Source organism: Parasphingopyxis sp. CP4 (genome assembly GCF_013378055.1).
Taxonomy (GTDB): Bacteria; Pseudomonadota; Alphaproteobacteria; order Sphingomonadales; family Sphingomonadaceae; genus Parasphingopyxis.
In genome coordinates this window covers 2,725,761-2,839,582 of record NZ_CP051130.1, presented here as the reverse complement: position 1 = coordinate 2,839,582, position 113,822 = coordinate 2,725,761, and the positions used below count along the sequence as shown (strand labels likewise).

Below are 113,822 nucleotides of genomic sequence, written 5' to 3'. Positions count from 1 at the left end.
GGCGGCTTTCTCGGCCGGCGATAGCGCTCAGATAAGCCCGAGCCGCGCGAGATCGTTCAACATTTTGGGCGGCATTTCGGCAATCCCGTCTTCATCCCCGTCAAAATCGGCTGGTGCATCCGTGCCTTTGAGATAGCGCCAACCCTGATGCGCGCGTTTCGGACGCGCGCGCACCGGGATCAGTTTCGGATCGAGGCGAATGTTCCAGCGGCCATCATCGCTCTCGACAAATCCGAGGATACGCTGCCGCACGACCAGGCGGTGCTTGATAATCCAGAATATAGAACCGCCGATCAGTTCTTCGTGCCGCGTCGGACGATATCGGGTGGTGATCGTTACCTCGCCACCGGATACACGCGGTGCCTGGCGCTCGCGAATACGCTGGATGGAATCGCAGCCGACAGCCGGTTTTGTGATGTGCAGCGCAGCCATGGCGTTCATTTGGGCGAGGGATTGCCGGGTATCAAGCGTTCGGGACGCGAGGGATGCTATTGGCCGACCAGGCCCGAAGCGACTGCAAAGCCCAGAAAAGCGAGAAAACCGATTGAGTCGGTAATCATCGTCACAAAGACCGAAGACGCAACCGCAGGATCCTGTTTCAGCCGATCGAGCACAACCGGCACCATCACACCGGCAAGGCCCGCGATCACGATATTCACGAGCATTGCCGCGGCAATAACGCCGCCCAGCGGCCAATTCGAAAACACCAATGCCGCGCCGAGGCCAATCAACACGGCAATCGTCGCCCCGTTGAGAATCGCAACCGCCAGCTCCTGCCGAATAGTGCGCCAGGTATTGGCGCGCGTCAGCTCGTTGATCGCCAGCGCACGCACGGCAACCGCCATGGTCTGCGTCCCGGCATTGCCGCCAATCGAGGCGACAATCGGCATCAGGATGGCGAGCGCGACCATCTCCTCGATCGCCGCGCCAAAGAAGGAAATGACGATGCTCGCGACAAGCGCCGTACCCAGATTGGCGATCAGCCATCGGACGCGGCCACTATAGGCTTCGCCGACGGGCTGGTTGATATCGCCTTCGCCAGCGCCCGACAGCCGGAGGATATCCTCACCAGCCTCTTCGGAGATGATGTCGACAATATCATCAACCGTGATCATTCCGACCAAGCGGCCAGCATCGTCCACGACAGCCGCAGAGATCAGGCCATATTTTTGGAAGCGGAGCGCCACCTCTTCCTGGTCCATGTCCACCGGGATCAACGTCTGCTCGCGCTTCATCACATCGGAGATTGCGAAATGCCGCGGCGTGCGCAGGATCCAGCTCAACGCACAGGTGCCAACCGGGTGGTGCGCCGTATCGACAACGAAGATTTCCCAGAAATCCATCGTGTCTTCCTGGTTCGCACGGAGGAAATCGATCACATCACCGACCGTCATATTCTCGTACACGGCAACCAGCTCGCGCTGCATGACGCGACCGGCGGATTCTTCCGGATAGGTAAGCGCCTCTTCAATCGCCGCGCGATCATCGGGTTCGAGCGCATCGAGCACTTCGCGCTGATCGCCAGCCTCCATATCCTCGATAATCGCAACCGCATCATCGGTTTCGAGATTGCCGGCGAGATCGGCGACCTGTTCATTGTCGAGCTCATCGACCAGGGCTTCGCGAACGAAATCGTTCATCTCGGCGAGGACTTCGCCGTCGAGCATCTCGGACAAGGCGGCGGCCAGGATCGCGCGCTGATCGCGGCCGACCTGCTCGAAAAGATCAGCAATATCAGCAGGGTGTAGGCGAGCGGCCAGCTCGCGGGCAGCCTCGTCATCGCCCGCTTCGACGGAATCGATGACCGATTTGATGAATTCAGGCTTCAACCGATCGTCCGTATCGAACTCGGTCTCGGTGGTATCGGTATCGGGAGTGTCAGCGACAATATCACTCATGTGGCGCCCTCCCTAATGCAATGCCCGGCAGCGACTTAGACCGAAAGCGGGCGGCTTGTCAGCCTTTCTTCTCAGCCCTTCCCTCATCGGACCGATCAGCTACTATGCGCTGCATGCCAGATTACCGCCTTTCGATACTCGACCAATCGCCCATTGCCGAAGGTCGAAGCGCCGCTGATGCGCTCGCCGATACACTCGACCTCGCGCGTCATGGAGATGCGCTCGGCTATGATCGTTATTGGGTTGCCGAACATCATGCGAGCCCGGCATTGGCCGGTGCTGCGCCCGAAGCATTGATAGGCCCGATCGCCTTGGCGACGAAACGGATCCGCGTTGGATCGGGCGGGATCATGCTGCCGCACTATTCACCGTTCAAAGTGGCCGAGACTTTCGCCCTACTAAGCGCCCTTGCACCCGAGCGGATTGATCTGGGCCTGGGCCGAGCGCCCGGTGGAGATGGGCGGATCATGCTCGCCTTGCAGCGCGATCGCAGCCGCCGCATGCCGCATGACGACTTCCCCAATAATCTGGCCGAGCTCTTGGCCTATTTCGATGGCACCCTGCCCGAAGATCATCCCTTCTTCCCGCTGACCGACACATTGCCGGCCGGTGGCGGCACGCCCGAAACCTGGATGCTCGGATCATCCATGGACAGCGCATTATGGGCCGCCGAAGCGGGCCTGCCCTACTGTTTTGCCGATTTCATCAATCGCGACGGTGCTGCCATGACGGCCGAGTATCGCGCCCGGTTCAAGCCCTCTATCCGATTGGCGGAGCCGCATGTCATGGTCGCCAGCTGGGTGATTGCTGCCGATGCACGCGAACAAGCGGAACGGCTCGCCAAGCCCGCAGCGATGCTCGGTGCTCTGCTCCAGCGCAATGTGCTGATTCCCGTGCCCTCGATTGATACCGCCGAGGATTGGTTGGAGAAAAACCCCGATGCGCTGGCCAACCGCCGTCGTCGGATCGTCCTTGGCACGGCCGGCGAAGTCCATCAGCAACTCGATGATGTTGCAGCCGAATATGGCGCAGACGAGATGATGCTCGTCAATATCATGGGCGACCATGCCGCTCGCAAACACAGCTATGCCCTGGTAGCCGAAGAATATGGACTGGCGCAGCGCGCCGCGGCTGCCTAGGGACACTCGCAACACCGACCATTTCAGGAGATTCGATCCATGTCCGATACCCTTACCATTTCGCTCGATAGCGGCGATGTCGTCATCAAGCTGCGCCCCGATCTGGCGCCGAACCATGTTGCCCGGATTTCCGAGCTGGCACAGGACGGCTTCTATGACGGTGTCGTCTTCCACCGCGTCATTCCCGGCTTCATGGCGCAGGGCGGCGATCCAACGGGCACTGGCATGCATGGATCGGACAAGCCGAACCTTGAACAGGAATTCAACAGCGAACCGCATGTGCGCGGCACTTGCTCGATGGCGCGGGCCCAGGACCCGAACAGCGCGAACAGCCAATTCTTCATCTGCTTTGACGATGCAGAATTTCTTGACGGCCAATACACCGTATGGGGCCAGGTTACCGAAGGGATGGAGCATATCGATGCGCTGCCCAAAGGCGAACCACCGGCAACCCCGGGCGTCATCAAGTCGACGACTGTCGGCTAATCGGGGGCCTGTCGATATGGCCAATCCCTATACGTTGATCACTGGCGCTTCTGCTGGTCTTGGCAGATTGTTTGCCAGGGCCTGCGCGAAGCGTGGTGACAAGATCGCGCTCGTCGCGCGGCGCAAGGATCGTCTCGATAAACTGGCCGAAGAGCTCGGTCCCGACACGATCGTCATTACTGAAGATCTGAGCGATTATGACGCCGCCGATGAGATCGTGCAGACGATCGAGGATTCAGGCGCGCATATTGGTACGCTGATCAATAATGCAGGCTTTGGCGCGCGCGGCGATTTCCATATGCTGCCGATTGGCGATCAGGTCGACATGATCCAGGTGAACAGCATTGCGGTCGCACAGCTTTGCCACCGGGTCGTTCCAAGCATGATCGCCAATGGCGGCGGTGCAATCCTTAATGTCGCGTCTACCGCAGCGTTTCAGGCGGGGCCTGGTATGGCGGTCTATTATGCCAGCAAGGCGTTCGTCCTGTCGCTTACCGAGGCCCTGCATGAAGAGTTGATGCCGCATAATATCGCGGTGACGGCACTATGCCCCGGTGCGACAAAGACCGAGTTCGCCCATCGTGCAAACATGACCGATACCACCTTGTTTGAGAAATTCGCGGGCGAACCGGAACGCGTTGTCGAGGCAGGCCTTGCCGGTCTTGCCAAGAACAAGGCGATTGTGGTTCCCGGTTTCCTCAACAAAGCAATGGTTCAATCGAACCGCATGTCACCGCGCAGCGTAAGCCGCGAGATCGCTAAATTGCTGCAGCAATAGAATCGCCAGCGGCTGGCTGACCCGTCGCCTGGCGACATACCCGCGCGAACAGCCAATCATGGAACAGCTTCACCGGTTTGCGGCGCAACGCTGACCGTCGGCAGGTGAACCAATAGCTGTACGGGCTTTCAATCTTCGTATCGAACAAGCGCACCAGCCGATCATCCGCCGCATCGTGGAGATGGGAATCGAGCATGAAGGCCACGCCCAGGCCCTGGGCAGCGGCGTCCAGCATCAACTGACCGGAATCGAAATGGTCTTCTGCTGCCGGTTCCAGGTTGGGAAAGCCGATGGCGTTACGCCAATAGTGGAATGTCTCAGGCATATCACGGTGCAAAAGGATCGTTTGCCCGGCAAGCTGCTCCGGTTCGGTTACCGGAACACCCCGCACGGTCAGCCCGCGCGCGCCGATCGGCGTAATGACATTATGATCGATCTCGCGCGAGTAGAGCCCGGGGTCGATTGTCTGGGCCAGCGTGATTGCCGCATCCAGACCGTCGCCCAATCGGGCTGTGCCATGGGCTGCCGTATCGATATCAATATGGAGCTCGGGATGCAGCTCACGCAATTCGGGCAATTTGCCGATCAAGCGCTGCGATGCGAAAAGTGGCAATACTCCGAGCCGCAATCGCACCAGATCCGCCTGGCCGGTCGACATCTCAATCGCGTTCGCCAGTTCATCGAGGGGACCGGAAACCCGCGTCAAAAGGGCTTCGCCATCTTCGGTTAGAACCATCGCATGATGACGGCGTTCAAACAGGGCGCGACCTAGAAAATGCTCTAAATTCTGGACTCTACGGCTTAACGCGGGCGAGGACAGGGCCAGCTCTTCGGCGGCCGCTTTTACCGATCCTAGGCGTGCGACTTGGACAAAGGCCTCTATGGCGGTTAGCGGCGGCAATCTTCGCATCAGCGCGCTCCTACTGCAATAGCAACTTCTGTCCGGGCGGGCCGCAAAGAGAGTTGCAATTTCTGCAATTCATAGCAAGCTTTTCGCACTTGCACAATTGCAAAATGAAACCCAATTAGGGCGGGCCTTACAGGCATCCTCTCCTAAGACCCTTCGGGCCGACCTCCCCTCTTTGGTCGGCCCGTTTTTTTGCCCCGGGTCCGCCAAAATCATATTCCGTCGGTCAAATGGTTCGCATCGGGCCTGCAAGACCCTATGTTGATTTCGTCAACAGTACGGAGTCCTTATGGCTGACAGCGAAAACCCGCCCGCGACCGAAGGTCACAAACTGCAGGTCGCCAATGCCCGCCCTGAAGATTCAGGTCGCGGCCTTGCCCGCATGTCGCGCGAAACAATGACAGCGCTGGGCCTGGCCGAGGGTGATGTGGTTGCAATCACTGGCAAACGCACGACCCCTGCCCGGGCGGTGCTCCCCTATAAGGATGACGAGGGGCTGGCAATCTTGCGGATCGACGGGCTGCAGCGCGCCAATGCCGGCGCCGGCTCTGGCGATTTCGTGACGGTTGAGAAAACCGAATCGCAGGCGGCCAAGCGCGTCGTTTTCGCACCTGCCCAACGCAATTTGAAACTGCACGGCAATACCGAAGCGCTGAAACGCAGCTTTGGCATGAAGCCGCTGACGCAAGGCGATGTTGTCGCAACCGCAGGCCAACGCCCTGTCGAGCGCGGCGATATGCCGCCCCAGCTGCGCCAGATGATGAACGCGCCCGCCTATGCGCTGCAGGAAGTGCGGCTGGTTGTTGCCGGGACAACGCCCAAGGGCATTGTTCATATCGATGCAGACACCACTGTCGAATTAAAGGGCGAATATACCGAGCCTACCGAAGCCCGGCGTGCAGATGTCACCTATGACGATCTTGGTGGCCTTGGCGAGACGATCGACCAAGTGCGCGAGATGGTCGAGCTTCCTCTGCGCTATCCAGAACTGTTTCAACGGCTTGGCGTCGAACCGCCCAAGGGCGTTCTGCTCCATGGACCGCCCGGTACGGGCAAGACCCTGCTTGCCCGCGCGGTCGCCAATGAGAGCGATGCCGATTTCTTCCTGATCAACGGGCCGGAGATCATGGGTTCCGCCTATGGCGAGAGCGAGAAGAAGCTGCGCGAAGTCTTCGAAAAGGCGGCCGAGGCCCAACCCTCGATCGTCTTTATCGACGAGATCGATTCGATCACGCCCAAACGCGACAAAACGGCTGGCGAGGCCGAAAAACGCCTCGTTGCCCAGCTGCTCACCCTGATGGACGGGCTGCAAAAGCGCGCCAATCTGATTGTCGTCGCGGCGACCAACCGCCCGGATGCGATCGATGAAGCCTTGCGGCGACCAGGTCGTTTCGATCGCGAGATCATTATCGGCGTGCCGGACGAAGCGGGTCGACGCGAGATCCTCGCCATCCATACGCGCGGCATGCCGCTGGCCCCCGATGTCAGCCTGAACGCGCTCGCCCGGCAGACTTATGGCTTTGTCGGCGCCGATCTCGGTGCACTGACGCGTGAGGCCGCCATCGAAGCCGTGCGGCGCATCATGCCAAAGCTGAACCTTGAAGAACGCACCGTACCCACCGAAGTTCTCGACGAACTCAAGGTCGATCGCCGTGATTTCACCGAAGCGTTGAAACGCATCCAGCCATCCGCATTGCGCGAAGTGATGGTCCAGGCACCCGATGTGAGCTGGGACGATATTGGCGGGTTGGATGATGTACAAAAACGCCTCAAGGAAGGCGTCGAGCTTCCTCTGAAAGACCCGGATGCGTTTCGGCGTCTCGGCATTCGCCCGGCCAAGGGTTTCCTCCTCTATGGACCGCCGGGCACCGGCAAGACGCTGCTCGCCAAGGCGACCGCACATGAATCCAACGCCAATTTCATCGCCACGAAATCCTCGGACCTTTTGTCCAAATGGTATGGCGAGAGTGAACAGCAGATCGCCCGGCTCTTTGCCCGGGCACGCCAGGTTGCACCGACCGTGATCTTCTTCGACGAGCTGGACAGTCTTGTACCGGCTCGCGGAGGCGGCCTTGGCGAGCCACAGGTGACCGAACGGGTCGTCAATACGATCCTTGCTGAGATGGATGGGCTGGAAGAGCTGCAATCCGTGGTTGTCATCGGTGCCACCAACCGGCCCAACCTCATCGATCCGGCGCTGATCCGCCCCGGACGATTTGACGAAATGGTCTATGTTCCGGTGCCTGAAGAAGCCGGGCGTCGGCGCATTTTAGCGATCCACACATCGACCATGCCGCTCGGCAAGGATGTTGATCTCGACTCACTTGCTGAACGCACCGAACGCTTCACCGGGGCCGATCTGGAAGATCTGACCCGGCGGGCGGGCCTCTATGCCTTGCGCCGATCGATCGATGCCGAAAGCGTCGGGATGGAAGATTTCGAGCTGGCACTTGCGGATATGCGCGCCAGCGTGACCAGCGAGATGGAACGCGAATATGAGCTGATGGCGGCCAAGCTGAAGCAGGATTCGCTGGCACTCAACCCGATCGGCTTTATCTCACCTGGCATGTTGAGCCCGTCCAACGAGGACAAGCATTAGGCGATCGCGCGCTATTAGTTTTCGAGCTTCACTGCAGCCCAAATGGTAAGCAGTCCGAACAAGGCTGCGCTGACCAGGAACGGCAGCGGCATCCACGCGCCATAGATCAGCACGCCCAGCGCCGGGGCGGCAATGAATGCCATACCGTTTACCGAAGCCACCATGCCGGCAACCTGGCCCTGTTCTGCGCGACTCACAGCGAGCGATGCCCCGCTGGTGAAGCCCGGCCGGAACAAGCCCATGCCCAGCGAGGTGATGGCGAAACCAAGTGTCATCGCATGCAAGGTAGTAGCAAAACCAGTTAACACGCAGCCAACAGCTCCAAGGATAAAGCCCCAGATGATCAGGCGTTTGGGCGGGACTTTCATTTGCGGGATCAGCCCCCATTGCGCGAGCAGCGTCGCCCCCGCGCCTGCCATCAACACAATACCGATGGCCTGTTGCGCCTCGGCAAGCGGCACGGACAGCCGGTCGATGACGAGAAACCCGATCACGCCCAATATTGCAGCATGTCCATGCCCGCCGATCACCCCGACGATCAGCCAGGGCAGGACTCGCGGATCGCGCCAACGCAACCTCTCTCCTGGTAGTGGGAGCGCCTGATCTTCTGGATCTTGGGCGGGCGCGCCTGCACCCGATAAACCACCGATAGATGGCTCGCTCGAAATCGTGCCCCGTGCTTCATGCTGTGGCGTGTCGTTCGGCAGCAAAAGCGCGACGGCCAGCCACACCACACAACCCAATAGCGCAAACACCAATAACGGCCCGGCAAGGCCGCCCTCCATCGGAAAGACGAACGCAGGCGCAAGCGCCGGACCCAGAATCGTACCCAGGCCGAATGATGAGGCGATCACCGAGAGCGCCGCCGTGCGGTTTTCCCGGTCCGTACGCGCCGCCACATAGGCCTGTACCGCCGGCGGCGCCGCCGAGCCAAAGCCCCCATAGAGGCTCCGTGCCAGCGCAAAGATGATAAAGGTCGTAACCGGCAGCAACCAGCCGATCAGTCCAGCCCAAAGGATTGCGCCGCAGATCGCCATCGAGGCGATAAAACCCCAAGTGCCAAGCAACATCAGCGGCTTGCGTCCGCGGCGGTCCGACTGGCGCGCCCAATAGGGTGCGAGCAAAACCCAGAGCAGCGCTGACCATGTGTACGCAAGCGACACCCAGAAATCCGGGATATCGAGCGCGCGCCCGATTGTCGGCATGACTGACTGCATGGCGGTATTGCCTGCCGCTGCTGTCAGCATGACAAGGAACAACACCGCAAATCTGTCGCGGCGAATCTGGACGGTTGGCGATCCGGCCATCAGACCCGCAACCCACTAATTGTGAGCGGAAAAAGGAAGAAACCTGAGCGTGTCATCGCGTCTCCTTTAGCCACAACGATATCCAAGCGATAGTCAGCAATCGCTTGCCAACGGCCCGTGCATTTGCGAACGGGAGCGCAATATTATTGCGGGATTATCGAAACGAATGACCGACACAATGTCCAACATTAGCTCAGAAAAATCGGAATCCCGGGGCCCGGGACCGCTTGCGCTCTTCTTCAAGGGCTTTCTGAAACATCCGGTGATGGTCGGATCCGTGATCCCGTCCTCGAAAACACTGATCAACAAGATGCTGGCCCCCGTCGACTGGGAAAACACCAAGCTTTTTGTCGAATATGGACCTGGCGTCGGCACCTTCTGCCGCCCCATTCTCGACCGCCTTGCGCCTGACGCAACGTTGATTGCGATCGATACCAATCCTGACTTTGTCGACTATCTGACCCGCGAGATCCGCGATCCACGCTTTCATGTGGTCAATGGCTCGGCTGCGGATGTGGAATCGATCATAGCCGAAAAGGGTTTTGACAAGGCGGACTATGTCGTGTCGGGCCTGCCCTTCTCCACCCTTCCTGATGGCGTCGGCGATGAGATCGGCGCGGCCACTGGACGCGTGGTGAGGCCCGGCGGCGCATTTCTTGTCTACCAATTCTCACCGAAATGTCGCGACTTTATCGAGCCCAATTTCGATCGGATCGACAAGGATCGTGAGTGGTGGAATATCCCGCCAGCCGTATTGTTCTGGGGCTGGAAGAACGAAGCCTAGCTTATTGGCCGTCGAGCCCGAAATTCAGGCGGCGCGTGACGTTATAATCCAGTACGGACATCAGAAAATAGGATAACCGCCCCTTGATTCGGGTCCATAGCCCGCGGCTGCGCGCATATTGCTCGGGCGTAATCCGCTCGCAATCGGCAATCTCGCGGTCGACATAGGCACGGATGGCATCGGCAAAGACCGGATTGCGAATTCGCAGCATCACCTCAAGGTTGAGATATAGGCTGCGCACATCGAAATTCGCCGAACCGATATAGACGAGATCATCGACGACATAGAGCTTCGTGTGGAGCATCATTGGCTGATATTCGTAAACCTCGGTATGCGGCAGCAGATAGCGATAGCGATTGCGCGCCGCCGCGATCGTCACACTGTTGTCGGACTTTGCGGCCGTAATCACCCGCGCTCTCCCCTTCTCCGCGGTGCGACTGATGGGCTTGAGGAGCGGCGCATAGGGCGCGAAATAGGCAGCGACGATGTCAATCTTCTCCGCACCGCCCAGATCGTTGCGCAACGTCTGCGCCCAGGGGCTGAGTTCGCGCGTCGGACCGCCAAGCAATAGCCGCACATCGCCATCCTGCTCGTGATGCCGCAGCAATAATGCGCGTAGATCCTCCACCTTGGATCGAGGATCGCTCGACCAGGCAATGATATCATCGAAATAGGCGGCGAGACGGGCGGCAGCCGGTCCTTCGACCCTCAAGCCAAGGTCTCGCCATCCGTCGCTGGCCTCGCTGCCCTCGGCCGCGAAATAGCCGTTTTTGACATTGAAGCCGCCAATCATGGCCCTGGCTTCATCAGCGATCGCCATCTTCTGGTGATTGCGCATCAGATAGCGGCGCGTGCGCTTGGGCTCGTAACGGCAAAAACCACACCCCGTGTTGATCAACGGCTCGAAAAACGCATCGCTGGCCTTGGCGCTGCCAAATCCATCGACCAGCAGAGACACCGCCACGCCGCGCTCATGCGCAGCAATCAGCGCATCGCGAACCCGTGTGCCGGCCTCATCATCGACAAAGATGTAGAAAAGGAGGCGAATGCTCGACCGGGCATTATCTATGAGGGCGATCAAGCCATCCAAGCGCTCAGGCCCGTCGGGCATCAGCGCAAAACTGTGTCCGGCGACATCGGGAAGCCCATGACGAGACATATCCTGATCGGCCATAGCCTCTCCTCTAGGCCGGGAAGCCCGACCCCTGCAAGACGGGGATTTTCTTGACAAAGCGCCGCTTCGTGCCTATTTCGCCGGCCTTCCCGACTTACTGATAATTGGAACAAGCCATGGCGCGCGTTACCGTCGAAGATTGCGTTGACAAAGTCCCGAACCGTTTTGACCTGGTGCTGCTGTCTGCACAGCGTGCCCGTCAGATTTCCGGTGGAGCCGAACTGACTGTTGAGCGTGACCGTGATAAAAATCCGGTTGTCGCGCTGCGCGAGATCGCTGACCAGACGGTTAAGCCAAAGCATCTGGAAGAGTCGCTCGTACAGAGCCTGCAGCGTGTGCAGATTGACGACGAAGAAGCACCCGATGAAGTCGGTTCGCTGTCCCAGTCGGCTGAAGCGCTTCGCCTCACGGCCTCGGCCCCGCCGCGTAACACCAATGTGGCTGCCGATTACGAAGGCTAAATCTTCCCGAGCGGAAAATGAAAAGGCCCGGAAATCTCCGGGCCTTTTTCATATCTGCACGGTGTGAACTGAGCGTCTATTCGGCCGCTTCGGCAACAACTTCGCTCTGATCTACCCAGAGCAGGTCATGCCATTCCAACGGTCGCCCGTCATGCGCATGGACGTGAATCTTCTGAACCGGTTGCCGATCCCGCTCATCACATAATACCGGATTTGATGGAACACCCGTGCCCCAGTGCTCGCCCCATTGGCGCAGCGCAATCATTGCGGGGAGCAGCGCTTCGCCTTTCTTGGTGAGCTTGTACTCAATCTTGCGGCGATCATCCGGGCAAGGCTGTCGCTCGAGGATTTCACTCTCGACCAAACGACCGAGGCGGTTCGCCAAAATATTGCGCGCAATTCCCAGATTCGACTGCATTTCTTCAAAATGCTTGAGGCCGTTGAAAGCGGCGCGAAGGATCATAAATGACCAGCGTTCGCCCATCGCTTGCAGTGCGCAGGGGAGGCCGCATTCGTCGTCGTCGAACTCGGCAAGAGGTTCTCTGAGTTTGCCCATGATGAGGTCAGCCTACTGCATAAAAGCGGATTCGCAAAATATCTGTGCAGGAAAACGTTTTTAGTTGCAACCTAAAACTGAATCTACTAGGTAGTGATTCGCAACTTAAAATGAAGGCCTAACAAAAATGCGAGAAACGCTTTCTGCCCTTGTATCTTTTGCAGCCACGACAGTTGTGCTGGCGGTGCTTGCCGCCTGATCCAATCCATCTTTCTCCCCTCTCCTAAGAAAGACTTCTACCATGCAACGCACTCTCTCCATCCTCCTCTCCCTGGCCACCGTAACCTTCCTGTTCACCGCGACTGGCGCCCAAGCCGGTACCGTGTATCGGGCCACCCTCACCGAAGCGACTGACGAACGGGTCCATGTGATCCGCCGCGCACCTTGGGTCTGCAACGGCACCGACTGTGCCACCGACCAGGCTCGCAGCGGCGCGGCCAACACCTGCTACTCGCTGGTTCGCGAACTCGGCACGGTTTCGGCTTTCATCGTCGACAGCGAAGCGATGTCGGAAGAAGCCCTCGCCGCTTGCAACGAAGCAGCCAGCTAAGCCCCCCGTAACCATTCTAAGGTTGCAATATCTCAGCACCCGGCCAAATTGACCGGGTGCTGAGGCAATATGAACTGATTGAGCGGGTCAAAAGCTATGACCCGGGGGCTGACGAGGCTCTGATCAACCGCGCCTATGTGTTTTCGGTCAATGCGCATGGCACCCAAAAACGCGCCTCGGGCGACCCCTATTTCAGTCATCCCATTGAAGTCGCTGGTATCCTGACGGATTTGCGGCTCGATGATGAGACGATCGCGACCGCGATCCTCCACGACACAATCGAAGATACCGTCGCCACGCAGGACGAGATCGAAGACCTGTTTGGCGAGAATGTCGCCCGGCTTGTGGACGGCGTAACCAAGCTGTCGACGATCGAGGCGCAGTCCGATACCGAGCGCGCCGCCGAAAATCTGCGCAAATTCCTGCTCGCCATGTCCGGCGATATCCGCGTGCTGCTCGTCAAGCTGGCCGACCGGCTTCACAATATGCGCACGCTGCACTTCATCAAGAGTGAGGCGAAACGCCGCCGCATCGCCCGCGAAACGATGGACATCTACGCGCCGCTGGCTGAGCGAATCGGCATGTATGAGTTCATGAAGGAGATGCAGACACTCGCCTTCCAGCATCTCGAGCCTGATGCCTATGAATCAATCTCCACCCGCCTCGATCGCTTGCGCGAAGGCGAAGGTGGCGAGACGATTGACCGGATCGCCGAGGAGTTGAAACTGGTGCTCGGCAGCCATGGCGTCGATGCCGATGTCACGGGGCGCGAGAAACACCCTTATTCGATCTGGCGGAAAATGGCGGAGCGCCATGTCTCATTTGAAACGCTAACCGACGTTATGGCGTTCCGTGCGATCGTTCCTGATGTGGCTGCCTGTTATCAGGCGCTGGGCATCCTGCATGAAAAATGGCACATGGTTCCCGGCCGTTTCAAAGACTATATCTCGACGCCCAAGCGCAACGGCTATCGCTCGATCCATACCTCGATCCAATATGGCGAAGATCGGCGGATCGAAATCCAGATTCGCAGCCAATCCATGCATGAACAGGCCGAGAACGGGCTGGCTGCGCATTGGAGCTATAAGCAGGGCGACCGTCCGGATGGCCAGGCGAGCTGGCTTAGGGATTTGATCGAGATCCTCGAGACGACCGAAAGCCCGGAAGAGCTGCTCGAACATACGCGCATGGCGATGTACCAAGATCGCATCTTCGCTTTCTCGCCAGCAGGAGAGCTGATCCAGCTTCCAAAGGGCGCCACGGTTGTCGATTTCGCCTTTGAAGTGCATACCGATCTCGGCAAGCAGACGGTCGGCGCGAAGGTGAACGGCCGGGTCGTGCCGCTGCGCACGCAACTCGAAAATGGCGATCAGGTTCGCATCCTGCGCTCCGATAATCAACATCCCGATCCCGGCTGGCTCAGCTTTGTCGTGACCGGTAAGGCGCGGGCGGCCATTCGCCGTTTCGTCCGTCAGAAGGAAAAAGCCGAAACCATCTCACTGGGCCGCAAACTCTTCGACCAGGTGGTCGCGCGCCTCCCCGCCCCGCTCGGCCGTGGCGCGACCAAGGCAGCGCTCAAGCGGCTGAAGCTCGCCAAGGAAGATGCGCTGATGGAAAAGATCGCGCGCAAGGAGATCGATGATCGCGCGCTAATGGAAGCCTTGATGCCGGGCATGGGTACAGGTGACCTGCACAGCGCCGTGCCACCCAAGGGCCAGGCCATCTCGATCAAGGGACTGACACCCGGCGTGGCCTTCCAGCTTGCCGAATGCTGCCATCCTATTCCCGGCGATCGGATCGTCGGACTGCGGCGCACCGGCGAGGATATCGAGATCCACACCATCGATTGCGACACATTGGCAGACGGTAATGATGCCGATTGGCTCGCCGTCAATTGGGGCGATGGATCAGACGGCGGCACCGCACCAATGCGGGTAGTGCTCAAGAATGAACCGGGATCGCTTGCCGTGATGGCCGGCATCTACGGGACTCATGGCGCCAATATCCTCAATGTGAAGCTCGAGAATCGCGACGGCAGCTTCCACAGCTTCTGCGTCGATATCGAAGTGCATAACCGCGCCCATCTGATGCGCATTCTCGCCGCCCTCCGCGCCGCCGAAGTCGTCAGTCAGGCAGAGCGAATCTAAAGCCAGGAATTCCCGTGCCGCACCACTGGCGGCGAAGCTCCGCTCGGGCTAGATACCGGCCATGACCCAATCTGCTGATGACATGACCTATGGGCGCTATCTCGCGCTCGATCCGCTTCTCTCCGCGCAGCATCCGATCTCTGGCCGGCATGACGAGATGTTGTTCATCATCATCCATCAGACCAAAGAGCTCTGGCTCAAACAGATCCTCTTCGAAATGGAGCAGGCGCTGGAGCTGATCCAGAATGATGCGCTGGTGCCCGCCTATAAAGGGTTTGCGCGCGTCAGCCGGATCCAGGCGGTGATGACGCTGAGCTGGGACGTGCTCGCGACAATGACACCGGCTGATTATACGCGCTTTCGCAATGTTTTGGGATCGAGCTCCGGCTTCCAGTCCGCCCAATTCCGCCAGTTCGAATTCATGCTCGGGCTCAAGGATGGCAGCCATTTAAAGCATCAGGAGCAGGATAGCGCCGAATATCAGGCAATGCATGCCGCGCTCAATGCCCCAAGCCTGTGGGACGAAGCCAATCGCGCTGCAGCACGCGCCGGGCTCGATATCCCCGAATCTGCGCTCGAGCGAGATTGGACGAGTGCCTATGAGCCGAGCGCCAAAGTCGAGAATGCCTGGGCCGAAGTCTATCGCGATACCGAACGCTGGTGGGAGCTGTATCAGCTTGCCGAAAAGCTCGTCGATATGGATGATGCGATGGCGAGCTGGCGCCACAAACATGTGGTGACTGTGGAGCGGGTGATTGGCGGGAAACGCGGAACAGGCGGTACAGCCGGTGTGCCCTATCTGCAGTCGACACTGGGAAAACGCGCCTTTCCGGAGCTGTGGACGCTGCGCACGCAGCTGTGACGACCGGCGTCATTGCCATGCAATGATCGCGGGATAGAGCGGAAGAACAAGGGGACTGGGAATGACAATCGCGATGAACAGACGGCTTCTTCTGCAGACCGGCCTATTCGGCCTTGGCGCCGTTGCGACACCGGGCGCGGCACGATTGCTCGCTGCGCGGGGTTTTACCCATCAGGTCGCATCCGGTGAGCCGACCCAGACCTCAATCCTGCTCTGGACGCGCTATGTGTCCGAAGGCGAACCCATGTTGCGGGCAGAAATTGCCGAGGATGCGGAGTTTGGCCGGATTGTCGCGCGCGGGGAAACAGCAGCACGCAATGCCCATGACTTCACGGCCAAGGTTACCATCGCGGGTCTGACACCGGGTCGCTGGTATTTCTATCGTTTCATCGCGCCCGATGGCACGGCATCGCCAATCGGCCGGACGCGCACCCTGCCGGAAGGCCCGACCAGCGCCTTCACATTGGGTGTCTTCTCCTGCTCCAATTTCCGTTTCGGGCATTTCAATGCCTATCGACACGCGGCGGACCGCAATGATCTCGACCTGGTCATCCATACCGGCGACTATTTCTATGAATATGAAATGGGCCGTTATCCGACAGAGGAACAGGCGCTCGCCGGGCGCGATTTGATGCCCTCGACCGAGATTTTGGCATTGGCCGATTACTGGCTGCGCTACGCAACCTATCGCGCCGATCCGGATCTTGCCGCCCTGCACCGCAATTTCCCGATGATTGCGCGCTGGGACGATCATGAGATTACCAATGATCCCTGGATGGGTGGCGCAGAGAACCACCAGCCCGATGAGGGCGATTGGGAGGCGCGAAAGCGGGCCGCCATGCAAGCCTATCAGGATTGGATGCCGGTCTCTGACGCGCCCTGGGACAGCTATCAGATTGGCGATCTTGCAACGATCATCATGCCCGAGACGCGAATAACGGCGCGCAGCGAGCAGCTCGACTACGCCAATGCCGTCGGTGATGGCAGCGCAGTCGCTGAAAGCCTTGGCATATTCCGTGACGGACCCTGGTCTGACGAAGGCCGGACGATCATGGGCGCACAGCAGGAAGCTTGGGTCAGTGCTCAAATGGCTGCTTCGACGGCTGCGGGCACCCGCTGGCAGGTGCTGGCACAACAAGTCATCATGGCGCGGATAAACTTCCCGCTGCCGCTGGCCGAAGCCGTCGCCAACACCGAGAATGCGGCTGTCCGCCAGCGCGCGCAGTTCCTGGCAGCTGCGACACAAGCAGGCTTGCCGCTCAATCTCGATGCCTGGGACGGCTATCCAGCCGCCCGCAACCGCCTCTACCAAGCCGCCCAGGAGAGCGAGGCCAATCTTCTCGTCCTGAGCGGCGATAGCCATAATGGCTGGGCCAGTGACCTCCAGCATGACGGCGCCCATATCGGCGTCGAAATGGCTGGTCACAGCGTCACGTCACCAGGTTTTGAGAGCTTCTTGCCACAGATGCCGGCCGAGACCGTTGCGCGGTCGCTCGTGGAAGCCAGCCCGGATCTGCGCTGGGCCGATACGTCGGGCCGCGGCTATCTGACCGTGACATTGACGCCGGAGGCCGCGCGCGGCGAATGGCTGTTCCTCGATACTGTCCGGGAGCGGTCAACGGAAATAGCCTATCGCCGGACCCAGACCGCGCAGCATGGAGCGCGCCAGCTGGATACCGCCTAGCGCGAGGTCTGGATGCCGCCGGTGAAAAATTCATAGCGGCGGCGGAGGTGATGGCTGACAACCTGGCCCATTACGCGCTGCATCAGTTCCTGGCGCGTCGGAATGCCGACCCGCGTATTGCCGATCAGCACGGCTACCGCATAGTCGCGTCCATCGGGCGTGGTGAGAATGCCGACATCATTATAGCCGGCGACCATGCCGTTCAGATTTTGACCCGTGCCGGTCTTGTGCCCAAATCGCCAGCCACGCGGCACACCGCCGGACAAACGCTGTGGACCGGTACGTGAGTTACGCATCGTTTCGATCATGAGCGCGGTTGAGCGTTCCGAAAGCAGCTCGCCTCTGGACAGCCGCGCCAGTGCTTCCACCATGCCATTGGCAGTCGCACCATCGACCGGATCTGCGAGATAACGATCCATCGCCCGGCGCCGGACATCCTGCGCCAAGCTGGAACGTGCGGTGTAGAAACCCCGGCCACGCGCCATTGCCTGACGCCAGGTCATTCCCGCAATTCCAGCCTGGAGGTCCCGTTCACCGGGTCCGAAACGCAAGCCGTCCAGGTCATTGCGTTCAAAAAATTCGCGGACGGCATCGGGCCCGCCGGACAGCCATAACAGCCGATCATTGGCGAGATTGTCGCTGCGCGTCATGGCCTGCACGAACAGCTCCCGAATTGATGCCTGAAACCCGCCATTGCCCATGCGTGACAGCATCGGCTGGTGGAAAACCACCGCATCTTCCGGGCGCACCCGGACCATCCGATCGAGCGACATTTCGCCGCGATCGACCCGATCGAGCATCGTCAGGGCAACCCATGTCTTGCTCACGCTTTGCTGCGGCAGGAACCGATCGCCATTCCAGGATACGGTCCAACCTTCTTCGACATCGCGCACGGCAATGCCGACTTCGCCGTTGAAATCCTCACCGAGTGCGCGGATCGCATTTGTCAGCTGGCGCGAAGGCCCTTGCGGCACTTCAGCACGTTCGGTCTGCGCGCTGCGCTCAGGCGCCTGCGTTGCCGGTCTCTGTGTTTCTGGCCTCTGCGTCTCGGCGGGCGGTGGCGCGATATAGGGCGCGCTGCTCGAAGAGCTTTGCGCCGATGCCTCAGGGATAAAACCCGCACAGCCGGTCAGCGGCACTGCGACCAATGCCGTGAGAACGGCACGTCGCAACATGGTCGGTATTTCGATCCGAAAATTCAGACGCATGGCGAACATTTCCTCGCAAATATCCAGCAAGCCCCCGCTCGCCGTTCGAGGAATGACTATAGGCGGTGCAACATTGCGCGCGAATGAGCGACGTGCGGTCCGGCAACAGCGCGCCGCACGCCTGACTCGTTTCGTCGAAATCTGAGGATGTTAACCTTAAGCCTATTCCCAAAAATACGGGTCACGCGTCCGATTGCCGGTAATCGTCTCGTTCATCGTGAGCGGATCATAGAGTCGTCCACCGATCATCACATAGCGAATATCGTCGCTATTCTGGATGTCGACGGTTGGATCTGCGTCTAGAATGACGAGATCGGCGAGTTTGCCAGCCTCGAGGCTGCCGATATCGCGGGCAAAGCCCAAAGCCTGAGCCGGGACGATCGTCGCGGTTCGCAATGCTTCCAACGGGCTCATCCCGCCGCGGACAAAGCTCCACATTTCCCAATGTGCGGCAAGGCCCTCTTCCTGGCCATGCGCACCGATGCTGACCGGCACCCCGCGCTGCGCGAGCGCATGGGCAGCTGCAGCGGCTTCGTCATCGACATAATCTTCTTCCGGCGCGATCGGACGGCGTACCGAGTTGGCCTGCAGGATGCGCGGCGGCGCATGACGCGACAGGATTGGGTGCCGCCAGACATCAGTATGCGCCCGCCAATAGGGATCCGCTGCCAGCCCCGAATAGGTGACCACCAGGGTTGGCGTGTAGCCGACATTGGTCTGGCCGAAGAAGCTCAGCACATCTTCGTAGAGAACCGCCTGCGGGATATTATGCTCCAGCGTCGTATTCCCGTCGGCGATCAGTGCCATATCCATTCCGAACAGCGACCCGCCTTCCGCGACGACCGCGATATCCTGTTCGATAGCGGCGGCGACAACTTGCTGGCGTTGCTCGCGGCGCGGCTGGTTATAGTTTTTGATCGAATGGGCACCTTGCACCCGCAACCGGCGGACATGTTGCTGTGCATCCTCAAGACTGTTGATCAGCGCATAGCGGCTTGGTGCCCGCGCGCCATAAACGATCTCGGCGGTCGAGAAGATCCGCGGCGCGAGGATCAACCCCGCCTGCTGCATCTCGGCAGCCGGGAAGATGTGGCTCGCCGTATTGGATGGATCGTGGACCGTCGTCACACCGAAGGCGAGATGGGCGATTGTGTGCCAGTTCTGTTGCGGGATGATATCGCCAACCCCATGAGGTCCGTGGGCATGGGCATCAATGATACCGGGAATGATCGTCGCACCGGCAACGTCCACGGTCTGATAGCCAGCCGGAATGGCCGTTGAATCGGCCGCGCCAACCGCCGCGATCCGATCGCCGTCAATGACGATCGTTCCGTTTTCGATGATGCCACCATCTTCGCTCTGCATCGTCACGATACGGGCACCGGTAAGCGCCACGCGCGAAGACGGTCGGTCGGCCTGAGCGGAAACAGCTATCGAAACACCGCTGGCTGGCGGCACGAAATCGGGGCGCTCTTCGCCCTCGGCCGCTGGCGATGTCGGAAAGATGGTGTTTGCCGCTGCCGAATAGAGCGTCGGGCCGAGCGACCAGTGCAGCCGGTCGCCATTGTTGCTCCAGCTCATATAGGAGGCGCCGTCACCACTGACCCGTACGATCGGCAATGAAGTTGCATCCGCCTTGAGCTCGACATCCTGGGTCCCCGGCATCATCGGCACGACGAACGCGTTGTAATTCTCGGTAAATGCGAGCGTGTCGCCGTCTGGAGACACCTCATAACCGGTCACAAGCTCGCCGGATGCGTGCACACGGCGATCATTGCCGGATAGATCGACGCTGATTAGCCGCTGCTTATTTTCTTCGCTGACGGTCAGGAAGACCCGATCGCCGCTCGCGCCAAAGTGTGGATTGGAGCCAGACTCAGTGATCCGTTCTGCGGCACCGCCGTTCGCCGAGACCCGATATACGCCTGGCCTTTCGGACCAATCGCCCGAGGTCAGGAATCCACCCTCGCCCTGTTCAAACACGATCATGTTGCCATTGGGCGAGAAACGCGGGTTGCGATAATGGCCGGGCTGGCTCGTAACGGCGCGATCGCCGCCGCCATTGGCATTCATCACGCGTATCTGGCCAAGTCCGTCATCGCTCCAGCGCACATAGACAATACGCCGTCCATCGCGGGACCAGCTCGGAAAGAGTTCAAACGCGTCGGACTGGCTGGTCAGGCGTCGCGGCGATCCACTACCCATATTGCGGATGTGGAGCCGACCCAGGCTCTCAAACACAACCTGCCGACCATCGGGTGAAACGCTCGCAAAACGCGGCATTCGGGTCGTGAAATTGGTCGGCGCGACTTCGATTTCCGGCCGCGGGGGATCGATTACGTCGCGTGTGTCGGAGATTTGGAACGGGATGATATCGGCATTGCCACTGGCGACATCGACCCGGCGAATATGCCCGCCGGACCAAAAGACTAAGCTGCTGCTGTCCGGCGTCCAGTCCATCCGCGGATAGGTGCCGTACACCGTCCAGGTTTCCTGCATGTCGCGATCGAGCGCGTCATAGATCGCACGCTCCTCACCGCTGTTCAGATCCTTGACATAGAGAACAGACTGGGTGCGATCGCGGCGAATGAAAGCCATATAGCGCCCATCCGGTGAAGGGCGCGGATTCAGCGCGCCGCCCGGTCCATCGACAATCGTCTCGCGCTCGCCGGTCTCCATGTCATAGCGTTCAACGGCAAAGAGCTGGGTATTGGAATCCTGGGCATAGATGAACTGGTTACCCGGGGTTGTGTTGCGGCTGAAATAGACACCCTCGCCATCCGGCGCGAAGACCGGTTCGCCGAGATCCTTCTGGAAATTCTCGTTGGGTCGCTCGACAAGCCGAACGCCGGCACCGCCAGACACGTGGTAGAGCCAGACCTCACCTGTGCCGAGCGAGCGACCCGTGGTGAAATGCTTGCGCGCGACAATATATTGCCCGTCCGGCGACCAGTCGGGCTGGTTGAGCAGGCGGAAATTTTCATTCGTGACCTGGCGCATATTGCTGCCATTCGCGTCCATCATCCAGATATTGTCGCCACCACCCCGATCCGAGGTAAAGGCAATGCGCGAACCATCGGGCGAAAAGCGTGGCTGGACTTCCCAGGCCAGGCCGCTGGCGATGCGGGTTGGTGTCCCGCCGGTAATCGGCATGGTGTAAATATCGCCCAGAAGATCGAAGGCGATCGTCTGGCCATTGGGACTGACATCGACATTCATCCAGGTGCCTTCCGTCACATCGATCGTGACGGGCCGGGTCGGCAGCGGCGGGTTGGAAACATCCCATTCCGGAGCTTCATCTGAATCTTGCGCGATAGCCGGTGCGGCAATGGTGAGTGCGAGTGCACTGGCTGCGACATGAAATAGGCTGACCCGCGACATGATATTCCCCTCTGAAGACATATATGCGCGGATAGCTAGCATAACCGCGCGCATATGAAAGGTTGGGCATCGGCTCTGGAAAGCGGTTGGTCGAAGGTTTATCTGGGGGAGGATAGATTTCACGCAAAACAGAGAGTCGCTTATGTCCGCCGATCCAATCGTCATTTCCTCCTATGCCCGCACACCAATGGGCGGCATGCAAGGCAGCCTCGCCGCCGCCAAGGCCACCGAACTGGGCGCAACTGCTGTCAGCGCGGCGATCGACAAGGCTGGTGTTGAAGGCTCCGATGTCGAGCAGATATTCATGGGCTGTGTGCTGCCCGCCGGGCTGGGGCAGGCGCCTGCCCGCCAGGCCGGCATGAGTGGCGGACTGCCGATCTCCACTGAAGCGACAACGGTCAACAAGATGTGCGGCAGCGGCATGCAAGCCGCGATCATGGCGCATGACGCGCTAAAAGCCGGAACCGCCGATATCATCGTTGCGGGCGGCATGGAGAGCATGACCAATGCGCCTTACCTGTTGACCAAGCATCGCAGCGGTGCGCGTATCGGCCATGATGTGGCCAAGGATTCCATGTTCCTCGACGGCCTTGAAGATGCCTATGAGGAAGGCCGATTGATGGGGAGTTTCGCTGAAGAAGCCGCCCAGGAATACCAGCTGACTCGCGAAGCCCAGGACGCCTACGCCATCGAAAGCCTGGCCCGCGCCAATGCCGCAATCGAAAGCGGCGCCTTTGATGGCGAGGTCACCCCGGTTGAAATCAAGACCCGCAAGGGCAGCGTGACCGTCGATACCGACGAACAGCCTGGCAATGCACGTCCAGACAAGATCCCGACGCTTCGTCCTGCCTTTGCCAAGGACGGAACGGTTACGGCGGCCAATGCTTCCTCCATCTCGGATGGTGCGGCCGCGCTCGTTCTGACCCGCGAAAGCGTGGCGGAGGAAAAAGACATGCCGGTCAAGGCGCGTATCGTAGCGCACGCCGCCCATGCCCATGAACCCGGCAAATTCACCTCAGCTCCGGTTCCAGCCATCCGCAAGGTCCTCGACAAGGCTGGCTGGACAATCGAAGAAGTCGATCTCTTCGAGGTCAACGAAGCCTTTGCGGTCGTCGCGATGATTGCGATGCAGGAACTCGGCATCCCGCACGACAAGATCAATGTGAATGGCGGCGCTTGCGCGCTTGGCCATCCGATCGGAGCTTCGGGCGCCCGGATCATGGCAACCTTGCTCAATGCGCTCGAAAAACGGGGCCTCAAGCGCGGCGTCGCAAGCTTGTGCATCGGCGGAGGGGAAGCAACGGCAGTGGCGGTAGAGCTGGCCTAGCCTGAATTCTCTTCGCCCGTGACAATGCGATCGTCCGGGCATTCCAGCATCGATAACAACCCGTCGACACGCCGCAGAGAATTGGGATGCAATTGCGGGTCGGCACGACCAACGATTGAAAGCACGGTATTGGTATAGAGCGTGTCGCCATCGGCGCTAATTGCGACACCGTTCGGCCGGAAGAGACTGGCTGCAGCGCCATCGCCATCCTGGTTCGCCTCGGTTCCGCTTCCTGCGAGATGGCACATCTCACCACCCAGTATCAGGCTGTAGATGCGGCCGCCTTGGAAGCTGGCGACGTAGAAGCGGTCATTCGCCCAGGCGAGATGGCCGTTCCCATTGCCCGGAAAATCCGCGGCAATCTGCATTTCACCGCTATCGGGATCAATTCGTATCATCGAATTGTCGCGAAAATTTACGGTGTAGAGTGCACCATCACCACCATATGCCAGACCATTGGGACAGTTTAGTGGCGCGCCTTCGGCAAGGACGCTGGTCGTGCCGTCGGCATTTATTCCCAGTATCTGGTTGGTGACGCAATTTGTAACATAGGCGGTGCCATCAGCGTTGGGCGCGATCCCGACCGGCGATGCCATGTCCCGGGCAATTTGCGTTCGCGTACCGTCCATCGCGATCCGATAGGCTTCGCCCCGCGCGACATCGGATTGGTACAAATAACCATCCATGCCAAAAGCATTGCCTGACGCACCACCAAATTCGGAATTCAAAACCTCAACGCTGCTGCCATCCGCAGCGATCCGATAAATATTCTGTCCGCCGGCCTGTGAGAGAGTGATACCGAAATCGGCAAGGTAGAGATGTCCGTCGGGGCCGATTGCAACACCGCCGCTTGCTTCAATTTCGTCGACAATCGTGCTTACAGTTACGTCGGCCGCCGCTGGCATGCCCATTGTCGCGATCACCAGAATCGAAATCACATATCTCATAATCGTCTCCCCTGATCGTAGCGATAGCGCACAAAGTACGTAACGTACTAATTGGATTAGACGAACACGCTGCCCTGGTCGACCAGGCGAGGGAAAACTGGGAACTGATCAGTGAAGCTGATGCCGAGACGAGACTTTCCCCAGCTACAAATGGTTCAAGCCACCATGGGAGACCGGCCGGGTCGCATAAAACCGGGCATCCCATGATGGCTTGTTCCGAACAAATTCGCTAACTGCGCCCCTGCCCGGTGAAGCCCTTATTGCCCACGCCGCATGAACGGGATGTGACACAGATCACGCTTTTTTGGTTAATGCGGTTTTTTGCGCAATAGTCGCGCTAATCCGCCCGCTATGCTAATGCCGCCGCACACCAGACGAGGAATCAGCCTGTGAATGCCGAAGCCCCTGTAAAATCATCTGAAAATGCCAAATTCTCCTATCGATGGGACGATCCGTTCCTGCTCGAAGAGCAGCTCACCGACGAAGAGAAGATGGTTTACGAGACAGCCCGGACATATGCGCAGGAAAAACTGCTTCCGCGCGTTCTGACCGCGACTCGCGAAGAACGATTCGATCGGGAGATCATGACCGAGCTTGGCGAACTGGGCCTGTTGGGCGCAACCATCGACGGTTATGGCTGTGCCGGCGTCTCGCATGTGTCCTACGGATTGGTGGCCCGGGCGGTGGAAGCCGTTGATTCCGGCTATCGTTCGGCGATGAGCGTCCAATCGTCGCTCGTGATGCATCCGATCCATGCCTATGGCAGCGAAGAACAGCGCGAAAAATATCTGCCCAAGCTTGCAACCGGGGAAATGGTGGGCTGTTTCGGCCTGACCGAGCCCGATGCAGGATCCGATCCAGGCGGCATGAAGACCCGGGCCAAGTCCGTCGATGGCGGCTATTCGCTGAGCGGTGCGAAAATGTGGATCACCAATTCGCCGATCGCCGATATCGCGGTCGTCTGGGCAAAGGATGATGACGGCGTGATCCGTGGCTTCATTCTTGAGCGCTGCATGGATGGCCTGAGCTTCCCCAAGATCGAAGGCAAGATGAGCCTGCGCGCCTCGATCACCGGTGAAATCGTCATGGACGAAGTATTCGTTCCCGAAGAAAACAAGCTCCCCAATGCGCGCGGCCTGGGTGGACCATTTGGCTGTCTCAACAAGGCGCGGTTCGGTATCGCCTGGGGCTCGATGGGTGCCGCGGAAGATTGCTGGCACCGGGCTCGCAACTATACACTCGATCGCAAACAGTTTGGCCGGCCGCTCGCCGCAACCCAACTGGTCCAGCTCAAGCTTGCCAATATGCAGACCGAAATCACGCTCGGCCTCAACGCCGCGCTGACGGTTGGTCGTAATATCGACAACGGCACCTGGGCGCCGGAGATGATCAGCCTCATCAAGCGCAACAATTGCGGCAAGGCCCTCGATGTCGCCCGCAATGCGCGCGACATGCATGGCGGCAACGGAATCGCTGACGAATATCATGTGATCCGCCATCTGGTGAACCTGGAAACGGTGAACACCTATGAAGGCACCCATGATGTGCATGCGCTGATCCTGGGCCGGGCAATCACCGGCATCCAGGCCTTTACCGGCTAATGGAAAAAGCGCTCTCGGGCGTTCGCGTCCTCGATCTTAGCCGCGTCCTTGCCGGCCCTTGGGCCACGCAGATGCTGGGCGATCTGGGTGCCGAGATCATCAAGATCGAAAAACCGGGCGTCGGCGATGATACGCGCGGCTGGGGCCCGCCTTGGCTGGGTGAGGGTGACGATCGCACGGCCGGCTATTATCTGGCCGCCAATCGCAACAAGAAATCGGTCGCGATCGATATTGCCCAGCCCGAAGGGCAACGGCTGATCCGTGAGCTCGCAACCAAGAGCGATATTGTTGTCGAGAATTTCAAGCGCGGCGGGCTTACAAAATATGGCCTGGATCGCGATAGCCTGACAGCGCTCAACCCGCGCCTGATCTGCTGCTCGATCACCGGTTTTGGCCAGGATGGTCCGGACGCTGACAAACCCGGCTATGATCTGATGATCCAGGCGATGAGCGGCTTCATGTCGATCACCGGCAATGCAGACGGGCCCCCGAGGCGCATGGGCGTGGCGATGGTCGATCTGACAACCGGCATGAATGCAGCCGCCGCTATCCTGGCAGCGCTCTACCAACGCGAACGCACCGGCAAGGGCCAGCATATCGATATGGCGCTGTTCGACGTCGCGCTATCCAGTCTTGGCAATCAGGCGCTCAACTATCTGGTTTCCGGTGAAGCTCCGGGCCGCACTGGTAATGCGCATCCCAATGTTGTGCCCTATCAGCCGTTTGAGACCGCCGATGGCTGGCTCATTGTGGCGGTCGGCAATGACGGCCAATTTGCGCGCTTCGCAGAGCTGGTTGGTCATGGCGAAATGGCCCAGGATGAGCGCTATCGAACCAACGGCGCGCGGGTTGAAAATCGCGACACGCTGATCCCGCCACTGGCCGAAGCAATGCAGACACGCAGCAGTGCCGAATGGACGGCCGCGCTGATCGACGCGAATGTCCCCTATGGGCCGATAAACACGATCGAGCAGGCCTTTGCCGAACCCCAGGCGCAACATCGCGGATTGGGTCAGCAAATTGACGGCATACCGCAGGTCGCCAGCCCGCTCCGACTGTCCGCATCACCACAGGATAGCAACACCGCGCCTCCTGCGCTTGGTCAGGACACGGACACGGTACTCACCGATCAGCTTGGGCTAACCACCGAAGAGTGCGAAGCCCTGCGCCGCGAGGGTGTCCTTGGATAGACGCATCCGGTTGTAACGCGCGACCGGGTCTGCAATCCTGCGCGCCATGCCCATCGCCGATATCGAACAATTCACCCATTCTCATCACGTACTGGACGATGACGGCGTAATTTTCCGCTGTTCCGACGATCAACAGAAATGGCCATGGCTCGCGCTCGATCCGCATGACCCGATTGTCGTCCAGACGGTCAATTTCTGGGTGGCGAGTGGCGCCAGTGCCGCGCGCGGAACGCTGGATCCGACCAAATGGACCGCCCTCACCCAGACCGAATGGACGTGCGGCGAACCCGGTGTCGGTCATGCCACGCACGGCATAGCGGAACCGGACGGTAAAGACGGAACGATAGGCTATCGGCTGACGCTGTTCGATCGGGATGGAGCGCTTGTCTATCGGATGACCGGCACCGGTGTTGTTTTCCAGAACCGCAATTTCGAAGCCTGGCGCGAGGAAAAGAAACAAGCGGTGGCCGAAGATGCGGCCCCAATTGAGTTCACCTATGTCGACGGCGATGTCGTTGCGCTCGGCGATCAGGGTGTGAGCGTGCTCGGCGCAATCATCGATGGCGATGTACCCTCTGCGCCAGGCCTTATCACCAAGGAAAACGGGTTTCCGCCAGGCAATCCCTATCTCAGCGGTTCAGGCGATCATGTAAACGCAACGCATCTGGCAGAAATCGGCCGACAATTTGCGAGCCAGATGGCGGACGGCGCTGTCCAGGCCTGTCATGGCGGGGAGATGCAGTTCGATAAATTCGTCGAGCTGAGCACCCCGTTTCACGTTACCTTGGTCCCGGAAAAGTCCAAGGACGACCAAATTACGGTCACGGTCCATCAAGCCGACCGTCTCTGCGCGACTGTCACGCTGCGGCTCGGCTAGTCGCCCGCAGCGCGACGATTTCTCGCCGGTGCCATCCCAAGCCTGACAAAAGCGGATTCTTGCGCTATATTCCGCTGCATGAACCGACTCTGCTATTCCAACGCTTATTGGACGGTCCACCGGCTCAGCCGCTCGCTCGCGAGCTAGCCTGCCGCGCGCCATACGCGCGCGCCCCGGCCTGCCGACGCAAATCCGCGAGAAACGGCGGCCTCCCAAGCTTGCACCTCATTTTACAGGAATAGTCATATGACCCACACACCCGAAAACCCACCCGAAAACCCGCCCGAAAACCTGATGGGCCTTAACGGCTTTGAATTTGTCGAATTTACCGGCCCGGATCCTGATGCACTCGCCGATCTGTTCGAGAAAATGGGCTTCACCCATATCGGCAATCATCGCAGCAAGAATGTCCGCCGCTACACGCAGGGCGACATCAACTTCATCCTCAACATGGAGCCCGATGGCCAGGCCGCAAAATTTCGCGAGACCCATGGCCCGTCCGCCAACGCCATGGCGTTCCGCGTCGAAGATGCAGCCAAGGCGCTGGACCTCGCTATCGAACGCGGCGCGACGCAGGTCGAAGGCAAGGTCGGCCCGGCCGAACTCAACATCCCGGCGATCAAGGGCATTGGCGGCGCCAATCTCTATCTCGTCGACAAGCGCGGTGCGGCCACCATCTATGATATCGATTTCGAACCCGTCGAGGGCGCTACGGCAGATGACAGCAGCGTCGGCCTTCATACGCTCGATCACCTGACGCACAATCTCAAACGCGGGCAGATGGACGTCTGGTCCGAATATTATGAGAAGATCTTCAACTTCCGCGAAATCCGTTATTTCGACATTGAAGGCCAATCAACGGGCCTGTTCAGCCGGGCGATGACCGCCCCGGATGACAAGATCCGGATCCCGCTCAACGAGAGCCAGGACGAACATTCGCAGATCGAAGAATTTATCCGCGACTATAAGGGCGAAGGCATCCAGCATATCGCCCTGTCGACGGACGATATCTTTGGCACAGTAGACATGCTGCGTGACCGCGGTGTGCGGTTCCAGGACACGCCGGACACCTATTACGACCTGCTCGACAAGCGCCTCCCCGGACATGGCCATAATGTCGAAGAAATGCGCAAGCGGAAGATCCTGATCGACGGCGCGCCGGAAACCGGCGGCGGCCTGCTCCTCCAGATTTTCACCGAGAATATGGTCGGCCCGATCTTCTTCGAAATCATCCAGCGCAAAGGCAATGACGGCTTTGGCGAAGGCAATTTCAAGGCGCTGTTCGAAAGCATCGAGCTCGATCAGATCAATCGGGGTGTGATTCCGGCGAAAGAAGAAGCCTAGGTACATTCTTCCTTCTCCCTTGATGGGAGAAGGATAGGGAGCCTTGGCGAACATTGTGAGCCTAGGCGCAGTTGGATGAGGGTGAGCGGCACCAAGAAGCACGTGTTTGCAACGCAAACACTTCCCCCCTCACCCAGCTCCGACTAGGCAGCAAGCTGCCAAATCTGCACAACCCTCTCCCACCAGGGGAGAGGGAAGGAAGGGAAAAATGACCGACCTTGAATATCAATCCGGCTTCGGCAATGAATTCGCGACCGAGGCGGTCGCAGGGGCATTGCCAGACGGCCGCAACAGCCCGCAGCGCCCGGCCTTCGGCCTTTATGCCGAACAGCTTTCGGGCACCGCGTTCACCGTCACGCGCGATCACAATCGTCGCAGCTGGCTCTACCGAATGCGGCCGAGCGCCATGCATGGCCGGTTCGAACCCTATTCGGGCGGCGAACGGATCGAGACGGCTCCGATTTCGGGTGCGGCGTTCGAACCCAATCGGCTGCGCTGGAGTCCGCTGGAGATGCCGGAAGCCGAGCTCGACTGGGTCGATGGCCTTGTCACCTGGGCTGGCAATGGCGCCGCCGACAGCCAGACGGGCATCGCGATCCATCTCTATGCGGCCAATCGGTCGATGGAGGGTCGCGCGTTTTTCAATGCAGACGGCGAGGTGCTGATCGTACCGCAAATGGGCGCGCTGCGGATCGTCACCGAGATGGGCGTGCTCGATGTTGCGCCGAACGAGATTTGCGTCATTCCGCGCGGCATGAAATTCCGGGTCGAGCTCGTCGATGGTGAAGCGCGTGGTTATGTCTGCGAGAATTACGGTGCGGCCTTTCGCTTGCCCGACCTTGGACCCATCGGTTCGAATGGCCTTGCCAATGCGCGCGATTTTCTGACCCCGGTTGCGGCCTATGAAGATAGCGACGAGCCGGTTGAACTGGTCCAGAAATTCTCTGGATCATTGTGGTCAACGACGCTGGATCATTCGCCGTTCGATGTGGTGGCCTGGCACGGCAATCTCGTGCCGGTGAAATATGATCTTGCGCATTTCAACACGATCGGTTCGATCAGCTTCGACCATCCCGATCCCTCAATATTCACGGTACTGACATCGCCTTCGGGTAACCCGGGCACCGCGAATTGCGATTTCGTGATCTTCCCGCCGCGCTGGCTGGTGGGCGAAGACACATTCCGTCCGCCCTGGTTCCATCGCAATATCATGAGCGAGTTTATGGGGCTTATCCATGGCGAATATGATGCGAAAGCCGGTGGTTTTGCGCCGGGCGGTGCGTCCTTGCACAATTGCATGAGCGCCCATGGGCCAGACAAGGTGTCGACCGAAAATGCGATGGCCGCAGATCTTGCTCCACAGAAGATCGATGACACGATGGCCTTCATGTTCGAAAGTTGCCTGCCGATCCGTCCGACACGCTTTGCGATGGATACGCCGCTGTTGCAGCTCGATTATGACAGCTGCTGGGACGGGTTCGACAAGGCGCAACTGCCGAGCTAGCTGATCAGCTCCTCGTTCTCGGTTCGCGAACGAACAGCGCGAGGACGGCAAGCGAGATGATCAGCAGCCCGATCGAAAGCCAGAACAAAGGCACATAACCAAAGGCCGCCGCGATGATGCCGCCGGCCAGCGGGCCAATGGCGGCCATCGTTGTTTCCGCCGACGTCGACAGGGCAAGGCGCATCGGCAAGTCGTCCCGCGAGCCGAACTCCAATACAATCGTCGTCGCACTCATCATATAGCCGGACATGGACGCGCCGATCCCGAAAAAGGCGATGAAGATCGGTAGCGGACCATCCGCTCCGAGCAACAGGAATAGAGCAGCGAGCCACATCGCCAGCGACAGCATCATCGTCAACCGATAGCCATAGCGATCGCCCAGATGGCCCCACAGGATATTGGCGATGGTGTCGGCGCCGAGAAATGCGACGGTCAGCAATCCGATTGTCGCGCCGTTCATGCTCATCTGTTCTGCCGCGTAGAGAATATAGAATGGCATCGAGATCCGCGCGGCGACCGAGAATAGCTGCGCGATCAGGAACCAGCGATAGTCCCGATCTGCCAGGATTTCGGGAAACTCACGGATACGATCGCGCATCGCCATTTTGGGGCGCACCGTCGGTGGCTCGGGCTCACGGACGAAACGATAGAGCACGTAGAGGCCAAGGCTCGTAAGGATGAAGCACAGCAGGAAGGTCGTCGCATAGCCATTGCCCAGCGTTTCCTGCTCGATGAAATAGGCCCCGGCGAAGAACGACAGCAATGCCGCGATGCCCGCCCCTGCGACATTGCGATAGGCCTGTAATCGCCCACGCCGTGCAATCGGGATCACTTTGGAAAGCAGCATCTGGAAGGCGACGCGCTGCTGGCCCTGGAAAAAGCCGAGCAGGAACAGGAACATGAATGTCGCGAACAGCAGCATCGAACCGGTAAGGTAAAAACCGGCGAGCGCCAGGCCGAGGATCTGGACCCGCATTGCGATGCCGATCTGGATCGCGCGCGGCATGACCTTGGTGCGATGTTCAAGGTTCGATGCGCTGATCATCGGCGATACCGCCGCGCCGGCCTGAAGCAGGCCCTGGCCGAGTCCAACGAGGAAATTCGAACCGGTAAGTGCAAAGAGATAGGCCGGCAGAAAGGTCGGCGCCATGAGGATGCGGAAACCCGTCATCCCCAGCATGCCATGGGCGAAATGCGCTATATAATTGGCGCGAAGGTTGTCCTCGACGAACTGCTCATATTCGGCTTCGCGCCGCTCAAGATCGGCGGCGTCATCCGTCACAGGGTGTCAGTGCGCGGCTCAATAGCCATTAAACTCGGCAAAGCGTTCCCGATGATAGCCGGAATTGCCCCATTGGTTTTCTAGCACGCGTGCCCGCTTGAAATAAAAGCCGGCATCATGCTCGTCGGTCATGCCAATACCGCCATGCATCTGGATCATTTCATGGGTGATCCGGTGGACGACATCATTGGCCGTGGCCTTGGCCGCGGCGACCGTCTGCCCAGCACTGCCGATATCGGAATCAAGCGCGGCAAGCGCGCCTTCGACTGCCGAGCGCATCATCTCGATATCACCGAACATCTCGGCCATCCGATGCTGCAGCGCTTGGAAGCTCGACAGCACCTGGCCGAACTGAACGCGGGTTTTGAGATAGTCATTGGTGGTGGCGAATGCCTGGACGGCGAGGCCCAGCATTTCCGCGCAGGCAATGACGCGGGCGCAATCCAATACCTTATCGCGCAGATCATCGCCACCTTCGGCCAATCGGGAATCATTGCCGATCGCGACGTCGGTGAATGCAATCTCGGCATGGCTGCGGGAGTCGACCACCTCGCGGCTGGAGCGGGAGACGCCGTCTGCATCGCCATCGACCAGATAGAGACCGTCTTTGGCAGCCACCACAAAGAGTCCGGCGCTATCGCCTTCTGCCACAAAGGCCTTGGTCCCATTGAGCTTGCCGCCTTCGACAGCCGTATCAATCGCATCGGGATCATGATGCGCGCCTTCGTCGATAGCGAGGCTTGCAACCAATTCACCGCTCGCAATCTTGGGCAGATATTTGGCCTTCTGTTCGTCCGAACCGCCGAGCATGATTGCTGTTGCTGCTGCCGAGGACGCGGCGAGCGGCGCCGCGGCGATATTGCGACCCAGCTCTTCGAGCACCAGGCCCAACCCGGTGAAACCGAAGCCGCTACCACCATGTTCTTCAGGAATGACAATGCCGGTCCAGCCCATCTCGGCCATCTGGCCATAGACCGCTGGATCATAGCCTTCATCATGGCCGCTATCGCGCATCTTGCGAAACGCGCTGACCGGGTTTTCCTTGTCAGACCATTCGCGCGCCATATCGCGCAGCATCACTTGTTCGTCGCTAAGCCCAGCCATCTCGATCCTCTTTGTTAACCTGCTTTGCGCAGCTAGTTTCCGTTAACGTCAAGCATAGCTGAAGGGCAAAGACAAGGGCGGGTGCGTTCAATCTTGATCGGCTACGCCGCGCGCCTGGCGCCATGCGAGCCACAGCGACCAAAGCAGGCAGATCGCGACAACCGCGAGCGATGCGAGGATGATGGGCATCACAAAATCCGCCTCACCCTGCACATTGGCCGCACCGCTATTGCGGAGCTCCAGCCGCCCAAAGCCGCTGCGCCAGCCAAAACCGAGCGAGAAGGCCCAGCCTGCGGCCAACAGGCCGGCTGCACTGCGCGGGCGGAGACGCAAGGACGCGACGCCGCCCAACACCATCAGGGCAACGCAGATATAGTCGACAATCAGCGCCTGAAGTGGCTGGCCCCATTCGAGATGGTACCAGGTCTCCAATATGAAATGCACGCTGGTCGAGAAAAGGGTCAGCCAGGCCAGCGCCGTTTCAGAGGCGTGACGCTCAGCCATTGCCCAATGCGCCGATCAACCGGCCAAGCTCGACGGCGGTATGGTCGGCATGGAAGTCGGTGATAATCTGCAAGCCAATCGGCAGGCCTTCGCTATCCGCCCCAATCGGCGCGCTGACCGCCGGCAAGCCGGGATAGGTGGCAATGCTCACCCAGCCAAACTGTTTGCCGAACTCCTGCTCTTCACCATTCACGATCAGCTTGCGGTCGTTCATCGGCACAGGCGTATGTGGGAACGCCGTCGTGCCGGCATTGGGGCACAGGATCGCATCAAACTCCTCAAACAAAGCGCGATAGTGCCGCCGTGCCCGCGCCTGCTGGTCCAGCATATCGCACCAGCCGGGAAGGTCCGGTAGCGGATATTCGGAGGTCGGATCGCGCACCGCCAATACCGTCAACAACATGTGCAGATATTGCGAGTGGAGGCCCGCAAGGTCCGGCAGGAGATCGCTCGATCGCGATACCGTGGCTCCGGCATTTTCACACTGGGCCGCGATACTTTCCACGGCCTGGGCAATCTCGTCGTCGACAATCGCCAGCTCAGTATCTGTGATCACCAACAGCCGATAATCCTTGAGCGAGCGCGATGGTGCGCCTTGCAAGGCAATATCCGAAGTCAGGTTGATCGCGAGCGCAAGATCCTCGGCGGTACGCGCCAGCGGCCCTGTCACCGACAGGGGAATGTCCGCCCCGTCCGTCCCGGGGAAATAATGGCCCTCCAACGGAACAATGCCATAGCTCGGCTTGAGCCCATACACCCCGCAATAATTGGCCGGAATGCGTATCGATCCACCGATATCCGAACCATATTCGAGCGGCACCATACCCGCAGCGAGTACCGCACCCGATCCGCCCGAGGATCCACCGACAACACGCGACAGATCATGCGGATTGTTGGTTCGGCCATAGACCGGATTGTCCGATTGCCAGTCCGCCAGCATTGGCGGCACATTGGTCTTGCCGACAAAGACCGCGCCAGCCGCTTTGAGCCGTTGGACAACCAGCGAATCCTTCTGGGCGATGAAATCCTTCGCCATCTCCACGCCCCAGGTCGTGGGTAAGCCGGCGATGTCATGCGATTCCTTGATCGTCATCGGCACACCAAGCAGCGGCCGGGCTTCTCCGGCTGCGACAGCCGCATCGGCTTCCGCCGCCGCTTCACGCGCCCGATCGAAGTCACGCACAATAACGGCATTGATATCGCTATCCCGCTCTTCGATCCGGGCAATGGCCGCATCGCATTCGGCAACCGCGCTGGTCTCGCCCTTGGCAATGGCCCGGGCGGTTTCGATCGCGGATTTCTCGCTGACTTCGATCATCCGTTGAACCTTTCTCCTGCTGCAGCCTTGTCGGCCAGCAATTGCGAGAGCGTGAACTTGTCACCCAGTGCAGCTGCGTGTTTTTCGAGACCGGCAACCACAGCATCGAGGCCCACCGTATCGGCCCAGAACATCGGACCGCCCGTATAGAGCGGCCAGCCATAGCCGTTGATCCAGACAACATCGATGTCGCTGGCCCGTTGCGCCATGCCCTCTTCGAGGATCAGCGCGCCTTCATTGACCATCGGGTAGAGCAGCCGCTCCTGTATCTCTTCCTTGGAAATCTCACGCTGGGCCACGCCCTGTTTCTCGGCGAAGTCAGCGATGATCTTCTTCACATCGTCGGACGGAGTGCGTTGCCGTGCTTCGTCATAATCATAGAAACCGGCGCCGGTTTTCTGACCACGGCGATCAATGGCGCACAGCGCGTCACGCACTGTTTCAATGCGCGTCGGATCGCGATGCCAACCGATATCAAGGCCGGCAAGGTCCGACATCTGGAACGGCCCCATCGGGAAACCGAAATCGAGCAGCACTTCGTCCACTTCCCAATAATTTGCGCCTTCCATGATCAGCGCATTGGCTTGCTGCTGGCGCGGGCTGAGCATGCGGTTGCCGATGAAACCATCGCAGACGCCAGCTACCACTGCGATCTTGCCGATCTTTTTCGCCAGCTTCATGCAGGTGGCGAGCACCTGGTCCGACGTCTTGTCGCCGCGCACGACCTCAAGCAGCTTCATGACATTGGCCGGCGAGAAGAAGTGCAGGCCCAGCACATGATCAGGTCGATTGGTCGCCGTCGCGATTTCATCGACGTTGAGATAGCTGGTGTTCGAGGCAAGGATCGCACCCTGCTTCACCGTCTCATCGAGCTTGGCGAAGACTTGCTTCTTCACGTCCATATTCTCGAACACGGCTTCGATCACGAGATCGCAATCGGCAAGATCGCCATAGTCCAGCGTCGGTGACAGCAAGCCCATGGCCTGTTCCACCTGCTCGTCAGTCATCCGCCCGCGCTTCGCCGTGCGCTCATAATTGGCGCGCATCACACCGGTGCCGCGATCGAGCGCTTCCCGCTCCATCTCGAGGATCGTGACCGGGATGCCAGCGGACAGGAAGTTCATCGAGATTCCGCCCCCCATGGTGCCGGCACCGATGACGCCAACCTTTTTGATCGGCAGGAGTTCAATATCCCTGGCAATGCCTTCAATCTTGTTGGCGGCCCGCTCGGCAAAGAAATAGTGGCGCATCGCGGCCGATTGCGTGCCCGACATCAGCCCCATGAAGAGCTCGCGTTCTTTCTTCACGCCATCTTCGTAGGACATTTCACCTGCTGCCTTAACGGCCTGGATACCGGCCTCTGGCGCATCGAAGCCGCGCAGCTTGCGGCCATGTTTGGCGCGAAACTCGTCAAAGATCGCTGGATTTTCAACGCCATCGCGATTGGCCGTGCCTTCGCTGGACCGCGGCACGGGTTTGCCGATCTGTTCGCGCGCAAAGGCGATGGCATCGGCGGCGAGACTGTCCTCACCGACAATTGCATCGACCAACCCTATTGCCTGGGCTGATTTTGCGGGAATCGGATTGCCCACCACAACCAACGGCAGCGCGGCTTCGGCGCCAACGACCCGCGGCAGACGCTGCGTACCTGCTGCACCCGGGATCAGGCCAAGCTTGACCTCCGGCAGGCCAAGTTTCGCAGAGGCGACGGCGACCCGATAATGGCAGGCGAGCGCAACCTCACACCCACCGCCCAAAGCTGTGCCATGGATCGCCGCTACAACTGGCTTGTCGCTGGCCTCAAGCTTGTCGATTGCTTCGGTCAGGCCGGGGCCCTGGGGCGGCTTGCCGAACTCGGTGATGTCAGCACCGGCAAAAAAAGTGCGCCCATCGCAACGGATCACTACCGCCTTGATGCTATCATCGGACAGGGCCTCGTCGATGCCTTCAGCCAAGCCCTGGCGGACAGCTTGGCCGAGTGCATTAACCGGCGGATTGTTGGAAATGATGACGAAGACATCGTCATGGCGTTCGGTGCTGATTACGGACATTTGGTGATTCTCCTGCCGGGTTTTTCTTTGGCTTGTCGCCCATCGCGGATGGGGCTGGCAAGGCTGTCGTTACGGAAAGCACTCTATCCCCTTGAGATTAATCCCCGCGGGCCATAGCTAGAAGGGAAGGCAGAAGCCGGGGATTCGCGAATCTACCGGCCATTTCTTTTGGAGAGAGTATACGTGACGGACATCAACCTGAATCCCGACCATCCCGATTGGCCCGTTGTATCGTTGGATCAAGCGAATGCAGCGCTGACCGGCGAAGGCAGCCCGTTTGAGACGGAAGAGGTCGAAATCAATGGCCGCCCCACCACCGTTTGGAAGAATATTCCTCCAACATTTGCGGACTTTGCGCGGATGTCGCGCGCGGCGTATGCCGACCGTGAGTTCGTTGTCTTCGAAGATGAGCGCGTCACCTATGACGCCTGGTTCCGGGCGGCTGCGACCCTCTCGCACAAGCTCAAAGAGATGGGCGTTGAGAAAGGCGACCGTGTCGCGCTGGCCGCTCGTAACCTGCCTGAATGGCCGGTTGCCTATTTTGCGATTCTCTCGATTGGCGCGATAGCCGTACCGCTCAATGGCTGGTGGACTGGTGGCGAGCTTGAATATGGCTTGCAGGATTCCGGATCAAAAATGTTGATCGCCGATGGCGAACGCTATGAACGGATCAAGCCGGCGCTCGAAAATTTGCCGAACATCGAAAAGATCATCGTCACCCGTCCGGGTGGAGATCTGGACGAAGGTCTTGTCGCGTTGACCGATCTGATCGGCACCAGCGACACATGGGGCGATCTTGCTGACACCGATTTCCCTGCCGCCGATGTCGGTCCGGAAACCGATGCCTCGATCCTCTATACCAGCGGCACCACGGGTCGACCCAAAGGCGCAGTTGCAACGCATCGCAACTCGCTGACAAACCTGCTGTCGACCGGTTACGCAACCACGCGCGGCGCGGTTCGCCGCGGCGAAGAATTGCCACCTCCCGGTACATTGCCCGATCCGATGTGCGTTTTGCTGGTGATCCCCTTGTTCCACGTCACCGGCTGTACCGCGATGATGGGACCGATCATCGCCGGCGGTTCCAAGCTCGTGCTCATGCACAAATGGGATACTGTTCGCGCAATGGAAATCATCGAGCGTGAGAAAGTCACACTCACAGGCGGTGTTCCGACCATTGCCTGGCAGATCCTCGAACATCCGGATCGTGCGCAATATGATCTGTCGAGCCTCGACAGCATCACCTATGGCGGCGCACCGGCCTCGCCGGACCTCGTTCGCAAGATCAAGAGCGATTTCAATTCGTCACCCGCCATGGGCTGGGGCATGACGGAAACCTCTGGATCGGTGACCGGTCATAGCGCTGAAGACTATCTTAATCGCCCGGAAAGCTGCGGCCCATGTGTACCGGTCGCCAAGCTCAAAATCATGTCGGAAGACGGCACCGAGGAGCTGCCGACCGGCGAGATTGGCGAGCTTTGGGCCTATGGCGCGATGGTCGTCAAAGGCTATTGGAACAAGCCCGAAGCCAATGAAGAAACCTTTGTCGATGGCTGGATCCGCACCGGCGATCTCGCAAAGCTCGATGAGGAAGGCTTTTGCTATATCTGCGATCGAGCGAAAGACATGATCATTCGCGGCGGCGAGAATATCTACTCATCCGAAGTCGAAAATGTCCTCTACGATCATCCGGCCGTGACCGACGCAGCGCTGATCGGCTTGCCGCACAAGCAGCTGGGCGAAGAGCCGGCCGCGGTGGTGCATTGTTCGCCGGGCGTTGATGTCAGTGAAGCCGAGCTTCAGGGCTGGGTCGGCGAACGTCTCGCCAAGTTCAAGATCCCGGTGAAGATCGTCTTTGTCGAACAGACGCTGCCGCGCAACGCCAATGGCAAGATCCTGAAAAAGGACCTGCCGAAACTCTATTTCGGTGTGGGTGAGGAAGAGGGCGCCGCCGCTTAGCTAAACAGCGCGACGCTCTGCATTCCCGACAGCACGGCCGTTCCGTCGGACGACCATAGCCCGTTATATTGGCTGCTATTGCCGTGGCGGGCCATGTCGCTTTCCGTCTGGACCAGCCACCAGCCATTTTCGGTTAGCGGCTTGGGTTCGAGTACATTGGCGAACCAGTTGATCGAGCTGACCGGCGCGCCGCGAGACTGCAGCGCAACGGCGGCGGGTGGCAGGGCATCGCCCATCGCCATCAATTCGATCATCGGATCGAGTCCATCCCGCTCCTTCAAACGCAGCCAACGGGTGAAACGCGGCTTGCCTTCAGCGTCCGGATGGCGGCTTTCGAGATATTCGAAATTGCTGGTGAAATATTCCGGCGGACCGGATCGCAGCTCCTCGCCTTCCGGCGGTGCGCCAATATCGGGCGCGTCATGATGGGCATAATCAACCTCGGAATCGAGCGCCTGCATGAAGACGTAGATGGCCCGGACACCAAGGCCCTTCTCGCTGATGATATCGACTTGGATAAAGGCCGCTGTCCGCCCACGGCGCAGCAACTTTGTCGTGACCGAGACGCTGCCCGCCAGCGGACCGATAAAGGAAATCTGTGCCGACCTCAGTGGCGGCAGATCCTCTTCCGACTGCTGCGCTGCATGCAGGCCGATGGCCGCACTTAGACCGCCATAAGCGGTGCGCCCTTGCATCCAGGAGGGCGGGATGTCCACATTATGCCCATCGTCACTCGGCGCAAAACTCGCCAAAATCTGCTGTAAATTCATGTTGTTTCTCTATTCTAGGGTCGCGGAATGGCGCCCACTATCTCTTCGGCCTTGGCAAACAGGGCCGGGTCAATTTCGAGCCCGCTGGCCGCGGCATTGTCATCCAGTTGCTCGGGCCGACTTGCGCCGACGATCGCCGAGGCAACATTGGCTTCGCGCAGCACCCAGGCGAGTGCGAATTGTGCCATGCTGCATCCCGCTTCGGCGGCCAGCGGCTTGATCGTATCGACCGCGCGAATGACATCGGGCCGCATCAGCCGTTCCATAAAGCCGCCCATATCATCGCTCGCGGCGCGGCTATCGGAGGGTGGCGGGCTATCGGCGTCATATTTGCCGGTGAGCACACCCTGGCCGAGCGGCGACCAGACGATCTGCGACACGCCATTGTCCTTGCAGAGCGGTATCACGGCTTTTTCGGGTCGCCTCCAGAGCAGCGAATATTGGGGTTGGCTCGAGACGAACTTTTCCATCTCCGGCGCCATATCCAGTGCCGCCTGGATCTGGTCCGGCGCCCATTCGGAAAAGCCGATATAGCGCACCTTGCCGGCCTTCACGATATCGGTCAGCGCCTCCATCGTCTCGGCAAGCGGTGTATCTTCGTCATATCGATGGCATTGGTAGAGATCGACAAAATCGGTCTGCAGCCGCGCAAGCGATGCATCAATCTGCTTCAGGATCTGCGCGCGCGACAGGCCGCGATCCTCTTTCGTCATCGGGAAAAAGACCTTGGTTGCAAGAATATAGCTGTCCCGCGCACGGCCCGACAGTGCCTCGCCAATCACCGTTTCCGATGCACCGCGGCCATAGCCATTGGCCGTATCGATAAAGTTGATCCCGAGATCGAAGCAGCGATTGATACAGGCAACTGCCTGATCCTTCTCGATACCCACACCGGTGGTCAGCCAGGTGCCGAGCGAGATTTCCGATACTTCAAGATCGCTCGAGCCGAGCTGGCGGTATTTCATGGATCAAATCTCCTGGCCGGGACGGCGCGATAGTCTCAGGTCGAGATGCGACCCGGCGTCGAGCAACAATGTTTCACCGGTCACGAGACGGGATGCATCGTCGAGGAACATCAATATTCCATCGGCGATATCCTCAGCCTGTCCGGCGCGTGCGAGCGGCACCTTGCTGGCAATCATCTCGTTCATTGCCTTGAGCCCCTCTTCGCCCAGCCGGTCTGCAAACCAGCCGGTACCGACATAGCCGGGGCAGATGGCGTTGACCCGGATTTCGGGCGCCAGTGACCGCGCGAGCGATTTCGTCATCGTCACCATCGCGCCCTTGGACGCGGCATAGGCAACCGACGATCCAATACCATGGGTGCCGGCAATCGAGGCGACATTGACGACAGAGCCCCCGCCTGCATCGCGCATGGCTGGCGCGCAGGCCCGGATCATCTCATAAGCGGCGACGACGTTAAGGCGGTAGATGTCAAGAAAATCGTCCGCAGACAGTGCGTCCAGATCCTCATGATTGGCAAATTTGGTCGTCCCGGCATTGTTGACCAGCAAATCCACCTGGCCCCATTTCGCGAGCGCCGCTTCGGCGAGCTTTTCGGCTTCGCCAGCCGCCAGATTGGCCTGCACCGCGATTGCATTGTCGCCAATCTCGCGCGCCATCGCCTCGGCTTCGTCCTTGCTCGACGAATAGTTGATCGCGACCCGCGCGCCGCGCTCGGCAAGCTTTTCAACCGTTGATGCGCCGATCCCCCGGCTCCCGCCGGTTACGATCGCGACTTTTCCTGCGAAGAAATCCTGAGCCATTAATGTGCTGCCTGTTTTGGAAGTTGACGGGTTACGGGATGCGAAGAGGATAGTCCGCCATCAACGGCGATCGCCTGCCCATTCACATAGCTCGCATCATCGGACGCCAGGAAGGTAACCGCACCGGCCAGCTCTTCAGGTTGCCCGCCGCGCTTGAGCGGATTGAGCTGGCCGATCTTGCCTTCAACGCCCTTTTCGCGCGCAAAATCAAAGACCGGCTTGGTCATGCCGGTCTCGATGATCCCCGGGCACACCGCGTTGATCCGCACATTGCTGCTCGTCATTTGCTGCGCCGCAGTTTTCACCAGATTGATCACGCCGGCCTTGGACGCCGAATAGGAACACGGCCCCGCGCCTGAACGGATACCGGCAACAGAGGCGGTGCAGATGATCGCGCCGCCACCGCGTTTCTCGATCTCCGGTGCACCATATTTGATCGCCAGGAACGGGCCGATCAGATTGACGCGCAAGACTTCGGCCCAACTTTCTGCATCGGCATCGAACAGACCCCCGGGCAGTCCGCCGGTGATCCCGGCATTGGCGAACAGGACATCCAACCCGCCATGTTCGCTGACGGCCTTCTCCACCAGCGCCTGGACTTCGCTTTCACTACCCGCGTCCATCTCGACGCTGATCGCCGTGCCGCCATCGCTGGTAATCATCTCCGCTGTTTCATGGACCGTTGGCATCTTGTCCGCTGCGACCACCTTGCCTCCTTCGGCCGCAAAGCGGAGCGCGGTCGCCCGGCCGATGCCCGAGCCTGCACCGGTAACAATGATCGATTTTCCGTCGAAGCGGTTCATATTGGATCCTTCAGTTAGACTGTGCGGCCGCCATCCACGACGAGCACCTGGCCGGTCATATAGGTGGAGGCAGGGGATGCGAGATAGACGGCAGCGCCCGCAATCTCATGCGGTTCGCCGATACGATGGAGCGGTGTGGTCGCCGTCACGCGTTTTTCTGTGTCGGGATTTTCCCAGAGCGCGCGCGCCATATCCGTGCGGATCAGGCCGGGCGCGATGCAGTTAACCCGGACATTATCATCGCCAAATTCATGGGCCAGATTGCGCGCCATCTGCATGTCGGCTGCCTTGGAGATGCAATAGGTTCCGATATCGACCGAGCCGCGCAGCCCGCCGATCGACGAAATGATGATGATCGATCCCTCTTTGCGCTCCCTCATTTCAGGCGCGACCATCTGGATAAGCCAGTGGTTGGAGAGGATATTATTGTCCAGGATCTTGCGGAACTGCTCATCGGCAATCGAAGACATCGTCCCGAAATGTGGATTGCTGGCGGCATTGCAGATCAGGATATCGACCCGGCCAAAGGCTTTCCGGGTCTCCGCCACGAGATTCTCCAGATCCTCTTTCGACGAGATATTCGCCGGGACGGAAATCGCAGTCCCTTCGCCATGCTCGGCATTGATCGCCGCGGCGACTTCATCGCACGGCGCCTGTTTGCGGCTCGAGATGACCACCTTGCCGCCATTGGCAGCGATTTCTTCGGCCGTCGCCTTGCCGATCCCGCGAGAGGATCCGGTGATGATCGCGACTTTGCCGTCAAGATTGAACAGCGACATGGATTCAGTCTCCCGCTTGTGCGTTGGGCTAGGCCGGTGCTCCGGCGGCGCGGGCAAACTCCCAGGATGCTTCGGCGAGTTCAGGAACGCGCTTGGATCGTTCTTCCGCTTCCGCAGAGGAGGCCGTGCCATCCAGCCACCGCTTTTTGATGCCCTGGATAATGCCGGTCAGGCGGAACATATTATAGGAAAAATACCAGTTCATGTCGGGAATGGAATCCCGATCGGTAAGCTCACAATAGAGTTCCGTCGCTTCTTCAATCGTCGGGATTCCGGTGCCGGTCAAATCATGGTCGGCAAGCGCCGATCCACCCTCGCCATGCATCACCCAATTCTGGGCAAGATAGGTGAAATCAGCCAGCGGATCGCCAATCGTCGAAAGCTCCCAATCGAGTACGGCCGCAACCTCAGGCCGGTCAGGCTGGAAAATCATATTGTCGAGGCGGTAATCGCCATGGATCACGCTAGTGCGCGTCTGTTCGGGCACCGTTGTCGGCAGCCATTCGATCAGCTTTTCGACTTCGGGGATCGTCTCGGTTTCGGCCATCCGATATAATTTGGTCCAGGTATGGACCTGGCGCTCGAAATAATTGCCCGGCTTGCCGTGCCGTTCGAGGCCGATTTCCTTGTAATCAAGATTGTGGAGGCGCGCGAGCGTGCCGATCATCGCCTTATAGGTCGAGCTCCGTTCAGCTGGCTCCATGCCGGGGAGCATCCCGTCCCACAGCACGCGGCCATCGACCAGATCCATGATGTAAAAGGCCGAGCCGACAACGCTGTCATCCTCGCACAGCGCAAATGGCTTGGCGACCGGATAGCCGACTGGGTGGAGCGCCGCGATCGCCCGATATTCGCGCTCGACCTGATGCGCCGAGGGCAGCAAATCACCAAATGGCTTGCGGCGCAGTACGAATGTCTGCCCGGCCTGGTCTTCCACCCGATAGGTTGGGTTGGATTGCCCGTCCGAAAATTTGCTATAGGCCGCAAGCCCTGCAAATCCTTCGACATTCTCGCGCATCCATGCGTCGAGATTGTCTTCGTTCATCCGATCTTTCTCTGCCACGCCTTCAGCGCTGATCGCTTTTTCGCCCATCACTGCATCCTGTCTTCTGTGTCCGAGACTTTACGTAGGCGTAACGTGCACCCGGGGATGAGTCGAGTGCCGGATTCGCCCACGCCACCGCAAAAACTTGACGGATGGTCCGATCTCCTCATTCATGGCGCCAACAGTTCCAGATCAAGGATGTCAAACGCCATGCAAATCCGCTCGTCCCTCATCGCGCTGAGTTGCGCGCTCCTGATTGCTCCGGCCATCTCCACTCCCGCCATCGCGCAGGCCGAAGCTGAGGCAAGCGCTGATGAGCAACTTCAGGCACTCTATGAAGTCGACTGGGCCTGGCAGATGGAACAATATGCCTGGACCCGGGACGAGGATGGCGAGCTGACGAGCGGAGATCGCCTGCCCGCTGTCGATCCCGAAACCCAGGCACAACGCCTGGCCCACCGCCAGGAAACGCTGCGCCAGTTGGACGCAATTCCCGTCGAAGCGCTTTCCGATCGCCAACGGATCAACGCATCGGTGTTTCGCACGAACCTCGAGATTGCGATCGCCGACGGGCAATATCGCGAATGGGAAGCGCCGCTCAACAGTGACACGGCCTTCTGGACCGGACTCAATCCGCGCCCGGGTCGACTAGCGACCAGCGGCGACTATCGCCGCTTCCTGGGGCGTCTGCGTGATATCCCGCGCAATTTCTCCGAAAATATCGCCAATATGCGGGCGGGCCTGGAGCGCGGTTTCACCGTGCCGCAGGTAACGCTCGCCGGCCGCGATGCAGCGATCGAGCCTTATGCCAATCCCGATCCCGAAGCCAATCCCTTCTACGCCGCATTCCGCACTATCCCGGCGACGGTACCAGCCGCAGAGCATGACGCATTGCGCGCCGAAGCACAGGCCGTGATCCGCGATGCGGTCGCGCCCGCCTTTGCCGATCTCCTGCGCTTTTATCGCGAGGACTATTACCCCAATGCGCGGACCGAAACGGGCGCGAGCACCCTTCCCGACGGCCCGGCCTATTACGCCGCCCAGATCCGCGAATATACGACCCTCGATCTGTCGGCCGAAGAGATCCATCAAATCGGGCTCGACGAAGTCGCGCGCATCCGCGCCGACATGGAAGCGACAATCGCAGAGACTGGTTTCGAGGGCAGCTTTGACGAGTTTCTCGAATTCCTGCGCACCGACCCACAATTTTACGCCGAGACACCCGAAGAGCTGATGATGTTTACCGCCTGGGTGGCGGTGCGCGCCAATGCGACGCTTGGCGATGTGATCGGCCTGCTCCCGCGCCGGCGCTACACCATATTACCCGTACCGGATGAGATTGCGCCTTTCTATACGGCCGGTCGCGGCGGGCTCGAGAGCTGCCTGATGAACACCTATAATCTACCGAGCCGGCCGCTCTACAATCTCCCCGCCCTGACGCTGCACGAATGTGCGCCGGGCCATTCCATGCAGGCCGCACTCGCCGAAGAACGCGAGTCCGGGCCTGAATTCCGCCGCTACACCTATTTCTCCGGATATGGCGAAGGCTGGGGCCTCTACACCGAGTATCTCGGCATCGAGATGGGCATCTATCGCACGCCCTACGAAAATTTTGGCCGGATGACCTATGAGATGTGGCGCGCTGCGCGGCTCGTTATCGATACCGGCCTGCATCACTATGGCTGGTCGCGCCAACAGGCGATCGACTATCTCTCCAGCAACACCGCGCTGTCAGACCATGAGGTCGAGACCGAGATCGATCGCTATATCAGCTGGCCCGGCCAGGCACTGGCCTATAAGCTGGGCGAGCTGACGATCCGTCGGTTGCGCGGTGAAGCCGAAGCGGCGTTGGGCGAGGATTTTGACCGCCGCACCTTCCATGACGCGATATTGGCTCTCGGCTCGGTACCTCTGAGCACGCTGGAATCCGAAATGCGGCGCTGGATCGCCGACCAGCAAGGATAGCCTAGCGCGTCCGCACTCCCCGGATCCCGAGATAGAGCCCGGTCGCAAGGATTGCGATCAGGTTGGACATCATGAACGCCATGGTGATGGTTCCATCGCCCAGGGCCGGGATGAAATCGCGAGCGACGATCGTTGAACCGACAAATAGCGAAGCGAAGATCCCCCAGCCGGCAATCAGCTTCGGGATCAGCCCGGACTTGAGGAACAGGTAGAAAAAGCCGGCCTTTGCAAAGGAGGACATCACCAGGCCGAGATGGAATGACGTATAGTCGGATGTCGCCTGCAAGCTCGCCAGCAGGAGGCGGCTGTCTTCTGCCATGGCTTGATAGGCCGTATCGCCAGCAATCTCGGCCGCATTCAGCGCGAATACCGCGCCCAGCAGCATCAGCAGCGACGCCATCAGGCCAAAGATCAGGCTCCAGCCGGCCAATAACGGCCCGGTTTTCCGAAGCAGCAGGTACAGTCCCACCCCGATCAGCACATCCAGCGCAAATGCGAGGCCACCCAGATAGGCCTTGCCGCGCAATCTTTCCTCAGCACCCAGCATGGCTTCGGCCGTCGCCGACACATCGGCTGACAGATTGATATCGATACCGGACGCCACAAACATGGCGGTTGCTGCGCCGACAATGATCGTCGCGATCATTGACCAGCCGACCCATCGCGCAATCGCTACGGGGTTTAGATTTGCACTGCTGTCCATCGTTTCGGTCCCTGTTGGTCTGGTCTGTGTCGCTATAACTGCAGCGCACTCTATCGCACGTGTATTATATAGATAATACACTTAAATCAACTCCGACTGCCCGGCGCGTAAATTCTGCGCTGGCGGACACCGCGCAAAACTGTATGTCTAGGCGCGAGTGATGCCCGCATCGCACTTATCCCTTTCTAGGAGAATTCCATGTCTTTGCCCGCAACCTATCGCCAGATGCTGTCTACCGTTTCCGAAGATGGCGAGCTTCGCATGGAACTCTCCGAACAAGCGACGCCGACCCCCGGCGATGAAGAGGTAGTGGTCCAGATTGAGGCGACACCGATCAACCCATCGGATCATGGCGTGATGTTTGGTTGGGCCAGCATGGGCGAATGTGCATCAACCGGCGAAGGCGATGATATCGTCCTTACCGCGCCGGTATCGCCCCAGGGCATGGGCGTGATGAAAGCGCGAATCGGCCAGTCCTTGCCAGTCGGCAATGAAGGCGCGGGCACCGTAGTCGCCGCAGGCAGCGGCGAGATGGCCCAGGCGCTGATGGGGAAGCGCGTCGCAGTGATGGGGGGCGGCATGTATGCGCATTATCGCTGCCTGCCCGCCGCCATGTGCCTCCCGCTCAAGCCGGAACATACGGCCAAGGACGGCGCATCAAGCTTCGTCAATCCGCTGACCGCGCTCTCGATGCTCGAAACGATGCGGATGGAAGGCCATACCGCCCTCGTCCACACCGCCGCCGCCTCCAATCTCGGCCAGATGCTCAACCGTATCTGCAAGGATGATGGGGTTGAGCTCGTGAACATCGTGCGCCGCGAAGAGCAGGTCGAAATGCTCCGCGAGATGGGTGCCAAACATATCTGCAATTCCAGCAGCGAGACCTTCGCCGCGGACCTCACCGATGCCATTCACGAAACCGGCGCAACGCTTGCCTTTGATGCGACGGGCGGCGGCGATCTGGCTTCCAAGATTTTGAGCGCGATGGAAGCGGCGGCCGCACGGACGCCGGGTGCCTACAGCATCTATGGTTCGGTCGCCCATAAGCAGGTCTATCTCTATGGCGGCCTCGATGTATCGCCGACTGTCCTGTCGCGCGGCTATGGCATGGCCTGGGGCGTAGGCGGCTGGCTGCTCCCCAACTTCCTCGGCAAGGCGGGTCCGGAAGTTGCCGATCGCCTGCGCAAGCGGGTCGTCGATGAGCTGACAACAACCTTCGCCAGCCATTATACCGACGAAGTATCGCTGTCCGAAGCGCTCGATGCCGATATCGTCAAACGCTATTATGCCAAGACAACCGGCGAGAAATTCCTGATCTGCCCGCAAAAATAGGGGAAGCGGTCGGGCGAGGAAGGATTTTCCAGCGGCGGCTTTGCGCCCATTGCGGACGTTCAACGAGGGAACGACCAATACCCGCTTTCGACTCAATTGCGGGCTCTAAGGCCAACTTCATTCTCCCGTGGAGGCGAATTTCGCTGCTGCCGCCATGATAGCTGTCGTTATGCCAGCTTCGGAGGCGGAATGACCTGCGCCATCAATAATATGCAATTCTGCTTCTGGCCATTGTTTGTGAATTTCCCATGCTGTCTGCATCGGTGTGACGAGATCGTGTCGTCCTTGAATCATGATCGCCGGAATATGGCGGATTTTGTCGATGCCACCGATTATGTGATCATCAGATTCCATGAAGCTTCCGTGCTGAAAATAGTGACAAGATGTCCGGCCCATCGCGAGTGCAAATTCATCGGTCAGATTTTCAGCATATTCTGGATTTGGAATCAAAGTCATGATTGCAAATTCCCATAGGCACCATGCCCGGCACGCGGCTAGCTTCGCTGCTTCATCATCTCCGGTGACGCGGCGGTAGTAGGCACCAAGCATATTGCCTCTTTCCTCGGCCGGTATCATTGCTTCAAAGGCTTCCCAATAATCCGGATAAACCGCCTTAGGACCCTCCTGCATAGCCCATTGCATTTCCTTTTTCCGATCCAGGAAGAGTCCTCTAAGGATTAACTCGGTCACTCTTGCGGGGTGGGATTGCGCATAGGCCAATGCCAATGTGCTGCCCCATGATCCGCCGCAAACCTGCCACGCCTCTATATCCAGATGCTTGCGAATTTTCTCCATATCTTCGACAAGATGCCAGGTCGTATTGGCGTCCAACGAGGCATGGGGCGTGCTCTGGCCGCACCCTCTTTGATCGAAATGGACGACCCGGTAAATTTCAGGGTCAAAGAACTGTCGCGTCGCCGGTGAATTCCCGGCCCCAGGACCGCCGTGCAGATAGACTATTGGTTTGCCTTTAGGATTACCGGCTTGTTCAATAAATATTCTGTGGCCGTCACCAACATCCAGAAACTCTGTTGCATAAGGTTCGATGGGTGGGAACAACTCGGTCATATCAGTCCTTTCTGCGCACACTTATCGGTAGATCCGAGTTGCTTGCCTAAACGGTCGCCATCCGCGCGCCAGCCAGCAACAGAGCACCTCCGGCAACGCGATTGATCATGCGGACGATCCATTCTTTGACAGCGCCGCTGGTCAACCGGTCACCGGCATAAGCGTATAGGCTGTATGAGATCAGATCGAGCACGACTGTCGTTACGCCCATGATGAGAATTTGGGTTATGATTGATCGAGATACATCAAGAAACTGAGGAAGAATTGCCGCAAAATATAGCAGCGCCTTTGGGTTCGCAAACTCGACTAGAAAGCCTTTTCCAAAAAGCGACGTAGCGGATTGCAACCTGCCTGTAGGGAATTGAATACCGCCGGTTCTGCTGAAAATGGCTGTGAGCCCGAGATAGACCAGATAGGCAACGCCAACCCATTTTATCGCGTTGAAGATGAACGGCGAAGCGATCAGCAATGATGCAATGCCCATCGCGGACAAAATGAAATAGACCGCGTTTGCCGAAGCTACCCCAAGGACACCGTAGGTCGCGCGTTTGTGGCCATTGCCTGCCCCTTGGGCTGCTATTGCGATTGCAGCAGGACCCGGAACAAAAATCACGACGGCGGTGGTGAAAAAGAAGATGAAGTAGATTCCCAGTTCCATAGAAAACTCCAATTGCCGAATAATGTATAGTCATATAGATATATCGACGAATGAAATTCGGCATCAAGGAGTTCTGGACTTATGTACAAAGATACGAACGGTGTTCAGCAGAAGCGGGTATCGGAGCTGGTAATCGACGATACAGACCGAAAATTATTAAGCGCGCTTAGCGAAGATTCATCGCAATCCTATTCCGACTTGGGTGCAATGGTGCATCTTTCAGCACCAGCGGTGCACGAACGAGTGAAGAAAATGAAAGCCGCAGGCGTGATTACGAAGAACACCATTAGCCTGGACGGTGCAAAAATCGGGCGTCCGTTTCTCGCCTTCATTCATGTGAATTACACCGGTGCCAAGGCCAGGGAAAATTTTGCCAGTCTACATGAGGACGCTGATGTTGAAGAAGTTCATAGTGTGGCCGGAGACTCCTGCCTTTTGATAAAGGCGCGGTGCAGAGACCCACAGGCTCTGGATAATCTCCTGGTGCGAATGCGCGAATTTGGCGAAGTCACCAACACAAGGAGCCATATTGTTTTGACGACATTGCTTGAACGTGGGCCGCAAGCCATATTGGACTAGATCAGAATGAATGCGGAATTTACTCTCTTCCCGACGGCAATCGGTGATTGTTGCATCGCTTGGCGTGGCGATTTGGTCGTCGCAGCTTCTTTGCCTGAAAAGACCCCCGCCGCGACGGCGGCGCGCGTCGTCAAACGAACCGGGGCAAGAAGAGCTAAGCCGCCACCGGCCATTGACCGTGCTATTCAATCAATCATTGCGCTGCTTGAAGGTGAAAAAGCAGATTTGTCATTTGTCGCCTGCGATCTTGGTGAAGTCGATGAATTCGCAGAGAAGGTCTACGCTGTCACGTGCGCAATTCCGGCTGGCGAAACGCTCACCTACGGGGAAGTTGCCTTGCAACTCGGCGACAAGCTCTTTGCTCAAAGGGTTGGCCAGGCTCTTGGGCGTAACCCAATCCCGATCATCGTTCCTTGCCACCGTGTTGTTGGTGCAAATGGCAAACTTACCGGCTTTTCAGCGCCAGGCGGAGTAGAAACCAAACTCAAGATGCTCGAAATTGAAGGGGCCCATTTTGGTGGATCTCCAACTTTGTTTGGAGATCTGCCGTTAGCGGTTAAACCACAGAAGTGATCGCTTCCCATCCAAAGGCGGACAATGGGCGAGTAGGATCGAATGTCCGCTTGCGAACAGAAGCGGACATTCAAACACAATGGTCTTTGCATTTGTCTGGAAAAAATGGTCGGGGAGAGAGGATTCGAACCTCCGGCCCCTGCCTCCCGAAGACAGTGCTCTACCTGGCTGAGCTACTCCCCGACCGATGTGTCCGGCCTGCAAAGATGCGGGCCCACCGGGAGACAGACGCGGCTCTATACGGGCCGGACGACCTGCTTTCAACCGCTGATTTGAGGTCAGCTACTCCGCCGCTTCAGCCATCTCCACCGATTGCGGACCGCGGATCAGGCCGCCTGGGCGCGCTTCGGTAACCGTGCCGTTGAGGAAGGTGACCTGGCCCGATTTGATCGTCACCTCATAGCCCTGCGCCTTTTGCAGCAGGCGCTTGCCACCCGCCGGCAGATCAAAGGCCAGCCAAGGCTTTTCAAGCTTGAGATTGTCGAGATCGATCACATTGATGTCAGCCAGATAGCCGGGCGCAAGAACCCCGCGATCATTGAGGCCGTAGAGCCGCGCGGTATCATAGCATTGGCGCTTTACCGCATTGGCGAGGCTGATCGTGCCGCGCTCGCGATCGCGCACCCAATGTTCGAGCATGAAGGTCGGCGAAGCGGCATCGCAGATCGTACCGCAATGCGCGCCGCCATCGGACAGCGAGTTCACCGTGTCATCGCGATGCTGGAGCGGGTGGAGGAAATCGAGATTGCCGTCCGCATAGTTGAGGATCGGATAATAGATGAAGCCGGTGCCCTCTTCGCGCATCAGCAGCTCATAGGCATATTCACTACCCGTCATCCCGGCTTCTTCGGCGCGGGCGGCGACGCTCTCGGCGGCGGTCGGCTCATAGTTGAAGCCGTCCATCATCTCGAACTGAACCGGCCAGCCATTGGCGATCATCATGAACAGCGGCAGGAGATCAGGATTCTCCGGATACACGGACTCTTCGTCGATCATCCGCTTGCGGAAATCCGCATCCTTGAGCTTGGCGAGTTTCGCATCCCAATCCAGCTCGGATATTTCTTCCCAGGCTGGCTTGAAGACAAACGGGTGCACCGTGCCCTGCCAGGCCATGATGATCCCGTTTCCGCGCAAGGCGATCTGGGCGACGATATTGGCGCCCTTGGCGTTTTCCGCGGCGGTCGCTTCGATCTGTTCTTCGAGGGGCATTTCCTTGGCAATCGACTGGAGCGCGGCAAAGGTGACCGGCAGGCCGGTTTCGCGCGACAGATCGCCCATCCAGCCAAATTCGTCCCATTCGCGTTTCATGTCGGATGCCATCTCGAACACGCCATAGCCAACCCGGCCCATGGCCCGGCCGATACCGATCAATTCTTCCTTGGTCGCCGTCGTCCCGGGAACCAGCTCGCCCTCGACATCGCGATGGAGGATCGTCCGTGAGGTTGAGAAACCGAGCGCACCGGCTCGCAGCCCTTCCTCGACAATCGCCGACATCTTCTCGACATCCTCATCGGTCGGAACCGCACCGGGCGTTTCCCGGTCACCCAGAACATACGCGCGGATTGCGCCGTGCGGCACATGGCAGGCGACATCCACGGTGCGCGGCATTTTTTCGAGCTCGTCCATATATTCGGGGAAGCTTTCCCAGTTCCAGCTCATCCCCTCGGCTAGCGCAGTTCCGGGAATATCTTCCACGCCTTCCATCAGACCGATCAGCCAGTCATGCTTGTCCGGCTTGGCAGGGGCAAAACCGACCCCGCAATTGCCCATCACGACCGTCGTCACGCCATGCCAGCTGGACGGCGCCATCTCACTGTCCCAGGTGGCCTGGCCATCATAATGGGTATGAATATCGACCCAGCCCGGCGCGACGACCTTGCCGGTCGCGTCGATTTCTTCGCGCCCTGGCTCGCTCACTTCGCCGATCTGCGTCACAAGATCGCCATCGACAGCGATATCACCGGTAAAGGGTTCACCGCCCAGACCATCTACAATTGTGCCGTTTCGGATGACGAGGTCATGCATCAAACTCTCTCCTGATTTCTGGTTTACGTAGACGTTAGCAGAAAAGCGCCGAGGCTGCTACGGTCCGGATATGGATAGTGAATTCAGCTGGACGCCAGAGCCCGATAGCGGCGTCACGATGCGGTGGGTCGAAGCAAATGGGCAGCGTTTTGAGCTGGCCGAAGCAGGCTCGGGCGATCGGCTTGCATTGTGCCTCCATGGCTTTCCCGAGCTTCACTATAGCTGGCGCTTTCAAATTCCGTTGCTGGTTGAGCGGGGTTATCGCGTCTGGGCGCCGAATATGCGCGGCTATGGCGGCTCCAGCCGGCCGACAGGAATAGATGCCTATGCGCTCGACCAGCTGACCGATGATGTCGCCGCGCTCATCGATGCGAGCGGCGCCAAGGAGGTGACGCTTATCGCCCATGATTGGGGCGCGATTGTCGCCTGGGCATTTGCAATCCGGAAATTGCGGCCACTCGCCCGGCTTGTGATCATGAATGTCCCGCATCCGATGGTCGGCCAGCGCGAGATCAAACATTGGCGCCAGTTCAAAAAGAGCTGGTACATCTTCTTCTTCCAGATCCCCTGGCTCCCGGAGAAACTTCTGGGCCGGAACAATGCGCGAGCAATCGGCCAGATGGTCGCGCGTTCCAGCTGCGACCAGAGCAATTTTGGGCCAGAGGTACAGAAGATATACTCTGCCGCCGCCGCGCGCCCGGGCGCGCTCACCGCGATGCTCAACTATTATCGCGCGCTCGTGCGGCGCAATGATTCTGTCGATCTCGGCGATGGACGGATCGACACACCAACGCTGATGATCTGGGGTGAAGAGGATGTCGCGCTCAATATCCGCTGCACCGAAGGGACCGAAGAATGGGTTCCAAATCTGGAGCTTCACCGCTTGCCCGGCGTATCGCATTGGGTGCAGCAAGAAGCGCCCGAACAGGTGAATGCGATTCTCGGCGATTGGCTTGAGCAAAACGTGTCAAAGCCAAGCTGACGGCCGCTAACGGCCGTGCTTGAAGCGGTCTATCCACTCGACACTCAATTCATCGCGAAGGACTTCCAGCCGCACTTCAGCGTCAAAAGTGGCGGGCATCGGCAAATCCATATCGGCACATGTGTCCCTGACGAATGCTTCCGGATCCGCGCAGATATCTTCATAATAAACCGTGCGATAGGACTTTCCCGTCAGCGCGAGAAAGCGGTGTAACGAGTCATAGACCTGGTCGATGACGGCGTGAAAAACCGAGATCTTCTCGCGATCATAATCATCGAGCTGCACCTCGCGCGCTGCCTTTTGCGGTGAATGAAATCGGCCGCTCAGCTCCGCCCGAAACAGCGATACGGCCTGGGCCACACGATCTCGGCGCTCGAGCACCAGACAATTCATCCGATCAAATTTTGCCTCTAGGTAACCGAGATGCCAAGCACCGATCAGCCCTGGCTGGCCGCATTTGGCGGCAAATGCCTTCGACGTCCCATGTCTGGTAATCATCCAGCGCGCCGCTTCGCCATCGTCAGCAAGATTATGCTTCTCGCGCACTTGCGCGAGGTGCCCGACGTTAAATGCTTCTCTAACCTGATCGAAATGGGGGGTATTAGCGAGGAGGTGTCCAGCGTAACTACTCCCGCAGCGCGACGCGAAGAGGATCAGTAGAAGATGGTCTGGCGCATCACCAAAGTCAGTCGGGTCGCTTGGCAGCACCAACTCGTTCTTGACCGCCGCCGACATGCGGCTGTTGAAACACGCTTCCATATGCCGGTCTATTGGTGCGCTTGCCGTCGCGTCCGTCACCGGGATCGAGCCGCAATCATCTCTTCGATTTCGATGAACTTTTCGCGCGGACTGCCTTCGCGAGCGCGATCCGCTTCGGCTTCCTCGATCTTCTTCCAGTCCCGGAAGGTCACGACGTCGACATTGCGTTCCGCAAGCAACGCATCGAGCCCGGCCCGACCCGTTTTGCCCGCGCCCTCGCCGATATCTTCGGCGATCAGATCGACCACAGCATAGCCATCCGGCCGGTTGGTACCGATCGTACCGGTCGGTCCGCGCTTCGCCCAGCCAACGCAATATAGGCCCGGCATGATCCGGCCCTCATCATTGGCAAAACGGCCACGGCCATGTTCGAACGGCACCCCTTCAATCGGCGGCGTTTGATAGCCGATACAGGTCACGACCATCGAGGCCGGGATTGTATATGTCTCGCCGGTTCCCTGGCTGCGCAGATCAGCGTCCAATTCGGTGCGTTCGACAACGACCTGTTCGACCTTGCCATCCCCTTCGATGCGGACCGGTGCGGCGAAGAAATCGAATTCGATTTCGACACTTTTGTCGACACGAAAGGATTCCGGAATCGCGGCAAATTCCCTGAGGAAAGTGACCGATTTCCGCATACCAGGCTCAAGCAATGCATCAGCGCCTTCTTCCGGTAAATCATTTGGATCTACGCGAGGTGCCGCCCGTTCCAGCCGACCCAATTCGCCCAGCTCTTTCGGCGTCATTGCGATCTGATGCGGTCCACGACGACCCAGCAAGGCCACATGCTCAGTGTTCGCGGTTTCGAGCTGCTCATAGGCGTGCAACACGATGTCTGACCCGGAAAACTCATCAGAGGTTTTTGACAGGATACGCGCCACGTCGAGCGCGACATTGCCATTGCCGATAACCACGACATGTGTGCCGTCCAAGGGCGGATCCACTTCGCTGTGATCGGGGTGACCATTATACCAGCCGACAAATGCCGCGCTGCCCAAAACACCGGAAAGGTCGGCCCCGGGGATCGGCAATGCGCGATCTTCCGGCGCACCGGTAGCTAATATCACCGCATCATAGAGATCGGTAAGCTCGTCGATGCTGATATCTTCGCCAATGGTAAGATTACCGACAAAGCGAACATTGTCCGACAGGGCGACTTTCTCATAACGCCGCGCGACATTCTTGATCGATTGATGATCCGGCGCGACGCCGAACCGGATCAGGCCATAGGGCACTGGCAACCGGTCAATCATGTCGATGGAAACATCTTCGCCAAACAGTTTTTGGGCGGCCTCTGCTGAATAATAGCCTGCCGGCCCAGTACCGACCACCGCGATATGGCGCATGGGGGTCCCCTCTTAGAATTTGGTCCTGCAGAGATGCTAACGGGCTTTCCCGTCGAGGCAAGCTAAAGGGGCACGCAACCTGTTGGCTGCGTGCCCCTCCCCCCAAGATCTGACAGTGCCGTTATTGAGCAACCGGCGCCTGCGCGGTTACCCCGCCTAGCTGGACCACCAGATCAGAATAGGCATCGAGATAGGCTGCGGCGACAACCTGGCCGATCTCGGTGTTCTCGTAAGTGCCGATGCCCAGACCGCCACCAAGGTTTCCGAAAATCCCGCCACCGCCGAACAGGCCAGCCGAGAAACCGGTATCGGTTTCACGATGATAGCCTTCAGTCAGGCGTAAGGTTTCGGTCGTCCGGGCATTGACAAGGGTCAGCGATACATTGGCTTCACGGCGGCGCGTATTGATGCCGAGCGAGGTACCACCCAATGTGCTGCCAAAAATGCCGCCCAGGGAACCGCCGATGTTAAAGCCACCGGCATCGCGGTTGGTCGCGATGATATCCGGAATGATGAAGAAGTCAGCCGCACGAACCTGTCCGCCGCCGAAATTCGATCCGGCCTGCAGGTCGCCATTATCGGCCAAGGCTCGCTCAAGATTGCGGCTGCGCAATCCGCGACCGCGATCGACGATCGTGAAACAGCCCGAGCGCAAGACGAGAAGGTTGATAACCGATTCCGGGCTATCGAGATCATAACGCTGCCACCAGTTATCGTCCGGCTCAACGATCGAGATCGCGCCGATCGGCTGGGTGCAGGTAGGCAGTGAAGCCCGCTGGCTGTGTGAACCACGGTCAGCCGAAGCCGGTGTTGCAGTCATAGTCATGGCAGCGGCGATCGCGGCTACCGAAGCAATAGATTTCCACATGATTGGTCTCCCGATTCAAATTCAGTTTCGTTTTGATGATCCTGTTTCGGATCACGTTGACGAGAATGCTTATCGGGCATTGCGGAGATGGCCGTAGTGACGCTGATCACCAACTTTGATTTTAACGCTATCGACACCCATTCTACCCTAAGAATCTTGATGTTTTGCGGGCTACAGGCTAGTTGGCGCGTGATTGAGGAATGCAACCGGGTCGACCGGGAGAGTAATATGTATATGCACAGCCGTAACAATCGTTTCATTGCCTTTGCGATTATTGTCGGGCTTGCCGCCCAACCGGTCGCTGCGTTTCAATTTGGCGGTTTGCTGGGCGGTGGGTCGTCGCGATCCGACGATAGCGAGAACCATTGCAACACGATGGGGGAATCGGCGGGTCGATCAATTATTGGCGGCATATTGGGCGATGCAGCGCGATCGCTTGGCATACCGACCTATGTTCCTTCGACCGAGTTTAGCGATGTGCTGGCGACCGAAATTGCCTGCCGTCTCGATCCTGAAGAACAAGAAAAAGCTGCGGCGGCCACAGATGAGGCCACGCGCGGTGGCCAAGTCGGTGCGACCGCAGAATGGACCAGCGACACGCGCCCGGGTGTGCGCGGCCGATCCACAGTGACCGGACGATCGCAAGCATCAAGTGGCCGCGACTGCCTTGAAGTGACGGACGTCATTATCGTTGAAGGCGAAGAAACGACGGTACCCAAGACGATGTGTCGTGTGCCACCCTCGCGGCGGTACACGCGGACCGCATAAACATGACCCGCGTTCGCGATCTTTTCGCCATTGGAGCAGCATTGTTATGCGCCAGCGCTTCCCCCGGGGCGCAGTCGAACAATCCCAACCCGACATGCCCGGCCACGCCTAATTGGGCGGCCAATCAGGTGATGTCGCTGACCACGGAAGATCGCGGCGAATATCGCGTCCTCCTGGCCGAAGGCATGATCACATCGGGCCTGGCGAACCGGCTTCGTGATGCGCTGTCGGCCGATGATACAATTGCCGAGATTTGGTTCCGTTCGCCGGGGGGCGATGCCTATGCCGGCAATGAAGCCGGTCGCATGCTGCGGACAGAATTTCCCGGTATCATCACGCGCATCCCGGCTGGCTGGTCCTGCTTTTCCGCATGCAATTTCGTGTTCATGGGCGGGCAGCTCAGGATTGTTGAACGCGGTGGCAATTTCATGGTCCATATGTTCACGCACACGGGTAACCGCGACGTGATCCGCCAGGAAGTGGAAGCCGGAACGGAAAGCACGGTCGAACTGATTGGTGAGATCGAACAGGCCAGTGCACAGCTGGCCACCGAAGATAACGACTTCCTGATCCGGATGGGCGTGTCACGGCGGCTGCTGAGCGAAGTCATGTATGCGACCCAGGCTGTAGGCAGCGGCGAAACCCGTCGATGCCTGACCCAGGACGAGGCCTATAGTTATAATGTCGCGAATGTTCGCGAGTAGCAGAGGCCTGACCCCTGCCCAGCTGATCCAGTTTCCGATTTTCAGCGAGAAATCCTCTCCTTCAGCCTTTCCTTTCCGCATCTGTTGGTTACCAATGGCGCGGCGGTGATGTGAGAGCGCGCAGAGCGCCCGTCGTCGCCGGGAGGATCATGATGGCGCATCTGACACTGGATATCAGCGATGGCTTGGCAATCGTCCATTTCGCCAATCCGCCGCTTCAGGTCATGACCCCGCAGACGATGAACGAGCTCCATGCGATGCTCCCGCGATTGCGCGAGGATGATGTTCGCGCGGTCATATTCACTGGTACTGATGAGGAAATATTCATCCGGCATTTCTCGCTTGAGGAGCTGGACGATATCGCGAGCGGCAAGGAGGGCGAGGCCTGGGACGCCAATATGGACGACATATTGTTGGAACTTGGCGAGTTGCCTAAACCCGTAATCGCCGCATTGAACGGATCGGCGGCTGGCGGCGGGTTCGAATTTGCACTCGCCTGCGACATGCGCGTCGCGAAAGACGGACCCTATCGATATGGGCTCCCCGAAATATCCGTCGGCATCCTGCCGGGCGCTGGCGGCACGCAGAGGCTGACCGAGATTGTCGGGCGGGGCCGAGCGCTTGAGATGATGCTGCGCGCGCGGCTCGTATCTCCGTCGGAAGCGCACGCGCTCGGGATTTTCGAAGAGCTTGTTGCCGAAGACAGCGAGGACAGCGCGCTCGATCGCGCCATTGCGATCGCGCGCGAAATCACCGCGCGCCCCCCGCTGGCCGTTGCGCATATCAAGACGCTGGTGCGCGAGGCGGGCACACCCGTCGACAAGGATATCCTCACGCGTGAGAGCGCGCTTTTCATGGAATTGATGCAGACCAAGGAAGCCCAGGTGCTGATGGCGCATGCAGCAGATACACATCGGGAAGCACGGGCCGATCCGGACACCGTAAATCCGGATCAATGGATGGAACACCAGGACAAGGATGAGAGAGCATGAAGGATTTTTCTGGCAAGATCGCGGTCGTCACCGGCGGCGGATCGGGTATCGGGCGCGCGCTTGTGTTGCAGCTTGTCGCCGAGGGCTGTTCCATCGCGCTGTGCGATATCAGCGAAGAGGATATGGCCGAAACCTGTCGTCTTGCCGAAGCCGAAGCGACCCAGGGCGCCAAGATCACCAGCTTTCGCGCCGATGTCAGCAACGAGGACGATGTGATTGCCTTTCGCGATCATGTGCTCGCCGAAATCGGTGAAGACCATATCCACTTGCTCTTCAACAATGCCGGCGTTGCCGGTGCAGGTAGCTTCGTTGCCGATGACCGGGCGAAATGGGAACGCACCTTCAACGTCTGCTGGGACGGCGTGTATCTCAATGCGCGCGCCTTCATGCCGCTGCTCGTGAAAGCCAATGAAGGGCACATCATCAATGTCAGCTCGGTAAACGGCTTCTGGGCGACGATCGGCCCGGATACCCCACACACCGCCTATTGCGCTGCCAAGTTCGCGGTGAAGGGTTTTACCGAATCGCTGCTGACCGATCTTGCGATCAACGCGCCGCATGTGAAGGCGAGCGTTGTGATGCCCGGCCATATCGGCACTTCGATCGCCCTCAACTCCGCGCGCGAACATGGCATTTCCGATGTGCTGGCCCCCGGCGAAACCGAGGAAGAGCGGCAACAAAGCATGGAGGATTTCCGCGACAATGGCCTGCCACCCGCCGAAGCTGCCAAGATCATCCTTGATGGCGTGCGCGCAGAGGAATGGCGCATATTGGTGGGCGAGGATGCGCAGATGATCGACGCGGCCACGCGCACCGATCCCAAATATGTGCTGACCCGCGAATTTATCGAGCAGGCGATCCCGACAATGAACGACTGACTCGCCTGTTTTAGCGGATTGCCGCGCGCGCTGCCCGTGCTAAGGAGCGCGGCAAATGACTGATCTATCGAAAATCCGCAACTTCAGCATCATCGCGCATATCGACCATGGCAAATCCACCCTGGCCGATCGGCTGATCCAGCAAACTGGCGGCCTGTCCGAGCGCGAGATGGAAGAACAAGTGCTCGATAATATGGATATCGAGCGCGAGCGCGGCATCACCATCAAGGCCCAGACCGTGCGCCTCAATTACACGGCCGAAGATGGCGAGACCTATGAACTCTCGCTCATGGACACGCCGGGCCATGTCGATTTCGCGTACGAAGTATCCCGCAGCCTTGCCGCCTGTGAAGGCGCGCTGCTCGTCGTCGATGCGGCGCAGGGCGTGGAAGCGCAGACGCTCGCCAATGTCTATCAGTCGATCGAGCATGATCATGAGATCGTGCCCGTCATCAACAAGATCGACCTCCCCGCCGCCGACCCCGAAAGCGTCCGGGCGGAGATTGAGGATATCATCGGCATCCCGGCCGACGAGGCCGTACTCGCCAGCGCCAAGACCGGCGAGGGCATTTCCGAAATCCTCGAACAGATCGTCCAGAAAATCCCGCCGCCCGGTGGCGATGCCGATGCGCCATTGAAGGCGATGCTCGTCGATAGCTGGTATGATCCCTATCTCGGCGTCGTGATCCTCGTCCGCGTGATCGATGGCACCCTCAAAAAAGGTCAGCAGATCAAGTTCATGCAGAACGGCACCCAGCATCTGGTGGACCGCGTCGGCTGCATGCGCCCCAAGATCGAGCAGCTCGAAGCGCTCGGCCCGGGCGAGATCGGCTTTATCACAGCCCAGATCAAGGAAGTGGCGGATACTGCGGTCGGCGATACCATCACCACCGTCAAAAACCCCGCTCCGCAAGCCCTGCCCGGCTATAAGGAAGTCCAGTCGGTCGTCTTTTGCGGGCTGTTCCCGGTCGATGCGGCGGATTTCGAGAAATTGCGCGAATCCATCTCCAAGCTGCGCCTCAATGATGCGAGCTTTACCTTCGAGATGGAGACGAGCGCCGCGCTGGGCCAGGGGTTCCGCGCCGGATTCCTTGGCCTGCTTCACCTCGAAATCATCCAGGAGCGGCTGACCCGCGAATATGATCTCGATCTGATCACGACCGCGCCGAGCGTGGTCTACAAGCTCACCATGACCCATTCGACAGGCTCAGGGCAGTCGGATGTTATGGAATTGCACAACCCGGCCGATATGCCGGACCCGACCCAGATCGCGATGATCGAGGAGCCGTGGATCAAGGCGACCATCTATGTGCCGGACGATTATCTCGGCCCGATCCTCAAACTCTGCCAAGATCGCCGCGGCATCCAGAAGCAGCTCACCTATGTCGGCGGCCGCGCCCAGCTGGTCTATGAGCTCCCGCTCAACGAAGTGGTGTTCGACTTTTACGACCGGCTGAAAAGCATCAGCCGCGGCTATGCGTCATTCGATTATGAGCCGATCGGCCATCGCGAAGGCGATCTCGTCAAGATGAACATCCTCGTTAATCAGGAACCGGTCGACGCGCTCAGCATGATCGTCCACCGCGCCGCCGCCGAAGCCCGCGGCCGCCATATGTGCGAGCGATTGAAGGATCTCATCCCGCGCCACCTGTTCAAGATCCCTATCCAGGCCGCCATCGGCGGCAAGGTCATCGCGCGCGAAACCATCGGCGCCATGCGCAAAGACGTGACCGCGAAATGCTATGGCGGCGACATCTCGCGCAAGAAGAAGCTGCTGGAGAAGCAGAAAAAGGGCAAGGCGAAGATGCGGGAATACGGAAACGTCAGCATCCCACAGGAAGCATTCATTGCGGCGCTGAAGATGGGGGAGGAGTAGGCCGCTCTCCCTGCCTTTGCCGCCCGTCCGCACCCCGGTCTCCATCCCGCGATCCTATTTTTCCAACAGGGGCGCCCCCACGGCACCCCCGACCCCTGTCAACCAGTGTCATCCAAAGTGTCGCAGTGCGCGCCGCCCTTGCCGCCGCGCCGTCGCGCTTGGCCGCGTTTGTCACATTACCGAAACAGAATGATCATGGGGACGTAACAAAGGCGTCATAGAGGCGGGATGAGTTTGTCATCGGAGCTTCATCATAATGAAACATATCGCCCTTGCGCTGTCGGCATCGACAGCCGCGTTGCTCGCCAGCACACCGGCTTTGGCCGAGGATGTGCCGCCGGAAGTCCAGGCAGAGCTGACTGAGCTGCGCGATCGCGTGCAGACGCTCGAAGCTTTGGTCGAGCAGCTGGTCGGATCGCAGGCCGGGGTCGCCAATCAGGCGGCAGCGGCACAGGCGACCGCAGCAGCAGCCGAAACGGCGGCGGGCGAGGCGCAGGTTGCGGCGAACGCGGCGAGCGAAGCCGTCGCCGCCCAGCCGCGCACGAGCTTTGGCGCAGCGCCGCGTACGCGGACGGCGGATGGCTGGGATTTCCGGCCCTTTGGTCGCGCGATGATCGATGGTGCGAGCGTTTCGGATCCCGGCAATCTCAACGATCCGGGGCTTGGCTTTTCGAGCGAAATCCGCCGGGTTCGCCTGGGTGCGCGCGGCGCGATTCCGGGTGGCTTTGAATATAAGATCGAGGTCGATTTTGCCGATAATGATGTCGATGTGACCGATGCGATCCTGGGCTATGATGCCGGGGATTTCGAGTTCACCGTCGGGCAGCACAACACGTTCCAGAGCCTGGAGGAGCTGACCAGCAGCCGCTTCATCAGCTTTATGGAGCGCGCCGGCTTTACCGATGCGTTCGGCTTTGAGCGGCGGGTTGGCATCTCGGTCAACTATGCCAATGGCGATTTCCGCTGGGATGGCGGCGTGTTTACGGCGAATATCAACGATCTCACCGATGATAGCGTCAACGCCTATTCCTTCGATACGCGGGCGACCTATAGTCCGGACCTCAATGGCACGCAGCTCCATCTGGGTGGGTCATTCCACCACCGGGACCTGCAGGACAATCCGGGTGCGCGCTATCGCCAGCGCCCTGCCTATCACGGCACGGACACGCGCTTCATCAATACCGGCGCGCTGAATGTGGCGGAGGAAACCAGCTATGGCATCGAGACCGCGGTGATCCATGGGCCCTTCCATGCGGTGGCCGAGGCGCATTGGATGAATGCGGATATTCCCGGCATGGCCAATCCGACCTTTTTCGGCGGCTATGTCGAGGCCGGCTATTTCCTGACCGGCGGGGATTCGCGCGGCTATTCCAGCGGCAAGTTCCAGCGGACCCGCCCGGCGCGGACGATCGACGAAGGCGGCATTGGCGCGGTGCAGATCAATGCGCGCTATGATCGCCTGGACCTTTCGGATGCCGGGATCATTGGCGGTGAGCAGGATCTGTTCGGCCTGTCGCTGATCTGGACGCCGATCGACCATGCGCGCTTCATGATCAATTACAGCCATATCGCCTATGACGATGCGGCAATCGCGCTCCCCAATGGCGACACGGATTACAGTGTCGACGTCGTCGGCGCGCGGGCCGAGTTTGATTTCTAGGGATCGTTCGGGGGGCGCTCTCGCCTAATAGGCGAAACGGTCCCCCACCAGATCTTCGGACACGGCCCAAAGCTTTTCGGCCGTATCCGGGTCAAGCGCATAGGATCGCACGCCGCCGGCCATATTCTCGTCGTCGACCGCCGCGACATGGCAGTCTTCGAGATAGACCGCGCCCTGGCCCTCCAGCTCCGGCGCGGTGGCCGCGTAGCAGCTCGTTGCCGCGCCTTGCGGAATGGATTTGAGAGCCGCGTTGCCGCCGCTATTCTTCTGCATCTGCGCCATCAGGAACTTCACATCATCGTCGTTCAGGTGCCGGCCGAGATTGGTGACGATACCGCCCGGATGCACCGCATAGGCCCGCACGCCCTTATCCTTGAGCCGCGCATCAAGGCCGACCGTGAACAGGATATTGGCGGTCTTGGACTGGCCATAGGATTGCCATTTGTCATAGTCGCGCTCGGCAAAATGCAGGTCTTCGAAATGCACGGTATCGCGGTGGTGCCCACGTGAGCTGAGGTTGACGATGCGTGATGGGGCGGCGGCGATCAGCGCTGATGCTATGAGGTTGGTAAACAGGAAATGGCCCAGATGATTGGTGCCGAACTGCATCTCGAAGCCGTCGGCCGTCTTGAGCGGCGGACAGGCCATCACGCCGGCATTGTTGACCAGCAGGTCAAGCCGGTCATGGGTGGCGAGAAAGGCCTGTGCGGCGCTGCGAATGCTGTCGAGCGAGGCAAGATCGAGGGCGATAACCTCGACGGAAGCTCCTTCAACAGCGTCCCGTATGGTCTGGGCGGCCTCCTCGCCCTTCTCGACATTACGTGCGGCTATTACGATGCCCGCGCCCCGCGCAGCCAGCGCCCGCGCTGTCTCCGTCCCAAGCCCTGAAGCGCCGCCTGTGACCAACGCCAGCTTGTCGCTCAGGTCGATGCCGTCCAACACGTCATCAGCCGTGGTTTCAGCGCCAAATGTCCTGCGATCCTGGGTCATATGTCTCTCCTGTTTGACCAAGCGTGACAGATGGCCAACGGCTTGTCATGTTTCGTTATGTTGGAGAGACCGGAAACGACACCGGGGCTCGGCGGACCGGGGCGCCCTTTGATTTACGCAGCGAGCTTGGTGCTCTCCACGTCAGGCGCCTTGGCCTGGGTTCCGGTGACCGAATAGGTGACCATCTCGGCGATATTGGTCGCCTGGTCGCCGATCCGCTCGAGATGTTTGCTGACAAATAGCAGATGCGCGGCCTGGCTGATCTGGTCAGGCTTCTCGATCATGAACTCGATCAGCATCTTGCTGAGCTCGTCATGCAGGTCATCAACAATATCGTCGCGCTTGCAGACATCAGCGGCCAGCGCGACATCGCCTTCGGAATAGGCCCGCACAACATCGACGAGCATTTCCTTTGCCGCATCATTCATCGTGGCGATCGTCTTGCGCAATTTCTTGGGGTATTTCGCCTTAATGCTCGGCACGCGCCGGGCAATGTTGCGGGCATAATCAGCGGTCCGTTCAAGGATCGCGCTAATCTTGATCGCAGAAACCAGGGTTCGCAAATCATCTGCCATCGGCGCACGCAGCGCGATGATGTTAACCGCTGCAGTTTCGACTTGAGCTGCCAACGCGTCAATTTCCCGATCCCCCTTAACGACCGCCTTGGCGAGCTTATTGTCTCGGTCTTCCAGCGCCCGAATGGCATCTTCCATCGCCAAAGAAGTGCGCCAACCAAGCTCCAACATGTCCGCGCGCAACGCACTCAACTCTTCGTCGAAGGCGGAAACGGTATGCTTCATCTCGCTGGCCATGATGGATTCTCCGGATAAAACGCAACAAATATGACAGTTATGTTACAGGAATCTTGCTTCTGAGGCAATCGATCATTGAGCATTACAAAAAGGGGGCGGACGGCGGACCGTCCAACCCCCTTCATTTTCGATAGAAAGACCTTAGTTTTGAAGATCTTCCTCCGTCAATACGGTCATGGCTTCTGCCGCAGCCGCATAGTTGGCCCGGACCTCATCCGGGTTCGAAATCATGCCTTCGCCGACCAGATAGCCCTCCGGGCCCCAGGCCGAGACATATTCAGCAACAAACTCGCGCAGGCCGCGGATTGCCTCCAGATGGTTGCCCTTCACATAGACAAACAACGGACGCGCGCCCGGATAATCAAAGCTTGCGATGCTGTCATAGGTCGGAGCGACACCATCAATTGAAACGCCGATCACTTCGCCTTCATTTTCAGCAAGGAAGCTATAGCCCAGCAGGCCAAGATAGCCCGGATTCTGCGAAACGCGCTGGATGATCAAATTGTCATTCTCACCGGCTTCGATGAAGGACTGATCTTCGCGGATCGAGGTGCAGACCTGATCTTTGCGATCTTCGTCTTCTTCCTCAAGCGCTTCCATCGCCGCATTGGTTTCGCAACCGGCTTCCATGATCAGCTCGATAAAGGCGTCACGGGTGCCGCTCGTCGTCGGCGGGCCATAGACGCGGATCGGCGTATCAGGGAGCGAGGCATCGATGTCTGACCAGGTCTCAGCGGTCTGCTCTTCACCCCAAGGTTCGGCAGCCAGCGCTTGATAGATCTGTGCGCGGGTGAGGCTCATTTCGGGGCCGTCCGGCGATGCCACAACGGCGAGACCGTCAATGCCAACCTGCAATTCGATGATCTGGTCGACGCCATTGGCCTGGCAATTGGCAAATTCAGTATCCTTGATCCGACGCGATGCGTTGGCGAGGTCGGGATGCTCAGTGCCGACACCGGCGCAGAACAGTTCCATACCACCGCCAGTGCCCGTCGATTCCACGACCGGCGAGCCGAAATCAGGATTGTTGCGGGCGAAATTTTCGGCCACCGCACGGGTAAAGGGATAGACCGTCGAGCTGCCGACAACCGTGATCGCGCGAACGCCACCATCAGAGCTGCCACCGCCACCACAAGCCGTAAGCGTCACGGCCATAGCCGCCATCAGTCCAGTAATTGGAGCGCGCACATTTTCCTCCATCGTTGATGTGCAAATGGGCGCATCCGGTGCGGCCGCCCTTGAAGCGCCTAATGCGACATCTATGTGACAGTAGAGTGACATTTCACACGATGATTTGCCCCCGGTGCACGGGCAGTCGAAACCCGCAATTGCTTCCCGCCCCATCTGAAATCGACTAGAAGGCCCCAATGGCGCTTGAAGACCTGACCAAAAAACCGTTCTTTGTGGACAAAAACCGAGCCTTTTGGGTGCTCCAGTCGGTTGGCTGGTCAGGCTATTTTATCCTGCGCTCGCTGGGTGGGATCGCCAACAATATGGGCCCGCTCTTTATTTTGCCGACAGCGATTGCGACGGCGACCGGCTATTGCCTCACGTTGATCATGGCGGTGATCTTCCGCCAGCTTATCGATCGCACGCCGCGGGTGACCTGGGGCGGTTCGGTGACCGTGGTGCTGATTGCCTCGGCGATATTCTCTTTTATCGAGGTTTGGGCCTTCACGGCTTTCTATCGCGGCGGTGAAATGCCGTCAGGATTGCAGTTTTTCGGCGCCATCCTGCTTGATTTCACGCTGCTGGTGGCCTGGGCGGGGCTCTATTACGGGATTAATTTCTACATCTTGATCGAAGAACAGAATGATCAGCTGCTGCGGCTCGAAACCCAAAGCTCCAACGCCCATCTGGCGATGCTGCGCTATCAGCTTAATCCGCATTTCCTGTTCAACACCTTGAATTCCATATCGACCCTGGTGCTGCTGAAGCAAACCGAGCGTGCCAATGCGATGCTGTCGCGCCTCTCCTCCTTCCTCCGCTATACCTTGGCGAATGAGCCAACCGCGCGCGTCCCGCTGGCGCAGGAGGTTGAAACTTTGAAGCTCTATCTCGAAATAGAGAGAATGCGGTTCGAAGATCGGTTACGGCCCAGTTTCGATATCGATCCGCGTGTGACCCGGGCAAGGCTGCCGTCATTGCTGCTTCAGCCGCTGGTCGAGAATGCGATCAAATATGCCGTGACGCCGCAGGAAGAGGGCGCCGAAATCAAGATTTCAGCGCAACAGGTCGGAAATCGCGTGCAGATCACCGTGTCCGACACCGGACCGGGCTTGCAAGAGGGGGCCGTGACACGCCACTCTTCAACGGGTGTGGGGCTGGCCAATATCCGGGACCGTCTGGTCCAGGCTTTTGGTGAAGAACAAAGATTTGAAATCAAAGCGAACGATGAGGGCGGTTTCTGCGTTGAAATCGATATCCCGCTCCAGTTCGAAGAGGCAAAGGAAGCCGCATGACCATCCGCGCTATTATCGTCGACGACGAACCGCTCGCCATCCAGGGCCTGCAGCTGCGTCTAGAGCCGCATGACGATATCGAAATCGTCGATACCTGCACCAATGGCCGCGAAGCGATCCGCTCGGTCAAGACGCACAAACCGGATCTTGTGTTCCTCGACATCCAGATGCCGGGCTTTGACGGATTTTCGGTCGTCCAGGGCCTGATGGATATCGAGCCACCGCTATTCGTCTTCGTTACTGCCTATTCCGATCATGCAATCCGTGCGTTCGAAGCCCAGGCCGTCGACTATCTGATGAAGCCGGTGGAAGATGATCGGCTTGCCGACACGCTGGCCAGGGTTCGCGAACGGCTGGCCGAGAAGAACAACAGCGAAGAAATTACGCGGCTCAAGGAAGTACTGTCGGAAGTGGCACCTGATGCCGCTGAAGATCTTGCCGCCGAAGGCGAAGCGCCCGCCGCGAGCCGCTATGAGAAGCTGATCAACGTCAAGGATCGCGGGCAAATCTTCCGCGTCGATGTCGAGAGCATCGAACGAATCGATGCCGCCGGCGATTATATGTGCATCTATACCGGCGACAATACGCTGATCCTGCGTGAGACGATGAAGGATCTGGAAAAGCGCCTCGACCCACGCACTTTCCAGCGTGTCCACCGTTCCACGATCGTTAACCTGGACCAAGTGCGCCAGGTGAAACCGCACACCAATGGCGAATGTTTCCTCGTGCTGGAATCGGGTGCCCAGGTGAAGGTGAGCCGCAGCTATCGCGATGTCGTGGCGCGTTTTGTGCACTAGGAGTGGCACTCCAAATAATTAAATGAACGTGTTCATTATTTGGGTGATCCGTGCTAAGCGATAATCAACGCATGCATCTGGAGACCCGTTATGACTGCCCCGACCGTTGATCGCGCTTTCGCCGAAAAATTCCTCCAGTCCGTTGATACGCCGTTGGAATATGGCGTGTATTTCCTGTTTCACGACTGGTGGGAAGAAGCGCCAGAAGGCGCAGTCCAGGCCTATCTGGACGAGCTGCACAAGATCCCCGAATCGAAGGACTTCCTCGAAGAGCGCTTCATTGCTGAGCCATTGTCGCTGGATAGGCTCGCCGAATGTGCGACAGGTACGCTCGGCCATGCCTATCGCGCATTCATCGTCGACAATAATCTCGAGAAAAATCTGGCGCGCAACTATCGCCAGTTCAATGAAGAGCTGCATGCCTCCGGCAAGCTGGAGCGGCTGCCCGATGCGCTCAGCTATATGATGGTTCGCGGATTCCAGATCCATGATTTCCAGCATGTACTGACCGGTTATGAGGCCACCATCTATGGCGAACTGGCACTGGCTGCCTTTTATCTCGCGCAGCTGCGCTTCCCCTATCACGCCTTCCGAGTTGCCGTGACCACCGCGCATATGGCGTTCTTGCGGCCAGACTTTATTCCCGAAGCAATGGATGCCTTTGTCGACGGCTGGGCCTTTGGCCGGGCGGCGAAGAATATCAATTTCGTCAAATGGGAAGATGAGATCGATACACCGCTCAATGTGCTTCAGGGACGGATGGGCCTTACCAAACGCAACCTCGCCGCGTAGGAAATATCGATGCCCCGCCGTCCTGCAACCGAGAGCCAACGCGAAGAAGTTCGCCAGAAGATCCGCAGCGCCGCCAAGGCGATCTATCGCGACAAGGGGATATCCGGCATTTCGGCACGCGCAATTGCCGTATCGGCAGGCGTGTCGGTCGGCACAATCTACGCCTATTTCGGTGACCTGCAGACGCTGATGCAGTCGCTCTGGCTCGAACCGCTCGATCATATCAACGCAGAGCTGCAAAGCATCGCGGAGGCCCATGGTGATCCGGTAGAGCGGCTGCGTGCGCTGATGGCTGCCTATCTCGCTGTGGCGACGGACAATCCCGAACTCTATCGCAACGCCTTCATGTTTGTACGGCCGAGCCAGCTGCCGACCCCTGACCCAGCTGAGATGGACAGTGTCGTCTTTGTCGCGCTGATCAAGCAAGCGCTTCTGGACGGCCAGAATAGCGGGCGCATCCAGTCCGGTTCGGTTGAGCAGATGGCCCAGCTGATCTGGGCTGGCCTGCATGGCAGCATCGCGCTGCCGGTTAATTTCGACCGTATTGCGCTCACCGCCGATACGGGATCACAAATGATCGACATGCTGATCACCGAGCTGACCGGAACGAGCTAAGCCGCATTGTGCAATCGCCCTGTCTCTTCACCGCAACTTTCGGGGGGACGCTTGCCATTCGATCCGCTAAAAGGCGCGGCGGGGAGACATTTATATGACCGACCAGCAAGACCGGGCCCGCGCCTTTCATGCCCTGCATGTTGCCGGAGACCCGCTGGTATTGTTCAACATCTGGGATGCCGGTAGCGCCCGGGCTGTGGCCGAGGCAGGAGCCAAAGCGTTGGCAACGGGCAGCGCGTCGGTGGCTGGTGCCCGCGGCTATACGGACGCAGAGTCCCTGCCCCTGCAACAGGCACTGACCAATGCCGAACGGATTGTCGAAGCGATCGACCTGCCGCTGACAGTGGATTTTGAGGGCGCCTATTCGGCCGAGCCCGTTTTGGTCGGTGTCCATGCCCAGGCGATGATCGAGACCGGCGCGATCGGCATCAACTTCGAAGACCAGGTGATCGGTGGCAAAGGGCTGCATCCGCTCGATCTGCAGGTTGCGCGGATCATGGCCATTCGGGATGCCGCAGAAAAAGCCGGAGTCGACTTCTTCATCAACGCGCGCACCGATATGTGGCTAACGGCAGGCGTATCGACGGTAGAGGAAGAGGCGCGCTTCGATGAAGCTGTGACCCGCGCCAAAGCCTATGCAGATGCCGGTGCCAGCGGCTTTTTCGCTCCTGGCCTCACCGACGAAACACAGATCGCCGCATTGTGCGAAGCAAGTCCCTTGCCAGTTAATGTGATGATGTTCGATGCGATGCCTGAAGGTGACCGATTGGCCGAACTCGGTGTCGCCCGGATCAGCTATGGCCCGGGCCCTTGGCGCAATGCGATGACCGCGCTCACCACCGCCGCACAGGCACTCTACCAAGGCTGAAGTTCGCCATCGTGGCGCCAGTCCGCATTTGATGGCATATCTCTCCCGTCCATGTTCGGGAGGGGCACCGATGGCATTGTTCAACAATTTTGCGGATAGCAGAATCGAACGGCACTATGTCGAGAGCGAGCGCACTGCGCGCATCCCGGCGAGCCGGGCGCTGCTGTTGATCGGCATTGCGACTTTTATATCCTATCTGACCCTCAATCCGCTCTATTTTCCGAGCGAAGGCGTAGTCGCGTACAACATCGCGGCTGCACTGTTCATGGCGATCCTCGCGAGCTTCCTCCTGCTGACGCGAACGCGTTTCTATATCGAAAAACCCTGGATCGACCTTGTCCTGTTCGTCGGACTGACCGTCGCGATGATCATGCTGATCGAGGCGCTCGCGGCCCAGGCAGCGATCACCGGCATTTCCCGCTTTGGCATGGCGATCGTGAATATGGGCATATTGGTGGTGTTTGCGAGCATCGGCTTTGTCGCGAATACGCGGCTCTTCCTGTTTTGGGCGGCAGGATTGCTGATCCTCTATGTGCTGTTCCTTTTGCAGGCCGATCGATCGCTGATCTCCAAAGTCTACACCTTCACCAATTTTTCGACCTTCTTTGTCTTCGCGACATATGTGAACTGGGACATTGATCGCCGCGCCCGGAAAACCTTTACCGCCAATCGCGAGCTCGATGCGGAGAAGCAGCGGTCAGAGGAGCTGCTCTATAACGTCCTGCCCGAACATGTCGCTGCGCGGATCAAGAGCGGCGAGACGGTCGCCGATTCTTTCAACAATGTGTCGGTGATCTTTGTCGATGTGGTCGGTTTTTCAACGCTGGCGAAAACCATGCCCGCCAGCGAATTGGTGAAGCAACTCAATCGCTTCTTCTTGATCGCCGACGAATGTGCAGATGCGCACGGTATCGAAAAAGTGAAGACGATCGGCGATGCCTATCTTGCGGTATCCGGCGGCACATCGTCTGAGGCGGGCGATGCGCTCGCGGCGATCGCCTTCGGTCACGCGCTGATCGAGCGGCTCGAGGAGATTACCGAGGCCGAAGGTGCAGACGTCAAATTACGCGTCGGCATCCATACTGGCCCGGTGGTCGGTGGCGTCGTGGGCAGCAACCGGCTCGCCTATGATTATTGGGGCGACACGATGAACATTGCCAGCCGGATCGAGGGGACAGCTGATCACAATGGCATCGCCGTATCGGCCGCGACCTATCACCAGACGGTGCATGAGGTCGATTATGGGCCGCCGGAAATGATGACCCTCAAGGGCATTGGCGAAACCGAAGTCTATCGCGTCATTCGATAGAATCTAGAAAACCGAGTACCGCTTCGGCGATGGCGTCGGGTTGTTCGGGGAGCAGCGCATGGCCCGCATCCTCGAGCAGCGCGGCCAGCAGGGCCGCCCCAATACCGATTATCCGGATTGCGCGTTTCATGCGAGATCTGCCTCATCGCAGGGACGAACTCCGCCTCCTCGCCGGTCGCGAGCTCAATAGGTGCTGAGCTCAACTTCCATCTTCGTATAGCCATGGACGAAACAGGCCGGCACGCGCTTGGGCTCGCCAATCACATTCACCCGCAAGCGGCGCTTGGCCATCTCTTCGAGCAACAGGCGCAGCTGCAACTCTGCAAGCCGCGCGCCAACGCAGCGGTGAATGCCATAGCCAAATGAAAGATGGCGCCCGGGCTTGGGCCGTTCGAGCCAGATATCATTCGGGCGATCGAAGAAATTTTCGTCGCGATTGCCCGAAAGATACCAGAGGATGATTGCATCCCCTTCCTTCACCTTGTGACCAAACATCTCATGATCTTCAGTCGCGGTGCGCCGCATATGGGCGAGCGGTGTCTGCCAGCGGACAATTTCCTGCACGGCAGCCGGGATCAGCTCCGGATTCTGCTCGAGCTTTTCGCGCTCCTCAGGAAACTGCTCCATGCCATAGGCATAGGCCGACATGGAGTTGCGCGTCGTATCATTGCCGCCAACGATCAGCAGCATCAAATTCCCCATATAGGTGAACTGATCCATATTGCGCATATCGCTATTGATCATGCGCGAGATCAGATCAGGAGCTTCACCCTTTTCGAGCCGCTCGTCCCAGAGTCTTTGGAAATAAGCGCCGGCTTCGAAGATATGCTCAAGCTGTTCGCGCCGGCTTTCCTCGGTCAGGCTGTTTTCGATATCACCCATCCAGTCCGACCATTCAGTCAGCTTGCGACGATCTTCCCAAGGGAAGTCGAACAGGATCGCCAGCATCTGCGTGGTCAATTCGATCGATACGGTATCGACCCAGTCAAAGCGCTCACCGACGGGCAATGTATCAAGCAGCTCAGCAGTGCGTTGCCGCACTTCCTCGGTCATCCGTTCCATTTCGCTCGGCGTAAAAGCCGGTGCGATGACGCGGCGTTGTTCGGTATGCTCAGGCCGATCCATTGCGATGAACATCGGTAGTTGGATATTGAGATCCTCGGGCAGTTCTTCGGGATCGGTGACGATCGTGATCCCCTTGGCGGAGGAATAGAGATCCGGCAGCGCTTCGATATGCTGGATTTCCTTATAGGTGGTGACGTTCCAATAATCGCCATAGGCGGAACCGACGACCTTGTTGATCGGCGCTTTCTCGCGCATCTCCTTGAAAATCGGCTGCCAACGATCTTCGACATAAATGGCCGCAACGCTCACATCCCAGGGGTGCGCGTTTTCGCTGACATCGGTGACGACGGTTTCAACCGGTGCTTCGGGTTTTGCCGCTGTGGCCATTTCCTGTTCCTCCTTGTGGGCGGCCTCACCGCCCTAATCTGTTGCTCGCTATACTAATATTCGCTCAATTCAGTTTGCATCGTCCGATAGCCATGGACGAAACAGGCTGAGACCCGCTCGGGCTCGGCCAGAAGATTTACCCGCAGCCGCCGCTTCGCCATTTCCTCAAGCAGGATACGGACCTGGAGCTCGGCAAGCCGCGCGCCAACGCAGCGATGAATGCCATAACCAAAGGCGAGCTGTCGCCGTGCATTTTCGCGATCGACGATGATATCGTCGGGCCGTTCGAATACCGTCTCGTCGCGATTGGCGGAAAGATACCAGAGCAGCACCTTGTCGCCGGCAGCGATATTATGGCCGAACAGATCATGATCTTCGGTCGCTGTGCGCCGCATATGGGCGAGCGGGGTCTGCCAGCGGATGATTTCCTGCACTGCTGTCGGGATGAAATCGGGATTGTCCTCAAGCCGTTTGCGCTCGTCCGGGAACTGAGCCAGTCCATAGGCATAGCCCGACATGGTGTTGCGCGTCGTATCGTTGCCGCCGACAATCAGCAGCACCAGATTGCCCATGAATTCGAGCTCATCCATCTCGCGCATCGCATCGGAATGGATCATGCGCGACAGCAGGTCCGGCGCCTCGGGCTTGTTCAACCGATCAGTCCATAGCTCCTTGAAATAGACTGCCATTTCCTGGAGATGCATCATCCGCTGTTCACGGCTTTCCGGGGTCAGGCTCTTCTCGACATCACCGGCCCAGTCGGACCAGAAGGTCAGCTTGCGGCGATCTTCCCAGGGGAAGTCGAACAGGATGGCCAGCATCTGGGTGGTCAGTTCAATCGCCACCCTATCAACCCAGTCAAATGCTTCGCCGCGCGGCAACGCGTCGAGCGTCTCGACGGTGCGGCGACGGATATCGGCTTCCATCCGCTGCATCTCCGTCGGCGTGAAGGCGGGCGCGACGGTACGCCGTTGCTCGGTATGTTTCGGGCGATCCATGGCGATGAACATGGGCAGCGTGAAATTCTCATCCTCCGCAATCCCCAACGCCTCTTCGTCGACCACCGTGATGCCGCCATTTTTGACATCCGAGGAATAGATTTCCGGCAGTGCCTCGACATGCTGGATCGGCTTGTGGGTGGCGATATTCCAATAGTCGCCAAAGGCCGATCCCGTGACCTTGTTGATCGGTGCGGTCTCGCGCATTTCCTTGAAGATGGGCTGCCAGCGATCCTCGACATAGATATCGGGCACGCTCACATCCCAGGGATGCGGTGCCTCCACCGTGACAGTTTCCTGTGCTTCATTCTCATCAATCGCTGCGCTCGCCATCTCTCTACTCTCCCTATGCAGCGGTTATGTCCGCTGTCCTTGTCTCTAATATTCGCTCAGCTCCACCTGCATCGACCGGTAGCCATGCACGAAGCAGGACGTGACCCGATCGGGTTCGCTCACCACATTGGCGCGCAATCGGCGGGCAGCCATCTCTTCGAACAATATCTTGAGCTGCAGCTCCGCGAGCCGTGCTCCCACGCAGCGGTGAATGCCATAGCCGAACGCCAGATGGCGTCGGCCGTTGTCGCGGTCGACAATGATATCGTCGGGCCGCTCGAATACCGTCTCGTCGCGATTGGCCGACAAATACCAAAGCACGACTGCATCGCCCTTTTCGATCGTATGGCCGAACAGCTCATGATCTTCGGTTGCGGTTCGGCGCATATGCGCAAGCGGAGTCTGCCAGCGAATGATTTCCTGCACGGCGCTGGGAATGAAATCGGGATTCTGTTCCAGCCGCTGCCGCTCGTCCGGATACTGGTCAAGACCATAGACATAGCCGGACATGGAATTGCGCGTCGTATCGTTGCCGCCAACAATCAACAGGGTGAGATTGCCGATAAAGGTGTAGCGATCCATCTCGGCCATCGCCTCGCTATGGATCATGCGCGAGAGAAGATCAGGTGCCTCGTCCTGGCCGAGCCGCTGATCCCAGAGATCGGAGAAATAGCTGGCCATAGCGCGCAGATGCTCGCGGCGCTCATAGGCGCGATCGACATTGTCGAGATAGTCGATATCGCTGATCCAGTCGGACCATTCGGTGAGCTTGCGTCGGTCCTTCCAGGGAAAGTCGAACAGGATGGCGAGCATGCCGGTGGTCAATTCGATCGAGACGGTATCGACCCAGTCAAAAGCTGTGCCGCGCGGTAGTCCATCGAGCAGTTGTCCGGTGCGTTGGCGGATCTCGGTCGATAGCCGTTCCATCTCGGTCGGCGTAAAGGCAGGCGCTACCGTCCGGCGCTGCGCCGTATGTTCGGGCCGGTCCATGGCGATGAAGCTCGGTGTTTCGCGCTGCAGATTCTCCGGCAACGTATCGGAATTTCCGTAGAGGGTGATCCCGCCATATTTGGAATCCGAGGAATAGATGTCCGGCAGCGCTTCGACATGCTGGATTGGTTTGTGGCTGGCGATATTCCAATAGTCGCCAAAGGCAGAGCCGGTGACTTTGTTGATGGGCGCCTTTTCGCGCATTTCTGCAAAGACCGGCTGCCAGCGATCCTCGGCATAGATTTCCGGGCCGCTCACATCCCACGGATGCGATGCGTCAACGACGACTGTTTCGACTGTCTCGCTATCCGGCTTTGCTGCCGTCGCCATTGCTCTCTCCCTCTCCCCCCGCGGAGTGTCCGCTGTCAGGCCTCAGGAGTCAAACATCGGTGCGGGATGCATGTCCTTTAATATTCGGACAGCGTTACCGGCATCGTCTTGAAACCATGGACGAAGTTCGAATTCACGCGCTCAATCTCGCCAGTGATCTCAGGCCGCAACCGCCGCTTCGCCATCTCTTCGATCAGCACGCGGATCTGCAGCTCGGCAAGCCGGGCACCGACGCAGCGATGAATGCCATAGCCAAAGGCGAGTTGGCGACGCGCATTTTCGCGATCGAACCGGATCTCATTGGCGTCTTCGAAGACTTCTTCATCACGATTGGCCGACAGATACCACATGACGAGCTTGTCGCCCTTCTTGATCTGCTTGCCGAATAGTTCGGTATCTTCCATCGCCGTGCGCCGCATATGGGCAAGCGGAGTCTGCCAGCGGATCAGCTCCTGGCCAGCACTAGCGGCGAGCTCGGGATTTTCTTCCAGCTTGCGCGCTTCGTCCGGGAACTGGTTCAGTGCATAGGCATAGGCTGACATCGTATTGCGGGTTGTATCGTTGCCGCCGACAATCAGTAGCGTGATGTTGCCGAGGAAGTTGCGATCGCTCATGTCGCCCAGCGCATCGGAATGCGCCATCATCGAAAGCAGATCAGGGGCCGGCTCGCTTGCCTTGCGCTGTTTCCACAGCTCCTGGAAATAGGCTGCCGCTTCCCACATCTTCTGCATCCGGATCGGGCCCAGTTCAGGATCCATCGCGGCGACCACATCGCCCATCCAGTCAGACCATTCGGTCAGCTTGCGGCGATCTTCCCAGGGGAAGCCGAACAGGATTGCGAGCATGCCGGTCGTCAGCTCGATCGAAACCTTGTCGACCCAGTCAAATTCTTCACCGCGTGGCAGGGAATCGAGCAGCTCTTCCGTCCGCTGGCGCACATCTACTTCGAGCCGGGTGATCTCGCTCGGCGTAAAGGCCGGTGAGACGGTGCGACGCTGCGCAGTATGTTCGGGACGGTCCATGCCGATAAACATCGGCAGGGCAATTTCTTCGTCATCCGTCGAATCGAGGATCGTGAAGCCGCCATTGCGCCAATCCGAACTGAATACTTCCGGAAGCGCTTCGACATGGACGATCGGCTTGTAGGTGGTCAGTGACCAGAAGCCGCCAAAGACGCTATCTTCGCACCAATGGATCGGATCTTCCTTGCGCAGCTTTTCGAAAACCGGTTCCCAGCGATCAAGTGCATAGAGCTCAGGACGGCTGACATCGATTTCACCGAGCGGCGTATCGGCAGTTGCCAGCGGCTTTTCGAGCGACGAGCGATCAATCCCATCGCGCCATTCACGCGCAAATTCTGCACGATATTTCTCTTCGGCCGTCATTTCACGTTCGTCGGGCTGGCTTGCCATATCACTCTCCTTGACGGGCCGGGTCTGCGCAGAGGGGTGCGGCGGATGCGGCCCAATAACTGTTTCGTGCCTGTTATACGTCGCGCACGATAAGTAGCAAATTGAGACTGGCACAATTGACACGGATGTCAATAGCACGCGTTAAGCAATTGGCGCGGTCCAGCGATTGACTGACGCTATGACAGGCTAAGCCGTTTTACCGCGCAACTTTTGCCCGAGCCGCCGGAAAAAGGATGGCCCGGATTTGAGCACGCCCTTGCGGAACCAGCGGGCGCCAATCGCAATAGTGATCGTCACCCAGAGTAGCTGCCAGGCAATCGCCGCGAAATGCGGCCAGACAGCCGGGTCGGATGCGCCCTTGGCAACCATCGCAAAAGGTGAGCTGAACGGAAATAATTCGGCGATCAATGCCAGCTGGCTGCCGGGATTGGCCGCAGCTGCGGATGCCAGTCCGAACATCGCCATCTGGAAAAAAGTGATCGGGAGCGACAGCATCTGAATCTCGCGCATCGAATTGGCTTGCCCGCCGACGGCAAGGAAGACAGCGCCGAGCAGCAGATAACCCATCGCGAAATAAATCACGCCGAGCGCGATGAAGGGAACAAACCCGATCGCCGGATCGAGCAGGGCAAGCGCGGCATCGGTATCGGGCAGGCTGGCAATGGCCAGCAGCGCAAGCCCCCCCCAAAAGGCAATGAACAAGAGTGCCACGCCGAACAGTCCGACCAATTTTCCGAGGAACACCGCTTCAAGCGGTACGGCAGCGGCGAGTATCTCGATTACCTTATTCCCCTTTTCCTCCGCCAAGACGCTCACCGTCTGGCCGGCCAATAAGAGCGTTAGCAAGAACAGCAGGAAGAGCGCAGACAGGCCAAGCGATTGCTGTCCACCGATCGTCGCGCTGGTGCGGACAAAGGATTCGCGTTCGACCTCCACGACAAGTTCGCCGGGAGATAGCCCGCCACGGGCGTCGCGCATTGCAGTGTCAGCCAATACGGCCAGATAGTTGGCGCCGCGCTCGCTCCCGGGCCCGGTGAGAATGTGAGGGTTGTCGGGAATCCCGAACAGGACCGCAGATACATCAATATCGCTTTCAGCGAACAGCGCGCGGGCCTGGTCTTCGAGCGCACCTTCTCCGGGATCACGCATCACCAGCGCAGGCGGTGCCACAGGCCCCGGAAAGGCCGTTCGCAACCGTATATCGGCATGTTCAAGCCGCGTGCTATATTCCGCGTCGGCAATGACGACGAGGCGCTGGGCATCCTCACCGCTATCCGCGATCATCCGCGCGCCGGTGCCACCGACAACGGCGAAGACCAGCATGAAGAGAGGGGCCAGCAGGAACATCAAAAATGCCGGTGTCGCGACAGTCGCGATGAAATCGCGCCGTGCAATAACAGCAGCCTGGCGGAAATGCGTCATCATAGGGCGGCCTCCGCTTCGGCTTCGGCTTCCATCTGCTCGACCGTTTTCTCGCCGACGAGTTTCACGAACACGTCATGCAGGCTTGGCCGTTCGAGCGAGAGGCCGGCGATCCCGTATCCGCTTTCAAGCAACCGCGCGAGCAACGCCTCCATACCGCTATCGGGTACGTCGAACACATAGCCGCCATTATCCCGCACGGCTTCGGGCGGGAGTAGATCGCCCAGCGAGGCATCCTTGTCGCGCGGCGTATAATGCGCCTGGATCGGCATGGTCGCGCGCGCTTCGGCAACGCTGCCTTCATAGCGCAAGCGACCGCCTGCAATGATCGCCAGACGATCGCAGAGCCGTTCCGCATGGCCCATGATATGGGTCGAAAAGAGGATCGTTGCGCCGCGATCCCGCTCGGCCAGGATCAATGCTTCGAGCCGCTCCTGATTAACCGGGTCCAATCCCGAAAAGGGTTCGTCGAGGACGATCAATTCAGGCTTGTGAACAATCGACCCCAAGAGCTGGACGAACTGCGCCATGCCCTTGGAGAGCTTTTTGATCTTGTCATTGGTGGCATGGCCGAGGCCCGCTTCCTTCAGCAAGACAGCTGCCCGCGCGCGGCCTTCGGCCCATGGGAGCCCACGCAGCGCGCCCATGAACGCAATGGCTTCGCGGGCCTTCATGCTGGGATAGAGGCCGCGCTCTTCGGGAAGATAGCCGATCCGATGGCTCGCGCTGCGCGGATGCCGGGTGCCCAATAGTTCGCGCGACCCGCTATCGGGATCGATAATCCCGAGCAGCATCCGCAATGTGGTCGTCTTGCCTGCGCCATTTGGCCCAAGAATGCCGTAGATGCTGCCTTTTGGCACTTGAATGTCCACGCCATCGACCGCGCGTTTCGATCCGAAATCCTTGACGAGCGCGGTGGCAGTAAGGGCAAGTTCTGTAGCCATGACCCGGGCCTTAGCGCCCTGATGGTTAAGAGAATAGCCTCAATTGGCTTGCGCAAGCCTGATCTGCCGCGCTCTCATTAGTCTGGGGATCGCATTTGGGCGGCATGACGGTAGAAGGGAAGCGATGACCGTGACCAGTCTCACCGCCCGCCTCAAGGCACAGGCCCGGGCCGAAGGCTTTGCCGCCTGCGGCATTGCGCCCGCCGACGCGGCGCCGGAAACCGCCGAGCGATTGCGCGATTGGCTGGCTTCGGGCGCGCATGGGGAGATGGAATGGATGATGAGCCGCGCGCATCACCGCGAACGGCCCAAAGCGCTATGGCCCGAAGTGCGGTCTCTCATCATGCTCGGCATGAGCTATGCGCCCAAAGAAGATCCGCTGCGGCTTGAAAGCGAAACGGATATCGGCCGCATATCCGTCTATGCGCAGGGCAAGGATTATCATGATGTCGTCAAAAAGGCGCTCAAGCGTCTTGCCAGATGGCTGGTCGCGGAAGCCGAGCGCGACGATGCCAAGGCCGATGTCAAAGTGTTCGTCGATACCGCGCCGGTGATGGAAAAGCCGCTGTCCGCTGCCGCCGGGATTGGTTGGCAGGGCAAGCATACTAACCTGCTCAATCGCGAACAGGGCAACTGGCTCTTCCTCGGTGCGATCTACACGACGCTTGATCTGGAAGCCGATCCGCCGGGCGAAGATCATTGCGGTTCCTGCACACGCTGCCAGACCGCCTGCCCGACCGATGCCTTTCCCGCACCCTATCGCCTCGATGCGCGGCGCTGCATTTCCTACCTCACCATCGAACATAAAGGCCCCATCCCCGAAGAGTTTCGCGAGGCGATGGGCAATCGTATCTATGGCTGCGACGATTGCCTCGCCGTGTGCCCCTGGAACAAGTTTGCAGAGCAAGCCCGCGCCAACCGGCTATTTAGCGCGCGAGCCGAACTCGCCGCACCCAAGCTCGCCGATCTTCTCGCGCTTGATGACGCCGAGTTCCGTACAATCTTTGCCGGATCACCGATCAAGCGAATCGGGCGTAACCGAATGACGCGCAACTGCCTGATTGCGGCGGGGAATAGCGGCGATAGCGCGCTGGTTGAGCCGGTTAAGGCGTTGCTCGACGATCCCGATGAAACTGTCCGCGACGCAGCGGAATGGGCGATAGAGCGGCTTGCTTAGCGCCGCGCCAGCGCCTCGACACAGGCCGCCCTGTCCACATTCTCGCCAGCGCCGTTGCGCGCGTCGACATAGGTGACCACCGGCTCGCGGCCGCTGCTCTCTGGGTAGAGATAGGTATCGAGGACACAGGCCTCGCCGCTGAATTGCAATTTGCGCGAGCCATTTTCTCGGAAATCCTGCACAGCATCGCCAAACATTCGAGTGAGCTGAGACGCATTGCGGCCGAGCACGCGTTCGAGCCCCACCGTGTTTGTCATCGGCTGGCTCGGCACTGCAACCGGCTCGGGAATGGTTCCCGCGCAGCCAGCGACTGCCAGAGCTCCTGATATCGCAACGAGTTTACGCATCGGCTTTTTCACCCCCCGTCTGCATTCCGCCGTGCAGCATATGCGCTGCCATGGCTGCGCTGAGGATCGGCGCGAGCAGATTAACGACAGGAATCACGAAAAGCCCCGCCGCGACAAGCCCGATTTGCATCCGTTTGCCGCGCGTCTCCCTCCGCCAGTCGCCCCATTGCTCCTTGGGGACATGGCGAATGGCAATCAGCTCGCCGAGATCGCGCGCGAGGAGGATCGTATTGATGGCAATAAACAAGAGGATCGTGCCGACCCCGGTGACGAGCAGGACCAGATAAAGAGGCACGGCTAGGAGGTTCCAGCCGATCGCCCTACCGGCCGATGCCAGTCCGACACGAATCTGATCTGTATAGCCAGCTGGCTGCGCGACCTCGGCCTTTTTCGGATAATGTTTGCGTTCTACCGCGTCGACAATCTCGTCGGTGAAGATGCTGATCACACCCATCGCGACCGCGCGGAACATCAGCCAAAAGCTGAGCGCGGCAATGATCGCGGCGCTCGCTGCAGCGGCCAGGCCGCCACTCTCGCCCCAACCAAACCAGTCGAACAGCCAGATCAGCAGCCAATAGACGCCAAAGCCTGCAATCACGAACAGCAGGATCGTCAGCGCCAGCGATTTGGCGAGTACCTTGAGAAATGCCGGATCACCCAGCTGGCCAAGCGAGAGGAAAAGTGCGCGGAACATGAACAGTGTGATGCGTCGACACCGCCACGGCGTCAATGATCCGGTTGCGCCATGGGCGGCGCACGGCTAGGGCCTGCGCAACTTTCTTACCCTCCAATACCCCGGAGCTCATCCATGTCCGAACCCACTCTCGATATCATTGCCATCGGCAATGCGATTGTCGATGTCATCGCCCAGGCCGACGAAAATTTCATTGCGTCGGAAGGCTTGGAAAAAGGCGCGATGCAGCTGCTCTTCACGACCGAAGACGCCGAAGCGCTCTACGCCAAGATGGGTCCGGGCGTTGAAGCGAGCGGTGGATCGGCTGCCAATACCGTGGCTGGTATCGGTGCGCTGGGCGGCTCGACCGGCTTTATCGGCCAGGTGGCCGATGATGAGCTGGGCAAGGTATTCAAGCACGACATCACAGCGCTGGGCGTAAAATTCGATACGCCGATGCGTGATGGCGATCCGGCTACGGCGCGCTGCCTCATCCTGGTGACGCCGGATGGCGAGCGGACGATGAATACATTTCTCGGCGCCGCACAACATCTGCACGTTTCAGACCTCGACAGCGATCTGATCGAAAGCGCTGCGATCCTCTATCTGGAAGGCTATCTCTGGGATCCGGAAGATCCGCGTGTCGCGATGGAGAAGGCAATTGATATTGCCCATAATGCCGGCCGCCGCGTTGCCTTCACCCTGTCAGACGGCTTTTGCGTTGATCGCCATCGCGGCGATTTCCTGCGTCTGATTGAAGAGGGACGGATCGATATCCTGTTCGCCAATGAAGACGAGATCAAATCACTTCACGAGACGGACGATTTCGACGCCGCGGTCGCCGCAACTGCTGCCAAGACGCCGCTGCTTGTTGTTACACGCAGCGAGAAGGGCGCAATTGCCGTCCAAGATGGCGAACGTACCAGTGTCGCCGCCGAGCCGATCGACCAGATTGTCGATGCCACCGGCGCCGGTGACCAGTTTGCCGCCGGTTTCCTCGTCGGCCAGACCGAAGGTCGGTCAATTCAGGATAGCCTCGTCATGGGCGCTGTGTGCGCGGCCGAAGTGATCCAGCATTATGGACCACGGCCCGAGCATGACATGAAAGCCTTGATCAAGGCACGCCTCGGCTAAGCAGACATCGCGCCAGGATCGGCAGGCCTAGCTTCCCAGCAAGCCCGGGAAGAGGCCGAAGACCAGGATCAGCGCCACTCCAATCGGGGCAAGCCAGGCGACAAGGAAACGCCAGACGACGAACATGCCGCCTTCCAGGCCGGTTTCATTTTCGACCAGCTTGCGGTCTGCGCGCCAGCCGACAAATATCGACGTCAGCAGCGCGGCCACGGGCAACATTACCTTGCCGGTAAAGCCATCGATCGTATCGAAGATATTGGTCTCCGCGAAAATCGACCAGAAGCCGAGCAACCGGACATCGCTCAACACATTGAGCGACAACAGACAGAATATGCCGACGACAAAGGCCGAGAAGCTGAAGATGAAGGCTGATTTCGGGCGCGACCATCCGCGCTCGTTGATCCCCCAGCTGGTCGGTGCTTCCAGTAGCGAAATTGAACTGGTGAGCGCAGCAAAGAAGATCAGCACGAAGAACAAGAACCCTACGATCGACCCAGCCGGCATCTGCTGGAATGCAACAGGCAGCGACTGGAATACGAGGGTTGGCCCTGCGGCAGGATCAAGACCCACGGCAAACACAATCGGGAAAATCATCAGACCGGCAATGATTGCGACGCCAGTATCGGCAAAGGCGATCATGCCTGCAGTTGGCGCAAGCTTTGTCTCCCGGGAGACATAGGCACCATAGGTCATCAGGGCGGCTGAACCGAGACTCATCGAAAAGAGGGCCTGGCCGAGCGCCGTGTTCATCACCGGCGCTGTCAGCTTGGAGAAATCCGGGGTGAAGAGAAACGCCACGGCCTCGCTGAAATTGCCAAGAAACGCACCATAGATGGTGATACCGATGAGCAGCACGAAAAAGGCTGGCATCAGATAGGTCGCCGCTTTCTCGATCCCGTCATGCACACCCCGGGCAACAACCGCGAAGGTGATGCCCATAAATACCGTATGCATGGCAATCAGCAGAGGAATATCGGTGAAGAGATCGCCCATTCGCTGGGAAATGGTTTCGGTTGTCTCGCCCTGAAGAGCACCGGCAAAAGGCGCGCCGGAGCCGATAGCGCTGAGCAAATCCCGGCCCATCACACCGGCATAATAGATCACCCAACCAGCCACGACGCTGTAAAAGCTGAGGATCAGGAAGGCACAGAGCACTTCGATCCAGCCCAAGGTGGCCCAAGCGCCGCTGCGGCCCGATTCCGCCGCAACATTGCGCACGCTGCCAATGGCATCGCTGCGTCCAGCGCGGCCAACCAAGATCTCGGAAAGCACCAGTGGAAGCCCGATCAGGACGACACAGCCGATGTAGAAGAGCACGAACGCCCCACCGCCATTTTCGCCGGCAAGCGTCGGAAAACGCCAGACATTACCCAGACCAACGGCAGCGCCAACCGCTGCCAGGACAAAGGCCCATCGCGAGGACCAGCCCTCGCTCGTCTGATGCGTTGCTCCCGCCATCGATACTCTCCCCTATTCTTTTGTTGCGCGATACCTAGCGCCTAGCCGCGCGCAAGCATAGGGCCGAGCGGTCTGCCGCCAAACAGGTGCACATGGAGATGGGGAACTTCCTGATGGCCGTTCCCGCCAATATTGGCCAATAGTCGATAGCCGGGCTCTACCAGATCGAGATCGCGGGCGATCTTGCCGACGGTCCGTACGAAGTGGCCAACCTCCGCGTCAGACGCATTGGTGCTGAAATCGTCCCAGCTCACATATTCGCCCTTGGGGATGACAAGTACATGGATTGGAGCCTGGGGATTGATATCTTTGAAGGCGAGAACGGCATCATCTTCATAGACCGTCTCATTTGGGATTTCCCCGCGCAGGATCTTGGCGAAGATATTCTCAGGATCATAAGGCTGGGTGGCGTCGATCGGCATGGCTGCTCCTGTCATGGCTCGCGAAAAACATTTCGCGATCATCCTAGCCTATGATCCGGATCACAGCATAGCCGCTTGTGAAGCCTAAATATGCGGGAACAGCTATCCAAGGACTTAGACGATGAAGAAAACAAGTTTGGCCATTCTCGCAGCGCTCGCCCTTGCGACGACAACGCTGGCAACGTCCGCCCAAGCACAGACCCGGGGGTTCGTGCCATGCGATGATCACTGGTCATCCAGCTTCTTTGCCCTGTCGGTCGGGCAGAATGGCGAAGGCATTCGCAGTTTTTATCAGGGCAGCGTTTTGCTGCTCCACATCAATACCGATGAACCGGCCTTTTTCCCCGAAGGCGTCATCCTGTTGATGCCGGACGGCGATGGATCGGCCGGCCCGATCGGACGCCATTGTTTCGTAAACTGGGGTTTTTCGATGATCGATGTGGACGCGAGTCACGCCACCTATGATCCGACCCGCGGCCTGAGCCTGACGATCCCGGCGAGCAATACGAGCCCCGCCGATTATCAGGTGCGCGATGCCTCGGTGCGCGTGTTGATCAACGTCGGCCAAGGCACTGTCACGCCCCTTAGCTGACGTTACGGAATCCGGGAGATTTACCGTACCGATCTGGAACATGTTGATGGTAAACGAAATTATTACGTGTTTACCATATCGCTCAACAAAAATTTAACGTTTACAATTTATTAATGGACTCGCTCATTAGGGAGTCTGTTCAATGACAAAGCACCTACTGGCAGCAATAATCGCATTTTGGGGGATCGCGACGAGCCAGACGGCATATGCCGAGATACTAACGTACGACGTCTTCAATCACAGCAATCAAGGGACTCACGGACTGTGGACCAACCGCAGCTTTGCAGACCAGACATGGTCCTTCCAGCCCGGTGCGACCTTCGTGCTCGATACCGATGCGGGAACCGGCACACTTTCGGCGACCATGCTCAACAATCTTGGTCGGCCTACCCAGCTTGAACTCACATTCTCGGGATTGATCGATTCGCTGGAGGATTTCGACCCACCGGCCACCTACAAAGACGGCGGCGGGGCTTATAACCCCGCTGTGCAGGATTTTTTCACCGGCGCGAGCGGTACCTTTGATTATGACGGGTTCAGCACGCCATTTCGGATCAACGAGGACGATCCATTCGCTGGCTACACCGTGGTGCAGTTCGGCCCGGGTGCAAACGATATGAATAGTGAGTTCGGTCTGTCGGCCTGGCTTAACTTTCTGACCCCGAGCGGCCGTTACACACCGCACTGGGATATCAATGCGCGCCTCGTATTGCGGCCGTCGACCGAAGTGCCCGAGCCGGCACCGCTTGCATTGCTGGTCATCGGTCTTGCGGGCCTCATCATCGGCCGACGACGGGGCAAGAAGAAAGTGGCGACGGCCTAGAAGCGAACAGAGTATCAGCGCATAACATCGCCTTAACACTCTGCTGCTAGTCCACGCCCTGCGCTCCCTTGGGGGGAAGAAGCAGGAGGCACATCGTGCCACGTCATCTTCCCATTGCGCTTGCCGCAATTCCCGTCTTGTTAGCTGGGTGTGGCGACACTGGGCCGCCGCTTGAACAAGCAGAGGCAGCGTTCGCCCAAGGCCACTATTCCGACACCCGCGTCCATCTCGCCAATGCCATCGATGCGACGCCCAATGATCCAGAGGTGCGTATCCTGCTCGGCCGTGCAGCGCTGGCGCAAGGTGATGGCTTGCTTGCGGAAACTGCGATCGAGCGGGCGATAGACCTGGCTCCCGAGCGCGGTCACACGCTCGCTGCTTATCTCGCTCATGCGCATGTTTTGCAGGGCGATCCCGAAACGGCGCTAGCCATCCTGGGCGAACAATCCGGCGACATCTATAGCTTGCGTATTCGCGCCCAGGCGCTGCTCCAATCGGATGAGGCCGATCAGGCCTGGACGGTCATCGAAACCGGCCTTGCCAGTGATGGCGATGATTCCGACATGCTGGCTCTGGCCGGACAATACAGACTCGCGACCGGCAACATCGCCCATGCGGTTATCTATGGCATGCGGTCGCTTGAAAGTGACGCGCCAGGCGTCGAGGCCTATCTCCTCAATGGACGGATTGCATCCATTCGGGGCGATCTGGATACCGCACTTTCCCATTATGAATCTGGACTCGAACGCTATCCCGAGCATCTCCAGCTGCACATTGCCGCTGCAGCGATCTATGCGGACCGCGGTGACACGGATGCGCTGAACCGCTCCATTACCCAGATCGAGACCACGCAACCCGGCCATCCTGCTGCCATCTTCATCCTCGCCCGTAACGCAATGGATCGTGGCGATCTGGAACGGGTACGGGAATTGGCCCCCGCGCTCGAACGCCGCACACGCAATGCGCCGCCCATACAGTTGCTCCTTGGCGAGATGGAAATTCAACTCGGCAATAATGAACTTGGTATCCGCTGGCTGACCGATTTCCGACGCTTCAATCCGTATCATGCGAAAGCAAGCTTCCTGCTTGCCCATGCACTGCTCGGCAGCGGCGAGCCGCAACGCGCCTATGCCGTAATCTCGGAAGCCGCTGGGAGAGCCAATGCATCGCCCCAGGCCGTAGCACTCGCGGCGCGGCTCGCCCGACAAATCGGATCCCTCGATGCGGACCGCCTCGCCCGACGGGCCTCTGCGCCCAGCCTTGCTGCGGTGTCGCGACAGCTCGAGGCCGCCCAGCAAGCAATGGTCGACAATGATTGGGACGCAGCGGCTAATCACTACGCCAGATTGCTGGACAGTGGCTATGAAGACCACCCGACAATCCTCAACAATGCGGCGATGGCCAGTCTCCGCGCGGAACGGCCTGAACAGGCTCTGCGTTTTGCCGAACAAGCCCACGCGCTTTTACCCGATGATCCATCAATCGTCGACACGCTCGGCTGGGTGCGGCTCGAAACCGGAGGAAGCCGGGCCGCTGCTCTCAGTCTGTTGCAACGCGCGGCACAGCTTGACCCCGGGAATGCACAAATTCGCTGGCATCTGGCACAGGCGCTCGCTGTAAATGGTCGCCGCGCCGATGCGCGGGCCGTTGCCGCCTCTTTATTGCCGATTGTCTCCGATGAACAGCGCACGCAGATTGAAGCATTCCGCGAAGCACTGGCCTAGCTGGGCGCGGCTACCTTTTTGGCTTTGAGCGCTGGTGCGGCGATCAGATACATGATCGCCGCTGCAATCACGATCACGCTCGCGCTCGACATGGCATAGCGCAGGCCATCGACGCCATAGCTGGCCGAAAACCCATCGCTCAGCAAGCCGACCACAACTGGCCCAACGCCTATGCCAAGACCCGAAGAGAACAGGATATACAGCGATGCGGCTACCGCGCGCTCAGACGGATCGGTGCGCAGCTGAATCAGGGCCGCCGACGGACCAAGGCAGAGCTGGGCAAAAAAAGTGCCCGCCGCAAAGACCAATGTCGCTATCATCACTGTTGAACTGAACGGCGCTACCACGAGCAACGGAAAGGCGATGAGCAAACCGATCGCGGGCATCCAGCACTGCCAGCGCGGATCACGTTTGACGAGCATGTCGCTCAAAACACCCCCGGCAATCGTTCCCGGTAGTCCGCCGATAATGATCCCGAGTGCTGCGTAGAGCCCGACTTCAGCGGCACCAAGCTCAAATACGCGCCGATAGAGCGGCGGGGCCCAGTTCGCCGCGATGTAGGCCATCATCACGGCCAGCGCATGGCCGAGTGCCACAAACAGGAACACGCGATCCGTGAAGAGCCGCCGCACCGTATCGAGAAAGGGCGGACGATCCGTCCGCACCGGCGTTTCGGACAGACGCCCGCGTTCCGGCTCCCGCACCGTGAAATAGACCAGCGCGGCGATCAGCAGGCCCGGCAGGCCGACAATGAAAAACGCATAGCGCCAGCCATAATATTGGGTGACATAGCCGCCGATCAGCACACCGATAATCGCGCCGGCTGGTGCAGCAGCGGTCAGTATCGCAAGCGCGCGGCTAAGCTCTGTCTTGTGATAATAGTCGGCCAATGTGGACTGGGTCGGCGGCGCGCACCCCGCCTCTCCCACGCCAACAAAAATGCGCGCGACCAACAGGTGCCAGAAATTGCCCGCCAGCCCGCATGCGGCGGTCGCGACGCTCCAGATCGCGCAGGCCGCAGCAACAATTTTCATCCGGTTCGCACGGTCAGCCAATCGCGCAATCGGAATGCCAAGCGTCGAATAGAACAGCGCAAAGGCAAGGCCGGACAAAAGCCCAAGCTCAGTATCGCTCAATGCGAATTCGAGTTTGATATCCTCGAGCAGCACCGATAGCACCTGCCGGTCGGCGAAGTTGAAGAAATAGGTGATGGTGAGAACAGCAAGGACATAATGTCGATACTGTCGATCCGGCATCTCCGCAGCAGCGGCTGAGATTGCCATCCGCTAGGCCGTATCCGCCGGTTTCTTGCGTTGCAATCCGGATCGCTTGCAGCTCGCGACGAGATCGCCATGCTGGTTAAACGCCCGATGTTCGAAGGTCACGATCCCTTGGTCGGGCCGCGACTTGCTGTCCCGCAGATCCACCACCTCGGTTTCGATGCGCACCGTATCACCGTGAAACAGTGGCTTGGGAAAGCGGACATCGTCCCAGCCGAGGTTGGCGACTGCCGTACCCAAAGTCGTGTCGCCGACGGAAATCCCGACCATCAGCGACAGCGTGTAACAACTGTTGACGATCCGCGTGCCGAATTCGGTCTCCGTCCGGCAGTATTCCTCGTCGAGATGCAGCTGAGCCGGGTTATGAGTCATGGTCGTAAAGAGCACATTATCCGTTTCGGTAATGGTGCGCCGGATCGGGTGATCGAATGTCTGCCCCACTTCAAGCTCATCGAACCATTTGCCTGCCATAATCACTGCTCCATCCCAAAGGTCGTGCGCCTTCCCTAGCAAGAAGAACGGCGGACACAAATCAGATGCGGGGAGCGCATGCCGGTTGGCCTGCGGCAAGAGCGCCGCTATGGCCTCGACATGGCCAACGACACCCATGATTTCAGGACCGGTTCCGACAGCCGCACCTTGCGCGACGCACTGGGTTGCTTTGGCACCGGGGTGACCGTGGTGACGACACTGGACCGCGACGATCAACCGGTCGGCTTGACGGCAAATAGCTTTACCGCCGTATCGCTCGATCCCGAACTACTGCTCGTTTGCCTGAGCCGCCAATCGCAAACCTTACCCTGGTTCCAGCGCGCCGAGGCCTTTGCCGTCAATGTACTGCATATCGGCCAACAGGATGTCGCTCAGCTATTTGCGACACCTGGTGCAGATCGGTTCGAGAAAACCGAGTGGCAATCCTGGTCAACCGGCGTGCCGATCCTTGGCGATTCCCTTGCCAATTTCGAATGCGCGAAGTTCGCCGAATATGATGGCGGCGATCATATCATCCTGCTCGGCCGCGTAATCCGTGTCCGTTACGACGCCGAACAGGACCCGCTGCTCTATTTTCGCGGCAGCTATCGCGAGCTGCATTTCGATTGATCAGCCGCGCGGTTCAGTCCGCTGGACGTCATTGCGAGCGCAGCGACGCAATCCAGGACGGCTAGGCACAGCGCCAGCGCTTCTGGATTGCCGTCTCGGCTAACGGCTCCTCGCAATGACGATCTAGGAAAAGCTGAAGATGTTGCGTCCCTCGTCCGATCGCACCGATACGCTCCGCCCAACGGGTTCGCCCGCCTCCAGTATCGCCATTGTCTCGCTATCGTCCTCCGCGGGATTGGCGACAATCCGCGCGCCATCGTCGGTGCGGGCCACAATGGCCGCAACCGTCGCCTTGCGCCCCGGCACGATCGTATAGCTGTCGATCACGGCAGGGCCGCTATGGCTGTCACGGACCTCAAGCGTATCGTCCCGGCCCGGCAGCGTCTTGAACCGTCCGTTGCTCCAATCGGCCGGTTGGCGCGAATAGATGCCGGTCGAATATTTGCTCATAAAGCCGCCATTGGCGCCAACCAGCGCATAGCCTGTCGCATCATCACGCAGCTTCTGGATGGCCTCGACAATCGCATGGCCGGAATAATTATTACCTGCACCGCCGAAGAAAGGCAGCCCGCCGGTCAGCGTCAATCCGCGCGGATCGTCAGGCGCGATGTCAAAGGCTTCGCTGATGTTCGTCACGGCAATCGCAAAACAGCTGTAGAGATCAAGATAGGTCATTGCCGCCATATCAACGCCGGCCATATCCAATGCATCGCCCACCGACGCGATTGAGGCAGCGCTCTTCGCCATATCCGGACGTTCGAGTACCGAAAGTTCCTTGGCATCGGTCACCGCATGGATATGCACCCAGCGATCTTCGGGGATTCCCAGCTCGCGCGCTTTGCCAACCGAAGCGATCACAATCGCGGCCGCCTGGTTCACCTGGTCCCGGGCAACCGTCATCCGCGTATAGGGCTCGGCAACAATGCGATTGCGTTCGGTAACGGTCGCCAACTCCTCAGCAGTCCTTGCCACTGGAGCGGCCGCATAGGGATTGTTCGCCGCAACCTCGCTAAAGGGCGCAAATAATTCACCAATTTCAAGCCGATAGTCCGCAAGATTCATACCGCGTTCCGCACGCCGGGCATTGTCGAACAATGCATAGAGCGAGATCGGTGTCGCCAGGCCATGGGCGATCAACGTTGAATCGAGCAGGCCGCGCATACCAAAGCCGCGATCTTCCAGCTCGCCATCAATCTCTTCGGACCAGTCCGGCTTTTCGCCTTTCTTGCTGAGCGCGAGCACCGTCGAAATGGCTTCCGACCCAACAATTGCGCCGACGCTTGATCGCCCCTCGGCAATGTCCGTCGCCAGCTCGCCAACCAGTTTTTGTGGCCCCTGTCCGCCGACAATCTCGAGGATCGCGCGCGCAGGGTCAGCGCCAACCCGCTTGCCGTAGGAGCGCGGGACATTGTTGGACTTGCCGAACGGTGCAACGGCGTTGGGCACCGAAATCTCAAACTGACGGATGGCCGCGATCGTATCGATAGCATCAGCGACATCGCCGGTCGCGGCCGTATCCGCTATCGCCGCAGCGAGCGCTTCGCCGCCGAGATCCATCGCCGAGAGCGCCTTGTAATCGCTATCGTCGGGCCGTTCGGCATATTGGCCGACGCCGATGATTACCGGGGTCGTGTCTGCAAGATCGCTCATCGCCTGTCCTTCTTCGTCAAGCGCTCCTGAAAACACGAACCCGCGCCCGAGCGCAACCGCCAAATCGCGGTTTGCCCGCTGGTTTGCAGTGTGATGGCCGGAGCGCTATCCGGATTGGCACCACCACCTGCCCTCTCCATAGACTTTCACGCCAAGGATCCTCTCCATGCTCAAGAAACTGCTGCTCGCTTCGCTTGTCATTGCATCGCCCGCGGCTGCGGAAATGCGTGAATATCGGGCGCTCTCGGGCGGCAATGATGTCGGCCATCTGCGTGTCGATATCGAGGGCAGTCAGGTGACCATCGACTATGATTACAAGAATAATGGCCGCGGTCCGACTATCGCCGAAGAGCTGACCCTCGACGCCAATGGCTATCCGATCAACTGGCAGATCACTGGTGCTTCAACCTTTGGCAATCCGATTGATGAGATGTTCCGGATCGAAAACGGCATGGCAAGTTGGCGCGATGCGACCGGCACTGGCGAGGCCGCGCTTGGCGACGCGCGTTTCTATGTCGACCAGAATGGCAGCCCATGGAGTCTGGCATTGCTCGCCCGGGCATTGCTCGCCGACGAAGACAACAGCATGCCGATCCTGCCCGGCGGTTCGGCCAGGATAGTCGCGCATGGCGATGCAATCTTCGAAGGAAGTGACGGCCCGGTATCGGCAACGACCTATGAGCTTTCCGGGCTCGATCTCAATCCCGTCTATATCACGCTCGACGCCGACAACCGCCTGTTCGCCTTTGCCTCGCCGCGCTTTGCGGTGATCCGCGCCGGCTATGAGGCGGCTGATCAGGCCCTGCGCGAATATGCGCAACAGCTCTCAACCGAACGCTTTGTCCGTATCCAGGCCGAGGCCGCACGCAACTTTGATGGTCCGGTTCGCGTACGCAACGTGCATATCTTTGATCCCGAGACGATGACACGCAGCGGCCCGCATGCCGTGGTCTGGAACAATGAGCGGATCAGCTCGATCCAGCCCAATGACGCTCCTGCAACCGAAGGCGAAACCATCATCGATGGCGCTGGTGGCACGCTGGTACCGGGCATGTACGAGATGCACGGCCATATTTCTCAGAATGTCGCGCTGCTCAATATCGCCGCTGGCGTCACTTCCGTGCGCGATATGGGCAATGAGAATGACGTTCTCGACGGGCTCATCGCGCGCATAGAGGATGGCATGATTGCCGGGCCGCGCATCACCCGCAGCGGCTTTATAGAAGGGCTGAGTGAGTTCAGCTCGCAGACCGGCGAATTGGTCGAAACCGAAGCAGAAGCGCTCGACCAGGTCCGCTGGTATGCGGCCCGCGGCTTTCACCAGGTAAAGCTCTATAACTCGATGACGCCGGCATGGGCGCCGCGTTTGGTCGAGGAAGCGCATAGCCTCGGATTGCGCGTGGCCGGCCATGTTCCGGCTTTCTCGAACGCTAATGCGATGATCGAAGCCGGATTCGACGAGCTCACCCATATCAACCAGGTGATGCTGGGCTGGGTGCTCGAACCGGAAGAAGATACGCGCACATTGCTGCGGCTGACCGCACTTGACCGCCTGCCCGCGCTGGACCTCGATAGCGCGCCGGTCCAGCATACGATCAACCTGATGGCCGAGAATAGCATCGCAATCGATCCAACCATCGCGATCCATGAAAGCCTGTTGCTCGGCCGTAACGGCGAGATATCGCCCAGCTTTGTCGATATATTCGACAATATGCCGATCGGCCGACAACGCAGTCTGCAACAGGCCTGGGCGGACGTGTCGGCCGAGGGCGCGGATGAGCGGTATCGTGGTGCATTCGACCAAGTCATGCGAACAGTATCGATGATGCGCGAGCGCGGAATCCTGATTGTCCCCGGCACCGATATGGGCGGTTCATTCGCCTATCATCGCGAGCTCGAACTGTTCGAACGTGCTGGCTACACCGCGCCGGAAGTGTTGCGGCTCGCCACCCTCGGCATGGCCGAATATCTCGGCCAGGATGAAGATCTGGGATCGATCGAAGGCGGAAAATATGCGGACTTCTTCCTGATCCCGGGCGATCCGACACAGGATCTCGGCGCAATCAAATCGATCGCCATGGTTGTCGCCAATGGCACGGTCTATTTTCCGTCGGACATCTACCCGCATTTCGGCATCACGCCCTTCGCCGAAGCGCCGGAAATCGTCGAATCCGAAGACTAGCAACTACCGTTTTGTCATTGCGAGGAGCCGTTAGGCGACGCGGCAATCCAGTGCCGCTAGCGCTGTGCCAAGCCACGCTGGATTGCTTCGCTCGGCTCGCAGTGACGGAGCGAAAGAGGCGGCTTAGGAATGGTCCAATGTTTTCAGAATTTCTAGCGCGATAGTCGACGCGGCCTCGTCGAGCACGGCGCGGCTGACATCAGTGCGTTCAACGAGGCTTGCACCCGGTATCGCCGCCGCACCCGCCTGACTCGCTTCAAGCAGCGGTGATTGGGTCGCGATGACGGTGACCGGAGCGCTGGTGTCCGCTGCTGCCTGTTCGACATCATAGTCGCGGGCTGCGGCAAAGGCGGCATTCATGCCCTCGCCATGGCGCAGCTGCTCGACAAACATCTCGAAGGCGCGCGCCATGGGCTGGCTCTTGATCCGCTTGGTGATGCCAAACTCCCATGCACGCGACAGACTCTCCAACTCCGCCGTAAAGCCGGGTGCCTGGGCGGCCGGATCCAGGAACTTCTGCCGCGTATCGGCATCAAAATAAGGCATATCGATCAACACGAGACGCCCGATCCTGGAGGGCACCGAGGCCGCCAGCGCGAGCGCCACAAGACAGCCAGTATGAAAGCCAACCAGGTCGACCGGCTCGCCTCCGCTGACATCGTCGATCACCGCTGCCATGGCCTCGGCAAAACCTTCGACGCTCGGCGCGACCGTCAATGCATCGGATCCGCCATGGCCCGGATAATCAGGCGCAATGACCCGACGATCCCCGGCGAGGTGCGGCATGATGGCCGTGAAGGCGAGGCCGCTAAACGGTGCCGGGTGCAGGCAATAGAGATCGGGCGCGGGCCCGGATGATCCCTCCAACCGCCAATGGATTTGGCCGTGCGCGCTGTCGGAATAGCCTTTCCTCATTTGCTGGCACCGCCGAGCAATTCCATCTGGCGGCGATAGAGCCGCCGGGTGAGCGGCATCATCAGCAGCGGTATGATCGCGAAGATGATCGGAACGGTGGCCACCGCATAGCGTAGATTATCTTCGCCAAAGACACCGCTCGACAGTTCGCCGACAGCGATCGGCCCAAGCGATCCGAACCAGCTGATCGCGAGATAATATAGCGCGACGACCTGGCCGCGGATCTGGGCCGGTGTAATCACGAGCAGCGAGGTGACACCGATCGCCGAGACAATCCCGATGCCGATCGTGTTGATACACAGGATCGCAAAGGCGAGCTCAGCCGTCGGCATGAAGAGTGGCAGCGACGCCGTCGGCACCATGATGAAGAAACCGACATAGAGGATGCGGAGCGATGCATCCTTCACGCCTTTCTTGGTCCACCAGTCCGAAATCGTCCCCATGATCAGCATATTGGCCGGCCCGATAATCAGCAGCGCAACACCGTTCACCGTGGCATAGAATTGCGGCGACCAGCCCCATGTCCGCTCGAAGGTCGGCGCGAGAAAACCCTGGCTATAGGCGATCGCCGTCATGCAACAGATGATGAGGACGAAGCCCATATAGAGCAGCTTGTTGCGCCAGACATAGGTCAGCGCATCGAGAAAACCGCTGCCACCAATCACCTCTTCGGACGCTGGCGCAGGGCGGCGCACCGGTTCTTTCAGGAACAGGAACAGGATCGCCAGAGCGAGCCCCGGCAAGCCGACTATGATCAACGTAAAGCGCCAGGGCGATAGCTCACCGAAAAAGGGCAAGGACTGACTGCCGCTCGCGGCCGTCCAGGCGATGATCGCGCCACTGAGCAGCGACGCGAGCCCTGCGCCGATTGGCAGGGCGGAAGAGTAGAAGGCGATCGGCTTGCCGCGCTCCTCTTCGGGGAAACTGTCACCAATCATCGAGAAGGTCGCCGGGCTGAGCGTTGCCTCGCCAACCCCCACCCCCATCCGGGCTGCAAATAGCTGGACGAAATTCTTTGCCGTGCCGGTAGCGACTGTCGCGGCAGACCAGAGCGCGACGCCGATTGAGACGATCCAGATGCGTTTGCCGCGATCGATCAGCCAGCCCATGAAGATACCGACAAAGCCATAGACCAGCGTAAACGCACTGAGCAGCCAGCCGATTGATCGGTCAGACAGTTCGAACTCAGCCTTGATCGGCTCGATCAGCAGGCCGAGGATATAGCGATCTACAAAGCTGAAAATATAGGCAATTGTGAGCATGACGACGAGAAACCAGCCCGCCGTCGCGCTGGGATAGGGCTTGTCGGCACTGCCCGCCTCACCCGTGTCGCTGGTTCCCGCGTCACTCATGCAGCCGCCTCGTCGATCCGGTAGATGACGACGAGATTATCGTCATAATCGACAATGCCGATCTCGCGACCGACCCGCCCGTCATGCGTCTCGAGCCGTTCTTCCTCATAGACTTTGAGGCCGAGCTTGCGCGCGCCCTCCATCACCGCATCGGGATCGGCCACATCGAGTACAATCGCGCTGCGTCGCGGATACGGCACCGGATGGAGATCGACATGCTTGATCTCGGTCAGTGCCATGACACGCGGTTGATCGGGCGCGGAAAGGATAACAAAACCGAGCTTGGCCTCGCCCGGTATCTCGAACACCGGGAAGCTGTAGCTGTCCGGGTTGTGACCTTTTTCAAAGGTCACCTCAAAACCCAGTACGTCGACATAGAAATTCAGTGCGCGGGAGATATCCCGCACGACGAAGTTGGCGCGCTGGAACCGGACTTGCGCTGTCTCACTCATATCTTGCTCCCTAATTCCATTGTTCGGGTTCACCGCGTACCGAACAGCATTGCACGCCGACATTGCGGCCATGATAGAGCTGCGCGAGGGCCTTGGGCATCGCGGCAAAGCCCTCGGCCATATCCTGTACCGGCACCAGCTTGCCCGCATGAATCCATCCGGCGATATCGTCCATTACCGCATCCCAGCGATCGAGATGGTTATAGACGAAAAAGCCCTGCATCCGGCTGTCTGTGCGGCGCAGGCGCGTGTAATTGGAGAGTTTGAACGGTTCTGGCCGGGTATATTCGCTGATCGATCCGCAGAGCACGACCCGGCTATGCATGCGCAGCCGCTCCATACAGGCCTCGAGCGTTTCACCGCCGACATTGTCAAAATAGAGATCGATGCCGTCCGGGCAGAGCCGGTCGAGCGCCTCTTCGATATCGTCGGCCTTGTAATCGATTGCCGCCCGGCACCCATGATCGCGAATAAAGGCGCATTTCTCCGCGCCACCCGCCATACCAACCACATCGCAGCCCACAACATTGGCCGCCATCTGGCTGACCATCGAACCAACCCCGCCAGCCGCGCCGGATAGCACCATGCGATCCCCCTCTTGTGGGCTTCCACAGGCAAACAGCCCGGCATGCGCGGACAGGCCGGTCATCCCGAGCACGCCGGAACCAAGCGCCGCAGGCAGGCCGTTATGCGGCATGGCGAAGAATTTTTCCTGCTCCGTCATCGCCGACACCTTATAGGTCTGCCAGCCGATCTGGCCCTGTACCATCTGGCCTTCCTGCCAATCGGGATGCCGCGACTTCACGATCTGCGCGACGCCGCGACCATGAATGACATCGCCAATCTTTAGCGCGCTTTCCCCGGACGGGCTGCCACCGACCATATAGGCGCGCATCACCGGAGCGAGGCCGAGATAATGGGTCTTGAGCAGAGTTTCGCCCGGGCCTGGCTCGGCAAGATCCGTCACATGCCAGTCGAAATCCTTGGGCACGACATTGCCGACCGGTCGGCGTGCGACCCGCCATTGATAATTGGCATCATCGTCAATCGCCTTGCCCGCAGCCAGCGCGTCAAAATCTGAGATCGCACCGGCGTCAGCCATTAATCATGCACCTGCACGACCTGGTTCACTTCGAAGAAATAGCCGTCGAGATCCCAGAAGGAGCAGCCGATCATGTCCTTCTGCTTCCCATCGGCACCGGTGACGGTCCATTCATGCGGCTCGCAGTGAATTCGCGACCCCAGCGCCCGGGCGCGCTCGACATTGCCCGGTGCATCTTCGGAGGCGACCACAAATACCGGGGCGCCAAAAGCGATCTCGGTCGGCAGCTCGTCAGGCGCATCCTGTTTCGGGTCGAGCCATTCGAGCAGCCCGATCATGCCGATCAGGTCATGCTCGCATTTCAGGATGATGAGCCGGGTCTGATCGCCCTTCTTGCCCGCAGCCAGCTGGTTGCCGGACAAGGTGAACGGCGTGTCCATCCAGCGCGTCATGCCGAACACCGTTTCATACCATTCGGCCGCGCGATCGCCGTCGCGCACCATCAGGGTCGTGCGTTTGATCTGATCACCCATTGATCATGTCCGCTTCGATCAGCAGCACCTGGCATTCTGCACAGCCTTCGCGCAGCTTCTTCGCCTCCTGATATTCAGGCGAATCCCAGAACGCCTTGGCCGCGGCCTTGTCGGGCCATTCGGAGATGACCATCGAAGCGCCATCGCCAAAGCCGCCTTCGAGCAATTCTGCACCGGGGCCGCGCAGCACATATTTCCCACCAAATTGCTCAACCAGTGCACCGGCGGCGGCACCATAGCCTTGGATGAAACTCTCTCGATCCTCGATCTTCGCGGTCACAATCATATAAGCGGGCATGGGCTTTCCTCAGTCTATGGGGCTAGGGGGATAGGTGAACAGGCGGTCCGCAATTGGCGCGTTGACGATCGTCTCGGTCCAATAAACGGTGTTCGAAACGACGCCATTGTAGGAGAGCGTTACCGTGCCCGCCTGGACCCAGTTGGGATCATCGAGCCGGTAGAAATCATCATAGACCCGCATATGCCAGCCGCGCGGCGTCGCGAATTCCATCGTCCGGATATAATGGCTGTCCTGGTCGATTCCGAAGATCGTCTCGGCGCCGCCCGGATCGGTGATGCGGATCTTGTAGGTCAGATGGCCGTTGGAGTTACCATCGGGAATGCGGGTCAGCGTGAAACCGTCAGCCAAGGCGCGGCGGACAATACCGAAACCGAAAGCCGACGCCCAATACGCATCTGCCTCTTCGCGCGGCATGATGCCATCCTGCGTCCAGGTGGTGTCGCCATCATAGCCGACTTCGAACATCACTCCGTCGCCAACGCCAGCGCGGATCCGTACCTTGCCCTGCGCATTATGGCTCGCGGTTCGATCAGGATCATAGACGCGCCACATCCGGTAATCGTCAGACCGCGCACGCGGCATTGCACTGTCCGGCCCATAGAAAACGGCATGGCCGCTGAGCTGCAAAGTCGCGGGGTTCAGCCAATCTTCACCGCCTGCGGCTTCGGTCGCCCGTTCGAGGATGGTGCGCGCATCAATCGCGTTCTCATCATGCGCGGGCAGCGGCGCAGCAAGCAGAATCAAGACCAGGCCGAGCCAATAGCGCATCACATTCATCCTCCCTCCATCCCCTTTTGCCGGATTCGCGGACACTGTCAAAATTTGTCCGGACATATTTGCATTTCGCGTCCGTCCCTCTAGCCTGTATCACGGGACGAGGAGAGACGAACATGCGGATGATTCTTGCAACGGCAGTCATGGGGAGCATGGCTGCACCGGCCATTGCCCATGATTTCGCGGATCTATTGGCGGGCACCTATACCAATACCGAGCAAAGCTATTTTCAAGGCGAAGCGGGCGAGGAGCCCGATCGCTGGCTCGGCGTATCGATTGCGCGCAATGATGATGGAAGCTTCACGCTGCAACGCGTCGATGCTTTTGGCGAAGGCCAAGCGGAACCGCATGGCGGGTCTGTAGATAACCGCGGCGAACTGACGGCGCTGACGATTGATGACTGCGCGCGGCTTTTCGCGGCCGAAGGCGAAGATTTTGTCCTTCAATCGAGCGAAGGGGAATGCGGCGATCAGGGCGTGATATCCCGCCTCGGCCCGAATGGCATGACGCTGAGCGGTCCGGATGACCGCCATCTCGATATGCGCCGTGCCCGGCCTGTCTCCTGCTGGATATCGGTTCGCAAGACCGATCCGGTGCCCGAAGGCGAGAGTGAATGGACCTTCGACAATGGCCTGATGATGCATGACCAAGGCGGGCGCATCCGCGCCGGCGGTGGCGAAAGTGGCGCACCTGTCGCGATTGCCCGGATGCGCAATGTTGTTTGGCCAGCGCCGTCGCGCAATCGGCCGAGCCTGGTCCTGTACATCCACACCGAAGACGATCCCGATCGGGCGGTTTCCTATAGCTGGGCCGATCCGAGCGCTGACCGTATCGGCATCAATCTGCGCTGGATGCAGGCAAGCTGCACGGTGCAGAGCGAGGAGGATGGCGGCTCGTGATCCGGCTGTTCGTACTCCTGGCCGCGTTGTTTGCAGCTCCGCTTTCCGCGCAGACGGTGCGACCCTGGACCGAAGCCGTGGTGAGCGTTGCCGATTTCGCGCCCTTTGAAGCGCTGCTGCGGGATATTGCTGATTGGGAGTTGCGCCATCAGGGCGATCTCGATCGCAGCGAGCTTAGTTATTGGGGCCTCCATATGGACGCGAGCGCCGAAGAGCGGCTCTATTGCGCGCCCGGCACCCAAACCGGCTGTATCCGCTTCGTACAATTCGATGCGGTCGAGCAGGAACCCATCCGCCCCGCCGCTCGTCCCTGGGACACGGGCGGGATCTTCTCGCTCATGGTCCGCTCCGACAATGTCGACGGGCTGTACGAAGCGGCACTCAACCAGGGCTGGTGGGCGGAATCGCCGCCGATCCGTTTTCAGTTTGGCAGCTCGGACCTCAAAAATGTCGTGATCACCGGCCCGCATGGCATCCATATCGCTGCCTATGAGCGGATCAGTCCGGAATTTACTGATTTTCCGGTCGGCCTGATCAGCCAGGCCTTTAACTCGATGCGTATGGTCCGCAACCGGCCGGTGGCGCGCGATTTCTATCGCAGCCTTGGTTTCTCGATCCTCTTTGACAGTGATGCAGAGCCACTCGAACCCGCCTGGTCCAATCTTTCCATTCCGCGCAACTTCACGCCAATAGTCCGGCGCTCCGCCGCTGCGCTACAGCCCCAGCCAGGCGAAACCGGCCGGGTCGAGGTGATGCAGATTGTCGGTTTTGAGGGGCGCGACCATTCGGCCCGTGCGGTGCCGCCCAATCTCGGTATTCTCTCGGTTCGCTACCCGGTCGACGATCTTGCCGCCTATCGCGCCGAGCTCGAGGCCGCCGGCATTCCGATTATTTTCGCCGCCAGCGATATTGCGCTTGCAGATCGCGGCCCAACCGACATGATCGCGGTCCGCAGTCCGGACGGCGCGCTAACCGAATTTTACGAGGTGAACTGATGCAGGCACGACACGCAATTATCCGCGAAAATGGCGGTCCAGACGTCATCCAATGGGAAGATGTGACGCTTGCCGATCCGGGCGAAGGCGAAGTGCGGATGCGCAACACCGCTGTCGGCCTCAACATGATCGACACCTATCACCGCAAGGGCGTCTATCCGGTCGAGCTGCCGAGTGGCCTTGGCCTTGAAGCCGCGGGCGTTGTCGAGGCGGTTGGCGCGGGCGTTACCAATCTCAAGGAAGGCGACCGGGTTGTCACATTCGGACCGATGCTCGGTGCCTATTCCACTGCGCGCAACATGCCCGCAGATCGGCTGTTCCCCTTACCGGATGGTGTGGCCGACGATGTCGCTGCAGCGGCGTTCCTGAAAGGCTGCACGACCGAGTTTCTGGTCGAGCGGTGCGGCAAGGTGGAGAGCGGCTGGCCGGTACTGGTGCACGCCGCCGCCGGCGGTACCGGGCAGTTACTGTGTCAATGGCTCAAACATATCGGGGCGGAAGTGATCGGGACGACGAGCAGCGCCGAGAAAGCCGAAAAGGCGAAGGCTGCCGGCGCCGATCATGTGATCCTCTACACCGAGGAAGAGGTTGCGCCAAAGGTTCGCGAAATCACCGGCGGCAAGGGCGTGCGCGTTGTGTTTGACGGGGTTGGCAAAGACACATGGGAAGCATCGCTCGATTCCCTCGGGCCGCGCGGGCTGCAGATCAGCTTCGGCAATGCGAGCGCACCGGTTGGTGACACCAATCTCGCCATCCTTGCGCAGAAGGGTTCGCTGTTCACGACGCGCCCGACCCTGTTCGACTATTATTCAGAAGCCGCCGACGCCCAGGCCGGTGCCGCACGGCTCTTCTCCCTGCTGGCCGATGGCGTGCTGACGGTTGAGATCGGCCAACGCTATGCCTTGGAAGAGGCCGCCCAAGCGCATATCGATCTGGAGGGCCGCAAGACTTTCGGCTCGACGGTTCTCATACCCTAAGGAAATTGCCATGGCCCATATCGACCCGCTGACGTTGGAGAATGTGCCCGAACAGCTTAAGCCGATGCTCGCCATGGCCGAAGCGCGGATGGGCTTTGTGCCCAATTCGATGCTGACCATGGCCCATTGGCCCGAGCTGGTGCAGAGTTTCACGCCGCTTGTTGCAACGGTCCTGGGCGGCGGAACCCTGCCCCAGGATCTCAAACAGATGATCGCTGCCGTCGTCAGCAGCGCCGCTGGATGCCGCTATTGCGAGGCGCACACTACCCATGGTTCGGCCGAAAAGATGGGCGTATCGGAAGACAAGGTCGCCAAGGTCTGGGAATTCCAGACGAGCGATCTCTTCTCCGATGCCGAACGCGCCGCGCTGGGCCTCGCCTTTGCTGCGGGACAGGTGCCCAATGCCGCGACCGATGCCCATTTCGAAGCGCTGCGTGCCCATTATGGCGAGCGCGAAATTGTCGAGATCGTCGCCGTGATCTCGGTCTTCGGTTTTCTCAATCGCTGGAACGACACAATGGCGACGACGCTCGAAGCCGAGCCACGCGATTTCGCTGAAGCGATCATGCAGCCCGCCGGATGGGCGATTGGCAAACATGGTGAAGCCGCCTGAGCATGGCGCGTATCGATCCCCTGCCCCTGGATGCCTTGCCGGATGAGCTGCGCAATCGACTGGGCGAGGCTGAAGAGCGGATGGGCTTTGCCTCGAACGACATCATTACCATGGCCCGCTGGCCCGAACTGCTTGGGCCGCTCGAAGGGTTGATCGGTACGATTTATGGCTCACGGGAAGTCAGTCTCGGCCTGAAGCGGATGATGGCAATGGTCGCGAGCAATGCCGCAGGATGCCGCTATTGCGAGGCGCATACGGCCCATGGCGCGGCGCAAATGTCCGGCGTCGATGCCCAGAAAGTGGCGGCGGTGTGGGAGTATCAGACAAGTGATCTCTTTACCGATGCCGAACGCACCGCCCTCGATCTGGCCTTTGCGGCGGGCCAGGTGCCCAACGCCACAACCGAAGCCCATTTTGAAGCGCTGCGTGCACATTGGACCGAGCGACAGATTGTCGAGATGGTCGCGCTCATTAGCCTATTCGGTTTCTTGAACCGCTGGAATGACACGCTGGCCACACCGCTCGAGGATGCCCCGCTCAGCTTCGCGCTTGAGAGTTTTGGCGGTGACTGGAAGCCCGGCAAACACGCCTAGACTACCAGATCTTGCCGCCTATCCATTCGCCAGCGGCCGGCAGGAACGGCCGGATTTCAACACTCTCCCAGATTTCCGCACCTGCATAGGGGTCGCGATCGATCAGCGCACGGGCTTCGGCTTCGCTCTCAGCATTGAAGATCAACATCGAACCGATCGTCTTGCCATTGTCGTCACGCACGGGCCCGGCCACGCGGATCTTGTCGAAGATCGTCTCGATATGCGCAAAATGTGCGGGCGCGAGCTCTTCGCGCAAGCGCGTCGGTTCATCGCCCGGATAGTCCGTGCACCAGACGATATAGGCGGCGGGCGGCGTCACTTTGGTCATCTGCTCATCTCTATCAGTTCGAGGATTTCACCCGCCGGCCCGATCAGCGTTGCAGCGCGGCGGCCATCGTAAAGCGGCCCTGCCTGCACAGCGGGCGGCGTGATCCAGTCACACTCCAGCGCATCCAGATTGTCAGCCGCAAGCGTGACCAGCGCATTGCCCGGCGGCAGCATGCCGCTGTGCCGCGCGCGCGGCGTCGCTTCGTCCGGATAATCATCCACCTCGACGATCGGGAGACGGTCATTCTGGACCATGGTGAGGTCCGACTGCGTCCCTTCCGGCGCGCCGAATGCGTCATTTATCATTGTATATTCAAGCGTATAGGTATCGCCCTCGTCAAGGCCGAGCGTATCGCGATACCAGGCAACCGTACCGGCACGATCCGGTGTTGCCAGGATCACGATGAAGATATGATCGGTCAGCGATTGGGCATGGGGAAGATCGGACGAAGGCGTGTTTTCGCGCACCTCGTTGAGATAGACCATCTCCTGGCCGCGCCCCGTCACCTGCATCGGTACGAAGAATGGCAAGCCTTCGAGTTCCTTTGGCGGACCGACAATATCAAAACCACTGCCGACCAATCGATCAGGCCAACCGAACACATCCTGCACGGTCAGTTCATAGGCCGCCCAACCATAGGTGCGCGTGGGTGTGAAGTCGGGATGATCGGGCTGCTGGACGAGCCGGATGAAGCAATGCGCGCCGCTCTTGGGTTGCAGTGTCGCCACAGGCTGGCCCGCACTTTCCGCAACACCCCAGCTCGCGGCCAGCGCGTCCGGGACGACGCCTCGCTCAACCAGCTTCATATCGAGCGTGCCTTCATAATCTGCCAGGGCCATGTCGAGATCGGGTGTCGTTACGACCCCACCCAATATGCTTCCATGTTTCATGCTGTTCTCCCCATGTCATTGGGTAACGCGTCATTTCCGCGCAGGCGGGATTCACTGGCTGAAATGCACCACCCAGCTGGATGTGACTCCCGCCCGCGCGGGAGTTGACGCTTCGGAACGCTGCGCATTCCGTGGCGCATCAAAATTCTGCCTTTCGCTTCTCGAGAAAGGCGCTGACGCCTTCCCTGAAATCTTCACCCTCAAACGCGGCATCGAATTGCGCCGCCGTTTCCGCATCGTCATCGGCCTGGCCATCCAGGATGCGCCGGACAATCGCCTTGCTCATCTTCTGGCTGTGCGAGGATACCGAGGCCATGGTCTCTGCAAGCGCCGCTGCTTCCCCATGCGGATCATCGGCAAGCATTGTTACCAACCCGATCGCCTGCGCTTCGGCTGCAGAGAGCAGCTGGCCGGTGAAGAGGATGCGTTTCGCCTGAGCCGGGCCGACCAGATCAACGAGCAGCTTCGTATCATGGAGCGAATAGACAAGACCGAGCTTTGCCGGCGTAATACCGAAGCGCGAATTTGACCCTGCCACCCGCATATCGCAGGCGATCGCAATACCGCAGCCGCCGCCGATGCAATCCTGGTCAATCACCGCAACAGTCGGCTTGGGGGCCCGCGCCAGATCATGCTGGACCTTGCGGATCGCGGCCTGGTTTTTGGCGCGCCAGTCAGGATCCTTGGCACCAGCGGAGAACTCACCAATATCGGCGCCCGCACTAAAGGCGCTGTCCGCCTGGCTCGCCTTCACCATCAGCACGCGGATCGCGTCGTCGGCCATCGCATCAGCAAGCAGGGTCGGGAACAGCTCCCACATCTCCTGCGTGAATGCGTTGCGCTTGTCCGGTCGATCGATCAGCAGCTGCGCGATCTTGCCATCTTTCTCGAGGCGCAGCGTCATGATCCCTCTCCCTTGATGGGAGAGGGCTGCGCAGACTTAGCGGCTGTGCCGCTTAGTCGGAGCCGGGTGAGGGTGAGCGGAGTGAAGCTCCGCGCGCTCGCCGGGCGAGCGCTCACCCTTATCCAACTTCGCCTAGGCTCCTGCGTCGCCAAGGCTGCATATCCTTCTCCCATCAAGGGAGAAGGTTTGTGAGCGACGCGCGTCATGCGGGTTCCACCTGGGCAAAATGCTGAGTGATTTCATGCCGGGTCGTGACCCAGACATCGTCATGCGCGCGGACATGTTTGAAGAATTCTTCAAGCGCCCATATCCGTCCAGGCCGGCCGATGATCCGCAAATGCAAGCCAAGGCTCATCATCTTGGAATTGCCCTCTTCACCCTCGCGATAGATCTGGTCGAAATTGGCTTTGGCATAATCGAGCCATTGATGCGGTGTCAGTGCCGGGTCCGTCCACATCTTCATGTCATTATTGTCGAGCTGATAGGGCAGGATCACCAGTGGCGTGTCCGGCACCGTCTCCTTGTCCCAATAGGGAATATCGCCCGAATAATCGTCCATGTGATAGGCAAACCCTTCCTCGATCAGGAGCCTGCGGGTCTCGTCGGTGTGGAAATAACGGGACAGCCAACCATAGGGCCTGACGCCGACGGTTTTCTCGATCGAGGTCACCGCCTTGCGAATAAACTCACGCTCGGCCTCTTCGTCGAGCTTGAACTGATGTACCCAGCGCCAACCATGGCTGACCGGTTCATGGCCAAGCTCGGCAATCGCCTCGGCGATCTGCGGATGGTTTTCCAGCGACAGGGCGGCGACGGTCCAGCTCGCCTTGATGTCAAAGGCGCGCAGCAGTTTTACGATCCGCGGGCACCCGGCCTTGATGCCATACATATAGTTGGATTCATTGCCATAGTTTCGGATCGGCGCGCGGATATGAATACCCAGCTCATCGACCGGCTCCATGCCTTTGTCGCCCCGCGCAACGGTCATCTCGCTGCCTTCTTCGACATTGACGACAACGCTCAGCGCCATCTTCGCGCCGTTCGGCCAGTCGATCCGTTCTTCCTGCATTATTCCTCGTCTCCTCGCGCACGCCCTACGTTCCGGGCGGGCTCGCGCAATTTCTGCCTAGTGCATTTCCTCGCCGCCCGACACGTTGAGCGCTTCGCCGGTTACGTAGATCGCCTCTTCACTCGCAAGCCAACCGCAGGCCGCGGCTGTATCGGTCGGCAGCCCCGGACGTCCCATCGGATTCTTCGCGCTCATATTGGCAAGATACGCCTCAACGCTGTCAAAGCCCAAAAGCTTGGAGAAATATTCATTCTGCTCCGCGCCCAAGGCCGTCGTTACATGATTGGGGCAGACCGCATTGACAGTGATGCCGTGCGCGCCGAGCTCAACCGCGCTCGCGCGTGTCAGGCCGACCATGCCATGCTTGGAGCTGACATAGGCTGGCAGGTGCGGAAAGCCGGTCTTGGCGGCCTGGCTGGCAATATTGATGATCCGCCCGCCATTGCCGGCCGCGACCATCGCCTTGGCGGCGGCCTGGGTGCAGTAAAACGCGCCCGAGAGATTGACCGCGATTACCGGATCCCATTCCTTGGCCGTGTCGACTTCGAGCAGGGGCTTCATCAAGAAACCGATCCCTGCATTATTGACCATGATGTCGATCGCGCCGAACCGTTCGACCGTTTGCTCAACCAACCCCTGACACTGGGCGGCATCACTGACATCGCAGGCGATCGTTGCAACATCCGCGCCGCGGCCTCGCAATTCCTCGGCCACGCGTTCGGCTTCTTCACCGATTTCGAGATCCGAAACGACGCAATTCGCGCCCTCATCGGCGAAATGCTGAAGGATGCCCTGGCCCAGCCCCTTTTCGCGGCCCGAACCGGTGACAATGATGGTCTTGCCCGAAAAGCGGCCCATTGCGTCTCTCCTACAGATCTTCGGTCAGGATGAATTGCGGATTGTCCGCATAGTCCTGGAACGGCGCGGCAGCCGCCTGGAATTCCTCGGTCGAGATATCGCCGACAAAGGCGTCCATGTCCGTAATGTCGATAATCTCGAAATAGTCATAGACAGGCTTGGCGCTGTCATCGCCGAACACGCCGCTGGCCTTGTGGACCGTGAAGCCGCTGACCGATCCCAGTGCATTTACGCCCGGTATATCGCGCGTCTTGGCCCATTCTTCATATTCTGCGACGCTGACGCCGTCTTTCAGGTTGAACAATACGATGATGCGCATGTCTCTCTCCTCTTGTCTCTCTCTCTAGAATAGATCGGGCGGGCGATAGCCGTCCAATTGCGTATCGAGGCCGCGCGCAAGTGCGAACAGCCCCGCTTCATTGCCTGCCGCTCCGATCAACTGGATCGCGACCGGCAGGCCGTGTTCGTTGGTACCCGCCGGAATGCTGAGCGACGGTAGCCCCGCGATATTCGCCAGACAGGTGAAATCGGCCTGATTGGCAGGTGCCTTATCGCTGTGCGGGAACGCCGCTTGCGGCATGGTCGGCAGCAGGATCGCTCCGTGCTCAGCTACCACCGATTGGATCGTTGCGCGGGTGCGTTCGAGCACAGCTTGGTCTTCAGCCAGATCCGCCGCATCGCGCTTGGGGCCGATATCTATGAGGAATTTCAGATTGTCTGACAGGCCTTCCGGATCGCTCGCGCGCAATTCGGCGAGATGGGCATGGAGCGCCCGGGCCGCGGCGATGAACCCGGCAAAGCGGATACGCGTCAGCGGGTCAGGCAGCGAGAAGCTGGCGCTCGCACCGGTGAGCTCGCATGCCTTCTCGTATGCCGTGAGAACCGCTGGTTCGCATTCCACATCGCCCAATCCTTCGAGCAGCGCCGGTGCACCAATCGGCTGAGCATCGTCCATGTCGATAAGCACGCGCGAGATGATCTCGAGATCACCAAGCGAGCGCGCCAGCGGGCCGATAACATCGAGCGAGCCTTCGCATATTTCGAGGCCGTTTTGTGAGATCGCACCATAGGTCGGCTTCAGGCCATAAACGCCGCAATAGGCGGATGGCACGCGGACCGAACCGAGCGTGTCGGTCCCCAGCGCCGCGACGCACAGGCCAGCAGCAACCGCCGCGCCGCTCCCGCCGGAAGAGCCTCCCGGTGTGTATCCGATCCGATGCGGGTTCTGTGCCGCCCCGAGCCAGGGATTGTCGGTTTTTGCGCCCAGCGCCGCTTCTTCCATGTTAAGCGTGCCGAGAATGATCGCCCCGGCATCGCGTAGATCAGCCACGACCTGCGCATCGCTCTCGGCCACATAATCCTTGCGGGCCTCAATCCCCGCGCTCGTCACCAGGCCTTCGACATCGATATTGGTTTTGATCGCCACCGGTACACCTTCGAGCGGACGCGGCGCGGCGGAGAGAATCTGCCGATCGCTTTCTGCTGCGGCTTGTAACGCACCGGCTTCGTCTAGCTCGACAAACGCGTTGAGATCGCCATTTAGCGCAGCGATCCGGTCCAACGTCGCATCGACGACGTCGGACGGCATCAGCGCGCCCGCCCGATAAAGGGCCAGCAGCGCGGCCACGCCATGATGATGAGCCGCTTCGGTCAAATCTTCCTCTCGTCAATCAGCCGGATCGGTTTTTGCCGGACATCGATCTGCGTGTCCTTGGCGGTGTCGCCGATCCCGACCAGCTCAACGCCGACCTCGATGCCAATGCCCTTGCGCAACAGTTCGCCAATCTCGCCGGCGTCGGTGCCGCCCCGGCTTTCGAGCGTGACCTGCATATCATCGCGGCCAGCCTCATCGCGCGTCACTCGGCAGACATATTCGCCGGTCAGGTCACCGCGGTTTTCGATGATCGCGCCGATCGCATGCGGGAAGATGTTGATGCCGCGCAGCTTGACCATATTGTCGCTGCGGCCCTTGAAGCCCGAAATCCGTTTGAAAACCATGCCCGTATCATTGGTGCCGGACAGTTCTTCGGTCACATCATGGGTGTTGAAGCGGATGCACGGCGCGATATCGTCCTTGAACAGACAGGTGACGACCATGTCGCCGGTATCGCCTTGCGCAACCGCTGCGCCGCTATCGACATCGAGCAGCTCGAGAAACTGTGCATCTTCCCACACATAGAGCCCGTTCCGGTCTGGCCCCTCGCCGGCAATCGATCCGGTGTCGCCCACGCCATACCAGTCATAGGCCTTGGCACCGTGCCAGGCATCTTCGGTCGAGGCGCGATCCTCGGTACCCAGATGGCCGATGATCATCCGCAGCTTGATCCGGTCGAACAGCTTCTCGGCTTCCGCCACTTCAGCGAGCTTGCGGACATAGTCAACGAAACCCACCATGCAGGTGACGCCGAAATCGGCCATCAGATTGACCTGGTTTACCGAGCGCGTCTCGATCCCGGTCCCCGCGCTCAAGAACAGCGAATTGGTGAAATGGGTGACGGCCTCGCGAATATAATGGCCGCCATTGATCATACCATGGCCATAGACCGACTGGATCACATCGTCGGACTGCAAACCCATCCAGCGATACATGCGGCCGACGAGCAGGTTTGTGACCTCGCGGCCCTTGGGGCCGAACATCAATGGCTGGGGCCGCCCGGTCGTCCCGCTTGTCGTGTGGAAGACAACCGGGTCACTGCCGCGCCCGTCAAAATCGCCATAAGGCGGATAGTCATTCACCGAGGCCATCAGGTCGGTCTTGTCGTACACTGGCAGCTTGGTGATATCGGCCAACCCCTGGATATCGCCGGGCTCAATCCCCTGCGCGCCCCAAAGCCGCTGATAAAAGGGAATTTCCCAGCCGCGCTTCATCAGCGTCTTAAACTGCGCATCCTGGATCGCATGCAGCTCATCGCGCGACATGGCGGTGTAGCGGGCGACGAAATCTTCGCCGACCGGATAATCGGCCAGCATCTGTTGAGCGTCAAAGGCTTCAAAATAGGTCGGAAAACTCATTGCGGGTCCGTTGCATAGCTAAGGGGTTTATCGAACAGCCGCACGTCTCCATCGGGCGATGCAAGCGTGCGGCACAGATCATATTTGGCGGCGGCCTGATCGGCGCTCATCGGCGCATCCGGGCTGCCAAGATTGTCGGTAATGATGCGCTCGATCCGGCTGCCATCGGTCAGCGTGATCGCCAGCTGTTGCGGGGCGAGCGCATTGGGATCGGGATTATCGTCGAGCCGGACAGTCACCTTCTCCGCCAGCGCACGGAGCGCAGGATCGGTAAACTGGTCCGGCGTAAAACAGGCCGGATTGACGATCCCGTCGCGCAGCATCAGCGGCAACAGGAACGCAAGGCAGAGCCGCGCATAGCTCGGCGCCATATCGGGCGTATAGGGCCGGCCGACGAGCCGGTTGATCAGCGGCGGGGCTGCGATATCGACACTGGCGACGGCATTCGCATCCAGCTCCCCCGCGCGCAGCATATTATCGATCGTACCCAGCACGCCATGGCTCGCCCGACCTGACGGGAAGGGCTTGGTGCTGACCTCCTCGATTAGCCAGCGCGCGCCGATCCTATCGGTGTAGCGGCTCAGATCGCCGGGCTCGAATAGCTCGAAATAGCCGAACGGGCCTTCAATCCCGTCATGCGGGCCATCCATGCCGGCCTTGGCCAGATCGACGGCGGTGATCGCGGCGCGGGCGGCATTGCCGATCTGCAAGGGCAGCGCGACCGAGGCTTCGACATGCGCCTGCATCGTGCCACCCGCTTGCGAATATGCGAGGCCGAGCACATCGGCGAAGCGTTCGGGCGCCAGCCCTTCCAGCCTTGCGACGGCCAAGGACGCACCGATCACGCCAGCCGTGGCCGGGCGGAAAAACTCCATCGCGCCCGTCGCCGCGACACCCATGCCGCTGGCGATATCGACCCCGACCGCGAGCGCGGTGAGAAAGACATCTGGATCGCTGCCGCCTTGCCGGTCCGATGCAGCGAGCAATGCGGCGGTAGCAACCGACAGCGCATGGACAACCGCCGGTTCGTGCACCGCGTCCCATTCGAGGCAATGGACCGCGAAACCGTTGAACCAGGCCGCAGACGGCGCAGGGAGGCGGTCTTCAAGACCAATCAGGCGCGCCTTGCCACCCTCACCCCAATTGCGCACGGCGCTCAGCAAATGCTGGGCTTCATCGGACATCGCGCCCGCCGCGCCGCCCGCCAGAGTATCGGCCAGCAGGCGTAGCGAGGCCGCGCGCGCGCTATCGGGAAGCGCATGATCGCTCGACGCGAAATCCAGGAGGCGTGCCGTGCCGCTCATGTCAGCCAGTCCTCCAATAAAGCTTCCACCGCCTCGGCTTTGTCGCCGCGTAAAGCGATCTCCACCGCCCGGTCGGCCTCGGCTGCGTCCAAACCGCCCCATGCGGCAAGGCTTTCCATCTTGGCGATAATCGCCGCTTCGTCCACCGGTCTCTCCGGATCGCCAAGCGTATCGACCAGTTCCAACCCATTCACCCGCGCGCCGAAATGGGCCGGATAGCGCTCCGTTATCGCCGGGTCCTCGGCCACCGTAACCTGCGCACGGAGATCGGCCAGCGCTGCAATCGCCTCTTCGGTGAAATCTTCAGGCTTGGCATCGCGACCGTCCGCGACGACCGCCACCGAATGCTGGAGCGAGAATTTCGCATCGAGCTCGGTCACCGGACCGGGCCGATCGCAAAAGGCCAGGGCATCCGCATAGCTTTCGACATGGAATGGCGCAGCGAGCTTGCCCGCCTTGCGCAACTCCATCGCCGCATCGATCGCCGGATGGGCATGGCGGCATGCCGCAAAAGGCTTGAAGCTAACCGTATGGATGAGCCAGCTATCGCCATTGTTCGCGAGCGGACCGGGCTCCTTAGTCATTGCAGCGTACAGGCCCTGCTGACCTTCCAACAGATCAAGCGGTCCTGTCACACCGGCTTCAGCCATTTCGGTCGCTTGCCAGCCGGTCAGTCCCAGATGCAGCAAATGCCATTGCTTGGCTTGGTTGCTGCTATGACGGAGCTGCCAAAAGCCTCCAGTCACCGAACCAGCCAGCGCCAGTGCATTGGCCATATGTGACACGTCCAATTGCGCAACTGCTGCTTCTGCGGCTGCCGCGCCGAACATACCGGCCGAGGTTGTGGGATGCCAATGGGCATAGTGATGCGCATCAAGGCTCGCGCCAATCGCAATCATCGCTTCATACCCACAGATCGCAGCGTCGAGGACCGCGTCTAGGCCATCGACTTCAAACTTATCCGAAGCACCGCGAATTGCCGATGGCCAGATTACCGGGCCGGGATGCAGCAACGCTGTGCGGTGCACATCGTCCATTTCGAGAAGGTTGCCGAGATATGCGGCCTTCAGCTTCGGATCACCTTGAAAGCCAGC

Annotated in this window: 108 protein-coding genes and 1 tRNA gene (2 of these 109 cut by a window edge); 47 read left to right on the top strand and 62 right to left on the bottom strand. The window is 59.4% G+C overall.

Annotated features, from left to right (window positions below; all coding sequences use genetic code 11):
* A protein-coding gene (locus HFP51_RS13925) for a GIN domain-containing protein (RefSeq protein ID WP_176876310.1) crosses the window boundary here: on the top strand, positions 1-24 show its final stretch. Its footprint begins 693 nt before the window's first position; 24 of the gene's 717 nt are visible here — the last part of the coding sequence; the start codon falls outside the window, past its left edge; its stop codon occupies positions 22-24.
* Between the two features lie 3 nt (positions 25-27).
* On the opposite strand, the gene HFP51_RS13920 is transcribed toward HFP51_RS13925, so the two are convergent.
* Both HFP51_RS13920 and mgtE read right to left on the bottom strand, forming a co-directional pair.
* The gene (locus HFP51_RS13920; protein WP_176876309.1) at positions 28-432 is read right to left on the bottom strand and encodes a DUF1489 family protein; all 405 of its coding nucleotides are present in this window, start codon (positions 430-432) and stop codon (positions 28-30) included.
* Between the two features lie 56 nt (positions 433-488).
* Complete coding sequence (gene mgtE, locus HFP51_RS13915; RefSeq protein ID WP_176876308.1) at positions 489-1,898, bottom strand: magnesium transporter; 1,410 nt, start codon at positions 1,896-1,898, stop codon at positions 489-491.
* A gap of 113 nt (positions 1,899-2,011) precedes the next feature.
* On the opposite strand from mgtE, the gene HFP51_RS13910 reads away from it, so the two are divergent.
* Genes HFP51_RS13910 through HFP51_RS13900 form a run of 3 tightly spaced genes read left to right on the top strand, consistent with a single transcriptional unit; the run spans position 2,012 to position 4,301 of the window.
* On the top strand, positions 2,012-3,037 hold the full coding sequence (locus HFP51_RS13910) for an LLM class flavin-dependent oxidoreductase (RefSeq protein WP_176876307.1): 1,026 nt from the start codon (positions 2,012-2,014) through the stop codon (positions 3,035-3,037).
* Positions 3,038-3,076: 39 nt separating this feature from the next.
* Positions 3,077-3,523, top strand: coding sequence for a peptidylprolyl isomerase (locus HFP51_RS13905; RefSeq protein ID WP_176876306.1), 447 nt, complete (start codon positions 3,077-3,079; stop codon positions 3,521-3,523).
* A gap of 16 nt (positions 3,524-3,539) precedes the next feature.
* Entirely contained in the window at positions 3,540-4,301 is a 762-nt protein-coding gene (locus HFP51_RS13900; RefSeq protein WP_176876305.1) for an SDR family oxidoreductase, read from the top strand.
* Here HFP51_RS13900 and HFP51_RS13895 read toward each other — a convergent pair.
* Positions 4,282-5,211 (bottom strand): LysR substrate-binding domain-containing protein, encoded by a 930-nt coding sequence (locus HFP51_RS13895; RefSeq protein ID WP_176876304.1) that lies wholly within the window; start codon positions 5,209-5,211, stop codon positions 4,282-4,284. The genes HFP51_RS13900 and HFP51_RS13895 overlap by 20 nt on opposite strands.
* Before the next feature lie 286 nt (positions 5,212-5,497).
* Between HFP51_RS13895 and HFP51_RS13890 the strand changes: the two genes are divergently transcribed.
* Complete coding sequence (locus HFP51_RS13890; RefSeq protein ID WP_176876303.1) at positions 5,498-7,807, top strand: CDC48 family AAA ATPase; 2,310 nt, start codon at positions 5,498-5,500, stop codon at positions 7,805-7,807.
* Between the two features lie 14 nt (positions 7,808-7,821).
* Here the strand turns inward: HFP51_RS13890 and HFP51_RS13885 are convergent, their stop codons facing one another.
* A complete protein-coding gene (locus HFP51_RS13885; protein ID WP_176876302.1) occupies positions 7,822-9,114 on the bottom strand; it encodes an MFS transporter in 1,293 nt (430 codons plus the stop codon).
* Positions 9,115-9,280: 166 nt separating this feature from the next.
* On the opposite strand from HFP51_RS13885, the gene HFP51_RS13880 reads away from it, so the two are divergent.
* Positions 9,281-9,898: a class I SAM-dependent methyltransferase gene (locus HFP51_RS13880; RefSeq protein WP_370462921.1), complete on the top strand. Its 618-nt coding sequence runs from the start codon at positions 9,281-9,283 to the stop codon at positions 9,896-9,898.
* Position 9,899: 1 nt separating this feature from the next.
* Here HFP51_RS13880 and HFP51_RS13875 read toward each other — a convergent pair whose 3' ends face one another.
* Positions 9,900-11,072: a phosphatidylserine/phosphatidylglycerophosphate/cardiolipin synthase family protein gene (locus HFP51_RS13875; protein ID WP_176876301.1), complete on the bottom strand. Its 1,173-nt coding sequence runs from the start codon at positions 11,070-11,072 to the stop codon at positions 9,900-9,902.
* 116 nt (positions 11,073-11,188) lie between these two features.
* Between HFP51_RS13875 and rpoZ the strand changes: the two genes are divergently transcribed.
* Positions 11,189-11,533 (top strand): DNA-directed RNA polymerase subunit omega, encoded by a 345-nt coding sequence (rpoZ, locus tag HFP51_RS13870; RefSeq protein WP_176876300.1) that lies wholly within the window; start codon positions 11,189-11,191, stop codon positions 11,531-11,533.
* A 76-nt stretch (positions 11,534-11,609) separates the two neighbouring features.
* Here rpoZ and HFP51_RS13865 read toward each other — a convergent pair whose 3' ends face one another.
* Positions 11,610-12,089: a helix-turn-helix domain-containing protein gene (locus HFP51_RS13865; protein ID WP_176876299.1), complete on the bottom strand. Its 480-nt coding sequence runs from the start codon at positions 12,087-12,089 to the stop codon at positions 11,610-11,612.
* Between the two features lie 241 nt (positions 12,090-12,330).
* On the opposite strand from HFP51_RS13865, the gene HFP51_RS13860 reads away from it, so the two are divergent.
* The 4 genes from HFP51_RS13860 (at position 12,331) to HFP51_RS13845 (ending at position 17,332) form a co-directional block, all read left to right on the top strand.
* Positions 12,331-12,639, top strand: coding sequence for a hypothetical protein (locus tag HFP51_RS13860; RefSeq protein ID WP_176876298.1), 309 nt, complete (start codon positions 12,331-12,333; stop codon positions 12,637-12,639).
* Between the two features lie 56 nt (positions 12,640-12,695).
* Positions 12,696-14,786, top strand: a complete 2,091-nt coding sequence (locus HFP51_RS13855) for a bifunctional (p)ppGpp synthetase/guanosine-3',5'-bis(diphosphate) 3'-pyrophosphohydrolase (protein WP_176876297.1) — start codon at positions 12,696-12,698, stop codon at positions 14,784-14,786.
* Between the two features lie 61 nt (positions 14,787-14,847).
* Complete coding sequence (locus HFP51_RS13850) at positions 14,848-15,648, top strand: tryptophan 2,3-dioxygenase (RefSeq protein ID WP_176876296.1); 801 nt, start codon at positions 14,848-14,850, stop codon at positions 15,646-15,648.
* Between the two features lie 61 nt (positions 15,649-15,709).
* Entirely contained in the window at positions 15,710-17,332 is a 1,623-nt protein-coding gene (locus HFP51_RS13845; protein ID WP_176876295.1) for an alkaline phosphatase, read from the top strand.
* On the opposite strand, the gene HFP51_RS13840 is transcribed toward HFP51_RS13845, so the two are convergent.
* Both HFP51_RS13840 and HFP51_RS13835 read right to left on the bottom strand, forming a co-directional pair.
* On the bottom strand, positions 17,329-18,540 hold the full coding sequence (locus HFP51_RS13840; protein ID WP_176876294.1) for a serine hydrolase: 1,212 nt from the start codon (positions 18,538-18,540) through the stop codon (positions 17,329-17,331). The two genes, HFP51_RS13845 and HFP51_RS13840, sit on opposite strands and share 4 nt — an antisense overlap.
* Before the next feature lie 162 nt (positions 18,541-18,702).
* Positions 18,703-21,921 (bottom strand): amidohydrolase family protein, encoded by a 3,219-nt coding sequence (locus HFP51_RS13835; protein ID WP_176876293.1) that lies wholly within the window; start codon positions 21,919-21,921, stop codon positions 18,703-18,705.
* 142 nt (positions 21,922-22,063) lie between these two features.
* Here HFP51_RS13835 and HFP51_RS13830 point away from each other — a divergent pair, with 142 nt between their 5' ends.
* Positions 22,064-23,248, top strand: coding sequence for an acetyl-CoA C-acyltransferase (locus tag HFP51_RS13830; RefSeq protein WP_176876292.1), 1,185 nt, complete (start codon positions 22,064-22,066; stop codon positions 23,246-23,248).
* On the opposite strand, the gene HFP51_RS13825 is transcribed toward HFP51_RS13830, so the two are convergent.
* A complete protein-coding gene (locus HFP51_RS13825; RefSeq protein ID WP_176876291.1) occupies positions 23,245-24,195 on the bottom strand; it encodes an SMP-30/gluconolactonase/LRE family protein in 951 nt (316 codons plus the stop codon). The two genes, HFP51_RS13830 and HFP51_RS13825, sit on opposite strands and share 4 nt — an antisense overlap.
* A gap of 389 nt (positions 24,196-24,584) precedes the next feature.
* Here HFP51_RS13825 and HFP51_RS13820 point away from each other — a divergent pair, with 389 nt between their 5' ends.
* The 5 genes from HFP51_RS13820 (at position 24,585) to hmgA (ending at position 30,711) form a co-directional block, all read left to right on the top strand.
* Entirely contained in the window at positions 24,585-25,796 is a 1,212-nt protein-coding gene (locus HFP51_RS13820; RefSeq protein WP_176876290.1) for an acyl-CoA dehydrogenase, read from the top strand.
* Positions 25,796-26,986: a CaiB/BaiF CoA-transferase family protein gene (locus HFP51_RS13815; RefSeq protein WP_176876289.1), complete on the top strand. Its 1,191-nt coding sequence runs from the start codon at positions 25,796-25,798 to the stop codon at positions 26,984-26,986. The genes HFP51_RS13820 and HFP51_RS13815 overlap by 1 nt, the downstream gene beginning before the upstream one ends.
* Positions 26,987-27,032: 46 nt before the next feature.
* Entirely contained in the window at positions 27,033-27,863 is an 831-nt protein-coding gene (locus HFP51_RS13810) for a hypothetical protein (RefSeq protein WP_176876288.1), read from the top strand.
* A 246-nt stretch (positions 27,864-28,109) separates the two neighbouring features.
* On the top strand, positions 28,110-29,207 hold the full coding sequence (gene hppD, locus HFP51_RS13805) for a 4-hydroxyphenylpyruvate dioxygenase (protein ID WP_255454685.1): 1,098 nt from the start codon (positions 28,110-28,112) through the stop codon (positions 29,205-29,207).
* Between the two features lie 208 nt (positions 29,208-29,415).
* The gene (gene hmgA, locus HFP51_RS13800) at positions 29,416-30,711 is read left to right on the top strand and encodes a homogentisate 1,2-dioxygenase (RefSeq protein WP_176876287.1); all 1,296 of its coding nucleotides are present in this window, start codon (positions 29,416-29,418) and stop codon (positions 30,709-30,711) included.
* 4 nt (positions 30,712-30,715) lie between these two features.
* Here the strand turns inward: hmgA and HFP51_RS13795 are convergent, their stop codons facing one another.
* The 5 genes from HFP51_RS13795 to HFP51_RS13775 all read right to left on the bottom strand — a co-directional run bounded on the left by HFP51_RS13795 (position 30,716) and on the right by HFP51_RS13775 (position 36,970).
* Positions 30,716-31,993: an MFS transporter gene (locus HFP51_RS13795; RefSeq protein ID WP_255454684.1), complete on the bottom strand. Its 1,278-nt coding sequence runs from the start codon at positions 31,991-31,993 to the stop codon at positions 30,716-30,718.
* Between the two features lie 18 nt (positions 31,994-32,011).
* Positions 32,012-33,097 (bottom strand): acyl-CoA dehydrogenase family protein, encoded by a 1,086-nt coding sequence (locus HFP51_RS13790; protein WP_176876286.1) that lies wholly within the window; start codon positions 33,095-33,097, stop codon positions 32,012-32,014.
* Positions 33,098-33,184: 87 nt separating this feature from the next.
* Positions 33,185-33,601, bottom strand: coding sequence for a hypothetical protein (locus HFP51_RS13785; protein ID WP_176876285.1), 417 nt, complete (start codon positions 33,599-33,601; stop codon positions 33,185-33,187).
* The gene (locus HFP51_RS13780) at positions 33,594-34,919 is read right to left on the bottom strand and encodes an amidase family protein (protein ID WP_176876284.1); all 1,326 of its coding nucleotides are present in this window, start codon (positions 34,917-34,919) and stop codon (positions 33,594-33,596) included. The genes HFP51_RS13785 and HFP51_RS13780 overlap by 8 nt, the downstream gene beginning before the upstream one ends.
* Complete coding sequence (locus tag HFP51_RS13775; protein WP_176876283.1) at positions 34,916-36,970, bottom strand: 3-hydroxyacyl-CoA dehydrogenase NAD-binding domain-containing protein; 2,055 nt, start codon at positions 36,968-36,970, stop codon at positions 34,916-34,918. Before HFP51_RS13775 ends, HFP51_RS13780 begins: the two co-directional genes overlap by 4 nt.
* 183 nt (positions 36,971-37,153) lie before the next feature.
* On the opposite strand from HFP51_RS13775, the gene HFP51_RS13770 reads away from it, so the two are divergent.
* The gene (locus HFP51_RS13770) at positions 37,154-38,929 is read left to right on the top strand and encodes a class I adenylate-forming enzyme family protein (RefSeq protein WP_176876282.1); all 1,776 of its coding nucleotides are present in this window, start codon (positions 37,154-37,156) and stop codon (positions 38,927-38,929) included.
* Here the strand turns inward: HFP51_RS13770 and HFP51_RS13765 are convergent.
* The 6 genes from HFP51_RS13765 to HFP51_RS13740 are packed head-to-tail and all read right to left on the bottom strand — an operon-like array spanning position 38,926 to position 44,140.
* Positions 38,926-39,699: a thioesterase family protein gene (locus HFP51_RS13765; RefSeq protein WP_176876281.1), complete on the bottom strand. Its 774-nt coding sequence runs from the start codon at positions 39,697-39,699 to the stop codon at positions 38,926-38,928. The two genes, HFP51_RS13770 and HFP51_RS13765, sit on opposite strands and share 4 nt — an antisense overlap.
* A gap of 14 nt (positions 39,700-39,713) precedes the next feature.
* Positions 39,714-40,664, bottom strand: a complete 951-nt coding sequence (locus tag HFP51_RS13760; RefSeq protein ID WP_176876280.1) for an aldo/keto reductase family protein — start codon at positions 40,662-40,664, stop codon at positions 39,714-39,716.
* 3 nt (positions 40,665-40,667) lie between these two features.
* Positions 40,668-41,465: an SDR family NAD(P)-dependent oxidoreductase gene (locus HFP51_RS13755; protein WP_176876279.1), complete on the bottom strand. Its 798-nt coding sequence runs from the start codon at positions 41,463-41,465 to the stop codon at positions 40,668-40,670.
* Complete coding sequence (locus tag HFP51_RS13750) at positions 41,465-42,268, bottom strand: SDR family NAD(P)-dependent oxidoreductase (protein ID WP_176876278.1); 804 nt, start codon at positions 42,266-42,268, stop codon at positions 41,465-41,467. Before HFP51_RS13750 ends, HFP51_RS13755 begins: the two co-directional genes overlap by 1 nt.
* 14 nt (positions 42,269-42,282) lie before the next feature.
* Positions 42,283-43,047 (bottom strand): SDR family oxidoreductase, encoded by a 765-nt coding sequence (locus HFP51_RS13745; RefSeq protein WP_176876277.1) that lies wholly within the window; start codon positions 43,045-43,047, stop codon positions 42,283-42,285.
* Between the two features lie 28 nt (positions 43,048-43,075).
* Entirely contained in the window at positions 43,076-44,140 is a 1,065-nt protein-coding gene (locus HFP51_RS13740; protein ID WP_176876276.1) for a phosphotransferase family protein, read from the bottom strand.
* 162 nt (positions 44,141-44,302) lie between these two features.
* On the opposite strand from HFP51_RS13740, the gene HFP51_RS13735 reads away from it, so the two are divergent.
* A complete protein-coding gene (locus HFP51_RS13735) occupies positions 44,303-46,057 on the top strand; it encodes a DUF885 family protein (protein WP_176876275.1) in 1,755 nt (584 codons plus the stop codon).
* A gap of 1 nt (position 46,058) precedes the next feature.
* On the opposite strand, the gene HFP51_RS13730 is transcribed toward HFP51_RS13735, so the two are convergent.
* Positions 46,059-46,760, bottom strand: a complete 702-nt coding sequence (locus HFP51_RS13730) for a DUF4386 domain-containing protein (protein WP_176876274.1) — start codon at positions 46,758-46,760, stop codon at positions 46,059-46,061.
* A gap of 198 nt (positions 46,761-46,958) precedes the next feature.
* On the opposite strand from HFP51_RS13730, the gene HFP51_RS13725 reads away from it, so the two are divergent.
* Positions 46,959-48,092 (top strand): zinc-binding dehydrogenase, encoded by a 1,134-nt coding sequence (locus HFP51_RS13725; RefSeq protein WP_176876273.1) that lies wholly within the window; start codon positions 46,959-46,961, stop codon positions 48,090-48,092.
* A 117-nt stretch (positions 48,093-48,209) separates the two neighbouring features.
* Here the strand turns inward: HFP51_RS13725 and pip are convergent, their stop codons facing one another.
* The gene (gene pip, locus HFP51_RS13720; protein WP_176876272.1) at positions 48,210-49,160 is read right to left on the bottom strand and encodes a prolyl aminopeptidase; all 951 of its coding nucleotides are present in this window, start codon (positions 49,158-49,160) and stop codon (positions 48,210-48,212) included.
* A gap of 46 nt (positions 49,161-49,206) precedes the next feature.
* A complete protein-coding gene (locus HFP51_RS13715; protein WP_176876271.1) occupies positions 49,207-49,818 on the bottom strand; it encodes a LysE family translocator in 612 nt (203 codons plus the stop codon).
* An 81-nt stretch (positions 49,819-49,899) separates the two neighbouring features.
* Here HFP51_RS13715 and HFP51_RS13710 point away from each other — a divergent pair, with 81 nt between their 5' ends.
* Positions 49,900-50,397 (top strand): Lrp/AsnC family transcriptional regulator, encoded by a 498-nt coding sequence (locus HFP51_RS13710; RefSeq protein ID WP_176876270.1) that lies wholly within the window; start codon positions 49,900-49,902, stop codon positions 50,395-50,397.
* Between the two features lie 6 nt (positions 50,398-50,403).
* Positions 50,404-50,970, top strand: coding sequence for a methylated-DNA--[protein]-cysteine S-methyltransferase (locus HFP51_RS13705; RefSeq protein ID WP_176876269.1), 567 nt, complete (start codon positions 50,404-50,406; stop codon positions 50,968-50,970).
* A 106-nt stretch (positions 50,971-51,076) separates the two neighbouring features.
* Here HFP51_RS13705 and HFP51_RS13700 read toward each other — a convergent pair.
* Positions 51,077-51,153, bottom strand: a tRNA-Pro gene (locus HFP51_RS13700).
* A gap of 99 nt (positions 51,154-51,252) precedes the next feature.
* The gene (locus tag HFP51_RS13695) at positions 51,253-52,995 is read right to left on the bottom strand and encodes an amidohydrolase family protein (RefSeq protein WP_176876268.1); all 1,743 of its coding nucleotides are present in this window, start codon (positions 52,993-52,995) and stop codon (positions 51,253-51,255) included.
* 70 nt (positions 52,996-53,065) lie between these two features.
* Here HFP51_RS13695 and HFP51_RS13690 point away from each other — a divergent pair, with 70 nt between their 5' ends.
* Positions 53,066-53,977, top strand: coding sequence for an alpha/beta fold hydrolase (locus tag HFP51_RS13690; protein ID WP_176876267.1), 912 nt, complete (start codon positions 53,066-53,068; stop codon positions 53,975-53,977).
* A gap of 6 nt (positions 53,978-53,983) precedes the next feature.
* Here the strand turns inward: HFP51_RS13690 and HFP51_RS13685 are convergent, their stop codons facing one another.
* The 3 genes from HFP51_RS13685 to HFP51_RS13675 all read right to left on the bottom strand — a co-directional run bounded on the left by HFP51_RS13685 (position 53,984) and on the right by HFP51_RS13675 (position 56,908).
* Positions 53,984-54,736, bottom strand: coding sequence for a Stf0 family sulfotransferase (locus HFP51_RS13685; protein WP_176876266.1), 753 nt, complete (start codon positions 54,734-54,736; stop codon positions 53,984-53,986).
* A 35-nt stretch (positions 54,737-54,771) separates the two neighbouring features.
* Complete coding sequence (locus HFP51_RS13680) at positions 54,772-56,082, bottom strand: FAD-dependent oxidoreductase (protein WP_176876265.1); 1,311 nt, start codon at positions 56,080-56,082, stop codon at positions 54,772-54,774.
* A gap of 121 nt (positions 56,083-56,203) precedes the next feature.
* Entirely contained in the window at positions 56,204-56,908 is a 705-nt protein-coding gene (locus HFP51_RS13675) for a CsgG/HfaB family protein (RefSeq protein WP_255454683.1), read from the bottom strand.
* 270 nt (positions 56,909-57,178) lie between these two features.
* On the opposite strand from HFP51_RS13675, the gene HFP51_RS13670 reads away from it, so the two are divergent.
* The 6 genes from HFP51_RS13670 (at position 57,179) to HFP51_RS13645 (ending at position 63,828) form a co-directional block, all read left to right on the top strand.
* Positions 57,179-57,718, top strand: coding sequence for a hypothetical protein (locus HFP51_RS13670; RefSeq protein ID WP_255454682.1), 540 nt, complete (start codon positions 57,179-57,181; stop codon positions 57,716-57,718).
* 2 nt (positions 57,719-57,720) lie between these two features.
* The gene (locus HFP51_RS13665; protein ID WP_176876263.1) at positions 57,721-58,422 is read left to right on the top strand and encodes a hypothetical protein; all 702 of its coding nucleotides are present in this window, start codon (positions 57,721-57,723) and stop codon (positions 58,420-58,422) included.
* Between the two features lie 149 nt (positions 58,423-58,571).
* A complete protein-coding gene (locus HFP51_RS13660) occupies positions 58,572-59,414 on the top strand; it encodes an enoyl-CoA hydratase/isomerase family protein (protein WP_176876262.1) in 843 nt (280 codons plus the stop codon).
* Complete coding sequence (locus tag HFP51_RS13655) at positions 59,411-60,292, top strand: SDR family oxidoreductase (protein ID WP_176876261.1); 882 nt, start codon at positions 59,411-59,413, stop codon at positions 60,290-60,292. Before HFP51_RS13660 ends, HFP51_RS13655 begins: the two co-directional genes overlap by 4 nt.
* A gap of 55 nt (positions 60,293-60,347) precedes the next feature.
* Positions 60,348-62,168: a translation elongation factor 4 gene (lepA, locus tag HFP51_RS13650; RefSeq protein WP_176876260.1), complete on the top strand. Its 1,821-nt coding sequence runs from the start codon at positions 60,348-60,350 to the stop codon at positions 62,166-62,168.
* Between the two features lie 256 nt (positions 62,169-62,424).
* Complete coding sequence (locus HFP51_RS13645) at positions 62,425-63,828, top strand: OprO/OprP family phosphate-selective porin (RefSeq protein WP_176876259.1); 1,404 nt, start codon at positions 62,425-62,427, stop codon at positions 63,826-63,828.
* 24 nt (positions 63,829-63,852) lie between these two features.
* On the opposite strand, the gene HFP51_RS13640 is transcribed toward HFP51_RS13645, so the two are convergent.
* The 3 genes from HFP51_RS13640 to HFP51_RS13630 form a co-directional block, all read right to left on the bottom strand.
* Entirely contained in the window at positions 63,853-64,818 is a 966-nt protein-coding gene (locus HFP51_RS13640; protein ID WP_176876258.1) for an oxidoreductase, read from the bottom strand.
* A 113-nt stretch (positions 64,819-64,931) separates the two neighbouring features.
* Positions 64,932-65,630 (bottom strand): phosphate signaling complex protein PhoU, encoded by a 699-nt coding sequence (gene phoU / locus HFP51_RS13635; RefSeq protein ID WP_176876257.1) that lies wholly within the window; start codon positions 65,628-65,630, stop codon positions 64,932-64,934.
* Positions 65,631-65,771: 141 nt separating this feature from the next.
* Positions 65,772-66,818 (bottom strand): substrate-binding domain-containing protein, encoded by a 1,047-nt coding sequence (locus HFP51_RS13630; RefSeq protein WP_255454681.1) that lies wholly within the window; start codon positions 66,816-66,818, stop codon positions 65,772-65,774.
* 179 nt (positions 66,819-66,997) lie between these two features.
* Between HFP51_RS13630 and HFP51_RS13625 the strand changes: the two genes are divergently transcribed.
* From HFP51_RS13625 to HFP51_RS13600, 6 genes are all read left to right on the top strand, one after another.
* Positions 66,998-68,092, top strand: coding sequence for a sensor histidine kinase (locus HFP51_RS13625; protein ID WP_176876255.1), 1,095 nt, complete (start codon positions 66,998-67,000; stop codon positions 68,090-68,092).
* Positions 68,089-68,889 (top strand): LytTR family DNA-binding domain-containing protein, encoded by an 801-nt coding sequence (locus tag HFP51_RS13620; RefSeq protein WP_176876254.1) that lies wholly within the window; start codon positions 68,089-68,091, stop codon positions 68,887-68,889. Before HFP51_RS13625 ends, HFP51_RS13620 begins: the two co-directional genes overlap by 4 nt.
* A gap of 90 nt (positions 68,890-68,979) precedes the next feature.
* A complete protein-coding gene (locus HFP51_RS13615) occupies positions 68,980-69,681 on the top strand; it encodes a Coq4 family protein (RefSeq protein WP_176876253.1) in 702 nt (233 codons plus the stop codon).
* A gap of 9 nt (positions 69,682-69,690) precedes the next feature.
* Positions 69,691-70,296 carry a TetR/AcrR family transcriptional regulator gene (locus HFP51_RS13610; RefSeq protein WP_176876252.1) on the top strand — a complete coding sequence of 202 codons (606 nt, stop codon included), beginning with the start codon at positions 69,691-69,693 and terminating at the stop codon, positions 70,294-70,296.
* 94 nt (positions 70,297-70,390) lie between these two features.
* Complete coding sequence (locus HFP51_RS13605; RefSeq protein ID WP_176876251.1) at positions 70,391-71,164, top strand: isocitrate lyase/phosphoenolpyruvate mutase family protein; 774 nt, start codon at positions 70,391-70,393, stop codon at positions 71,162-71,164.
* A 70-nt stretch (positions 71,165-71,234) separates the two neighbouring features.
* A complete protein-coding gene (locus tag HFP51_RS13600; protein WP_176876250.1) occupies positions 71,235-72,473 on the top strand; it encodes an adenylate/guanylate cyclase domain-containing protein in 1,239 nt (412 codons plus the stop codon).
* Here the strand turns inward: HFP51_RS13600 and HFP51_RS13595 are convergent.
* From HFP51_RS13595 to HFP51_RS13565, 7 genes are all read right to left on the bottom strand, one after another.
* A complete protein-coding gene (locus HFP51_RS13595) occupies positions 72,463-72,603 on the bottom strand; it encodes a hypothetical protein (RefSeq protein WP_176876249.1) in 141 nt (46 codons plus the stop codon). The genes HFP51_RS13600 and HFP51_RS13595 overlap by 11 nt on opposite strands.
* A gap of 53 nt (positions 72,604-72,656) precedes the next feature.
* On the bottom strand, positions 72,657-73,925 hold the full coding sequence (locus HFP51_RS13590; protein ID WP_176876248.1) for a cytochrome P450: 1,269 nt from the start codon (positions 73,923-73,925) through the stop codon (positions 72,657-72,659).
* A gap of 53 nt (positions 73,926-73,978) precedes the next feature.
* On the bottom strand, positions 73,979-75,256 hold the full coding sequence (locus HFP51_RS13585) for a cytochrome P450 (RefSeq protein WP_176876247.1): 1,278 nt from the start codon (positions 75,254-75,256) through the stop codon (positions 73,979-73,981).
* A gap of 45 nt (positions 75,257-75,301) precedes the next feature.
* Positions 75,302-76,576: a cytochrome P450 gene (locus HFP51_RS13580; protein ID WP_176876246.1), complete on the bottom strand. Its 1,275-nt coding sequence runs from the start codon at positions 76,574-76,576 to the stop codon at positions 75,302-75,304.
* A gap of 77 nt (positions 76,577-76,653) precedes the next feature.
* Complete coding sequence (locus HFP51_RS13575; RefSeq protein ID WP_255454680.1) at positions 76,654-77,988, bottom strand: cytochrome P450; 1,335 nt, start codon at positions 77,986-77,988, stop codon at positions 76,654-76,656.
* A gap of 186 nt (positions 77,989-78,174) precedes the next feature.
* Entirely contained in the window at positions 78,175-79,413 is a 1,239-nt protein-coding gene (locus HFP51_RS13570) for an ABC transporter permease (protein ID WP_370462920.1), read from the bottom strand.
* A complete protein-coding gene (locus HFP51_RS13565) occupies positions 79,410-80,354 on the bottom strand; it encodes an ABC transporter ATP-binding protein (RefSeq protein ID WP_176876245.1) in 945 nt (314 codons plus the stop codon). Before HFP51_RS13565 ends, HFP51_RS13570 begins: the two co-directional genes overlap by 4 nt.
* A gap of 124 nt (positions 80,355-80,478) precedes the next feature.
* Between HFP51_RS13565 and queG the strand changes: the two genes are divergently transcribed.
* Complete coding sequence (queG, locus tag HFP51_RS13560; RefSeq protein ID WP_176876244.1) at positions 80,479-81,531, top strand: tRNA epoxyqueuosine(34) reductase QueG; 1,053 nt, start codon at positions 80,479-80,481, stop codon at positions 81,529-81,531.
* Here queG and HFP51_RS13555 read toward each other — a convergent pair.
* Both HFP51_RS13555 and HFP51_RS13550 read right to left on the bottom strand, forming a co-directional pair.
* Complete coding sequence (locus HFP51_RS13555) at positions 81,528-81,878, bottom strand: hypothetical protein (RefSeq protein WP_176876243.1); 351 nt, start codon at positions 81,876-81,878, stop codon at positions 81,528-81,530. The genes queG and HFP51_RS13555 overlap by 4 nt on opposite strands.
* Positions 81,871-82,572, bottom strand: coding sequence for an EI24 domain-containing protein (locus tag HFP51_RS13550; protein ID WP_176876242.1), 702 nt, complete (start codon positions 82,570-82,572; stop codon positions 81,871-81,873). The genes HFP51_RS13555 and HFP51_RS13550 overlap by 8 nt, the downstream gene beginning before the upstream one ends.
* Positions 82,573-82,686: 114 nt before the next feature.
* Here HFP51_RS13550 and HFP51_RS13545 point away from each other — a divergent pair, with 114 nt between their 5' ends.
* Positions 82,687-83,685 (top strand): adenosine kinase, encoded by a 999-nt coding sequence (locus HFP51_RS13545; RefSeq protein WP_176876241.1) that lies wholly within the window; start codon positions 82,687-82,689, stop codon positions 83,683-83,685.
* A 27-nt stretch (positions 83,686-83,712) separates the two neighbouring features.
* Here the strand turns inward: HFP51_RS13545 and HFP51_RS13540 are convergent, their stop codons facing one another.
* Both HFP51_RS13540 and HFP51_RS13535 read right to left on the bottom strand, forming a co-directional pair.
* Positions 83,713-85,143: a sodium-dependent transporter gene (locus tag HFP51_RS13540; RefSeq protein ID WP_176876240.1), complete on the bottom strand. Its 1,431-nt coding sequence runs from the start codon at positions 85,141-85,143 to the stop codon at positions 83,713-83,715.
* Between the two features lie 41 nt (positions 85,144-85,184).
* Complete coding sequence (locus HFP51_RS13535) at positions 85,185-85,565, bottom strand: histidine triad nucleotide-binding protein (RefSeq protein ID WP_176876239.1); 381 nt, start codon at positions 85,563-85,565, stop codon at positions 85,185-85,187.
* A gap of 121 nt (positions 85,566-85,686) precedes the next feature.
* Here HFP51_RS13535 and HFP51_RS13530 point away from each other — a divergent pair, with 121 nt between their 5' ends.
* From HFP51_RS13530 to HFP51_RS13520, 3 genes are all read left to right on the top strand, one after another.
* Entirely contained in the window at positions 85,687-86,157 is a 471-nt protein-coding gene (locus tag HFP51_RS13530; RefSeq protein ID WP_176876238.1) for a hypothetical protein, read from the top strand.
* 142 nt (positions 86,158-86,299) lie between these two features.
* Positions 86,300-86,980, top strand: a complete 681-nt coding sequence (locus tag HFP51_RS13525) for a PEP-CTERM sorting domain-containing protein (RefSeq protein ID WP_176876237.1) — start codon at positions 86,300-86,302, stop codon at positions 86,978-86,980.
* Positions 86,981-87,075: 95 nt separating this feature from the next.
* A complete protein-coding gene (locus HFP51_RS13520; RefSeq protein WP_176876236.1) occupies positions 87,076-88,704 on the top strand; it encodes a tetratricopeptide repeat protein in 1,629 nt (542 codons plus the stop codon).
* Here the strand turns inward: HFP51_RS13520 and HFP51_RS13515 are convergent.
* Positions 88,701-89,987: an MFS transporter gene (locus HFP51_RS13515; protein WP_176876235.1), complete on the bottom strand. Its 1,287-nt coding sequence runs from the start codon at positions 89,985-89,987 to the stop codon at positions 88,701-88,703. The two genes, HFP51_RS13520 and HFP51_RS13515, sit on opposite strands and share 4 nt — an antisense overlap.
* 3 nt (positions 89,988-89,990) lie before the next feature.
* Positions 89,991-90,455 carry a MaoC family dehydratase gene (locus tag HFP51_RS13510; protein ID WP_176876234.1) on the bottom strand — a complete coding sequence of 155 codons (465 nt, stop codon included), beginning with the start codon at positions 90,453-90,455 and terminating at the stop codon, positions 89,991-89,993.
* Positions 90,456-90,533: 78 nt separating this feature from the next.
* Between HFP51_RS13510 and HFP51_RS13505 the strand changes: the two genes are divergently transcribed.
* Positions 90,534-91,085, top strand: coding sequence for a flavin reductase family protein (locus HFP51_RS13505; RefSeq protein WP_176876233.1), 552 nt, complete (start codon positions 90,534-90,536; stop codon positions 91,083-91,085).
* 123 nt (positions 91,086-91,208) lie between these two features.
* Here the strand turns inward: HFP51_RS13505 and HFP51_RS13500 are convergent, their stop codons facing one another.
* On the bottom strand, positions 91,209-92,735 hold the full coding sequence (locus tag HFP51_RS13500; RefSeq protein WP_176876232.1) for an acetyl-CoA acetyltransferase: 1,527 nt from the start codon (positions 92,733-92,735) through the stop codon (positions 91,209-91,211).
* A gap of 166 nt (positions 92,736-92,901) precedes the next feature.
* Here HFP51_RS13500 and HFP51_RS13495 point away from each other — a divergent pair, with 166 nt between their 5' ends.
* Entirely contained in the window at positions 92,902-94,917 is a 2,016-nt protein-coding gene (locus HFP51_RS13495) for an amidohydrolase family protein (protein WP_176876231.1), read from the top strand.
* 123 nt (positions 94,918-95,040) lie between these two features.
* Here the strand turns inward: HFP51_RS13495 and HFP51_RS13490 are convergent, their stop codons facing one another.
* From HFP51_RS13490 to HFP51_RS13460, 7 genes are read right to left on the bottom strand one after another with little or no spacing between them, the layout of a single operon-like run.
* Complete coding sequence (locus HFP51_RS13490; RefSeq protein ID WP_176876230.1) at positions 95,041-95,832, bottom strand: alpha/beta fold hydrolase; 792 nt, start codon at positions 95,830-95,832, stop codon at positions 95,041-95,043.
* On the bottom strand, positions 95,829-97,184 hold the full coding sequence (locus HFP51_RS13485) for an MFS transporter (RefSeq protein WP_176876229.1): 1,356 nt from the start codon (positions 97,182-97,184) through the stop codon (positions 95,829-95,831). The genes HFP51_RS13490 and HFP51_RS13485 overlap by 4 nt, the downstream gene beginning before the upstream one ends.
* Positions 97,181-97,636: a VOC family protein gene (locus HFP51_RS13480; protein WP_176876228.1), complete on the bottom strand. Its 456-nt coding sequence runs from the start codon at positions 97,634-97,636 to the stop codon at positions 97,181-97,183. Before HFP51_RS13480 ends, HFP51_RS13485 begins: the two co-directional genes overlap by 4 nt.
* 10 nt (positions 97,637-97,646) lie before the next feature.
* Positions 97,647-98,738 carry an NADP-dependent oxidoreductase gene (locus HFP51_RS13475; protein ID WP_176876227.1) on the bottom strand — a complete coding sequence of 364 codons (1,092 nt, stop codon included), beginning with the start codon at positions 98,736-98,738 and terminating at the stop codon, positions 97,647-97,649.
* On the bottom strand, positions 98,738-99,211 hold the full coding sequence (locus tag HFP51_RS13470; protein WP_176876226.1) for a VOC family protein: 474 nt from the start codon (positions 99,209-99,211) through the stop codon (positions 98,738-98,740). Before HFP51_RS13470 ends, HFP51_RS13475 begins: the two co-directional genes overlap by 1 nt.
* Positions 99,204-99,509, bottom strand: coding sequence for a DUF1330 domain-containing protein (locus tag HFP51_RS13465; RefSeq protein ID WP_176876225.1), 306 nt, complete (start codon positions 99,507-99,509; stop codon positions 99,204-99,206). Before HFP51_RS13465 ends, HFP51_RS13470 begins: the two co-directional genes overlap by 8 nt.
* A gap of 9 nt (positions 99,510-99,518) precedes the next feature.
* Positions 99,519-100,280: a hypothetical protein gene (locus tag HFP51_RS13460; protein ID WP_176876224.1), complete on the bottom strand. Its 762-nt coding sequence runs from the start codon at positions 100,278-100,280 to the stop codon at positions 99,519-99,521.
* A 122-nt stretch (positions 100,281-100,402) separates the two neighbouring features.
* Here HFP51_RS13460 and HFP51_RS13455 point away from each other — a divergent pair, with 122 nt between their 5' ends.
* The 5 genes from HFP51_RS13455 to HFP51_RS13435 are packed head-to-tail and all read left to right on the top strand — an operon-like array spanning position 100,403 to position 104,363.
* Positions 100,403-101,185, top strand: a complete 783-nt coding sequence (locus HFP51_RS13455; RefSeq protein ID WP_176876223.1) for a hypothetical protein — start codon at positions 100,403-100,405, stop codon at positions 101,183-101,185.
* A complete protein-coding gene (locus HFP51_RS13450; RefSeq protein ID WP_176876222.1) occupies positions 101,182-102,180 on the top strand; it encodes a VOC family protein in 999 nt (332 codons plus the stop codon). The genes HFP51_RS13455 and HFP51_RS13450 overlap by 4 nt, the downstream gene beginning before the upstream one ends.
* Positions 102,180-103,157, top strand: a complete 978-nt coding sequence (locus HFP51_RS13445) for a quinone oxidoreductase (RefSeq protein WP_176876221.1) — start codon at positions 102,180-102,182, stop codon at positions 103,155-103,157. The genes HFP51_RS13450 and HFP51_RS13445 overlap by 1 nt, the downstream gene beginning before the upstream one ends.
* Positions 103,158-103,167: 10 nt before the next feature.
* A complete protein-coding gene (locus tag HFP51_RS13440; protein ID WP_176876220.1) occupies positions 103,168-103,770 on the top strand; it encodes a carboxymuconolactone decarboxylase family protein in 603 nt (200 codons plus the stop codon).
* 2 nt (positions 103,771-103,772) lie between these two features.
* Positions 103,773-104,363, top strand: coding sequence for a carboxymuconolactone decarboxylase family protein (locus HFP51_RS13435; RefSeq protein ID WP_176876219.1), 591 nt, complete (start codon positions 103,773-103,775; stop codon positions 104,361-104,363).
* A gap of 1 nt (position 104,364) precedes the next feature.
* Here the strand turns inward: HFP51_RS13435 and HFP51_RS13430 are convergent, their stop codons facing one another.
* From HFP51_RS13430 to HFP51_RS13385, 10 genes are all read right to left on the bottom strand, one after another.
* On the bottom strand, positions 104,365-104,691 hold the full coding sequence (locus HFP51_RS13430) for a YciI family protein (protein WP_176876218.1): 327 nt from the start codon (positions 104,689-104,691) through the stop codon (positions 104,365-104,367).
* The gene (locus tag HFP51_RS13425; RefSeq protein WP_176876217.1) at positions 104,688-105,581 is read right to left on the bottom strand and encodes a hypothetical protein; all 894 of its coding nucleotides are present in this window, start codon (positions 105,579-105,581) and stop codon (positions 104,688-104,690) included. Before HFP51_RS13425 ends, HFP51_RS13430 begins: the two co-directional genes overlap by 4 nt.
* 139 nt (positions 105,582-105,720) lie before the next feature.
* Positions 105,721-106,485, bottom strand: a complete 765-nt coding sequence (locus HFP51_RS13420; RefSeq protein WP_176876216.1) for an enoyl-CoA hydratase/isomerase family protein — start codon at positions 106,483-106,485, stop codon at positions 105,721-105,723.
* A gap of 202 nt (positions 106,486-106,687) precedes the next feature.
* Complete coding sequence (locus HFP51_RS13415; RefSeq protein WP_176876215.1) at positions 106,688-107,554, bottom strand: polysaccharide deacetylase family protein; 867 nt, start codon at positions 107,552-107,554, stop codon at positions 106,688-106,690.
* A 57-nt stretch (positions 107,555-107,611) separates the two neighbouring features.
* A complete protein-coding gene (locus HFP51_RS13410; RefSeq protein WP_176876214.1) occupies positions 107,612-108,412 on the bottom strand; it encodes an SDR family NAD(P)-dependent oxidoreductase in 801 nt (266 codons plus the stop codon).
* A gap of 10 nt (positions 108,413-108,422) precedes the next feature.
* Positions 108,423-108,731 carry an REDY-like protein HapK gene (locus HFP51_RS13405; protein WP_176876213.1) on the bottom strand — a complete coding sequence of 103 codons (309 nt, stop codon included), beginning with the start codon at positions 108,729-108,731 and terminating at the stop codon, positions 108,423-108,425.
* Positions 108,732-108,755: 24 nt separating this feature from the next.
* The gene (locus tag HFP51_RS13400) at positions 108,756-110,066 is read right to left on the bottom strand and encodes an amidase (RefSeq protein WP_176876212.1); all 1,311 of its coding nucleotides are present in this window, start codon (positions 110,064-110,066) and stop codon (positions 108,756-108,758) included.
* Positions 110,063-111,424 (bottom strand): phenylacetate--CoA ligase family protein, encoded by a 1,362-nt coding sequence (locus HFP51_RS13395; RefSeq protein WP_176876211.1) that lies wholly within the window; start codon positions 111,422-111,424, stop codon positions 110,063-110,065. The genes HFP51_RS13400 and HFP51_RS13395 overlap by 4 nt, the downstream gene beginning before the upstream one ends.
* Positions 111,421-112,728, bottom strand: coding sequence for an MmgE/PrpD family protein (locus HFP51_RS13390; protein ID WP_176876210.1), 1,308 nt, complete (start codon positions 112,726-112,728; stop codon positions 111,421-111,423). Before HFP51_RS13390 ends, HFP51_RS13395 begins: the two co-directional genes overlap by 4 nt.
* Positions 112,725-113,822: the 3' portion of an MmgE/PrpD family protein gene (locus HFP51_RS13385; RefSeq protein WP_255454679.1), read on the bottom strand. 147 nt of this gene lie beyond the right edge of the window; only the last 1,098 of its 1,245 coding nucleotides appear in the window; its start codon lies beyond the right edge, outside the window; its stop codon occupies positions 112,725-112,727. Before HFP51_RS13385 ends, HFP51_RS13390 begins: the two co-directional genes overlap by 4 nt.

What these genes read in the sequence shown, in the direction of transcription:
- HFP51_RS13550 (WP_176876242.1), bottom strand. Translation starts at nt 82,572, where the DNA reads ATGTTCCGCGCACTTTTCCTCTCGCTTGGCCAGCTGGGTGATCCGGCA.
- HFP51_RS13690 (WP_176876267.1), top strand. Translation starts at nt 53,066, where the DNA reads ATGGATAGTGAATTCAGCTGGACGCCAGAGCCCGATAGCGGCGTCACG.
- HFP51_RS13750 (WP_176876278.1), bottom strand. Translation starts at nt 42,268, where the DNA reads ATGAACCGCTTCGACGGAAAATCGATCATTGTTACCGGTGCAGGCTCG.
- HFP51_RS13890 (WP_176876303.1), top strand. Translation starts at nt 5,498, where the DNA reads ATGGCTGACAGCGAAAACCCGCCCGCGACCGAAGGTCACAAACTGCAG.
- HFP51_RS13860 (WP_176876298.1), top strand. Translation starts at nt 12,331, where the DNA reads ATGCAACGCACTCTCTCCATCCTCCTCTCCCTGGCCACCGTAACCTTC.
- HFP51_RS13470 (WP_176876226.1), bottom strand. Translation starts at nt 99,211, where the DNA reads ATGGGTGATCAGATCAAACGCACGACCCTGATGGTGCGCGACGGCGAT.
- HFP51_RS13570 (WP_370462920.1), bottom strand. Translation starts at nt 79,413, where the DNA reads ATGATGACGCATTTCCGCCAGGCTGCTGTTATTGCACGGCGCGATTTC.
- HFP51_RS13695 (WP_176876268.1), bottom strand. Translation starts at nt 52,995, where the DNA reads ATGCATGACCTCGTCATCCGAAACGGCACAATTGTAGATGGTCTGGGC.
- HFP51_RS13730 (WP_176876274.1), bottom strand. Translation starts at nt 46,760, where the DNA reads ATGGACAGCAGTGCAAATCTAAACCCCGTAGCGATTGCGCGATGGGTC.
- HFP51_RS13905 (WP_176876306.1), top strand. Translation starts at nt 3,077, where the DNA reads ATGTCCGATACCCTTACCATTTCGCTCGATAGCGGCGATGTCGTCATC.
- HFP51_RS13525 (WP_176876237.1), top strand. Translation starts at nt 86,300, where the DNA reads ATGACAAAGCACCTACTGGCAGCAATAATCGCATTTTGGGGGATCGCG.
- HFP51_RS13775 (WP_176876283.1), bottom strand. Translation starts at nt 36,970, where the DNA reads ATGTCCGTAATCAGCACCGAACGCCATGACGATGTCTTCGTCATCATT.
- HFP51_RS13885 (WP_176876302.1), bottom strand. Translation starts at nt 9,114, where the DNA reads ATGGCCGGATCGCCAACCGTCCAGATTCGCCGCGACAGATTTGCGGTG.
- HFP51_RS13765 (WP_176876281.1), bottom strand. Translation starts at nt 39,699, where the DNA reads ATGAATTTACAGCAGATTTTGGCGAGTTTTGCGCCGAGTGACGATGGG.
- HFP51_RS13865 (WP_176876299.1), bottom strand. Translation starts at nt 12,089, where the DNA reads ATGGGCAAACTCAGAGAACCTCTTGCCGAGTTCGACGACGACGAATGC.
- HFP51_RS13790 (WP_176876286.1), bottom strand. Translation starts at nt 33,097, where the DNA reads ATGGCTGGGCTTAGCGACGAACAAGTGATGCTGCGCGATATGGCGCGC.
- HFP51_RS13420 (WP_176876216.1), bottom strand. Translation starts at nt 106,485, where the DNA reads ATGACGCTGCGCCTCGAGAAAGATGGCAAGATCGCGCAGCTGCTGATC.
- HFP51_RS13655 (WP_176876261.1), top strand. Translation starts at nt 59,411, where the DNA reads ATGAAGGATTTTTCTGGCAAGATCGCGGTCGTCACCGGCGGCGGATCG.
- HFP51_RS13875 (WP_176876301.1), bottom strand. Translation starts at nt 11,072, where the DNA reads ATGGCCGATCAGGATATGTCTCGTCATGGGCTTCCCGATGTCGCCGGA.
- HFP51_RS13735 (WP_176876275.1), top strand. Translation starts at nt 44,303, where the DNA reads ATGCAAATCCGCTCGTCCCTCATCGCGCTGAGTTGCGCGCTCCTGATT.
- HFP51_RS13815 (WP_176876289.1), top strand. Translation starts at nt 25,796, where the DNA reads ATGGAAAAAGCGCTCTCGGGCGTTCGCGTCCTCGATCTTAGCCGCGTC.
- HFP51_RS13660 (WP_176876262.1), top strand. Translation starts at nt 58,572, where the DNA reads ATGATGGCGCATCTGACACTGGATATCAGCGATGGCTTGGCAATCGTC.
- HFP51_RS13590 (WP_176876248.1), bottom strand. Translation starts at nt 73,925, where the DNA reads ATGGCCACAGCGGCAAAACCCGAAGCACCGGTTGAAACCGTCGTCACC.
- HFP51_RS13760 (WP_176876280.1), bottom strand. Translation starts at nt 40,664, where the DNA reads ATGAAATACCGCCAGCTCGGCTCGAGCGATCTTGAAGTATCGGAAATC.
- HFP51_RS13910 (WP_176876307.1), top strand. Translation starts at nt 2,012, where the DNA reads ATGCCAGATTACCGCCTTTCGATACTCGACCAATCGCCCATTGCCGAA.
- HFP51_RS13505 (WP_176876233.1), top strand. Translation starts at nt 90,534, where the DNA reads ATGCCGGTTGGCCTGCGGCAAGAGCGCCGCTATGGCCTCGACATGGCC.
- HFP51_RS13575 (WP_255454680.1), bottom strand. Translation starts at nt 77,988, where the DNA reads ATGGCAAGCCAGCCCGACGAACGTGAAATGACGGCCGAAGAGAAATAT.
- HFP51_RS13435 (WP_176876219.1), top strand. Translation starts at nt 103,773, where the DNA reads ATGGCGCGTATCGATCCCCTGCCCCTGGATGCCTTGCCGGATGAGCTG.
- rpoZ (WP_176876300.1), top strand. Translation starts at nt 11,189, where the DNA reads ATGGCGCGCGTTACCGTCGAAGATTGCGTTGACAAAGTCCCGAACCGT.
- HFP51_RS13680 (WP_176876265.1), bottom strand. Translation starts at nt 56,082, where the DNA reads ATGCGCCATATCGCGGTGGTCGGTACTGGGCCGGCAGGCTATTATTCA.
- HFP51_RS13615 (WP_176876253.1), top strand. Translation starts at nt 68,980, where the DNA reads ATGACTGCCCCGACCGTTGATCGCGCTTTCGCCGAAAAATTCCTCCAG.
- HFP51_RS13425 (WP_176876217.1), bottom strand. Translation starts at nt 105,581, where the DNA reads ATGAAACATGGAAGCATATTGGGTGGGGTCGTAACGACACCCGATCTC.
- HFP51_RS13600 (WP_176876250.1), top strand. Translation starts at nt 71,235, where the DNA reads ATGGCATTGTTCAACAATTTTGCGGATAGCAGAATCGAACGGCACTAT.
- HFP51_RS13390 (WP_176876210.1), bottom strand. Translation starts at nt 112,728, where the DNA reads ATGAGCGGCACGGCACGCCTCCTGGATTTCGCGTCGAGCGATCATGCG.
- HFP51_RS13430 (WP_176876218.1), bottom strand. Translation starts at nt 104,691, where the DNA reads ATGACCAAAGTGACGCCGCCCGCCGCCTATATCGTCTGGTGCACGGAC.
- HFP51_RS13445 (WP_176876221.1), top strand. Translation starts at nt 102,180, where the DNA reads ATGCAGGCACGACACGCAATTATCCGCGAAAATGGCGGTCCAGACGTC.
- HFP51_RS13480 (WP_176876228.1), bottom strand. Translation starts at nt 97,636, where the DNA reads ATGAGTGAGACAGCGCAAGTCCGGTTCCAGCGCGCCAACTTCGTCGTG.
- HFP51_RS13710 (WP_176876270.1), top strand. Translation starts at nt 49,900, where the DNA reads ATGTACAAAGATACGAACGGTGTTCAGCAGAAGCGGGTATCGGAGCTG.
- HFP51_RS13605 (WP_176876251.1), top strand. Translation starts at nt 70,391, where the DNA reads ATGACCGACCAGCAAGACCGGGCCCGCGCCTTTCATGCCCTGCATGTT.
- HFP51_RS13395 (WP_176876211.1), bottom strand. Translation starts at nt 111,424, where the DNA reads ATGAGTTTTCCGACCTATTTTGAAGCCTTTGACGCTCAACAGATGCTG.
- HFP51_RS13595 (WP_176876249.1), bottom strand. Translation starts at nt 72,603, where the DNA reads ATGAAACGCGCAATCCGGATAATCGGTATTGGGGCGGCCCTGCTGGCC.
- HFP51_RS13515 (WP_176876235.1), bottom strand. Translation starts at nt 89,987, where the DNA reads ATGGCAATCTCAGCCGCTGCTGCGGAGATGCCGGATCGACAGTATCGA.
- HFP51_RS13840 (WP_176876294.1), bottom strand. Translation starts at nt 18,540, where the DNA reads ATGCGTCTGAATTTTCGGATCGAAATACCGACCATGTTGCGACGTGCC.
- HFP51_RS13835 (WP_176876293.1), bottom strand. Translation starts at nt 21,921, where the DNA reads ATGTCGCGGGTCAGCCTATTTCATGTCGCAGCCAGTGCACTCGCACTC.
- HFP51_RS13675 (WP_255454683.1), bottom strand. Translation starts at nt 56,908, where the DNA reads ATGACTATGACTGCAACACCGGCTTCGGCTGACCGTGGTTCACACAGC.
- HFP51_RS13715 (WP_176876271.1), bottom strand. Translation starts at nt 49,818, where the DNA reads ATGGAACTGGGAATCTACTTCATCTTCTTTTTCACCACCGCCGTCGTG.
- HFP51_RS13580 (WP_176876246.1), bottom strand. Translation starts at nt 76,576, where the DNA reads ATGGCGACGGCAGCAAAGCCGGATAGCGAGACAGTCGAAACAGTCGTC.
- queG (WP_176876244.1), top strand. Translation starts at nt 80,479, where the DNA reads ATGACCGTGACCAGTCTCACCGCCCGCCTCAAGGCACAGGCCCGGGCC.
- HFP51_RS13535 (WP_176876239.1), bottom strand. Translation starts at nt 85,565, where the DNA reads ATGCCGATCGACGCCACCCAGCCTTATGATCCTGAGAATATCTTCGCC.
- HFP51_RS13540 (WP_176876240.1), bottom strand. Translation starts at nt 85,143, where the DNA reads ATGGCGGGAGCAACGCATCAGACGAGCGAGGGCTGGTCCTCGCGATGG.
- HFP51_RS13845 (WP_176876295.1), top strand. Translation starts at nt 15,710, where the DNA reads ATGACAATCGCGATGAACAGACGGCTTCTTCTGCAGACCGGCCTATTC.
- HFP51_RS13440 (WP_176876220.1), top strand. Translation starts at nt 103,168, where the DNA reads ATGGCCCATATCGACCCGCTGACGTTGGAGAATGTGCCCGAACAGCTT.
- HFP51_RS13830 (WP_176876292.1), top strand. Translation starts at nt 22,064, where the DNA reads ATGTCCGCCGATCCAATCGTCATTTCCTCCTATGCCCGCACACCAATG.
- HFP51_RS13610 (WP_176876252.1), top strand. Translation starts at nt 69,691, where the DNA reads ATGCCCCGCCGTCCTGCAACCGAGAGCCAACGCGAAGAAGTTCGCCAG.
- HFP51_RS13645 (WP_176876259.1), top strand. Translation starts at nt 62,425, where the DNA reads ATGAAACATATCGCCCTTGCGCTGTCGGCATCGACAGCCGCGTTGCTC.
- HFP51_RS13640 (WP_176876258.1), bottom strand. Translation starts at nt 64,818, where the DNA reads ATGACCCAGGATCGCAGGACATTTGGCGCTGAAACCACGGCTGATGAC.
- HFP51_RS13670 (WP_255454682.1), top strand. Translation starts at nt 57,179, where the DNA reads ATGTATATGCACAGCCGTAACAATCGTTTCATTGCCTTTGCGATTATT.
- HFP51_RS13785 (WP_176876285.1), bottom strand. Translation starts at nt 33,601, where the DNA reads ATGGCTGAGCGTCACGCCTCTGAAACGGCGCTGGCCTGGCTGACCCTT.
- hmgA (WP_176876287.1), top strand. Translation starts at nt 29,416, where the DNA reads ATGACCGACCTTGAATATCAATCCGGCTTCGGCAATGAATTCGCGACC.
- HFP51_RS13510 (WP_176876234.1), bottom strand. Translation starts at nt 90,455, where the DNA reads ATGGCAGGCAAATGGTTCGATGAGCTTGAAGTGGGGCAGACATTCGAT.
- HFP51_RS13545 (WP_176876241.1), top strand. Translation starts at nt 82,687, where the DNA reads ATGTCCGAACCCACTCTCGATATCATTGCCATCGGCAATGCGATTGTC.
- HFP51_RS13565 (WP_176876245.1), bottom strand. Translation starts at nt 80,354, where the DNA reads ATGGCTACAGAACTTGCCCTTACTGCCACCGCGCTCGTCAAGGATTTC.
- HFP51_RS13880 (WP_370462921.1), top strand. Translation starts at nt 9,281, where the DNA reads ATGACCGACACAATGTCCAACATTAGCTCAGAAAAATCGGAATCCCGG.
- HFP51_RS13920 (WP_176876309.1), bottom strand. Translation starts at nt 432, where the DNA reads ATGGCTGCGCTGCACATCACAAAACCGGCTGTCGGCTGCGATTCCATC.
- HFP51_RS13500 (WP_176876232.1), bottom strand. Translation starts at nt 92,735, where the DNA reads ATGAGCGATCTTGCAGACACGACCCCGGTAATCATCGGCGTCGGCCAA.
- HFP51_RS13495 (WP_176876231.1), top strand. Translation starts at nt 92,902, where the DNA reads ATGCTCAAGAAACTGCTGCTCGCTTCGCTTGTCATTGCATCGCCCGCG.
- HFP51_RS13405 (WP_176876213.1), bottom strand. Translation starts at nt 108,731, where the DNA reads ATGCGCATCATCGTATTGTTCAACCTGAAAGACGGCGTCAGCGTCGCA.
- HFP51_RS13585 (WP_176876247.1), bottom strand. Translation starts at nt 75,256, where the DNA reads ATGGCGAGCGCAGCGATTGATGAGAATGAAGCACAGGAAACTGTCACG.
- HFP51_RS13455 (WP_176876223.1), top strand. Translation starts at nt 100,403, where the DNA reads ATGCGGATGATTCTTGCAACGGCAGTCATGGGGAGCATGGCTGCACCG.
- HFP51_RS13705 (WP_176876269.1), top strand. Translation starts at nt 50,404, where the DNA reads ATGAATGCGGAATTTACTCTCTTCCCGACGGCAATCGGTGATTGTTGC.
- HFP51_RS13900 (WP_176876305.1), top strand. Translation starts at nt 3,540, where the DNA reads ATGGCCAATCCCTATACGTTGATCACTGGCGCTTCTGCTGGTCTTGGC.
- HFP51_RS13475 (WP_176876227.1), bottom strand. Translation starts at nt 98,738, where the DNA reads ATGGCTGACGCCGGTGCGATCTCAGATTTTGACGCGCTGGCTGCGGGC.
- HFP51_RS13895 (WP_176876304.1), bottom strand. Translation starts at nt 5,211, where the DNA reads ATGCGAAGATTGCCGCCGCTAACCGCCATAGAGGCCTTTGTCCAAGTC.
- HFP51_RS13685 (WP_176876266.1), bottom strand. Translation starts at nt 54,736, where the DNA reads ATGGAAGCGTGTTTCAACAGCCGCATGTCGGCGGCGGTCAAGAACGAG.
- HFP51_RS13810 (WP_176876288.1), top strand. Translation starts at nt 27,033, where the DNA reads ATGCCCATCGCCGATATCGAACAATTCACCCATTCTCATCACGTACTG.
- HFP51_RS13625 (WP_176876255.1), top strand. Translation starts at nt 66,998, where the DNA reads ATGGCGCTTGAAGACCTGACCAAAAAACCGTTCTTTGTGGACAAAAAC.
- HFP51_RS13485 (WP_176876229.1), bottom strand. Translation starts at nt 97,184, where the DNA reads ATGAGTGACGCGGGAACCAGCGACACGGGTGAGGCGGGCAGTGCCGAC.
- HFP51_RS13465 (WP_176876225.1), bottom strand. Translation starts at nt 99,509, where the DNA reads ATGCCCGCTTATATGATTGTGACCGCGAAGATCGAGGATCGAGAGAGT.
- hppD (WP_255454685.1), top strand. Translation starts at nt 28,110, where the DNA reads ATGACCCACACACCCGAAAACCCACCCGAAAACCCGCCCGAAAACCTG.
- HFP51_RS13415 (WP_176876215.1), bottom strand. Translation starts at nt 107,554, where the DNA reads ATGCAGGAAGAACGGATCGACTGGCCGAACGGCGCGAAGATGGCGCTG.
- HFP51_RS13755 (WP_176876279.1), bottom strand. Translation starts at nt 41,465, where the DNA reads ATGGCTCAGGATTTCTTCGCAGGAAAAGTCGCGATCGTAACCGGCGGG.
- HFP51_RS13780 (WP_176876284.1), bottom strand. Translation starts at nt 34,919, where the DNA reads ATGATCGAAGTCAGCGAGAAATCCGCGATCGAAACCGCCCGGGCCATT.
- HFP51_RS13490 (WP_176876230.1), bottom strand. Translation starts at nt 95,832, where the DNA reads ATGAGGAAAGGCTATTCCGACAGCGCGCACGGCCAAATCCATTGGCGG.
- mgtE (WP_176876308.1), bottom strand. Translation starts at nt 1,898, where the DNA reads ATGAGTGATATTGTCGCTGACACTCCCGATACCGATACCACCGAGACC.
- HFP51_RS13665 (WP_176876263.1), top strand. Translation starts at nt 57,721, where the DNA reads ATGACCCGCGTTCGCGATCTTTTCGCCATTGGAGCAGCATTGTTATGC.
- pip (WP_176876272.1), bottom strand. Translation starts at nt 49,160, where the DNA reads ATGACCGAGTTGTTCCCACCCATCGAACCTTATGCAACAGAGTTTCTG.
- lepA (WP_176876260.1), top strand. Translation starts at nt 60,348, where the DNA reads ATGACTGATCTATCGAAAATCCGCAACTTCAGCATCATCGCGCATATC.
- phoU (WP_176876257.1), bottom strand. Translation starts at nt 65,630, where the DNA reads ATGGCCAGCGAGATGAAGCATACCGTTTCCGCCTTCGACGAAGAGTTG.
- HFP51_RS13850 (WP_176876296.1), top strand. Translation starts at nt 14,848, where the DNA reads ATGACCCAATCTGCTGATGACATGACCTATGGGCGCTATCTCGCGCTC.
- HFP51_RS13725 (WP_176876273.1), top strand. Translation starts at nt 46,959, where the DNA reads ATGTCTTTGCCCGCAACCTATCGCCAGATGCTGTCTACCGTTTCCGAA.
- HFP51_RS13825 (WP_176876291.1), bottom strand. Translation starts at nt 24,195, where the DNA reads ATGAGATATGTGATTTCGATTCTGGTGATCGCGACAATGGGCATGCCA.
- HFP51_RS13530 (WP_176876238.1), top strand. Translation starts at nt 85,687, where the DNA reads ATGAAGAAAACAAGTTTGGCCATTCTCGCAGCGCTCGCCCTTGCGACG.
- HFP51_RS13410 (WP_176876214.1), bottom strand. Translation starts at nt 108,412, where the DNA reads ATGGGCCGCTTTTCGGGCAAGACCATCATTGTCACCGGTTCGGGCCGC.
- HFP51_RS13740 (WP_176876276.1), bottom strand. Translation starts at nt 44,140, where the DNA reads ATGGGCGAAAAAGCGATCAGCGCTGAAGGCGTGGCAGAGAAAGATCGG.
- HFP51_RS13460 (WP_176876224.1), bottom strand. Translation starts at nt 100,280, where the DNA reads ATGCGCTATTGGCTCGGCCTGGTCTTGATTCTGCTTGCTGCGCCGCTG.
- HFP51_RS13555 (WP_176876243.1), bottom strand. Translation starts at nt 81,878, where the DNA reads ATGCGTAAACTCGTTGCGATATCAGGAGCTCTGGCAGTCGCTGGCTGC.
- HFP51_RS13620 (WP_176876254.1), top strand. Translation starts at nt 68,089, where the DNA reads ATGACCATCCGCGCTATTATCGTCGACGACGAACCGCTCGCCATCCAG.
- HFP51_RS13745 (WP_176876277.1), bottom strand. Translation starts at nt 43,047, where the DNA reads ATGTCGCTGTTCAATCTTGACGGCAAAGTCGCGATCATCACCGGATCC.